A 113,410-nucleotide genomic window follows, 5' to 3' on the forward strand; every position below is an offset into this window, starting at 1 on the left:
TTCACGCGCGCGATGGCGAGCGGCACCATGGTCGCCGCAGCGGCGGCAATCGCGCCAATCTGCACCTGACCCGCGAGTCCCGCGCGCAACGCGGAGATCTCGTTGTGCGCCTGGTCCAGGTTCGAAAGCACCATGCGCGCATGGCGGATCATCACTTCGCCGTACAGCGTGGCGTGCATCCCGTGCGGCGTGCGGTCGAAGAGCCGCACCTCCAGCACGTCCTCCAGTTCCTTCAAGAGACGCGACGCCGCCGGCTGTGTCATGCCGAGGACATCGGCGGCGCGGCGAACGTTGCCTTCTTCTTCCATGGCCGCGAGGAGCATCAACTGCCGCGTCTTGAGGCGCGCGCGCACGAACCAGTTCGAGTAGTTTTGAGCCATCGCCGTGTGCCTATGCGTGAATTGAAACGACACTGAAAGCTTCTTTGCTTTCTGGATATGCCGGCGTTTTTTTCATTATCGATTTAGCTTGGTGACAAACAAGGTCGTGGTTCAGGGAAGGCGCGGATTCTCTATCGGCACCAGGCGAAACGCGCAGCGGTGGCTGTGCCTCGCAAGCCATGGACGTCAATCGTAGCCGATCGCGGCTGTCGGGAAGGCACTGCGCCAGCCGCATTATCGCCGCTTGGCGGCGCTCGCCCCGGTTTGGCGTATGAGTGAGGAATGACAGGCGCTTGCCCGAAGCCGGGCGAGCCATCCGGCATCCGCTTGCTAGGCCGTGGCGATCAGCAACACGCCGGTGCCCGCGAGCCCGATGGTCCAGAGCCTGTCGAAGTTGATCCAGCCGCGCCTGAGCACGCCCACGCCCAGCCAGTCGTACACGAGCAGCGCGATGCCGGCCGTTACGAGCAAGGTGGCCAGCGTATGCAGGCCGACAGCGGCGAGCGAGACCAGCAGCGGCCCGGAGGATGCTTGACCCGCCACGGACCCGCACAATGGGATCAGCGCGGGAATCAGCATGAGACCTGCGCCGTGTGCGGTCGCCATCAGGAACGACCAGAGGACGAGGCCGGTGAAACCTGTCGTCATGCCAACACGCACGCGGTGCCGATGGCCATATCGGACCTGGTACACCGCCCAGGCGACGAGCAGGGCGCCGCTTGCGATGCGAACGAGATGGCTATCTATGACCCTCCCGGTAGTGAGCACGAGAGCCGCGACTATACCGATGGAGAGCGCGTGGCCCAGCGCCATTGGCGGGATCGCAAGCAGGACGGCTTGCCGGCTGCGCCGATGCAGACCGAGAGCGACCGCGAACAGCCAGCCCATGGCGGGGTTGATTCCATGAAAGATCCCAAGGCCCGCAATAGCGAACCACTCCCAGGCATGGCCCGTCCCGGCCCATGCCATGTTCATGATGCGCCCGGCTTGAGCGCTCCGCGAGAGCGGCGGCTCACGGATAACAATACGAGTCTGACGAACAATCGCCGCCCTCGAGCCGCACCTGATGCGGCCGGTGCGTGGAAGGCCACTCGACCAGGAAACGCGGATCGAATTCGATACCGCCTTCGGGCGACGCATCCAGCTTCACCATCCAGCCGTTGAGACCATCGGGATAAAACTGCTCGTCGATAGCACCGTATAGCGAATTGGTGAAATACACGCGGCGGCCGTCGCGGCTGACCTCGACCATCTGCGGTCCGCCGTTCAGCGCTCGACCGCCCGCTTTCGGATGGGACTCGCGCGATACGATGCCACCGATCCTGACGGTCCCGGTGAGCTTCGGCGCGAAGGGATCGGACACGTCGTATTGCCGCAAGTCGCCGGTTCCCCAGCACGCGACATAGAGAAAGCGATCGTCCATCGATAAATCGATGTCGGTGACAAGCGGCGGCACAGCGCCGAAACCCTTCAGCATGGGCGGCAACAGATCGGGGTCGGCAGGCTCGGCCGGAATCTCGATGATCTTCTTGACAGCCCATTTGTCACCGTCGCGATACCAGGTCCAGATGGACGCGGATAAATCCTTCAGGCTGATCACGGAGTTGACGAAGCCGTATGCCTTGGTCGGGTCGTGGGCTGGACGCAGCTCGAACACGAGCTGGTTCTCCGCGCCGAAATCGACCTCTTGTTGATGCTTGCGTGTATGCAGGTCCCAGAAGTGCAGCTTGTGCCCGTATTTCCCGCCAAGCAGGACCTCCGGTACGAGGCCGTTTTCGAATGTAGCGGGCAAGCCCCATTCGCTGGTGACCAGGGTGTCATGTCCGAGGTGCCACCAGGCGTCGTAGGATAATTGCTGAGGACCGCGATCTATTTCCCATTGACCGCGAATGTCGAAAGTCTCGTGGTCCATCAGGAAAATGCCGCCCGGCGCCTCGCCTTGCGCGTTCGCCAATGCGGCTATGTAGATACCCTCGGGTCCGCAGTGAACCGTATGAGGCCTTGTATAGCCCGCTTTCTCGGCGACTTCCCCGGGTTCCAGCACACGCACGATCTTGGGATTGCGCGGGTCGGCCTTGGTATCGAGGATATGGATTCTCGATGATCGCAAGCCCGGCACGACCAGGTAACGACGCTCGGCATGCGCATGAGGTGCGTTCGGGCACAAGCAGGAACTGCAGGCGTTCCAGCCGAAATGATGCAGTTCGTCGCCCGCGTTAGGCATGGCAACATTGCTGATCAACTGCGAATAGCTGGCCGACGCGGGGTCCACGTCGATGACGGCAATGGCATCCGGAACCTGTCGCGTGGGATCGAAACTCGCCACGTAGGCGATGGTTTCGTGCGGGGCCTTCATGGCCATCCGCGGTGAAGGATAGAACGTTGGATCAGGCGTCCAATTTGCCATGTCATTTCTCCAGGGAATGTTGTTCCCTGGCGGCACGGTAGAAGCCGCTTGAGGGATTACCCGCAGAACCACCGGGCAAATATACCTTGTTTCCGGCTTTCGATTGATCGAGCCCCTAAGCGGCGAAAGCTTGATTTCTTCTAAGGGAATGACGTGCGGCGATATCGGCCAGTCTAGCCGCCGTTAGCGCCACCGCGAACGCGAACACCCGGCTGGGGTTTGCCGGGAATTCAGTGCGCGTGGGTGCCAAACCGGTCTATTTGCGCGCTTTCCGACTCGTCGCCTTGGCCGGGGGTTGAGCCGCCGTAACGCCAATCTGGCTGGCCGGAAAATTGACGATCCTCGTGCTGTTCGCGGGCGTTGCATACGAACGAAGCGCAGAACGGGAGCGGGACCTTGCGCCGCCGACAATCGCGCTCATCGCCTGCTTGTCGAGTTCCACGCTGTCGGGCAGATCCTTGATCAGAATTGCAGCCATGGTGTCATCCAGGAAAGGTGAGGGTTTCGATTCAATCCAGTATAGGCAAATCCGCCGCGGAAAGAATCTTCCCGCAGCGGACGTGAACGCGTGCAGACCTGCACTACCTGTACTTCAAAAATTCACACCGGCACCCGTGCTCGCGTACTGCGCCGGATTGACGTTCAGGTGGATCGGCCCGAGGTTGGCGCCAAGCACGCCGATGTTGTTAAGCGCATTGACCTCTACGTTTTGATACTGAACGATGTTCTCGTTCGTGTTCACTGCGACGTTGATGTTGGCGAGCGAACCGGCGTTGGCAAGTGCTGAGTTGCCGCCGCGCACGTCCGACATGGCGTGGCGGTCCAGTTCCCGGCTGTGAGACAAATCGTGAATCATGAGAGACGACATGGCGGTGCTCCGAGCTTAAAAGTAAGGGTGGCCTGAACCGGCAACCGGGAGACCGCAAGGCCTCCGGGCTGTCGCGCAGCTTCAGAAGTTGATCGTGTTCTTGTTCGTGGCGGTCTGCTTCGGGTCGACCGTCGAGTGAATGCCGCTCGCGAACGCCACGTTGTTGCCGTTGTTGTTCAGCGTGTTTTGCGACTGGCTGATCAGTTGCGAAGCATCGAACGAAGCTTCGTACGACGACACGTTGATGCCGGGCCAGTAGCCGGGCAGGTTGCCACCGCGTACGGCCGACATGGCGCGGCTGTCGAGTTCTTCGGTAACGGACAGGTCTTTGATGGTGAGTGATTTCATGGTGGTTCTCCTAAGGGTTAAGCCAGGTGGCTTTAGAGGTTGGTGAGCATCTTGTCTGCTCGCAGGACACTAATGCATGGCCTGTGCCAGGAGCGTCGGTGCGCGAGAAAATAGTCTCGAAAGGCTTGCGGAGAAAGGCTCGGCGGAATTCGGAACGTGCGCGTCATCCACGCGTTCGCACCGGCGTTCGACACGCATGACGGCTTTCAACCAACATCTGAACCCCCATCTGTTGGACTGCGAACAACATGTGCCCGATCCAACACCCGCAACGAAACCGTGTTGCGTAAGGCAGGGGTCTCACCTAGTATCGAAACACTGCGAGTGCGGGTAACTACAGACAATATGTTCACTAATGGAGCCGCATCGAGCCGTAGAGATGACCAGTCTTGCGCAAGCTATCCGAACCTTCCAAAGCAGCGGTACATCGCGTGATGAGTTTCTAATACTCGTCGACAATGCGTTGTCCGTCGACGACACCTCGACCGGGCGCTTGCTGGAAATACTCCGCGAAGAACAAGCCAAAACGCCGCTGCCGGCCGATCTCTACGCGGCCGTGCATCGGCGGATAGAGCAAGCGTCGCTGGCAAGCCATGGCGCGAATTCCGATGAGACTCGCCTGCAGACTTCGCCAGGCGCGTTGCAACAGCGATCGACTCCCCCTTCACAGCCTCCTTCCTCCTTCTCGTCCGCCCGCGACTACGTGATGTCGGATACGGATCAGGTCAAGGAGGTCGGCGATACCCTCAACGGGCGCTTCGTGCTCGAGGAATGTATCGGTGTGGGCGGCATGGGAACCGTGTACAAGGCGCTGGATCTGCGCAAGCTGGAAGCCTCCGATCGCCGTCCGTACATTGCGATCAAGGTGCTGAATCTCCAGTTTCGCGGCAATCCGAAATCGCTCATCGCGCTGCAGCGCGAAGCCAAGAAGGCGCAATCGCTCGGGCATCGAAACATCGTCACGGTGTATGACTTCGATCGCGACGGCCCGGTGGTTTACCTGACCATGGAGTATTTGTCCGGCAAGCCCCTGAGCCGGATCTTGCGGGATCCGGAGTTCAAGGGCATGCCGTATGCGCAGGCGTTGCCGATCTTCAAAGGCATGGCGAATGCGCTGGCCTATGCGCACGAGCGTGGTTTCGTCCATTGCGATTTCAAACCCGCGAACGTGTTCCTGACCGATACCGCCGAGGTGAAGGTGATCGACTTCGGTATCGCCCGCGTGTTCCAGCGGCCCGAAGAAGAGACCGACGCAACCATCTTCGACCCCGGCAGTCTCGGCGCGCTGACGCCCGCTTATGCGAGCCCGGAGATGCTCGAGCATCGCGAGCCCGATCCCCGCGATGACATCTATGCACTCGGCTGCACGACCTACGAGTTGCTGACCGGGCGGCATCCCTTCGACCGGGTTCCCGCAACCCAGGCGCGCGGCTCGAGCCTCAAGCCGCAACGTCCCGATGGCCTGGGGACGCGGCAATGGCGGGCTCTCAGGGCATCGCTTGCATTCGAGCGCGAAGCGCGCATGCCGACGGTCACGCAGTTCCTGCAAGAATTCGGCGATACGCAAACGGGCAACGGCAGGTCGGGCGCGGCGGTCAAGACCGTTGTCTCGGCAGGCGTACTGGCCGTGGTGGCCGCGGGCGGCTACTTCTATGCGTCGTCGCATCGCAGCGCGCCACCGGAGAAAGTCGCTGCCGTGCCGGAGAAGGTCGCAGAGGCGCCCGCGCCCCTGCCGGTCGTCCCCACCCCGCTTTCACTCACGACGGTCGCTCCTGTGCTCGCGAGCGTGCCGTGTTCGGCGCTGGTGGCGTCGGTGCAGGACCAGGCACTTAGTGTGAGCGGCTATGTCGGCCGAAGCTATGGCACGCAGAAATTGCGCACGACGCTGAATCAGATTCCGGGCGTCACCAATCCGGGAGTGCAGGTCCAGGAAGTCGACGACGATAAATGCGACATGCTCAAGCTGATCGCGCCGTATTTGACGACAGGCCGATCGGCGACGATTCAAACCCGGAGCCACAATACGCAGTTGACCGAAGGCCAGCCGCTGGTCGTTCAGATCACCACGCCGCCCTATGATTCATGGGTCAATATCGATTATTACCAACTCGACGGCAGCGTGGTCCACCTGTTGCCGAACGCACGTTCGAAAGACAACCAGGCGCCGCCGAACTACGCTGCGACCATTGGCAGCGGCGGCGACTGGATCGTATCGAAACCGTTCGGCTCGGAGATGATCGTGCTGCTCGCGACGCCCGCAGCCCTGTTCGATACGATCAGGCCCGAGAGCGAGCCGCGCGCGGACTATCTGCGAGCGGTGGAGAAGCGGCTTGGCGATATCGCGAATAAATTCGGACGCGACAAGATCGCGGTGGATTTCGTTCAGATAGACACGCATCCCCGCAAACAATAACGCCTGCTACAAGACCCTGTTACTTCATGTCGCGTGCCACGCGCATGCCGTTCTGCGATTGCCGCACGCTGGGGCTGTATTTGAAGCGCGTGGCCGACTGCATGTAGGCGGCGCCATCAGGCCACGAGCCGCCCCGTATGACACGCATCGGGCAGCCCGCCTCGTCCCAGACACGGCCATCTGTTGGCGCGCCCTTGTATGAGCCGTGCCAGCAGTCGCCGACCCATTCCCACACGCTGCCGTTCATGTCGAAGAGTCCGAAGGGGTTGGGGAGGAACGAGCCCACGTTTACCGGGCTATCCTTGCGCCACGGGTCGCCGCAGTCCTTGCAGTCCGCATAGCCCTTGCGCATTTCGTTGCCCCACCAGTAGGTCGTCGTGGTGCCGCCGCGCGCGGCATATTCCCACTCGGCCTCGCTCGCCAGGCGATAAGTCTTCCCCGTTGTCTTGGTCAACCACTTGACGTAGGCCTGCGCGTCGTCCCAGCTCAAATTGCGCGCGGGTGTGGTCTTCGCGGTGTTGCCTTCAATATCGAGGTGCGGGCAGGCGCTTGCATCCGCGCATGCGTTCCACTGCTCGATGGTCACCTCGTATTTGCCGATGGCGAACGGGTGGCCAATGCTGACCCGATGCACGGGACGTTCAGCAGGATCGTCAGAATTACTGCCCATCTCGAACGACCCGCCCGGTAGCGAAACCAGCGCCGGACACGCCGCGCAGTCCTTGATCTCGTTTGCGGCAGAAGCAGTTGTCTTGGTGGCTGGAGCGGGAGCGAGCGCAGGTGCCGGCGTGGAAGCGGCCGCGGCTTTCTCCACAGGTGCCGGTGCGGGTGCAACGGGTGCGGCAGGTGGGGTTGCCGAGCGCGCATGGTCGACTTGAGCAGCAGGCGGTTGCGCCTTCGGCGCAGAGGCAGCTGCGCGAAGCCGGTCGATACGAGCGTGCGCGAGCGTGGCAAAGCGTCCGTTAGGATAGGCCTTCAAATAGGCCTCGTAATCGCTCGGGTAGGTGCTGTCCTTGATCGACTCCCAGAAGGTGAGTTCGTATTGCTCGTTGCTATCCTTAGGAAGAATTCCCCGGCTTTGATACGCAACGACGGTTTCAGGCGTCGTCATGCTGCTGCTCGTTTGCCGAACGGACGGTGCGAATTGGAACCCCTCTGCCTTTATGGCCGGTCCGGTCGCCACCCACGGTACCTGCCGCCCCTCAGTGGCAAGGCTCACGGACCGCGCGACATCGTCTAGCACGTCCTCCACATTTCGCCGCGGCTGACCGAGCGCGCGCAACAACGCCGCGGTGTACGTGCCATGTCGCGCGCCGTCGGCCGCGTATGCGCCGGGTGCGGTCGCATACGCGACGATCGTCTGCGAAGGCGGCCGGACCATGCTGACATTGCCCGGGTCGTATGGATTGTTCAGACAGGTATCGAGCACGACCAGATTGAGTTGATCGCGGCGGGCTGACGGCATGCCCGCCAGGATGCTGTTCAAGTCGATGCCTCGCGTGACAGGGGCTACAGGTGCCCCCTGCGCATCGACCGGCAGTAGCAGCGTGGACTTGCCGACCTGCACTGCGTGCCCGGCGAAATAGAGCAGCCCGACTCCGCCAGCAGCGAGACGCTTGTCGAATTCCTGAACTGCTTCGTTCATGCGTGCCTGATCCAGGTTCGAGTACGTCATGACCTCGAAGCCGAGCTGGCTCAGCATCTGGCCGGTCGCCGCCGCATCGCGCGTGGCGTTGGCGAGTGGCTGATCCGCATAGCTCGCATTGCCGATGACCAGTGCAACGCGGCGCGGCTGCGCACCGTTATTCCGCTCGGCCGCGCCGCTGCCGAATGCGACCGTTCCAAGCAGCACCGCGAGCCACAGATTTCGCAAAAGTAGTCTTCGCCACATGATCACACCCCGTGCCGGTATTCGACGGTGCCCTCAAGGGAACCGCGCAAGAGCCGCATGATTCGCAGGAGCGCCGCAGCACTCATGCAGAATCCGATCGTCCGATGGGCGAGCATCACAAGCAACCATAGCACGCAACTACTTCATATCGACGTGGTCAAGACGGCGTAACGATGCAACGTGTCTTGATTAGCCCGGGGATTGGCCTTTTATGACGAATCCTCTCGCCAATAAAAGACGGAGGCCTAATTATTATGACGAAACGGAATAAACAATCAGCCGAATCCTGTCCATACAGCGGTCCGGTTGGCGCTCCTTCAAAGCATGTCTTTTTATCGGATTCCGTCCTAAGCTAACAAGGAGAAAGCCGTACATATGGCTCGGGAGAATACGAAAATGCTAAGAAGAACCGTCCTCGGTGTGCTCGCTTTCATGACGGTGCTCGTGCCTTCACGGTCGTTTCCGGCTACGCGCACGCCGTCACCGCCCGGAGCGGAGGCGTTCATCATCTGGCCGCCTGACGGCGCGGTGATCACCGGCGGAAAACTCTGGGTCCGCATGGGGCTGCGCAACATGGGCGTGTGTCCGAAGGGCGTCAACATCCCTAATGTAGGTCACCATCACTTGCTTATCGATACGGAGTTGCCTCCGTTCGACGAGGCCATTCCGTCAGACCGCCAGCATCTGCATTTCGGAGCAGGTGAAACCGATGCGCGAATCGAGTTGCCACCGGGCAAGCACACGCTGCAGTTGCTCATGGGGGACTACAACCACGTGCCGCACGATCCCCCGATCTATTCGAAGAAGATCACGATCACCGTGAAATGACGGGTGCATCACAGTGTGCATATTCAGCCGGGCTGCAGATTAAGGGGAGGGCGTGTGCCATGAAGAAATTTTGTGCTGCCGCGGCGATCGCGGTCTCGCTCGGGGTATCCCTGATATCCGGGGCCGCGCTGGCCGGCCCCACGTCCGCGCCTGCCGCTGCCTACGCGTACATCGGCTACCCGAACAATGGTCAGACGCTTCCCGCCGGCAAGCCGTTTCGCGTGTGGTTCGGGCTGCGTTACATGGGCGTCGCCCCGCGCGGCGTGCAGTATCCGAATACTGGCCATCATCATTTGCTGATCGACACGGACCTGCCCAAGTCGTTCGATGAGGAGATTCCCTCTGACCGCCAGCACCTGCATTTTGGCGCGGGTGAAACGGAAACCACACTCGAGCTGCCTCCCGGCAAGCACACGCTGCAATTGCTGATGGGCGACTACATGCACGTCCCGCACAACCCTCCTGTCTATTCGAAGAAGATCACGATCTACGTTAAATGATCGGGCCGGTTCATGCGCAGTGAGTGTCGCGCGTGAACCAACAGTTCGTCGAACAAGCGTTGGTTGCCGCCCATCATGTATGTCCTGTGCGACTTGCGTGCGGCCACCTTCCGCCGCCATGAATCAATCGCGCAAACCCTTTTCCAGTAAAGCTCAGAGCGCCTCTGGCCACTTTATGGACCATGCCTGGCACAGGCTATGCATTAGTGTCCTGCGAGCAGACAAGATGCTCACCAACCTCAAAGCCACCTGGCTTAAACCCTTAGGAGAACCACCATGAAATCACTCACCATCAAAGACCTGTCCGTTACCGAAGAACTCGACAGCCGCGCGATGTCCGCCGTGCGTGGCGGCAACCTGCCGAGCTTCTGGCCGGGCTACAACAGCTCGACGACCAGCCTCTCGTTCAATGCAGAGCAGTTGATCAGCCAGTCGCAAAACACGATCAACAACAACGGCAACAACGTTGCGTTTGCGAGCGATATCTCGTCGACGGTCAAGCCGACGCAAACCGCCAGCAACCACAACACGGTCAACTTTTGATCGTCAGGCGCAGGCAGCGAAGGTCATCCGGCCTTCGCTGCCGCACCGGCTTTACCCCTCGGCCGGAGAGTCTTCCGGCCACATTCAATCTACCCGGAGTGAGATCGTGCAAGCCATGTCACCATCGCGCGGGTTGCAGGGCCGCGCCGCCGAGATCTCAGTGCCGGGTGTTGCGCGCGCTCTGTTCGCACGCATGGTGTTGCCCGTCATCGCCTGCACGACTCTGCTCAGTGGTTGCATCGATGTGAACGTGCCGGACTACAAGCGTCCTGATACGCCCGCCAAGACCGAATGGTCAAAAACGGCGAAGGCGCTCGTCTCACCGGCCGACACCATTACCCTCGACTGGTGGAAGCAATTCCATGACCCGTATCTCGACTCCCTCGTCAGCCGGGCCATTGCAGGCAACTTCGATATCAAGATTCTCGCGGCGCGTGTATCGGTTGCCGGCGGACAGATCAATGAAGCGCGTGCCGGAGCGTTCCCCACCGCCGATCTGGGCGCAGGTGCAAGCTTCGATAAAACCACGCACCAGGATTTCTCGAAGCAATACAACGTCGCGACGCAGGTGAACTGGGACATCGACATCTGGGGCGCGGTCGAGAAGGGTGTACAGGCTCAAAAGGCCGAATATCGTGCGTCGGAAGCGGATTGGCGCGCAGGCTACCTCACGCTCGTATCCGATGTCTCGACGACCTACTTCCAGATTCTTCAGTTCGATGACCAGATCGATCAGCAGCAAAAAACGTTGAACACCAACAAGCAGATCCTGACCATTTACGAAGGCATGGCGAAGAACGGCCTCGTGCCGAACACGCAGGTCCTGACGCAGCGAGCTGAAATCAATCGCATGACGAAAGACCTGCTCGAACTGCATCGCTCCCGCGATCTGGCGAACAACGCGCTCGCCACATTGATCGGCGTGCCGGCTGGCGAGTTCACCGTGCCGACAGGGCAGCTCGAGAAGCGCGTGCAGATCCCCGTCGTGCCGGCGGGTTTGCCGGCGCAATTGATGGCGCGGCGCCCCGACGTGGTGGCGGCCGAATACCGCGTGCTGGAAGCGTATGACGTCGTGGGTCAGGCGAAGCTCGCCCAGTTGCCGACCATCAGCCTCACGGGCCGGGGTGGTTCAGCGAGTTTCGCACTGACCGATTTATTGAAGTCCTTCACGTTCAGCTTCATGCCCAGCATCAATATTCCGCTGCTGGACCCAAGCGTCAGGGCGCACGTCAAGACGACCGAGGCGCAGACTGTAGTGGTCGAGCAGCAGTATCGGCGCACGGTGATGGGAGCATTCGAAGAAGTGGAGAACGCGCTGGTCAACCTCGACGCGCATACGAAGCAACGCGTTGAACTGCAGGAACAAGTGGGGCATCTGCAAGTGGTGGCCGCGCAGATTCAAGCGCAACTCAAGGAAGGCGTGGTGTCGCAACTGGAGGTCTTCGAGACCGAACGGACGTTGCTTGCGGCAGAACTGGCGTTGCTTGAAAACCATCAGCTGCTGCTCTCCGACACAGTCACCCTCTATAAATCGCTGGGCGGCGGATGGTCCGCGGTCGACGTCCAGAAGACGGACCAGACCAGCGACCCGACCGCCGCGCACGCTGAACCTGTTGCAAGTAAGGGAGCAACGAACTAAGCGCGGGCCACGTGCCGGGGTTTTTTAGGGCAGTAGTTCACATCGGCCAAAACCAATGTTGGGAATGCAAAGTGTTAGTTCTCAGGCGACAGATGTGTTGCTGAATGATTGACTACCGCTGAGCGTGACTTACACTTCATGGCGTCACCGCTTTCACTGCGGTTTCGTCCAACACGGTTCATCGCGCCTGCTCAACGTGCGATGAGCGTCCTTCGAGATGTGGACCCATGGCTCCAGGAGACGCTTCCGTTGCCGAGGCAGGGCCAATGCTGCACAAGGCCTTCGATCTCTTGCTCGAGCCCGAGTCTCATCCCGCGGCCGGTGTCATTCGTATCGACGAAAATCTGTTTGCGGTCGGGCGGTTTGAAGCGCCTTTCGCCAGCTATGAAGCAAGCGCCGTTGCGCAGTTGTCGCGGCGTCACGCACGGATCTTCATCGAGAACGGCGCGGCGTATGCGGCCGACCTCGGCAGCAAGAACGGCACGACGGTGAACGGCGCATTGCTGCGCGAGAAGCCCATGCGGCTTCAAAGCGGCGACATCATAGGCTTTGGCGGAAAGCTCGCCTTCCGGGTGCGGATGGAGCCGCGCGCTGTAGTGCGGACATACGCTGCGCAGCCAGTGCATGTGACGCTTACTCCGGAGCGTGGCGACCTTGGATTGCACGTAGTCGAACTCACCGAGTTTCCGTTCCTCGTCAGCAAGGCGGACGAGACGTTCGCGCAATACAGCGACCGCTATCCTCATCAGGTCAACTACGTGTCACGACGGCACGCGCATATTTTCATGAAGGGCGGCGTGCCGTTCGTCGAGGATCTCGGCAGCACGAACGGCACATTCGTAGACGGAAAGCGGCTGGGTGAAACCGCTGTGCCGCTGCAAGATGGTGCAGCGCTCGCGTTCGGCGGCAACCACTTCGCGTATATCGTGGGCCTGCGGCGCGAAGCGGAGCCGGATGCAGCGACGAATACGACCACGACCACGAGCGCCGCTACGACGGTGGCCACAACCGGCCCGGCGGCTCAGGTCACGCCGGACGATCCGGACAAGACGACCTTCATCGCCACCGCGCACTCATTCCTGGATATCTTTTGCGTCGACCAGGCTCAACCGTCTGAAGATGAAATCAACCGCGAGACCTTGCCCGACGAACGTCTCCCGGTACGCCGCCGCTCACGCAGCAAGGCCGTGCGTTTCGTCTCCGACCTGGGTGCGGCTTTCGGCGGCGGCCGGCCGATGGAGCGCCGGGTGCTCTGGTTCGGCCTGGCATTCGTCGCAGCAATGATCGCGATCGGCGGCGCGCTATTTTTCAGCGGCAAGGCCGAGCGGAACCTGAAGAGCATGGTCGATCACGGTGAGTATCGCCCCGCTGTGACGGTCGCGAATGCTTACCTCGACAAGCATCCAAACGATCCCCAGGCGATCGTCCTGGGGACGGAAGCGCTTCTCAAGGGTTATCTGCCGGACTGGCTCGACCAGCTGAAGCGCCGCAATTTCCACGCTGCCAGCTCGGATGTCTCGCAGATGGAGACGCTGGCCGCGACTAACGCCGATGCGCGCGCGCTCGTCGGCGAAATTGGCTGGATAGGACGGCTTGAAACGTTCATGGCAAGCCGCGAGAAGGCAGACGCTCCCATCCGCATCTACGCCGATGAGAACCGCATGAGCGAGCTGCTGACGCAATGGGAGAGCGACCCGAGCGGTCATCAACGGCGGCTGGACCGGATCGCTTCGACGGTGCCTGCGTTCAGGGACCTGTACGCCGTTGCGCTCAGCCATCTGCGCAAGCTCGAGAGCGATGACTCGGTCTATCTGGCGGCTATCGAGCGTCTCAAGGCGAGTATCGACAAAGCGCTGGCCCCGGGCGGCGACCCTGATGCGCTAAGCGGCGAGTTAGCTGATTACGCCGACAAATACCCGCGCCTGGCAGGCCTCGATCGCGTGCAGGACGATCTGCGGAAATACCTCGCGCTCGAGCACGCGATGCAGTCGCGTCAACTCGGTCCGTTGATCGACGCGATGCAGAAAGCGCGCTTTGCTACACCATCGTTTCAGGCACAGCGGCTCCAGCTCGATGCGAACGGCCTGCCAGCGCCAGATGTCGTGCAGCGATATACGGCGGTGTCGGATGCATGGCGCAATGGACAGACGGAACCCGCCATGGCGGGGCTCAGATCAATGGCAGGCGGACCCTGGGCGGACGCCGTCAGCGCTGAGCTAACGCACAAGCAGGCGGTGGCCAGCCAGTTCGCGGACCTGCAAAAGTCGCGCGGTACGCAGGGCTATGACGATCGCGTGCTGTCGTTTTACGAATCGCTCGATCCGGTTGCGGACGCCTGGTTCGTCAACGCGATCCAGCCGGATCTCAGCGCGCTCAGGCAGAAGGCGCTGGCGCGCGCAGACGATTGGCTCAACCGCGCGCAGACGGCGTGGTCGCAATATCGAGCGAACGGGGCGATCGGCGGTGACCAGCGGCTTGAGACGGGCCTGTCCGACAGCTTCAAAAAGCAGGCGAAGCTGCTCACCGATGCGTGGTCAAGCGCGCAACGCGCCGCGCAACTTTTTCGCCAGTTGAAGGCGGATCGCAGTGCGCTCGCCGACAAACTACTTGCTGAAATAAACGCGGAAGTCGACTTGCAGCGACGCTCGCTGGTTCAGTTGAGTCCGGTGCTGGACCCTGGGCTTCTGAGCGCCAAGCTGGCGCTGATCGGTGTCGATAAAACGACGAGCAAAGGAGGTAACGGTGAAGAACGACGCGCACCCTAAATCCTTTGCCGAGTCGCTCGGCGACCATAGCGTGGAGGGTCTCTCCATTCTTGTGGCGGAGCCGGCGCGGTTGACCCAGGCACTGATCTATACGATGGTCGCGCTGGTCGTGAGCGCGCTCGTGTGGTCGTTCGTCGGCCGGGCGGACGTGGTCGTCACGGCGCAGGGCACCCTCTCTCCCGAGTCAGAAGTAAGGCGGTTCTATGCACCCATAGACGGCGAGCTGGCCGATGTCTATATCGCGGAGGGGCAGCCGGTTTCGAAAGACGATGTGGTTGCCCGGCTCAACGCACGGGGCGCGATCGAAGCCGCGACCAACGCGCTGCAAGCCCAACTAAAACTCGATGACGCCGAGCGTGACTGGAAAGAATTTCCTGAGAAAAAGCTGCTGATGGAGCGCCGCGCGGCGGCGCTGAAAGATCAGATGGAAGTGGAAGAGCATCAGCACCAGACGCGCGTGACCGAAGGGACGACCAAGCTGGCCGAGGGACAGAAAGCCCAGGTCGATGAGGCTCGCACCGAGCTGGATAGCGCCCGCCGCACGCGGGATGCGGCAAAGCAGGAGCTGGATCGCTACGCCCGGCTGCTGGCGTTGCCGGGCGGCGGTGGGGTGTCGGAGATCCAGGTGGAGAGCAAGCGCAACGCTTATATGGAAGCGGATAACGCGACCCGTATCGCGCAATCGAAACTCACGGAACTCGATTTCCGCCTCAGCCACGAATACTCCCAGGCCAAGGCGCAACTTGAAACCAGCGGCCAGGAAGCGACCAGCCTCAAGCTGCAGTACGAGTCGGCGATGCGGGAAATCGCCAGCGCGGGCGACAAGCTGCGGCTGCAATTGCAAACCGCGAGGCTCGTCGCCGAAGCGGCGGACCGTATCCGCTTCGAGAATATCGATAAGGATAACTTCCTGCTGATCCTGGCTCCTGTGTCGGGTGTCATCACGGATGTCACCTCGACGCAGCCCGGCGACAAGATCCAGGCCAACACGCCGCTAGGGGGCATTGCACCAAAGGACGCGCGGCCAGTGCTGAAGATCGAGATAGCCGAACATGACCGCGCTTTCCTGCGCGAGGGCCAGGCGGTCAAGCTCAAGTTCAATGCGTTTCCGTATCAACGCTACGGCGTGATCGACGGCACGCTCGAGTTCATTTCTCCGGCGACGAAACCGTCGCCGGAGACAAAACAGCCGGTCTATGAAGGACGCGTCACGCTCGCCCGCGACTATTACCAGGTGGCGGATACGCGCTACCCGCTGCGCTACGGCATGACGGCGACCGCGGAGATCGTGGTGCGCGAGCGGCGTCTGATCGATCTCGGTCTTGACCCGTTCCGGCAGGTGGCGGGCTGACGGTGGCGAACCCCATCGAATGCTTTTCATGTTTAAAAAGGGGCATAAGAAATGACGGCGATTGTGCGAATAGACGATGAAGTCGTCGATGCCGATGAGTTCATCCGGGTGTTGAAACTGACCGGGCAATTCGAGGGACTCGTCGAGCAGCTCGTGCGCGACAAGCTCACGGTGCGGGCGGCGAAGAAGCAACGCGTCGATGTGTCCGAGGGCGATATCCAGATGCGCGCCGATCAGTTCAGGCGCGTGCGCGGCCTGCATCGTGCCGCCGACATGAACCGTTATCTCGATGCCCTCGGCGTGAACCTCGACGAGTTCGAGGCGTTCATCACGGACACGCTGTACCAGGAAAAGATGCTTGAACAGATTGGCGGCGACGCCGACGTGGAGGCTTATTTCAAGCTGAATTCGCCGCGTTTCGACAGCGTGGAGATCAGTCATATCGTGCTCGAAACACCGAGCCAGGCGAAGGAAATGATCTCCTACCTGCAGGACGATCCCGACAGCTTCACCGAGATGGCGCGGGAACACTCGATTGCCGACACCCGCGACCAGGGAGGGGTGCTTGGCAAGGTGTTGCGCGGATCGCTTGCTGCCGAGATCGAAGCGAAGGTATTCAACGCGGCAGCCGGCGACTTGCTCGGACCATTCCCGACACCTGACGGCACCGCCTACGAAATCTTTGCGGTGATGGCGAAACGTCCGGCCATGCTGGACGCAGATGTCGCGTCCGAAATTCGCCGCTTGTTGCGCGAGCAATGGCTGCTGGCGCGGGCGCAGGAACACATTATCGAAGCGCGCTAGGGCGTAGCGGACGCAAGGAGCCGAGCACATGGACGTACCGCAGAAACTCGATTCCCTGGCCGCCTTCCTGGCGACCGTGGAGATATTGTCGCCGTTTTCCACGGAGGAAATCGAACGGCTCGCCGAGCACGCGGAGACGCGTTTTCATGCGTTCGGCGAGACGGTTTGCAACGTGGGTGACGCGGCCGATGGACTGTTCGTCATCAAGGCCGGTTCCGTGCGGATCTTCACCGAGGAAAACGGCAAGGAGATCAGCATGGGCGTGCGCCGCGAACGGGAAGTGTTCGCGGACATCGCCATGTTGCGCGAGTACCGGCATGAATCGTCGGTGCGTTCGTCGGGCAAGACGGAACTGCTGTTCATTCCGCGCCGCGTGATCGAGCCGATCGTGGCGAGTAATCCTGCGGCGCTCGCGTTCGTCACGAGCTATGTCGCGATCAGTTCGGCCGGTGGGTTCGTCGCCAAGCTCTTCGACCTGCGGGGCAAGATCGACAAGGCCGAGCTGGAGGCATCGGTGCGCAGTGTCGGCGTGAAGCGCGTCGCCGCGGGCAAGGAGATCATCCATCAGGACGCACGCGATGACCGCCGGCTATACGTGGTCCGGCAGGGCGAAGTGCGGATCGTGCGGAAGGAGGGTGCAAGCGAATACCTGCTTGCCACCTTGAGAGCGGGCGAGGTCTTCGGCGAGAAGGCTTGCTTGCTGCGACAGGAGCAGCAGGCAACGGCCATCGCGAACGTGGATACGCGGCTCCTGGTCGTGCCGGAGAAGACCGTCCACCTTGTGCTGGAGCGCAATCCAAAGCTGCGCGAAGTGCTGGACGACCGCATCCGTTTTATCGAGCGCGAGTTGCAGCGCCAGAAAAAACTGGAGGAGCGGCGCTCGTTGCCGGCCATGCTCGACCTGCACTCGAAACCGGAGTTCGGCGAGCGGGTGATCCGCCGCTTTGCGTGGGTCCAGCAGGCGGAGGAGATGGATTGCGGCGCGGCGAGTCTGGCGATGATCTGCAAGCACTACGAGATCCCCATGACGCTCGGCAAGCTCCGCGAACTTGCCAATGTCACGACCCAGGGCGCGACGCTTGATAGCCTCGCGCGAGCAGGCGAGGTGCTGGGCTTTACCACGCGTGGCGTTCAATGCACCTTCGAGTCGCTGCGCGGTTTCGATCTGCCGTTCATTGTCCATTGGGAGGGATACCACTACGTGGTGGTGTATGGCATCTCCGCGAACCAGGTATGGGTGGCGGACCCCGCAATCGGTTTCCGCAAGATGGACGTGGAGGAATTCGAGCGCGGCTGGAGCGGCACCTGCCTGTTGTTCACGGCGCCGCCTGAAATGGCGCGAGCCGCTACGGGACGCTCCCCATGGGTGAGGTTTGTCGGCTACCTGAAGCCGTACAAGAAGATCCTGGCGCACCTCTTTTTAGCGACGTTCGTGATCCAGGTGCTGGGCGTCGTTCCGCCGCTGATCATCCAGAATATTCTCGACGGGGTGATCGTTCACCAGAACGTCGGCCTGCTGCATCTGCTGATTGCCGGCCTGATCATCTCCAACCTGTTCTCGCAGTTGATGTCGACCATTCGTGCGTATCTCGCGAACTTCATGGTCCGCAACATGGACTTCGCGATGATGTCGCAGTTCTTCCGCCATACGCTGTCGCTGCCGTTCTCGTTCTTCGCCAAACGCAAGACCGGGGATATCTTCGCGCGCTTCCAGGAGAACCACACGATCCGCGCGTTCCTCACGGAGTCGACCGTGACGACGGCGCTCAACCTGCTGATGGTCTTCATCTACTTCACGATCATGTTTCTCTACAACGTGAAGATGACGCTGCTGTTGATCGGTTTCGTCATCCCGATCATGGCGCTGACCGCGATCGCCACGCCGAAGATCAAGAACTACGCACGCGAGGTTTTCTCCGCGTCGACCGAAGCGAAGTCATTCCTGATGGAAGCGCTGGGCGGCGTGGAAACCATCAAGGGCATGGGCATCGAACGGGCCGTGCGACTGAAATGGGAAAAGAAATACGCGAAATCGCTGGAGGTTCAATATCGCGCGCAGGCGTTCAATATTGCGGTGTCGCTCGGCAGCCAAATATTGAACACGGCGACCACGATCGCGATTCTCTGGGTCGGCGCAAACATGGTCTTGACGCACGAGATGACCATCGGGCAGCTGATCGCATTCAATGCGTTCATGGGGAGCGTGCTGACGCCGCTGATGGGGCTGATCGGACTGTGGAGCCTCCTCAATGACGCGGGCGTAGCCATGGAACGGCTGGGCGATGTGCTCGACATGGAGCCGGAGCAGAAGCCGGAGGATTTGCCGGCGCGCGTCATGCTGCCCGACCTGCAAGGCGAGATCAGCCTGAACAACGTGTATTTTCGCTATGGCGGCAACGATACCGAGTACGTGCTGGAGAACATCAGCTTCGAGATCAAGCCGGGCGAACTGATCGCGATTGTGGGTCGCAGCGGCTCCGGCAAGACGACGCTTGCAAAGCTGCTGGTCGGCTTCTACACCCCGACCGAAGGGAAGATGGTAGTCGATGGTTACGACCTGAACGTAATCGATAAAACCGTGTACCGCGCGCAGATAGGCTATGTCATGCAGAGCAACCTGCTGTTCTCCGGGACGATTGCGGAGAACGTTGCGAGCGGTGACGAGGCGCCGGACCGCCGGCGCATTGAAGAGGCCGCGAAGATGGCCGATGCGCACGCGTTCATCAGCAAGATGCCGTTGGGCTATGAGCAGATCGTAGGTGAGCGCGGCGTGGGTTTGTCGGGTGGACAGATTCAGCGGCTCTGCATCGCGCGTGCGCTTTATCACGACCCGCGCCTGCTCGTTTTCGACGAAGCGACCTCCGCGCTCGATACCCAATCGGAAAGCAATATCCTCGGCAATATGCAGGAGATCCTGAAGGGGCGCACGGCCGTGATCATCGCCCACAGGCTCAGCACGATCATGCGTGCAGACAAGATCCTCGTGTTGTATGAAGGCGCTATCGTCGAACAGGGACGCCACGACGAACTCGTCGCGCGCAAGGGCATGTACTACCAACTCGTGCAAAAACAACTGAGCGCAGCATGAAGATACTCGACGATATCGAAGACTTGCCCGCCAGTCCCGCGACCTCATACGCCGGCCTGCTGGAGAAAATCGAAATTCTCCGCTCCACGTTGCGCTGGTCGTCGCGCATGGAGCGCCCGGAAATCGAGAAGCTGCTGAGGCAGGCGAGCGTGCTGCGCGACGAGGTGATGCAGTTGTCGCACAGGGAGCGTTTCGTCCAGGCGGCGGTCGCCGAGCCGAAACGTTTGCCGGGATCGCCGCGCGAGCGCCGCGAAGCGTTGCTCGCGCGAAGCTTCGTATTTGAAGGTACTTTCGGCGATAACCCGAAGCTGCTGGAGGCGCTGGAGATTGCCGAAAAGGCGGCGCCAACCGATCTTCCGGTACTGGTCGACGGGGAGAGCGGAACGGGCAAGGAGCTGATGGCGAAAGTGATTCATGCGAACGGCGCGCGTGCGGACAGGCCGTATATATCGGTGAATTGCGGTGCGATTCCGGACAACCTGCTGGAGTCCGAACTATTTGGTCATAAGAAAGGCGCGTTCACCGGGGCATCGAATGACCGGAAGGGAAAGTTCGAGAGCGCGCATACCGGCACTATTTTCCTCGATGAAATCGGTGAGCTGCCGCTAGCAGGACAGGTCAAGCTTCTGCGCGTGCTTGAAGCGCATGAGATCCAGCGCGTTGGATCGGATGAACCCATTGCCGTGGATACGCGCATTGTGGCGGCAACGAATCGAAACTTGCGGCGCATGAGCGAGGAGGGTCGCTTTCGCGAGGACCTGTTCTATCGGCTGAGTGTGATCCACCTGACCTTGCCGCCGTTGCGCGAGCGGCGCGATGAGATTGCGCTGCTGCTGGCTTATTTCGGCGACGAAGCCGCGGCGACGCTCAAGCGCCAGCCGGTGAAGATGACACTCAGGCTGCGCGAGTTCCTGCGGACCTACGACTATCCGGGCAACATCCGCGAGTTGCGCAACCTGGTCTATCGTATCGTCTGCCTGGCGCCGGAAACGGCGGACATCGAGCATCTTCCCGTCGATATCCGTCCCGGTAATTCAACCTCTGCAGTGAGCGGGTTGGCCGCAAGCGCGGTTTCACTCAGCGATGCCAAGCGCACGGCCAGCGATGAAGCGGAGCGCGCTTTTCTCGAGCGCGGCCTGCACGAAGTCGGCGGGACGGTCGCGGAATTGGCGCGGCGCTTCGAGATGAATCGCTCGCATGTTCAGATGCTGCTGAAGAAACACGGGCTGCATTCTAAGGATTTTCGTAATCACGCGGCTTCCGCTGTGCAGAAAGACAAGGACCACTAGAGGGTTGGATTGATCTGCGTTTTGTCGAGGCAAAAAATATCTTCTGCCTGGGCCACGACGACCGAGATGTTGTCGCGGCCGCCGCGTTGCAGGGCGAGTTCGATCAGCCGCGCTACCGCTTGCCGGCAATCACCGGTCGTCAGCACGCCGCCCATCTCCTCGTCGCTTACCTCGTTGCTCAGACCATCGCTGCAAAGCAGAAAGATGTCGCCGTCATGCAGATCGATACGGTCCGCATCGAGCTCGAGTGTGTCCATCGCGCCGACAGCACGCGTGATCAGGTGTTTTCCCGGATGATGCAGCGCTTCTTCCGGACTGATCTGACCGCGTGCCTTCAGCTCCTCGACCTGACTGTGATCGCGCGTCAACTGTCGCAGGTAACCCTGGCGGCACAGATAGAGCCGGCTGTCGCCCGCCCACAGATATCCGCAGGACCGTTCGCTTGCCAGCAGCATGACCACCGTGCTGCCGATCCGGCGCACTTGCCGCCGGGCGGCTTCCGAGCGCAGGTCCGCGTTGACCGCGAGCAGCCGCTCCCGCGCTTCCCGCATGCGCTCGTCGAGAGGGACGGGTTTGCCGGGCGCGGATGAGCGCTCCAGCCGGTCTATCACCATCTGGCTCGCGACATTGCCAACGGCGTGGCCGCCCATGCCATCGGCGACAGCCCACAGACCGTGTTCGGGCATCTCAAGGCACGCATCTTCGTTGATCTCGCGTACGAGGCCAGTGTTGGTGCGGGCGGCCGATGTCCATCGAAACTCACCGGTGTTGCTCACAAAACCTCCGATGTCTGCAGCGGCGCGCATGTGTGCGCCGAAGGGTTGCCGCATGAGCGGCGAGACAGAACCGGTTGCTTCAGGCGTGCGTCGAGTGTGCTTCCTTGTGCTGCGTTTTGCTTCAGCCAGCGTGGTTGAGGCTGCGCTCGTTCGGGCCGACAGAGACGTTCGAATTCGAGCCGGTGTTATTCACGTTGGTGGTCTGGAACTGATTGATCATCTGGTTAGCATAGAAGTTGTTATTCGTTTCGTACAGGTTCACGACCGGGCCCATCGAGGGTTGCGAATCGGTGTAGGGCGCAATCCAGCCAAACACCCAACTCCCGGGGCCGTTGCCGCCGTGGATGTGGGTCATGGCTTCACGATCAAGCGTTAGATCGCAGGGAATGTCTTCAATGGCGAGTGCGGTCATGGTGAGGCTCCGGTGGTCTTGCATGGTGAGTAGACGCGCTTCTATATGCAAGGCGCATGCCGATGGCGGGGCTGCTGACGGACTTTTCTCGCTGTGCCTTTTGGCAGGCGGGTTTGGGTCACGTCGCGTAGCGCAGCGGCCGCGCTTGTTCGATTAGCCTGGTTGGGCTGGACCCAACAAGTCGGGCCGTTTAGTGGTCGCAATACCAACACTCGCGCATTGCCTCGTGTGAGACACGGCTTTGCTTCTTTGGGGCCGATGCGAAAAGACGCAGCGAAAAAATCGCCGTTTCACGTATGCGTCGCGCAGTGATAACGGTCTTTCTCTTCCGCCAGCGGTAGTCACAGTTCGATGGTTCGATTGCTTGGCAAGTGACGTTTCTTGCCCAACACATCGATCGAAAAAGTGTTGGGTCTCTCGTTGACTTCACGCTGCCTTCAACTCCCTCATTTTCCACTCTGCCTTGTCACACAAGGCTGTGCATGCATTGGCCCGGTTGATGCAATGACTTGATCAACAGCCGGTTCACTTGCAACACCCCGGCTTCCACTCTTCCAGGAGAAACGGTCATGTCGGGCAATCAATCATCCAGGCTCTGCGCTCGACTCGGCCACTCAATTCCCGATGTCGCCATCGATTGCGAACCTGCTCCCGGCGCTCACCTGGTGACGCAACGCTCGGGTTACGAACATCACGGCATCTATGTCGGCAACGGCCGGGTCGTGCACTACGCCGGCTTCGCCGGTTCGCTGCATCGCGGTCCGATTGAAGAGACCACGCTCGAAAGCTTCGCCAAGGGCCGCGAGATTCGTGTTCGCGTACATGCCATGCCCAAGTTCGCCGGAGAGGATGCCATCCGCCGGGTTCGTTCAAGGCTGGGCGAAGACCGGTATCGGCTGCTTAGCAACAACTGCGAACACCTGTGTACGTGGGCACTGTTCGGCGAGAACCGCAGTTCGCAAGTGGACGCCTGCCTCTCTCACCCAGGTCTCGCTTGCCGTGTGGCAATCGCCATGCTCAAAGGCCGGATTCACGCGAGAGGTCATGACGACCTGCTCGCCGCATGAACCTGTTCGATGTCGTCATTGAGGAGAAACATCATGAATACGCAACGTGATTCACTTCGCCGGATCGTCGAAAAATGGCTTGCACCCACACCCGGCGCACCGGTTCGCGAGATCCGCCTGTGCCGCATGGCGGCCAATCATACCCGCTATGTCCGCGTGGAAGCGCTTCGGCCGAGCGGCGTGCTCGCGCTGTTCTTCTTTCGTCACGACGACGGATCGTGGCAAGTGTTTCCGCCCGTAGCCGCAAGAGTAACGATGAGCCCTCGGCGGTTGGCGATGTGATGGGTGGCGCGGTTATAGCACCAGGAAAACCAGTGCGCTGCGGCAAGTGTTTTTCCTAGCAGGAAACATTTTCAGTGGTGAACATCGGTGCGCCGGACGGCGAGAAGGTGTTATCCGCTATCGATAGTCTCGACGCGCGGCCAAAGGCCGCGGCGGGCCTCCATTGGAATTACGCAACGGTCTTAGTCGGGCGGCGGGGTAATCTCGCGTGAAATGGGGCTGTTCGTCATCGTTAAAATCGCTTGTAAATCTGGGTAAGATGCTCCCAGAGCCTTCAATATCGCAGCGCCCAAGCGTCGCGCGAACTCGTCATCAAGCGCGAAATTCCCGCCAACCCGCGCGGCTTCCTCGTCAAAAAACATTGGGAAAGTAAGTGCTTGGGCGCTGATTGCTTTGACCTTTTCCAATTCGACAAAACGCATTGCGATCGCTTCGTCATCAGGCAAAAAATCAACGATGACACTACGCAACGGATGGGATATAGCCATTTAGTAACCTCTGCATTGTTGAAAATTATCGAAAGCATTTTGCTTGCATAGAGCTATCCCACGTACGCCGCCCATTCCCGAAGCGAGAAGACCGCATAAATCGAGCGCGCGCTCGTACTCTGCAAAGCATTCCGCTTCTATCCCCTCACCCACGCCGCGCGCCGCTATCGACAATACATCATCGGCCGCCGCGCTCCTGACGTACTCAAACGGCGTGGCGTCGCCTAGTGGGGTGGTCGCGCTGCCAACCTCCGTCACCTCGCCTAAATCGATTGCACCTTCCGGTTCGTCCAAGCGAAGGAAGCCCATGTTGACAAGCGTTACCAGCGCCCTAATGCCGCCCACAAGCGCGCCCGCAAGCCCGTCACTGAATGGCGGTGCGCTAACGGCGTTTTGCGCGTAAGGTGCCGCGCTCGCTGCTACGCGCTCAAGGTCACCATCGTATCCCAGCGATTGCACCGCGCCGCCCGAACGCGCAAGCGCAGCCGCGCGCAATGCCTGCTTGGGTGTCATTGCTGGCGGTCGATATGCCGGCGCGGCCGGTGGTGCGGACCCGCCTGAATACGACCCTGCGCGGCCTCCGAGCGGACTTTCCACCACGAGGATATCGCCCCGCCGTATGCCGACACTCACATCAAACACGGTTGACGAAGCGCTCCGACTACTGTTCGATATCCTTAGAAAGCGCTTTGCGTGTTCGATGAACTCTTTGTTCTCTACCAAGCGAAAGGAATTCACCCCGTCGAACATCTCTTGCGCCACTTTCGATTCGGCCAGAACTTGCGGATCGTGCCTGTAAAAACACGCCGGTCGCAGCTTGTACCGCTTGCCGCGATAGTTAAAAGTATCGTCCATCATCTCAGTTATTTTGTAGTTGTAACACCGCCAACGCTAACGCACTTTTCCGCGCGTCCATCTCAATAAACTGACGGGCGCGAGGGCGGTGAGTTTCAAAGGGTTTGCATCAGGGGCTTTGCAGCAACGCGCGTATGACAACGATGCGCCAGAAGAATGACCTGGCGGACAAGCGGACGCCGAGCGGGAAACGCGTGCTCCGAGCGCCGCGTTTCAAGGTGGATATTGAAATCGGAATCAGCATTAGCGCTTGCCCGACCATCAGCAACTTATCGGACGGCTAATCTGACAGATATGGGAGGGAGCGTCGCCACGGGGTCGCCTGGCTCCTCCGGTTGTCTATTGGAGGCAAGGTCGGCGCAAAGGCTTGGGAGGACTGTGGTGCTATCTCAAGCGCCCTCGCGGGCAAGCAACGGCACTTTGTGTCCTGCATCGGAACAACGCAATGAGCTTTCTATTGTGATGAATGCGGCGCGCGCAGCCGGCGGGTGTGAATCGGGAGTGGCCATATTCGGTGCCACCGGCAGCAACGCGCCCCCGTCATCCCCGCCGTTGCCGCCTACGTGCTGTGCGCGCCACCAGTAATGCTGATGACGGCACAGCCGCTAGTGCGCGCGACCGCCAACTACCGACCAATCCTGGCTACAAACCCGAGACCGACCGCGAACGAAAAATCTAATCCTCAAACGCCTCAACCTCATGCCGCCTACCAAGCAACATGGCATCCGCAACATGCTGAAGCGGGCTGACATCGACATCGCTTGAACCGGTCGAGATCAGCTCGAAGAATCGATCATAAAGGCTCGGATACTCCCTCTCTTTACCGATGTCCTTCACCTCCCCATCGATCTTCAAAAACTTCCCGCCTTGAGCCAGATGCAAGAGACCATCGCGAGTCGTCACTTCGATCTGCCACAACTCTTCGGGACCAAAGCGCCAATCAAATTCCGCGCGGATCGGCGTGCCAAGCGCGTCGCTGAAATCAAGGTTCGCGGCAATCGGATTCTGCCGGTTCGCCGGAACGAACAACTCCGCTGACTTCAGGAAAAACGCATGCGGCAGGATCCGCGTGATGATGGATAACGCGTTGATGCCCGGGTCGAATACACCGAGACCACCCGGTTGCCAGATCCAGTCCTGACCCGGATGCCAGCGGCGGACATCCTCTTTCCACAGCACGTTCACTGCGGTGATCTCTTTCCCGGCCAACCACGCACGCGCGGTTTCAACGCCCGGCGCATGACGTGAATGCCACGATGCAAACAGCGTGCATTGCTTCTGCTGCGCAAGTGCGGCGAGCACGGTAACTTCGGTCACGCTCGCGCCCGGCGGCTTCTCCAGCATCACATGCTTGCCCGCTTCGAGGGCCGCTCGTGCCTGCGAGAACCGCACTTGCGGCGGCGCGCACAACGACACAGCTTGCAAAAGCGGCTCCGCCGCTAGCATGTCCTCGACATTCTGATAATTGTTGATCCCGTCGATCTTCGCATTCCGGCTCGCCCCTGCAATGAGCTTGAACCCGGAATGCCCGGCGATAGCGGGTAAATGCTGATCGCGAGCGATCTTGCCGACGCCGGCAATGCCTATCGCAACTTGCTCTGTCATGGTTGGACCTTAAACTTAAAGATAGCTTCGTGGATGTGGTGCATGCGAGGTGCCATATCAATGCGAATGACGCGGCACATCGGCACCCCGACATCCTACGAGAAAATCGAAATCACAGCCCTGATCCGCTTGCAGGACGTGATCGACATACAGCTTTCTATACCCGCTTGTATCCGCAGCCGCAACTGTTTGCACTTCGGCCCAATTAGCGAGACGAGAGGCAAGTTCCGCATCGCTGATGTCAAGGTGCAGCTTGCCGCCAAGGCAGTCCAGCTCGATCCAGTCACCTTCCTTCACCACCGCCAGCGGACCGCCGGCACGCGCTTCGGGCGCCACATGCAGCACCACGGTGCCGTACGCCGTACCGCTCATGCGTGCGTCCGAGATCCGCACCATGTCCGTCACGCCCTGCGCCAGCAGCTTGGGCGGCAAGCCCATGTTGCCAACTTCCGCCATGCCGGGATAACCCTTCGGCCCGCAGTTCTTCAGCACGAGAACAGAGTCGGCCGTGACGTCCAGTTCGGGATCTCCGATGCGAGCCTTGTAGTCATCGAAGTTTTCAAACACGACCGCGCGGCCGCGATGCTTGAGCAATGACGCCGTCGCCGCCGAAGGTTTGACCACCGCGCCATTGGGCGCGAGATTGCCGCGCACGATGCACAGGCCGCCATCGGGGACGAGCGGCTTGTCGAGCGGACGGATGACTTCTTCGTCATAGATAGGCGCTTCTTTCGAGTTCTCCCATAGCGAATGGCCGTTCGCCGTCAGTGCATCGGGATGGGGCAGCAAGCCCGCTTCGCCCAGCCGCCGGATCACGCCAGGCAGACCGCCCGCGTAATAGAACTCCTCCATCAGGAAGCGCCCCGATGGCTGCAGATCGACAAGCGTAGGGGTGCCGCGGCCAATGCGCGTCCAGTCATCGAGTTCGAGGTCCACGCCAATACGTCCCGCGATGGCCTTGAGGTGAATCGCCGCATTCGTCGAACCGCCAATTGCCGCGTTCACGCGAATCGCGTTTTCGAAGGCTTCTTTAGTCAGCAGTTTCGAGAGCCGGAGATCCTCCAGCGCCATCTCCACAATGCGCATGCCGGACATATGCGCGAGCACGTAACGCCTGGAATCCACCGCCGGAATGGCGGCATTGTGCGGCAGTGTCACGCCGAGCGCTTCGGCCATGCAGGCCATGGTGGATGCCGTGCCCATCGTGTTGCACGTGCCCGCCGAGCGCGACATGCCCGCTTCCGCCGACATGAATTCGTGCAGCGTGATCTTGCCCGCCTTCACTTGCTCGCTGAGCTGCCAGACCACCGTGCCCGAGCCGATATCGCGGCCATGATGTTTGCCGTTGAGCATCGGGCCACCGCTTACCGCGATAGCCGGCACGTCGCAACTCGCTGCGCCCATCAACAACGCGGGCGTGGTTTTATCGCAGCCGACGAGCAGCACGACAGCATCGACCGGATTGCCGCGGATCGATTCCTCCACGTCCATGCTCGCGAGGTTGCGCGTGAACATGGCGGTCGGGCGAAGGTTGGACTCGCCGTTGGAGAACACGGGAAATTCAACCGGGAATCCACCCGCTTCGAACACGCCGCGCTTCACATGTTCGGCGATCTTCCGGAAATGCGCGTTGCAGGGCGTGAGTTCCGACCACGTGTTGCAGATGCCGATGATCGGCTTGCCCTGGAACTCGTGATCGGGGATACCCTGGTTTTTCATCCAGCTTCGGTACATGAAGCCGTTCTTGTCGGCCGTGCCGAACCATTGGGCTGAGCGCAGCGGGCGTTTTGCGTCTGACATCGAATTTTCCTTACCGTTTACTTTTCGTTTGCTGATTCAAGACTTCATTCGTACTTTCGTGCGTCTCAAGCCGGTATTCAACTCCGCGACCCAAGCGCAACGGGATCGGCTTTGTTCGCGGCATCGTGTTGCCGTGCCGCCTCTCGCCGTTTTAGCTTCGACCCCGCTCGTTCACCCGATGCCGTCCCATCCGATTTGCGCCGCGCCGCATGCCGTTCGATCACACGCTGCAACAGGCAGAACGCGCACAGAAGCGCGCCTATCACGATGCGGGTCCACCACGAGCTCAGCGTGCCGTCGAACGTGATGAGCGTCTGGATGGTGCCGAGAATGCCGACGCCGAAGACCGACCCGATCACATAACCAACGCCACCCGTGAGCAAGGTTCCGCCAATGACCGTGGCGGCAATCGCATCGAGTTCCATACCCTGGCCTTGCAAGCCGTATCCCGACAGCACATACAGCGTGAACACCACGCCGCCCAGCGCCGAGCAGAAGCCGCTCAACGCGTAGACACCCACCTTCGTGCGCGCCACGGGCAGGCCCATCAGCAACGCGGAGCGTTCGTTGCCGCCGACCGCGTAGACGTTGCGCCCGAAACGCGTGAAGTGCGCGACGAAGATGGCGCCCAGAAGCGTCGCGATGGCGATCAGGCCGCCGGCCGTCAATGAAGCGCCGTGAATATCGATGTGAAAGCCCGACAGTGCATGGAAACTTGGATCGTTGATCGTGATCGACTGCGTGGTGATCAGGAAACACGCGCCGCGTGCGAGGAACATGCCCGCCAGCGTGACAATGAACGGCTGAAGTTTGAAGAAGTGGATCAGCGCGCCCATCGCTGCGCCGTACAACGCGCCGAGCACGAGCACGAGCGGCACGATGATCCATATCGGCCAATGCAGGTGCTCAGCGAATACGGCGCAGAGAATGGTCGTCAACGCGACGACCGATCCCACCGACAGGTCGATCCCGCCCGATACGATCACGAACGTCATGCCGATCGCGACGATCAGCAGGAAGGCGTTATCCACGAGCAGGCCGAGCAGCACTTGCAGCGAGAAAAATCCGGTGTACATCACGGAGCCGAAGCCGAACAACACGATGAACAACACGATGGTGACGACGATCGGCAGTGTGCGCGGATCGACCAGGCGGTCGAGGAAGTTCCTCATTTTGCGGCCTCTACAAGGGGCTTTTTCATGGCGTGGGGGAAGGCGCGTTTCAGTTGCCGCATGATGACCGCGCGGGCAGTGGCCGACTGGACCACGCTCACTACCAGCACGACCGCTGCCTTCACGACGAGCGTGGCTTCAGGCGGCACGCCGATGGAATACGTGGTGTAGGTCAGCGTCTGGATGATCAGGGCGCCGAGCACGGTGCCCGCGAGGCTGAACCTTCCGCCGAGCAGCGACGTGCCGCCGAGCGTGACCGCGAGGATGGCATCGAGTTCGAGCAACAGCCCGGCGTTGTTGCCGTCGGCGCTGCGCACGTTGGAGCTGATCAGAATACCGGCTATAGCCGCCGTCAGTCCGGAGAAGGTATAGACGCCGAACACGATTGCGCTCGAGCGCAAGCCGACCAGTTTCGTGGCCACCGGATTGATACCGATCGCACGGATGAACATGCCGAGCGCGGTGCGATTCATGAGCAGCGCGGTCGCTGCAATCGCACCAATCGCGACCCATACGGAACACGGTACGCGCGCCAGATAACCGCCGCCCACCAGGAGATATCCCGGTGCGCCGATCGGGATGATCTGGCCGCCCGTGAGCAACTGCGCGACGCCGCGCCCGGCCACCATCAGGATCAGCGTGGCGATGATCGGCTGCATGCCGACAAACGCCACCAGCACGCCATTCCACATGCCGGCGAGTATGCCTACAGCGAGCGCGGCGGCGAGGGCTTCAATGACCCGCGTAGGGTCGTCGGCCAGGATGCTGGCGGCTGCCGCGCCGGCGATTGCGACGACCGCGCCAACAGAAATATCGATACCGCGTGTCGCGATCACGAGCGTCATGCCGAGCGAGACGAGCACGAGCGGCGCGGCACGATTGAGGATATCGATAGGCGCGCCGAACCAGTGGCCGTCAAGCACGGTGACTGAGAGGAAGTGCGCGTTCTGGCTCAGGTCGAGCAGGATCAGCAGCACGAGCGTGAGGACCGGCCATACGAGGGCGTGTTGCAACACGGTTTTGATGCGGTTCATCGACTGCCTCCCGCAATGAGTCGATACACCGAGTCTTCCGACGCCGCGTGTCCCTCGACTTCCGCCACTTTACGCCGGTCGCGCAGCACCGCGATCCGATGGCTCACGCGCACGACCTCGCTCACCTCGGAAGAGATGAAGACAATAGCGAGTCCTTTCGCGCAGAGCGCCAGCACGCGATCCATGATTTCAAATTTGGCCGCGACGTCGATGCCGCGAGTGGGTTCATCGAGGATCAGCATCTTAGGTTCGGTCGCAAGCCAGCGCGCGAGGAGCACCTTCTGCTGGTTACCGCCCGACAGAAGTCCGATGGGCTGTTCGGCATCGGGCGCCTTGATGTCCAGCCGCTTGATATAGTCGTCCGCTATCTGGCGCTGTTTCGCCCGGCTAATGGCGCGCCACCAGCCGCGTTGCACTTGCAGCGCGAGAATGATGTTCTCCCGAATGGAAAGATCCGCGACGATGCCTTCCTTCTTCCGGTCCTCCGGGCAATACCCTATGCCGCGACGCACTGCATCGCGAGGAGAACGAAGCTTGACCAGTTTGCCGCCAATCGACATATCACCGGCGTCCGCCCGTTCCGCACCGAACAGGAGCCGGGCGGTTTCCGTGCGGCCGGAACCGAGCAGGCCGGCCAGCCCGAGGATCTGGCCAGGCTGTACGTCGATATCGACGGGATTCATCACGCCACGCCGGCCGATGCCGCGCATTTCGAAAAACGACGGCACGGCAGCTTTGGGCGCGGGCGGTTCATCGGCCGCGCGCTTCAAGCGCTCGGTCATCCGTTCGTGGCCCACCATCTTCGACACGAGCAGTTCCACCGGCAAATCGCGGGCCAGATATTCGCCTTCGCGCTCGCCGTTGCGCATGACCGTGATGCGGTCCGAGATCGCGTAGGTCTGTTCGAGAAAGTGGGTGACGAAGAGGATCGCCATGCCCGATTGCTTGAGTGTGCGCAGCACGTCGAAGAGCCGAGCGACTTCGCCGTCGTCAAGGCTTGAGGTCGGTTCATCGAGGATCAGCACGCGCGCATCCACCGAGACCGCGCGGGCGATGGCCACCATTTGCTGCACGGCGATGGGATACGTATCGAGTGACTTGGTCACGTCCAGGAAGACGTTCAGGTCGGCAAGCGCCGCTTCGGCCCGCGCATGAATGGTCTTCCAGTCGATCGCGCCACGCTTTTTCGGTTGCCGCCCGGCGAACACATTTTCAGCGACGGACAAGTTCGGGCACAGGTTCACTTCCTGATAAAGCGTCCTGATTCCGGCCGCTTCCGCATGGAGCGGCGTGGCGAAATCGACAGCTTCGCCGCCGAGCCTTATTTCGCCGGCATCGTGTGTATGAACGCCGGTGAGTACGTTGATGAGCGTCGATTTGCCGGCGCCGTTCTGGCCCATCAGCGTATGGATTTCACCGGGATACAAATTGAAGTCCACGTTCTGCAAAGCCTTGACGCCCGGGAACGACTTGGAGATGTCGATGGTTTCAAGAATGGGCGAGCCGGTCATGAACGAAGGCCGAAAAGGGGAGGTGAAAGGGCGCCGCGAGTCCGTTATATAAGCTTATGCAACGGACTCGCGTTTGGCGCGGATTGTCTCCGCGACCGTGACTGCAGCTTGGTACGCGGTTTAGTACGCAGCTTAGTACTTCCGCTGCGGCAGGACTTGCGCGGCCACGCTCATCGGGAAAATGGTTTCCTCGGTCACGATGCGCTTGGGCAAGGATTTGCCCGCCTTCACTTCCTTGACGGCCGTCATGAGCTGGGGCCCAAGCAACGGACTGCATTCCACGTCCACATTGATCTTGCCCGCGACCATCGCTTCGAAGCCGCCTTTCGTGGCGTCGAACGAGACCACGGTCACGTCCTTGCCGGGTTTGATGCCGGCTTCTTCCATCGCCTGGATTGCCCCGAGCGCCATGTCGTCGTTATGGGCGTAGACCACGTTGATCTGCTTGCCGTAGGTCTTGATGAACGCTTCCATGACCTGCTTGCCGCCGGCGAGCGTGAAGTCGCCGCTTTGCGAAGCGATCACCTTGAACTTCGGATCGTTCTTGATCACTTCGAGCAATCCGGCGCGACGATCGTTGGCAGGCGCTGAGCCGACCGTGCCCTGCAATTCGGCAATGTTGATCGGACCGGCGTCGTTCTTATAGTGGTCTTCGAGCCATTTGCCGCCACGACGGCCTTCTTCCAGGAAGTCCGAGCCGATCATGGTGACGTACAGCGAGGTGTCTTTAACGTCGATATTGCGGTCAGTCAGGATCACCGGAATATTGGCGTTTTTCGCTTCGATGAGTACCGGCTCCCAGCCGGATTCCACAACCGGGGAGAACGCGATCACATCGACTTTTTGCGCGATATACGAGCGGATCGCCTTGATCTGGTTTTCCTGCTTTTGCTGCGCGTCGGAGAATTTCAGGTTGATGCCGGCGTCTTTGGCTGCGCTTTTGACAGAAACGGTATTAGCGGTCCGCCAGGCGCTTTCCGCGCCGACCTGTGAGAAACCCAGGGTGATCTTGCTGTCATCGGCGTGGGCGGTCAGGCTTGCGCCCAGCAATAGTGCAGAACCAAGCAGCGCACCAATGGCTGCGCGTCGAGCATGTCTCATGGTTGTCTCCGATTTAGTTGTGTTTGTGTTCGGTACCGCCGCGCTTATGCATGCTTGTGCCTGCTTTTGCTTTTTCGCGCGGTCATTGATTCAGGACGTACCGGAATGAAGCGTAGCGCCGGGGTTCATGGCGGTCCAATCAGTTATTTGGCGTTTGCAATATCAGAATTGGTATGGCGGAGGGGGTTTCTGCTGGTCCCGGATGGCAGTGTTCGCGATGTTCCGGGGAAAACGCTGCAGCTACGCGGCAAGGAACGCGTTCACGGCAACCAGGTAACTCTTGAACCCGGCGTCCCGAAGTGCCGCGCCGACGCGCTCGAGTTCGCGCCGTGTGGCGTTGTCAGCGTTGCCTTGCAGGCAGAGGGCGAGCACACGGCCGCGCGCCGCGAATAGCTCCGCCCAAGGCAGCGGCTCGACGCGCGTATATTCCTCGAGGCCCGTCACATAGCGCAGCGCCCCGGACGCGTCGCCGGCCGAAAGCATCGCTTCGATGGCGTCGCGGTAGAACCACAGGTGATTGTGACCGACCGCGCCGAGACGCAGCAGCTCGGCACCCTTGGCCAGGAAACGCGCACGTTCGGCGTCGTCCTCGACCGCACGGCACAACGCGCCCACGGCCTTGGGAGCGCTGAACTGCATGCCGACCTCGCCACAGATCGCGAGCGCTTCATGCAGCACACCTACAGCTTCTTTCCGGCGGCCGCAATCAAGCAGCACGCGCGCCTGCATCTCCAGGTTTTGTGCCTCGAAGCGGCGCGCTCCCAGTTGCCGGATCAGCTGCATCTCCTGCTCGAGATGGACCTGGGCCGCCTGCACGTCGCCCAGTTCGACGCAGGCAAAGACACCTAGCGTCTCGCCCAGCATCTGCGCGCGTGGCTGTCCAACCAGCGTGGCCGCACGCACGGCGGCAACCGAGTCCTCACGCGCTTGCTGCGCTTCGTTAAGGTACATCCGGCTGAAACCCTGCATCGGACGATTCGCGACCTCGATGCGGCCTAGGCCATGTTCGCGACTCAAGGTAACGCAACGGCTGAAGTGTTCGAAAGCCGTCCGCATCCGGCCTTGCGCGTAGGCTGCGTCGGCAAGCCCGCCGAGAGCGCGCGCCTCCGCTTCGGGAAGGCCCAGGCGCCGCGCATACGAAAGCCCTTGCTCATGCTCGGCGCGGCAATCCTCGATCTTGCCAAGGGGAAAGAGGATGTTTCCACGCAGGTGGTGCAGGCGCGCGAGCTCAGACACCATGTCATCGCGTTCCGCCACTTTCCGGGCCGCTTCCAGCAGAACGAGGGCCTCAGCAAGACCTTCATTGACCCGTAAGCCCTCCGCGAGCCCGAGCTGCGAGCGGCATGCGCCCGCTTCGTCCGGCGCGGTGGCCAATGCCGCCCGGTACGTGTCAAGCGACGCCGCTATATCACCGAGGTCCCGTTGCAGTTCGCCCTTGAGGCACATGAGCGCGTGACGATCCGTGTCCTGCTTCGCGATGTCGAGGCCTCGTTCGATCAGGCGTACTGCCGCCTCGATAAAGTAGGCCGTGCGTTGCGCGACGGCCGCGTCAAGATATGCGCGCGGCGCGCGGTCATCGTCGGCGCGATCGAGATGCTGCGCGTACAGCACGGGGTCGCTAGCCGCGAACCACTCGGCGGCTCGCCGATGCAACTCGCGCCGCCGCGTTCGCAGCAACGTCGAATAAGCGCCTTCCTGGATCAACGCGTGCGCGAACAGGAGATCGTCGCCTTCCGGCAGCACAAGCGCATTCGCGACCAGCGCATCGCAGACGTAATCGGGCTCATCGATAAGCCGCCGCAACAACGCCACGTCGAAGCGCTGTCCGATCACCGCAGCCGCCTGAAATGCCTGTCGGTCGCGCAGGGTCAGCCGGTCCATGCGTGCCAGCACCAGGCTTTGGATCGAGGCGGGAACCGCCTCACCGCTGCCTTCTTCGGCGTTGCGCAGGAGCTGTTCGAGGAAGAGCGGATTGCCGCCCGCCCGCTCGATGCAGGTGAGCGCAACACGCTGGCTGGCGTCGATGAAATCTCCCGCCAGGCTCAACGCCTCGTCTCTTCGCAACGGCCCGAGATCGATCGTGGCGAACGGCGTACCGCGACAGCGCGTTCGCCAGGCGGCGTCGAGTGGATCGCCTTCCACGCGTGATGTCATCACCAGCAGGCCCGGGCCGTTGGCCAAGCCCGAGGCGAAGGCCGCTAGGTCGTCGAGCACCTGCGGGTCGGCCCAATGGATATCTTCGACGACAATCATGACCGGCCCAGTGCGGCACGCATGTTCAGTCAGCGTCGCGATGAGCGCCTGCTTGCCGCGTTTGCGCGCGGCGTGCGCCATTGCGTCATAGAGGGTCCGCCATTCACCGGATTGCGGCAGATCGAGGAGATCATTGAGGAACACGATCTGTTCAGGCTTGACGACGCCGGCCGAGACGACGCGCTCGACGGCGATGCCTGACTCGGCGCCACTTGCAGCGGCCGGCAGGCCGAGCAAACTGCCGATGACCGCGCGCACCGGATCCTGGCCTTTGCCGACCCCGAAATCCAGCACGAGGCCACGATGGATCTCAAACCCTTGCGCCTGCGCGACGCCGCGCATCTCATTGACCAGACGCGTCTTGCCGATGCCCGCATCGCCGCGAACATAGACGACATGGCCTGCCGGCCCGGCAAGACATGCGCGGACAATCCCGTGGAATTGTTCGAGTTCAGCCTTTCGTCCGATGAAACGACCGCGGCTGGCGGTCAATGGTTCGCCCGCCATGCTACGCAGCCGCCATACTCGGACCGGTGTATCGATGCCCTTGAAGCGCATGTCGCCGGCCGGGTCGCAGACTGCGTAGTCGCCGAGCGCGCGGCGCACGCCGTCGGAAATCAGCGTCTCACCGCTCTTCGCCGCTGCCACCAGCCGCGCGGCGAGATTGACCGGATCGCCGTGCACCGTGTAGTCCTGCGCGTTTGCACGTCCGAGCGCGCCTGCGACAACCTCGCCACTGGCAATTCCCACGTGTGCCTGCAACGGCCGCGATGCCTGCGCGTCAGGCTGAGCCAGCGCGTCGTGGATATCCAGCGCGGCACGCGCCGCGCGCAGCGTATCGGAGTCGTGCGCGCGCGGAGCGCCGAACAGCGCCATGACGGCATCGCCGATGTGTTTGTCGATCGTGCCGCCGTAAGCGAGCACGATGCCGTCCACGAGCGCGGTATAGCGGCCGATGACTTCGCGCAATTCTTCCGGATCGAGCGACTGCGACAGCGCGGTAAAGCCGCACAAATCAGCAAACAGAATGGTGACCTGTCTGCGCTCATCCGCTTGCACGTCGGCCACGGACGGCGTCGCTCCAGACCCCGCCGTGGCGAGTTCTGAAATAGACAAGAGCATGCGCTTGCGATGGCCAAGCGAATGGACTCCGAGCTCCTTCAGATCGGTATCGGTCAGGCGGGGCAACATCGCGAAGTCGACGTCGTTGTCGGCAAATGCGCTCGCGTATTGCTCAAGCCCCAACAGGCTCAGCCATCGTTCGATATCCATGACCGTCACCGAAAGCCGCTTTCCGCAGCGGCGTTCCTCGTTGGGCTGCAACGCGGCCCGGTTCTCCTCGCTGCTCAAGACATATCTGCGTGCCTGAGCAGAAATCAGACGAATCGATGCTGCGCGATTTATGTGCTGTTCTGACCGTTGCCCATGCATACACAGTGTAGGCGTCACGCGGCCGGATGCAGGCAATTTGACATGGCCGAAACCCGCGGCGGATACTGAGTTGCCCTGCCAGCGATGTTCAAAGCACGACCGCCTGCATTCGTCGGGGAGTACCGTGAAGCCAGACACCACCGGTTCAGCCTCCGACGTTCGTACCCGCTCCCACTTCTCCGGTCTGCTCGGCGACCTGACTGGCGGCGCGGTATCGACGCTCGTCATGCTCTGCTATGCAATGAGCCTCGGCACGATGATCTTCAGCGCCGATCTTGCCCGTTATGCCGAACTGGGCGTACCCACTGCGCTGGTCAGTTGCGTCGTGACCGCGCTGGTCATCGCGCTCATGAGTTCGATGCGCCTGAACATCGCGGGACCCGACAGTAACGCGACCGCTTTTCTTGCGGGTGTTGCGGCAGGCGTCGCCAGCAGTGTGCGAGCGGACGGCGGATCGACGCAGACCGTCCTGTTGACCGTGCTGATGGCCATCGCGCTGTGTTCAGTCGTGACGGGTACGATCCTTTACGCGATTGGTTCGTCAAGGCGCAGCCGCTCGTTGCAGTTCCTGCCTTTCCCGGTGGTGGGCGGATTCCTGGCCGGCACGGGCTACCTGTTGTTGTCGGGCGCGTTTCGCGTACTGACCGGCGAGCCTCTGCACTGGCGCACGCTGGTGTTTCTGACGCATCTGCACTGGCTCGCCTGGATGCCCGCCGTGCTGGTTGGGGTGCTCATCACGGTCCTGATGCGCAGCTGGAAACATGCTGCGGCGCTGCCGCTCGTCCTCATCTTCGGCGTCGCGCTTTTCTACTTCCTGCTGCACGTCGACGGCCTGTCGATCGATGACGCGCGCAAGATGGGACTGTTACTTCCTCATGCCCAATTGCGTTTGAGCCAGATTCCCGAATTGCATCTGCCGGGACCGCTCTTGCACGGCAACGTCGATTGGACGGCCATCGCTGCGCATCTGCCGGAGACGCTCGTGGTCACGTCGGCGTCGGCGATCACGATCCTGATGAACTCGACTGCGATCGGCGCGGCGACAGGCGAGGATATCGACCTGAATCGCGAGATGCGGGCTGCGGGCATCGCCAATGTTGCGAGCGGGATGCTGGGCGGCATGGTCGGCTATCAATCGTTCAACCGGTCGATGCTCAACTCGCGTGCGGGCGCGACAAGCCGGATGGCCGGCGTGTTCGCGTCCCTCGCATGCCTGTTTTTGCTGGTGGTCTCGCCGGACTTCGTTGCGCTGTTCCCCGTGCCCGTGCTGGTCGGGCTCCAGCTCTTCATGGGGCTACGCCTGTTGATCCAGTGGCTGGTCGGTGCATACCGGAAGCTCAACTGGTACGAATATCTCCTTGTTCCGATCATTCTCGGCATCATCGCGTTCTATGGTGTCGTTACTGGCGTGGTGGCGGGTGTCGTCGCCGCGTGCGTGATGTTCGCATTGCTCTATGGCCGCGTCAGTTGCGTGCGCATGGAATTCGATGCCAGTACACGTACATCGACTGTCGAGCGCAGCATTGAGGATACCCAACGACTTCGCGAACTCGGCACGCAGGTATGCGGGACGTGCCTGCAAGGCTTCCTGTTCTTCGGCACGGCCAATTCGATCCTGCAGCGCGTGCGCGAACGGCTCGCCACGCGCGCTCCCGTGCCGGTCCGTTTTGTGGTGCTCGACTTTGCCGCCACCAGCGGGATGGACGCGTCTGTATCGGTCAGTTTCGTCAAGCTCAGACAGCTTTGTGCGGCGATCGACGCAGATCTGGTATTGACGGGACTGCCGCCGCGCTCGCGTGAGCTGCTTGTGAAAGCCGGTACGCTCAATCTCCGGATACACGAGTTCACGACGTTGGATGCTGCTCTGGAATGGATCGAAGACACGCTGCTTGCGCCGGGTGTCCATGCCCCGTCTCAGGAGGAGGACAATTTTCGCGCAATGCTCGCGGCGCATTTCACGCCACGCTCGCTGGAAAGGCTATCTGCATGCATGGAGGTGCGCGATCTCAACGCCCGGCAGGCGCTGTTCCTGCGCGGCGAGCCGGGGGATGCCCTGTACATTGTCGAGCGCGGGCGCGTCGCCGTATCGCTCCTGCTTGCGGACGGACGAGCGGTCCGCCTGCGCTCGTTCGGGCCGGGTACGGTCGTGGGCGAAATGGCGGTGTACACGCAGAATCGGCGCAGCGCCGATGTGCTGGCCGAAGTGGCCACGCGTGTCAGGCGCCTGTCGCTCGAGACGCTGCTTGCACTCGAACAGGACGATCCCGTCACCGCGCAGCAGTTTCATCGCTTTCTCGTCAAGACGATTGCTTCACGGCTTGCGGTCGCGGATGAAGCACTGCGCGCAGCCTATTGACCCGCTACCGAATCTTGAATCGATGGAGCCGCTCCGGCGTCGAACAACAGGGCCAACGTAGTGAGCCGCTTCAGACTCGCTGATGACTGAACCAGCAACCGCCGCCCCGCCGCTTGCGCTTCAACGCTTACTCCATTGATGCCACGCGATCTACCTACTCCTATTTTGGCAAGTTGACCGGTGAATAAGATTGAATGACCGAACAAATCACTTCGTTTGCGCCGGCTTCTGGTCGAGGCTGAATATGCGCGTGATCATTGCGTCAATCATACGGAAAAATCCATCTGCGCCATAACCAGCCAGGAACGCTATTCCGGATGCCGAAAGAGTCAACACACCGGAACCGGCGCTTATTTGCGCTGCTACAGCCGACGGTGTAAAGAACAATCCGACCGCAAGCCCGGCAATGGCGCCAAGGATGATTCGAATGATTGCCAGTGTCTCGTCACGGGGTGACAGAATGCTCCCGGTTATTCGATTGCTGATATCGCGCAAGAACGAAGCAATCGTTCCGACCAGCCCGAACAACACGGGTAATACGTAACTTGCATACGCCGACAGGACCAAGGTGATCGACTGAACGTCTTCTTGCGTCGCGATGAATTTGCCAGCCTTGTCTTTCTCCAGCGTGGGCGACGTTGGAAACGGCATCGTCAGCCAGGAGGAGGGCCACTTGTTGGCGAACGTCGCGACATCGTTTATCGACTTTTCGTAACGCGCCTGATAGTACGACCATTGATTGCACAGCAGCCGGATCGGGTTGCTCTGTTCATCGACCTTGGATTTGCAGCGCGTGGGGACGCTATCGTGACTTTGCCGTTCCACAGGGAGTGGCGCATTTTCCTTGTCGACTAGCGCGTATATCTGACTGGTGACATCGGTCGTACTTTTTTGGTCCTCTTCGAAGCGGGAAGTTAGTTGAACTCCGTACACGACCAGCCACAAAAGGATTGCGGAAAATGCGGTGATTGCGGCCCCAACGCGCGCGACGCTTCTGTGGAAGCATCGGAAGCGCTTTGCACTCTGGACCAGCCCTGGATATGCCGCCTTCGCGACGGTGGCGCGAGTCCCTGTTGCGACGACGGGAGCAGCGTTTTGCCCGATCGACTGGCCGGCCTTTGATTGAAACGTTTGCGCTCTGCCGCGCCTTGATTGAGTCGTTTCCTCCAGGAACATGTATGTGTATGCGATCGTGAGTCCGTTAGCCGGATGAGCGATTGAATTCAACTTGTCCTTCACACAAAGCAGCAATGCGGAATTGTCCGCCCTTTCCGGCAGAGATTGATTTGTTTCGGGTGGATACCGCAGTGCACAGATTCGCCGGATCACCTCAATAGGCGGCAGTGTGGGCGTGTCATTACTCCCTCGGTCCGCATTGCCTTTGCGATCCGGACTATCTGCCCGGACTGGGTACTTGATGTCACCGATATCCCATATATGGACATCCTGCCGCCCGGAAATGAAATCCATAAGCAGGAAAGCTTCATTAAGGTCTCGCTCAAGTATCAGCTTTTCTGGAGGGAACTCGACCTCACTGGATGCATGGCGCTCAGGCTTAGGTGGTGGCGGAGCGTCTGTTGATTGCCCGGACGCCGGTTGTTCCCCTGTCGCGGACGGAGCCGCAGTTGCACCGGGGCCCGGAGAAGCAGGGTCGGGGAAGGGCGTTGATTCGGGCGACGGGGCCTGCCCTAGGTCGAGAGTGGGGGAACTCATGGTATTCACCTTTGGCACTGTTTTAAGTGCCGAGCGAATCGGGGATTAAAGCCGCTCCGCGCTGGTAGGCATCTGAGAAACGATCCAGCCCGTTTGAGCCGCCATTGACCAGTTGCCTTGCCGTCGCCATGTTCCCGGCGAGCAGGGCTTTCTTGATCGCCAGCTCCTTGTCCGCGAGGAACAGTGCAAGCAGATTCGCGGCGACGGCCGGGTCGCCAGCCAGGTCCGGCTTCGCGATCAGATCGACGGGCGGCTTGAGTTTCGGTCCGTACGTCGCGTAGTTTGAGCGCCCGGTGAGCTGGATGAATCCCCTGCCTTTGAACTGCGCGCCGTCGGGCGCCCCCTGATTCCCCAGATCCTTGCGATTGTCGTAAAGATCAAATGGATGGCCCGACGGCGACGTGTTGAAGCGGGACTGTCCTTCGCTGATCGGCTCGAAGCACTCCACTTCTGCCCGCACGGTGGAAAGCGCCATCAGGACCATGGGCTTGTCAGCCACCTGATTGGCGATAAGCGCCAAAAGCAAGGGCGGCAAATTGCCTTTGATATTTCCAATTGGCGTGACCGGAAACATCTGGCTCACGACCTCGACGGATACCGCGGGAATGGCCGAGGGCAACGCATCCGAATCCGCCATGCCTAAAGCGGTCAATGTTCGCGGTCCTGCAATTCCATCGGGAAGCATTCCTTCGCTTTTTTGGAAAGCGATTATTGCTGCGACGGTTCCCTGCCCGTACATGCCGTCGAGCGCGCCTGGATTGAAGCCATGTTGCGTAAGCGCCTGTTGCAATGTCTTGACGTCGGCGCCGTTATCGCCCTGTTGAAGCGTACCGTTTTGCATGGTTGTTCCTCCTTTTCACGGTCGTTGGGTCGACCGTCAATTCGTCGGATTCGGTTAAAGGACAATAGGTGAAACGCCGAGCTTCTCCAGAATAAGCGGATTCTTTTTGTGGGTTGGCGCACGTTCTCGGAATAAGTAATCGCTTCAACAGTTGAGGCATTAATAAGCGCCCACGGTCGAGACATAACTGCGTGATTGCCGTCGAAAAGGGCAACTTGAACGGTGAAATAAGAGCGACGATGGGTCAGGGAAGCCCGATTGAATTTCGCGGCCGCGGTCGCGCCAGTGGAGCGGAGGATGGTGCATTTGGCGAAAGTCGGTCTACGCCGAATTTCATTAGTTAACCCAACTCGGCCATTCGGTTGATAGAGATTGAACGGCGGTTTAACTGGGAAAAGCTCACCGCCGGAGTTCGTCGCTCCGCACTGCGAGTGACCACCACGGGTATATAACCCATCAAATCCAAGTCACGCGAAAGCATGTGAATCGCGCCGCGCTTGGAACCGCGCTGCTATATTGAAGTGATACGCGCCGCTCGGTGCCGCAGCCCCGGAGGTCCTTCATGGTTCGGCTGGTCATGATCCTTCTCGGCGTCGACTATCTGCGCGCGCGCTGGAAGGCGCTGATGGTGGCGGGATGGTTCAGCGTCGCGCTGGGCGTCGAAGTGTTCATCGACATGATGGACGGCTCGCTCTACTTTCCGCTCAAGCCGTTCGCTTTCCTGTTGCTTCTGGAAGGCCTCTCGACGCTGGCCGTCGCGTGGACCGGCATGGGCGGCCAGCGCACGCTGCGCTATGTGAAGGGTTCGGCCTTCACGCTGGCCGCCGCATTGATCCTGATCGGCACGCTGCACGCCAACTTTATCCTCGCGATGATCTTCGGCACGCTGTTCTTCGCCGACGGCGTACTTCAGATCATTTCCGCCAGAATCGTGCGGTTCCGGCGCTGGCGTCTTGCCATCGCGGGCGGCGTGTTCGAGATGGTGGTGGCGTTCATCTTCTACTTGCCCTATCCCGTGCGGTATGCGGGGACGATTCCATACTGTGTGTCGCTCGGCCTGCTGTTCGGCGGCTGGAACATGATCCTGCTCGCCATGCGCGTGCGCCGGATGCGATACAACCCCGGGGTGACCGATTTCGTGCCGACACCTGCCGTTGCGTCCGAAACGGAACTGGCCAGTCCCGCTTCGGGCGTAACGGAATGGGACGGCCCGCCATCGGACGACGAACGCGCCCTCACCATTCACGTGTGGACGCCGGCCGCCACCACCAAGGCCGAGGCGCAGCCACGTGTGATCGTGAACCGGTATATCGCGGCCGTTGACCGGAACGGCGCGATATCCACCGGCCACGCGGCGCTGGAGTCGCCCGAAGGCATATACATCAGCCTGTATCCGGGCACGGAAATCGACCGATCGCCCGAGGAGTTCGCGCGCTTGCTGCGGGCGACGCGGGAAAATGACATTCCGGGTGTCTTCCAGCCGGACTACCGGACCGAGGCCAATGCGTGGTGCGAGTCGACCGTCAAGGTGCGTATCCGCAACTACGATCCGGAACGCCTGCAACGGTTTTGGGACGCGTATCGACAGGACACGACCTATAACCTGACGTATCGCAATTGCTCGAGCACGGTGGCGCGTGCGCTTGAGGCGGCGATTGAAGGTGCGTCGGCGCGGGTGTGGGCAAAGTCCGGCGGCTGGAAACCGCTGGTGCGGGTAATGTCGACGCCCGAATTGTGGGTGGCAGCTCAGGTGCGAAAACGCGCGGCAACGATGGCGTGGACGCCGGGGCTGACGCTTGATTACGCCCGTGCGCTCAGCATGCTCGCCGATCCGAGGCCGCTCGGCTGGGTCAAGATGGCGCGGCTCGCGCTCAGGACGATGTATCGCTCACGTCGCCGCTGGCATGCCGAGGAGGCTGAACAGGCGAGCGCATTGGCGCTTGGCGAGACGCCGGTGCAAGACGCCACGCGGACAGAAGCCTGAATGGCGGCGTAGTTCTTAGAGCCGCGGTTGCGGTGCGGCTGCTGATCGTAAAAATAAAAAGAGGAAAGAATGTGCCTTTGGTTTTGACTACTACGTATGGCCGTCAAAACCGCTGGTGCATAGCATTTACGATCGAACAGAAGCCAGACGCCAGAAAAATCTGGTATTGGTCGGGTATTGCGCCGGATTGAGCGGTGCCGTTTCCTGACAGCCAGATGGGGGGTGCGTTATGAAAAGAATCGGCGCAGCAATGTTCAGCGCTCTTCTATTGCTGTCGGCCATAGCGCTGGTCCAAGTGGCGTCGGCCGCCGTGTCCACAAGCAAATGGTCCCCGGCCGACCTTGCCGGGCGCACCATTGAACGTCGCTCCGTCGAGGCCGTGTTCTGGGGCATGCCCGCCGTCAACTTTGAGCTGATGCTTCAGGCGTTCCAGAAGCTGAACGGCACGTCTAACCAGGTTGCGTACTGGTCCCGGCCACTGAACTGGAAAAATCAGACGCTCACGCCGAACCCGGACACCATCTACCTCATGCCTTTCTATGACGTGCGCAACGGCCCAATGGTGCTGGAGATCCCGCCGGCAGAAGATGGATCGATTACCGGAAGCATTGACGATAGCTGGCAGAACGCGCTCGAAGACGTTGGCCCGGCGGGCGCGGATAAAGGGAGCGGTGGCAAGTATCTGATTGTGCCGCCTGACTTCAAGGATGCGATTCCGGAAGGGTATACGCCGGTCCGGTCGGACACGTATCGAGGTTATGCACTCCTGCGGTCCAATCTCAAGTCGGGTAGCGAGGCCGACATCGCCAAGGCGGTCGAGTACGGAAGGCGGATCAGGTTCTATCCGCTAAACGGCGGTACCGGCCAGACGACGTTCGTTGATGCCTACGGTCAGATGTTCGACGCCACCATTCCTTACGACACGCGCTACTTCGATGCCCTCAACCGCTTTGTGCAGGCAGAGCCGTGGCTGACGCGCGATAAGGTCATGATTGGCATGCTCAGTTCGATTGGAATCCAGCAGGGCAAGCCGTTTGCACCCGATGCAAAGACGCAGCGGATTTTCGACTCTGCCGCGCGAGAAGCGCAAGCGTCGCTCGGCGCGCAATACGAAAAGGTCTTCGTTCCTCCGTTCAATGAAGGCACGCATTGGGCGTTGCCTGCCTCACCTGAAGTTGCCGAAGGGATGCAAACCCTCTTCGCCAAACCGGACCGTTACCCCATCGACGACCGTGCCGTGACCTATTCGATGGCGTACTTCAGCGCGAAGCAGATCGGCACTGGCCAGTTCTACCTGATGACGATCAAGGACAAGGACGGCAAGCGGCTCGACGGACAGAAGACTTATCGGCTGAACGTGCCGGCGAATGCTCCGGTAAAGCTTTATTGGTCCGCCACCGTCTATGACGGCGTCACGCATACGCTGATCCGCAATTCGCGCTGGTCGAGCCGCTCGTCCAATACACCTGGGCTTCAGAAAAACCCGGATGGCTCGGTAGATGTCTATTTCGGGCCGGCCGCACCTGACGGCAAGCAAAGCAACTGGATTCCTACCAGCCCGCGTGGTCGCTTCGAAGTGCTGTTCCGTCTCTATGGCCCCGAAAAGCCATTTTTCGACAAGACATGGAAGCTGCCGGATATCGAGGCGCACAGACCATGACCGATGTCTCCCGGATTGCTATCGACAAGGAATGAACACCATGCTGAAACATGGCCGCATCGCCGTGGCGATAGTCCTCGCATTCACGGGCAATTCGATTGTTCTGGCGCAACAGGTTCCTACTCCTCGGCTGGCGTCGGAAGTGCCGGGCACGCCGCCGGGAACAGTGATGACAAAGGAATACGCGGCCGCTGTGGGGCGCGTCGCTTATATCTGGGGTTGGCCGCTCGTCAATAACCTCAACCGGTCGCTGGGCACGAAGGATTTGCCCGAGCCGGGAAGAATTGGCGGTGTCGTGCCGGCTTCGCCGCCTAATCAAATCTCGATGCTGACGGACTACATCGACGCAGCGGAAAACTATGTAACCTGTCCCAACCAGGACACGGTCTACGGTGGCGGATATATGCGGCTCGACGTTACGCCGGTTGTGGTTCAGGTACCGGATTTCGGCGGACGCTTCTACACCTATCAAATGACGGATGGGCGGACTGATTCATTCGCCAGTATTGGAAAACAGCATCACACCAAACCGGGTTTCTATCTGCTGGTCGGCCCGCATTGGAAAGGCGCGAAGCCCGCTGGCATCAACGCGGTCTACCGGTCGCCGACCGATCTTGTCGCCGTGTTCCCCAGGGTCTTTCAGGACGACACGCCCGAGGACAAGGCTGCGATCCAGCCGTTGCTGAAGCAGATCATGGTTTATCCGCTGAGCCAGTTCACCGGAAAGATGCAGACCAAGAACTGGAAGGACACGCCATCCTTCCCCTCGCCCAATGCGGGCGGCGCGGGCGAGGTCAAGTGGGTCGTGCCCGAAAAATTCTTCGATGAATTGCCAGGTGTGATGAAAATGATTCCGCCTCTGCCTGGCGAAGAAGCGCTTTACGGCATGATCGATTCGGTGCTGGCGGCTGCATCGAAAGACCCTCAGCTGAAGGCTGCGCTCACCCAGGCCGCCGCTGTGACAGAGACTGAGGTCATCGCGCCGCTCTTCGAATTTCACAACAACGGCCGGCCGGTGGGTCAAGGCTGGACGTCACCCCCGAACGGCGCGCGTTGGGGAACGGACTATCTTTCGCGGACAGCCACCGCAAAGTCAAACATGTACGATAACGCGCCCGAGGAAACGCGCTACATCTATACGGACTTCGACTCTGGCGGTCAGCGCTTGAGCGGCGCGAATCGCTACACCGTGACGTTCCCCAAAGGGCAACTTCCTCCGGTCAATGGCTTCTGGTCTTTAACGCTTTACAACAGCGCGCATCTTTTCGAGGCGAACCGGTTGAATCGCTTCTCACTCGGCACCAAGAGCAAAACGCTCAAATACAACCCGGACGGCTCGCTCACGCTTTATTTCCAGAACGATTCACCCGGCGCGGACAAGGAGACGAATTGGGTGCCGACGCCGAAGGACGCATTCTCGCTTTACATCCGCGCGTACTGGCCTAAACGAGCGATTCTCGATGGATCGTGGTCTCCGCCGCCGGTAACGCGCGCGCAGTAGACGATTGCTTCCCATTGCAAGGTCGAGCGGACTTGTCGAACCACTCGCTCGACAAAGCCATGAACGGCAGTTGTGCCGGGCACAACCGTCGCTCGAAGTTGGCCGACGAATCATCGCCCGTCTTGTGCGGTCGAAACCGGTGCCAAGCATCGCCCCTTGGGTGCAAGCTTCAGCAAGTGTGCGTCGAGCCTGCCGGCATTGATCGACAGCGCGCTTGCTGCATCTTCGTTAGCATGGCCTTTCTTATATTTGATACCTGAACCGCAAGGGCAAGGATCGTTGCGTTTACCGAAGTGCTTTCAGGTAACGGTTGACCTCAGACAAGAGAGCCGAGTGGTATTTCTCCGGTAACGGCCTGTCGTCACTCAGCGACATCAAATAGTCGACTCTGCTTCTGAACGACTCGTCGATATCTGACCGCATCGCGTCTGGAAGGTGCGTCAACACGGAAACCAGCAATTCACCCATGACCGCAAGGCGCGCGCCTTGTTGGACCACGCTCATACCGTTTGTCGTCGACAGGGTCACGAGCGAATCGAGCAACGTGTCGTCGCTCATGTTTTCAGATCGAGTGGCCGGGACTGGCGGCGATTGCGGCGGCGAAACCCGTCGGGCCCCGACGTCCAAGTCGCCATTCTGCATTTTGAAGATTCCGAACATGATGTGATATGTGATTAGAACGCTTCCCAGTCCGCTTTCACTATATCTATTGCTGCTATGGCGGGTTTGGCCGCAATCGTGGCTGGGGCGACCCTCGGTTTGGCAGACTCTGCGCGACGTGTGCTGGGAGTCCTGGAAGCAGGCAGGCGGGCCCTGCCTGGCGGAATCGCCATGAGTGACGTAGATTGCCCCGTATCGGCAACCCTGAACACGGAAACGGCGTCCTTCAGCCTGGTTGCCTGTTCTTCAAGTGACTGAGCTGCTGCCGCAGCCTGCTCAACGAGCGCAGCGTTCTGTTGCGTGACTTCGTCCATCTGCCCGACGGCCTGATTCACCTGCTCGATGCCGCGGCTTTGCTCGTCCGACGCTGCAGCGATCTCACCGACGATATCGGAGACCTGCTTGATTGCCTGCTTGACTTGTCCCATGGTCGCGCCGACTTCAGCCGCCTGTTTCGAGCCGTCCTGAATCATCGCAACCGACGAGCCGATCAGTTCCTTGATCTCCTTGGCGGCGGTGGCGGAACGCTGGGCCAGATTACGCACCTCGCTGGCGACCACGGCGAATCCGCGTCCTTGCTCGCCTGCGCGAGCCGCTTCGACCGCTGCGTTCAGCGCCAGAATGTTGGTCTGGAAGGCGATGCCTTCAATGACGCCAGTGATTTCTGAAATCTTGCTGGAGCTGCCACTGATTTTAGCGATGGTCCCAACCATACTCAGAACGGCTTCGTTCCCTGCATCGACTACATCGGTTGCAGCCGTTGCCAGCGTGTTTGCCTGACGCGCATTGTCAGCGTTCTGTTTAACGGTCTCGGTCAACTGGGTCATGCTGGCGGCCGTTTCTTCAAGGGACGCAGCCTGTTCTTCCGTGCGAGCGGAAAGATCCATGTTGCCTGCGGAAATCTGTTTCGCAGCAGTGCTAACCGAATCCGTGGATGCATGAACCGATCCAATGACTTCGGAAATGCGCGCGATGAGACTATTGAACGCCGATCCCGTCTGACCGATCTCGTCCGGACGCGTCACATGTGCTCTACGTGTTATGTCGAGTGTGCTGTTCGCGTAGACAAGCGTGTCGCGGATCTGCCCCAACTCGTTGGCTACGCCGCGCGCCATGAGAAGACCGATCAACACCGAGAGACCGGAAACGAAGGCAATCATTGCGCTACTGACATACAAGGTAGAAGTCGCAGCGCCTCGCTGCTGGTCAAAACTCGCCTTCGCGGTATCCGACAGAGATTTTTTCATGTCGGAGAGGATGGAATACACCTGGGTCGCATTATCCTTGACTTCGAGACGATTGACTTCTGCGCCGCCTTTTATGTCGCCTGCCTCAATACGCTCGATTTGATGCTGCATCCCCGATCGCAGCTTGTGATATGCATCCGACAAATTCTTCACCGCGGACTGTCTTTCTCCGATCGTGCTGGAGGCTAACGAATCGAGCAATTTGTCGACTGTATTGAAGCGTTCGGCATTCTCCTGTTTCCAGGTCGCGATCGATTGTGGATCGCCGATCGCAATCATGCGCAGGATGTTCACGTCCGCGCGCGTGAGCAGACCGTCGATCTCTCCTACTGTGGAGATGCTTCCTACAGTGCCCCTATACATCGCTTCCAGAGCGGAGTTTGCACTGTGTATTTGAAGGAGAAGAGCAACGCATAAGCCGGTGAATATCACGCATGTCGCAGCGATAAGAGCAATAAGTCTTTGTTTTACGGTGAAGTTCATTGTGCCTTTTTGACTGAAGCGGTTTTTAATTTCCAGATCGAATGTCCATCTGGAATCGGAATACATGCAACGCCGCAAGTCGCAGCGCGTCGGATTGTTCGGTTTTCACGTATTGTTTGACCAGGTTGCGCACATCATCTTTTCCGAAAAAGCCTTTGATGCTCTGAAACGGAGCGCTCACGGCCTGATCAGGGCCGGATCAGATTTACTTACAGATTGACGACAACGATGGAAGGTTTCTGAAGGGCGATTTATGTAGGCATTTCCTGAATTTATCGTAGGGATTTGGGGGGATTTGGAGCCTGGTCAGTGAGATGCGCAACGACGAGGTATCTCGATCGCTCGGATTGTCAGAGATGAGAGGTCGGCGGTTTCAGTTTCCTGGCGCTGATGCGGTTCAGCGCGTTGCTCTCTCCGATATGGCGACAGGTCTTTTTGGCCAGCACGCTCGTGCCACGTTTTGTGATTTTCTTCTTTGTCTTACCTCTTCGGCGGTCCCCTTCACGACTTGGAAAAGGTCACCTCCGGAGTTCGGCGCTCCACACGCCGAGTGACCACAGCGGGTATAGGCCACAAAATACCAAGTCACGCTGGCAATCCAATATTCAAATTTTCAGAGCATTTTCGCCCGAATAAGTCATATAGATGCCCTCGCGTTCTTTTACCCACTCGCGCTTCGGCCAGCAAATTATTATAATAATTGGTGTGATTATGCAAAACAAAATAGATAGACTCATCGAAAACAGGCCATTGTTTTCAAGCAAGACTCGCGCACCGGAATACGCGAATAAAAGAAATGAGAACAGGATTAGAAAAAAACATTTCATGGGCATGTTGTCCACGCGCGTGCGCAGATACAACTCAACGATCGTACGCGAAAAGAAGTGCCATGCGGCGATCGACAACAAGACGCATCCAACGACAAAAATAAACCACTGGGATATGCCCCACGCAAACTCTATGTGCCCGATATCGCCATGCCGGCTAATCGATCGAAGCGCGGCGTAGCTTATCAACTCCGATAAGTTTGAAACGTTGACCCAGAAAATAAAATAAAACAAATAAGGTCGGTTTTTTATTGAATTTAAACGCATCAGATATAAGGACAAGAAATACAGAAGCAGGGTCGCTATGAACGGGCCTGCGAACGCAATCATTCCCATTGCAAATTTGTCGCCGAACAGATATATCAGGAAATAATTGACATGCTCATCGATTCCATCAACAAACAGCACATTTTGCCAATTGAATTTACCATAAGCGATATCGAACGGACTTAGTTTATATCCGAAGATCCATGCGGCTACCGCGTGCGCATACTCATGCGGAAAAACTGAGACCCAAAGCGAAAGAATGAAAAAAATCGGCGTCAATATAATGAGGATGATGGATTTTTTTGCGTTAGCCATTTGCACCGCCCTTGTCGCAATTGAGTTGTTCCAGTTTTTTATTACGACTTATGGCCCGCGATGTTTCCAGGACCCCGCGCCATTGCTCTGCTGTTTGGAGCGCGGTCAGCTGATTTTTGTCTCTGCTGCACGGGTCCGCTCCGTATGACAGCAACAATATGATCGTATCCTGATTATCCGACCCCGCAGCGGCCATCAGCGGCGTAATGCCATCGTGGGTGGCCCGATTTACTTGAGCGCCGTGCTCGTGCAAATTTTTGACAATCGAATTATTGCCAACCGTTGCGGAAATAATTAACGGTGTTATGCCTCTGTCATCCTCTGTATTTGCACTTGCCCCATGGTTCAACAAATACGCCACCACTTCAGGGTGTTCGTTCGCTATTGCATAAGACAAGGCATCCAGTCCTCTGCCATCCTTTGCGCTAATATCGACACCCTGTTGCATCAAATGTTGAATTTCAGGTAGATCACCTTGCTCGGAGGCTAACGAGAGCGCGGTTTTCTCCGGGGTTTTCACGCATGCGGATAGCACAAATAAGTTAAGTATTACAAACAAAACGAATCGTTTTCTTATTGTCTGCCCAGATAAAAGTGTCATGTTTTTTATCCTTTTCGACAGAGAAATTTAGCCGGAGCTGCCGGAAGCGCTATTTCGCTGCGCAGATTCAAGAATAGGAATATCTGGTGAATTTTGGAAACATTATTGAATTTGAAATGCTTATTTGTTGACGAGCTTTGCGCTCCAAGCTTGTGGTGGTCCCATGCGGATCGCGGGTGGCAATCGTATGACTGCCGGCAAGCGGAGGCAGTCGCACGAAGCGCCGCCAGCGGCAGGTCGGTGAGTTGAAGTACAGGGGCTCAAAGCCGTTAAGATATGCAGCCGCGCGCTTTGTATCCCAACTTCCGGCGCTTCGTAGACCTGCTTAACGTCGAAGGCGAGATACAGGCTGGCGGCAAAATCGAAGTGCTGATCGGCCTTGATCGTAACGAAGTAATTGACCTTTTTTGCCCCAGACAACTTACTCCAGCGTTCGCCCGCAGCGATACATTCGGTCATCGGGACGCACGGGACATGGCCAACAAACGACGACCGTTTTCTGACAGTACGCGGGTGTATTCTGCCGTCGTATGCTCGCAATTTCACCGACGTCGGCGCTCATTGTCTGGAGAAGCGATGAACACTAGCACACACGAACCTAAGACCCTTACCTGCCAACTGGTGCAAGCTGGCCCAGAGTTCGAGGGGAAGCAAGGGCTGACCTACGCTGTGGGTATCTCAGCCCAGAGTGCGGGATCGCAGCATATGCATCTTCAACTTGCCACAATTCCGCCGGGTGCCCGTGCCAAAGCCCATCTTCATGCGGAACATGAGACGGCCATCTATCAGCTGAGCGGCATCTCGGGATGCTGGTATGGCGAACGATTGGAGCACCATGCGACGGTTCGGGCCGGAGATTTCTTCTACATTCCCGCGGGGGTGCCGCATGTTCCGTACAACGCGAGCGCGGATGAGCCTTGCATCGCGGTGATCGCCCGAACGGACGCCAACGAACAGGAAAGCGTCACGATGCGGCCGGATCTTGATGCCTTACCCGACTGGTCGCGCGTTACGCCTTGACCGCTTATTTGCGATGCGTGCAACGGAGCCGTCGCACGATGCCGCATCGCCAGGTCATCGCTGATCAGAGCAGACAAGCATCTGGAACTGCATGTGCCATTCGAAGGGTAGCGACCCATTTCGACCCTTATGTGCGTTCGATACCAGGGGCCACGAGGACCGCTTTCGCGGTCCAACGATCATTCCGGCCTTCTGGTCCATTTCAAATCAGCAATCGCGTTCGTCGAATGAGGACGCGCGGATGGATGGAAGGAAAACTGCAATCCCTGCCTACAAACCGCGAGCAAGCTCGCGTGCTTTTTCACTGGCCTCATTGCGGGATGCATGGTCCTGCTCGGGGCCTGCCAACGTTTTTTCGACACTGATCACACGTACGTCGGTGATTCCTACCATACGCGACCACATGGTCAGATAGGTGGTCTGAAAGTCAAACTGCTCCGGTGGAAAATCCGCTCCAAGCTGAACGCCGCGCGCCGCGATCGTGACGACTGTCCTTCCGCCAAGCAGTCCGTTCAATCCTCTTTCGTCGAATGTAAACAGCACGTCCTTCTGCGATATGACATCGATCAGATGCTTGAGGCGATACGGGATGCCGAAATTCCACATGGGTACGCTGAAGAGAATGACGTTTGCCTGCCGGAACCGTTCGGCAAGCGTTGTGACGGCGCGCCACGCGTCGGCCTGCGCAGGATCGAGCGGCCGGCCCTCGATGCCCGCGTATTTTGCTTCGAGCACCGGACCGTCGAAAACGGGCAGCTCGATTTCCCAGACATTCAGTTCGTCGACTGTCCCGTCGGGATGTCGCGCCTTCCAGGCTTCAGTGAAAGTGTTAGCGACCTGCCGAGAGGCTGAGCGCCCTGTGCGTGGCGAACCAATCACGTGAAGAAGATGCATAAATCCTCGCAAAAGCCAAGTTGGATAAGGGGCGATTTCCGCCGCGAAGTCATGTCAGCATCGGCGTCAAGTCGGGTCGCCTTTTGCAATTGCCCGCTGATATCCGGCCCGTCCGCAGATGCGCTGAAGATACTCCAGTATGTTCGGATGTGCCGCGAGATCAACAGGAAGAAGCAGGAAGAAGCAGGACGAAGCAGGCGCATCGTGGTCAGCGCGAAGACGCTCATGATGCCGGCCGGGGTGAACGTGCTTCCAGCGAGATAGTCGTTCTGTGCAAGCCGCGCTTCGATCAGCGCGGACACCTTTTGATAGCTGATATTACTTTCAAAGATCGTCAAGCTCGCGCTTTGTTTGGCGAGAACCAGTCCCTGCTTTTGGGCAGCAACAACAGCGAAGCAGCCACTACTTCGGCAAAGAGCCAATAGCTACTTTTTAATACAGGGAAAAATGGGATGTGGTAAGTAATTGATATATACGCCTGGTATATAAACGCTGCTGCCATCAACGTTGATATAATCGCCACCACAATTCGCGCCCAATTTTTTCGCGCTGATAATTTAAAAGCCAAAAATATTTGGAGAACGGCAAACGCGAAGCCTGCTGCTAAAATCCCTATTACTAGCATGTGGACAGTATCGACTGGAATTTTAGGCGCGGAAATTGAATCCCTGATCAGTTTCTCTGTAAAAATAGCATGCGTCACAAAGTAGAGAGTCAGTAAAGAGGCAACCCAGTAAATCGAGATCGCAATTTTTGCAAGAACAGGGGCATCTTTTGTTTCGATTAAGCTAGTTCCAAGATGATCTTTCATTATCCTGACACCTCTTTAACCAATGAACTACATTGGATCGCAATGTCCATAACAATGGACCGCATTGTTTATGGTTTCAAGTCCAGCGCACAGTAAAATTCATTCTGCATCTGGCAATAACAACAGAGTTCAGCATAACTGCCAGCCTTGGTCAAGACAACAAGCGTCAAATCGGTGATGACCATCTGCAACCGGCCGCTGTCGCATGCAAACTGCATGAACCGCCCGAATCTCCAGTGCGTCTGAAATTGGCGATACTTCAAGCCGAAAGCGATTAACGAATTCCAGGTGAAATACTCTTCATTCGCGCAACGTGGGTGGCGGCTTGCGAAAAAACGAATCTCTGATGATTACCAATTTCATTCGCGCTCAATTTGCTTCGACGTTGAGTCAACTGCCGACGACCCGGGAGTAGAAGTCGAACGGCTCATTCCGGCCGCACCCGGGAATAAAAGGTCAGCGCGGCCAAGCGCGGCCGCCGACCCAGGCTGAGAGCGAAATCAGAGGCCGGCTTGCAACACCTCGGCGGTTTGAACGCTCGACAATGCTCAAACGCGGCGGAAGACTCGGCGCCCGATTCAGCGTTCGTGGTAGATCGCAAGCCAGACGGTTGGCTCTTTGGCATGTGTCCAGGCGACGCGATGCCGGCAATGCGGCTCGATGAGCACGTAGTCGCCGGGACGCATGTCGTGCAGCGTCGAGTCCTCTTCGAACTCGAGCACGGCCGCGCCCGACAGCAGTGCAACCCACTCGGCGCGCGAGTCGTCGTACCAGAACCCTTCGGGACTCGTGTGTCCCATGGATACGATCCGCTCCACGTTCAGGTGCTGCCCCGTGATGAGCATATCGATGCGCTCTTCGCCGCCGTGCTTCGCTTCGAAGCTGAACAGGTTACCCGATTGAAGTTGCATGGCTCGACCTCACGTTTGCCTTCACGTCACACGCGCAAGACCGTCGAGCAGCGTCGGGCGCAGCTCACTGATCGGTGGATGGATACGCTTTGCAACTGTAGCGCATAAGAATCAGTGAAGAGGACTGGCCGATGCCCGAGGCGAATGAGCCATTGCAAAGACGGGGCTTTCAATCAATCGGACGACTGGTGATGGGCAAACTTTGTCCGCCCGTTCGGAATTGCGCACTTTCGACAGCACGATCCACACGCCATTTCACGGGCTTGCTCACGCGGAAGTCTCGACCGTGACAGCGCTTTGTGAAAAAAGCCGGACGAAATGCGATGGCCCATTTTCACTAACTGGCGCACCGCACAATATCTCGGCTACCTGAGCTAGAGGGTCATGTGCGCGCGCGCTTTGTCGCCGCGCGGCGTGAAGAAAGCCAGCGCCGCCGCGATGATGAACAACGCGGGGACATCGCCGAATAAATGGCCGACATGGCGCGCCCCGTCCATCTCGACGCCGAAGGACTGCACGGCCATAATCGCGCCGTGCACGATGCTCGACCACACCGTGAACCAAATCAGGCTCAGATGTTTCATCGGATCGCGCGATGCCATCAGCAGGAACACGCCGAGCGTCGCGTAGATGCCGACAATCATCAGCGGGTAGTCGGAATGGCCGTTGTGCCACGTCCAGCCGGACGGCCACAGGAACATCAGCGGCCAGATCACGAACACGGCGATCAGACCCACAACGATCAATACGATGCGCAAGCCGGCGAGTCGTTGGGTATCGTTCATGTGGCCTCCTTGGTGCATCAGGTCTGTTCGACAAGATACTCCCGTGCGCCGCTCTGGAGAGCAATGGTTAACGATCGTGGCACCGGCGCCGGATGTCGGAGCGTGGTTGTGCAGAGCCAACTGCTGTTCAAGGACGCGGCCGGCACGAGCCCGGCTCGAACCTTGCGCCGCGACAGCATTAATCACTCTTCGGCTCGCACCACGGACTCGTCATCAAGTGCCGGGCTGAACCAGCGGCGGAGCGCTGCCTCCAATCCATCTGTGCTGTTCTCGTCGCCGGCCCAGGCAACGCACGCATCGGGACGAATCAGCATCGAAGGTCCTGTATCGACGGCGACGCAACGTATCTTCAACGTGCTGGCGTCAACGAGTTCGGAAAGCTTCCCGCTGGTTGACGCATCGAGAAGAACGCCCATGCCATCCTGCATGAGATCGTAGAGCGAGACGGCGGCAGCGCCGTGGCTGACCGGCTTGTCGCCGATCAGCCGTCCGACGTCGTCTTGCTCCGACCCGAGATCGTATCGAGTGGAAAGCCCTCGCATCATCTCGCTGATGAGCCGGTTGACGTCATCGAGTTGCATGAGGTTCGCTACGAGCTCCCGCATCGCACCCGATTGCGGATCCGGCCGCAAGATGGCGACCTGGGCAAGGGTGTTCGCCAGGACGGCTTCGGCCACCGGTCGCCGCTCGGCCGTGTAGGTGTCGAGCAGGCTGTCGGGCATCTCACCGCGAATGACCGCCGCGAGTTTCCAGCCTAGGTTTGCAGCGTCCACGAGCCCGAGGCTCAGGCCCTGGCCACCGAACGGCGAATGGACATGTGCTGCATCACCGGCAAGCAGCACGCGGCCTTGGCGGTAGGTATCGGCTAGCCGTGTGTTGTCTGCCCATCGGCTTCCGCTTGTCAGCGCTTTTACACGAACGTCCGCGCCGCTGATGCGTCGCAGGACTGCTTCGATCTCATCGCGTGTGACCGGAGCCTCCCGATCTTCAGGAGGACCGATGAAATCCAGCATGAACAGCCGGCCAGGGACAGGCCCGTAGGAGAACACGCCAGCCGATGTGCGATGCCAACCAATGGGCAACAAGCGTTCAGGATGGTCGATCTCGGCGATCACCTGATAGAACGTCGACGTGGGCGCCGTGCCGGGGAAATCAAAGCCGGCCAACTTGCGAATGAGACTGCGCCCTCCGTCGCAACCAGCGAGCCAGGAGCAGCGGATCCGGCCTGGGCCTGCCGGAGATGCCCACTCCACGTCGATTCCATCGGCCTCGTGCACGAAACTGGTGACATTACACCCGCGGCGCATTTCGATGCCAAGCGTGCGGGCACGCTCGGCCAGCATGACTTCGAGGCCATGCTGAGCGACCGCGTACACACGCCGTTCCGGCTCATTCTGCGCGTCCTTTCGGATAAGCAGGCCAGCGAAATGGCCACTGAACTTCGATGCTCGACCACGCAGGTCCGCTCCGGTCTGCTCGGTGAACTGCGCCATCGCCGCCAAGCTGCGCGCCTCTTCGGTGGCGATGGCCGCGGTCATCCCGCGCCGCTGTAACGCCTCGCTCGCGAGAGGGCCAATCGACATCGCCTTCATCGCCATGCTCGCGGTGGCGAGCCGCTCCAGTACCAGGACGCTCGCACCTCCCAGCGTCAACTCGATGGCGCTCAGGAGTCCAACCGGTCCGGCTCCTACAACCACAACGTCAACCTGTTTTGTCATATACTAGATCCAAATGTGTACTCAGTACATGTAAACTAAGCTGTCAGGAGCACCATGTCAATGCCATCCGACCGTCGATCCCGTAAGCGCCTCGCCACGCGAGAAAGCATCTCCATAGCCGCCACCCGCCTCTTCTTCGAGCGAGGTTTCGATCAGGTGACGGTGGACGAAATTGCGGAAGCGGCCGACGTCGGACGGATGACGGTGTTCAATCACTTTGCCCGCAAGGAGGACATGTTCTTTGATCGTGACGAAGAGGGGCGCGAGATCCTGCGCGAAGCTTTGCGCGAGCGTGATCCCGGCGTCGCTCCGATCGAGACGTTACGTCTGCTCGCTCATTGGCTCGCGGCGGAACAGAGCCCCTTCGTCAGATTTACGGTTGAGAGCCAAGGCTTCATAGAGACGATCGAGGGCAGTGAAATCCTTAAGGCTCGCGCCAGGGCGATACGTGATGAACTCGCGCAAGTCGTGGGGGCCGCCCTATGCGAATGCGTAGGGCGAGAACCAACCGATCCCGACGCCCATCTGGCGGCCGGTCTGCTCTTGGCGACATGGACCGTGGCCCTTATCCAGGCTCACGGGATCTTTCGACAGAATCGGGATACGGAGGCAGCGAAAGCCGCCTTCCTGGCTATTGTTGATAAAGGAACCATCGGTGTGAAAGCTGCAATGGCAGGCACGCCTTACGCCTGACGCGACGAGTCATCGCCGGTGACAGAATGACCGAGCCAGTTCGCGATCCGGCACGCGCCCTTCAGGCCCTCTGGAGAATATCCACCGCTTTTTCGGCGTCATCCAATGAGTCGATCGCGAGATAAGCAATGAATTGTGTGCCGAGAACGGCGGCGGATACACCACGGAGGTTGATCCCCCCGTCTGCCAGCATCTGGGTCATTTGCGCGATCGCCCCCAACTGGTCCAAACCCATTACACGGACCGAGTAAAGGCTCGTTGTGATGCTGAATCCCACTTGTGTCGCGGCACGGATCTCCCTTTCCCCCTGCAGCGGCGCGACAAACACGACGCCCTTATCCGGCGCCTCCGGCGTGCGTCGGGCGACGACGAACTGCAAGTCCACGGCAGCATCGCGTAAGGCGCTTAATACTTGCGCCAGTCCGCCCGGTTTGTCTTCGATGGTCGCTGCCCAGACATCGACGCGTTCTACGCTCAGTTCCATGGCCGACCCTCCCGCCGGATGCCTCTATCAATGAAAATCTAGTTCACCAACTGCACGCAAGCAAGGCCCGCAGCGAATACCGAACGCGCAGGACCGGCGCCGTCAGGTTTCATGCAATGCAGCATGGGCACTGTGCGGCCAGGTATCTTTTCGAGTGGGCCAGCGAGTCGTCGGCCAAACCGGCGATTCGCGGGCCGTACGCTCAATCTATCTCCGTGGCAGGGGAAGGGCGCGCAAGGGCGCATCGGAGGATAGAAGCCGTGTCACGTCTTGGGCTTCATCATCTTCACCATCTGTTTCAGCATGAATTCCGGCGCGACTCGGCTCATTAACTTGAGCACGTTGCTAAGGCCGGGCCGGATTTCCAACGTATTCGATTCAATCCCGGCGATGGCGCACCTCGCTAGTTCTTTAACGTCCATCCCCTTTTGCCCTTTCATTTCCTGCTCAAACTCGCCCCTTAGCAAGGGTGTCTCGACCGCAGGCGGAGCGAGTTCGATGACGGTGACACCGGTTCCATCGAGCTGAACGCGCAAGGATTGGGTGAATGAGTGAATGGCAGCCTTGGTCGCACAATAGACAGGCGAAATGGGGAAGGGAATAAAGGCCAAGCCGGACGATACGTTGACGATGAGAGCGTTCGTACGCGTCTTGAGGTGCGGCAGAAACTGTTGGACCATTCGCACGGGACCGCTCAAATTGATCTCTATTTCGCGCGCCACGTCGCTCAGGTCTCGCTCGTGATTGAGATTCAGGTTACGCATGATTCCGGCATTATTGATGAGTACGTCGAGTGCAGGAAACTGCGCGAGTACAGTGTCATATAGCGAAGCGATGGCTGCCGGAACGCTGACGTCGCTCTCGAAGACGTGGACAGCGGGCAGCGCTCGCCTGAGCGCATCGAGCTTCACCGGATCGCGTCCCGTAACAATAACTGTGTTGCCTCGTCCGAGAAGTTGCGTTGCCAGTTCGAGGCCGATCCCGCTCGTTCCCCCGGTTATCAGGACAGTCCTTTGATTCAATTTCATCAGCGGCTCCACGACTTTCATGAGTAGTTGCCATGGATCGGATTGGACCGCAGCTGGCAAGGTTATAGCCACCTTCCATCGACCCGTCACATAGTGCTGGCGAGTATAAAATTTTCACTCTCTAATAGAAAGAAGGCACCGTAAAGTGCTATACCCACTTGAAGGAGAGTGTAAAGATGAAAATCAGCCAGCGTTTTACGGATGCACAGATTTCGCTAGCGAAAGCCTATGCGGCTGCGACGCCACCTGAACATATGGATCCTCGAATCCAGGCTCTGGTGACCGACTTGATCGAACGCGTAGCGGACAAGTGGACGATGCTGATCCTTGAGGTCTTGGCCGAGAAAGGGATGCTGCGCTTTACCGGGTTGAGCAAACTGGTCGAAGGCGTCAGTCAAAAGATGCTTACTCAAACGTTGCGACACATGGAGCGCGACGGACTTCTCATCCGCACGGTTCATCCTGTCGTGCCACCGAAGGTCGAGTATGAATTGACTCCGCTGGGCTTGAGCCTTGGCGCGGCATTTTGCGGCGTTTGGGTCTGGGCAGCGGAGAACTTGCAGGACGTAGAGAAGGCACGTTGTACGTTCGATGAGAAAGCCCGGCAAAACGATTAGGTGTGCGCCCACATACTCGGATCAAAGAGAATGGCTGCCGCCACCGATTGCACCGCCGCACTTTTTAGACCCTATTGCTGTTCTGCTGTGAACGTCTGTTGAACAGCACGGCGCCTCAGATCTTCGGTAGTTTCCCCTTCGTTATCAGGTCGCCAGCCGGGCGGATTGATTGCATAGCCGCACGCCTCGCTTATGGAACGCGCCGATAAAAGATCGCGTAACAACGCCCGCCAGTGATCGAATTCGATAGTCAGCAAGTTATAGGTCAGCATCGGCTGGACGAGACCGAAGCGACACGGCACACCGGGTTTCTCCGCGATGTAGGTACCAAATAGCCGATCGAACACGATCAGCACTCCGCCATAGTTTCCATCGAGGTAATCGAGGTTGGATGCGTGATGCACGCGGTGCGCCGAAGGCGTGTTGAGAATCCATTCAAGCGGCCCGAGGCGGGGAATCCAGGTGACGTGCAGCCAGAACTGGTAGAGCAGATTGAGCGAAAGCAGCATCAGCACGATCCGGGGCGGCATGCCCAATAGCGGCGCGAGCATGAAAAACAGCAGCGATCCGGTCAGACGGCCCGTCCAGCCGATACGGTACGCGGCGCTGAGGTTGAGTTCGTTCGGCGAATGGTGGACGGCGTGGGTGCACCAGAACCAACGTGTCCGATGGGCCGCACGGTGGTACCAGTAATAGCAGAACTCCTGACCCATGAAACATGCCAGCCATCCGCTCCAATGATTCATCGGCAAAGTCCAGAGCCTGTGCTGCCAGAACCAGTTCATCCCTTGATTCCAGAACGCGAGCGGCAGCATCCAGTGCAATGGATATTCGCGGAACAGAAAGTCGGACACGGACACACCGGTCGCCTTCCAGTCATAGCCGCGTCGGAAGGTAAGCACCACAGCCTCGATCAATGAAGCGACGAGGACCAGGACGTTTGCGTATTTGAGCAGGGTGAGCAACGCAGCCATGGCCGGACCATCCATAGGGGGATTCCAGCCAGCGTAAGTTGACGTCCATCGAGCCGCAATCGATGTGGGATGAACCGGGTCTGCCGTGGGGCAGATGGGGCGCGCGGCGCTAGGGCCGCAGGCGTTGCATCAGGGTTTCCCGATGCTGCCGGCTGCAGGGCACCTCGGCGCCGCTGCGCAGCACGACTGTCGCATCGCCTTTTCCCCGTGGCCGCACGGCAAGCACGGCGGCAAGCGATACCGCGGCGCCTCGGTGCGTGCGGACAAATGCAGGAGCGAGGTCATTGAGCAAGGCGGCCAGCGTGCGCCGTATCAGCAGGCTTCGCCCGGGAAGATGAATGTTGACGTAGTTGTCGGCAGCCTCCAGCCATTCGATATCCGCGCAGCGCACGACATGCGTCGTCCCCCGATCGGCGATCATCAGATGCGCGGGCATGCCGACGCTCGGGCGAACCGCACCGCGGACGGCGCCTCGCAAGCGCTGCACGGTGCGGGCGAGACGCTCCGGCTCGACCGGTTTCAACAGGTAATCGGCTGCCTGGGCGTCGAATGCCCGCACCGCATATTGGTCGAACGCGGTCACGAATACCAGCGCCGGCGCGTCGTCCGGCAGCGACGCCGCCACGTCGAAACCGTCGACTTCGGGCATCTGTACATCGAGGAAGATCACGTCCGGCTGTAGCTGCGCAGCCAGCGTGAGCGCTGACGCACCGTCGGCCGCTTCACCTATTACTTCGATATCGGGAAACGCCTGAAGCATGCGCAGCAGCTTGCTGCGAGCGAGCGCCTCGTCGTCGACGATCAGTGCGCGCACGGCAGGCTCACCCCAACGATCAGGCCACCGCCAGATCGCAATCGCAATTCGAGACTCGCCTGTGTGCCGTACAAAGATTGCAGACGGCGCTCGAGGTTGCCAAGACCCACGCCGCGCTTGTCAGGAAGGCTCTGCAGATCTCCGTCATCCTCGATCTCGATCTGCAGCTGGCTCGCGCTATGCGTGATGCGTATTGCGATATGCGTCAACGCGCTGCGTCGTTCAACGACATGGTGAAAGCAGTTTTCCAGCAGCGGTTGAAGTCCGAGCGTGGGGACGCGGCAATCCTGTGCAGTGGCATCGATTTCCCATGAAATCCGGACGCGATCGGCGAACCGCTGGATCATGATGTCCGCATAGGCGTGAAGCAGCGTGAGTTCATCGGCGAGTGATTGTTCGGGGCGCTGGCTCGCGTCGGTGGCGGCGCGCAACAATGTCGCCAGACGAGTGAGCAGGATGTCGGCCGCATCAGGATCGCTGTGGATCAGCGATGAAACCGTGTTCAGCGCGTTGAACAGAAAGTGCGGCTGCAGTTGCTGCGTCAGTTGTGCGAGTTGAGCCTGCTTCGCCAGGTTCGCCTGTTTTTCGGCGCTCAACCGCTCGTCGACCCACGCGCCGTAGGACCGGACGCCGAAAGAGATACCGATGAACAACGCATAGAACACGAGGAAGCTCGTCGCTTCGTAGGCCATCACTTCGACCCACGGGCCATGTGTGTACCTGGCGCCCGCCAGTGCGTAGACACCGATCCGCAACGCATACATTGCAGTGATGTAAGCGACCATTTGCAGCGGCATCGACGCCCAGGTGCGAAGGAACCATTGCAGCGGCTGATTGAGAAATCGATTGCGCCGGCTCCCGCGCTTCACCTGCACCGCTATCAGCACGGTGGCGGCAAGCGCCGAGGAGCCGGTGTTGACAAGTGGGCGCCAGAACTGCGGTTTGCCGGTCCACAGGGTTTCCTGAATCCCGACCGCCAGCATGAGCAGCCAGAACCCGGCCCACGGCCACACCAGGCGCCGCCACAGGATGGTTGGATTGGGTTCGTCGAAGAGGGTGCTCGAGGGCATATACCTGGCTCATTCACGCTGGTGCTCACCCGGCTTCGATGAGCGCCGACTATGGTAGTCGTAAAAACGTGTCGTGGTCCAGGGTGCCTACTGGTGCCCAGGCGTCGTCTCAGCTCCGCCAGGCCGTACCCTCGGGAAAGTCATGCTGATCGAGCGATGCCGCGTGCATCTCGATGCTATATCCGGGAAGTTGCGGCGGCATATAACGGCCGTTCCGGATCACGACCGGATCGACGAAATGCTGATGCAGATGATCCACGTACTCGAGCACGCGGTTGTCCAGCGACGCCGACACGCAGATATAGTCGAACAGCGAAATGTGCTGGACGTACTCGCACAAGCCGACGCCGCCCGCATGCGGGCACACGGGCACGCCGAATTTGGCCGCCATCAGCAGGACGACGATCACCTCGTTCAGACCGCCCAGGCGGCAGCTGTCGATCTGACAGAAGTCGATGGCCTGCGCCTGCAGCAATTGCTTGAACATCACCCGGTTCTGGCAGTGCTCGCCCGTCGCCACGCCAATAGGCCGAATCCGTTGGCGGATGGCGGCGTGGCCGAGAACGTCGTCGGGACTCGTGGGTTCCTCGATCCACCACGGATCGAATTGCGCCAGCCGCCTCATGTTCGAGACCGCTTCATCGACGTCCCATACCTGGTTCGCATCCATCATCAGCTTGCGGTTTTCGCCGATTTCTTCGCGCAGGATCCGCGCTCGACGCATGTCTTCGTCGAGATTGCCGCCCACCTTCTGCTTGAAATGCGTCCAGCCTTGCGCGACGCCTTCACGGGCCAGCCGGCGGATCTTGTCGTCGTCGTAGCCGAGCCAGCCGGCGGACGTCGTGTAGGCCGGATAGCCCTGCGCCAGCATCTCCTTTTCGCGCTCGCCCCGGGTCTTTGCATGGCGGTGCAGCATGGCGATAGCTTCTTGCGGCGTGATCGCATCGGTGACGTAACGGAAATCGAGGCAACGCACGAGCTCTTCGGGGCTCATGTCGACGAGCAGCTTCCACACCGGCTTGCCTTCCGCTTTCGCCCACAGGTCCCAGGCCGCATTCACGACAGCCGCCGTCGCCAGATGAATCGCTCCCTTGTCCGGACCGATCCAGCGCAACTGGCTGTCCGATGTCAGCGCGCGCCAGAAAGCGCCCATGTTCGCAGCGATATCCTCGAGCGTCTTGCCAATCACCAGCGGACTGAGCGCCTTTACCGCACTCACGCAGATCTCGTTGCCGCGTCCAATGGTGAAGGTCAGGCCATGGCCTGTGAGCCCTTTCGGCGAATCGGTTTCGAGCGTCACGTAGGTGGCGGAGTAATCCGGCGCGGCGTTCATTGCATCGGAGCCGTCGAGTGAACGCGAGGTCGGAAAGCGGATGTCCCGCACGGACAGCCTGGTGATCGTGGTCATCTGAACCTCCTCGTCTTCAAAAGCTATCGACATGCGCGCATGAATCAAGACAGGGCCGTGGCGTCGAAACACACCGCGCCCCTGTCTTTGGCAGCGAAGATCAATCGTAGAGCACGGCGGCGATCTTGGGATCGTTCATATTGCTCTTGTCGTACCAGTAAAAGCCGGTGTCGACTTTCTTCGGCAGCGTCTCGCCCTTCAACGCCTTTACCGCGGAGTCGACGACGCATTTGCCGATGCCGACCGGGTTCTGCGTAATGGCGCCGGCCATCAAACCTGAATTGATGTCCTCCTTTTGCTCCTTGCCGGAGTCGTAGCCGATCAGGACGAGCTTCTTGCCCGATTCCTTGACGCCGATCGCGGCGCCTTCCGCTGACCCCTCATTCGCCCCGAAAATGCCCTTGAGATTGGGGTTGGCCTGGATCATCGTCTTGGCGATTTCCGCCGACTTCAGATGGTCGCCGCCGCCATACTGGACCGAGACGATCTTGATGTTCGGATGCTTTGCTTTCATCTCGTTCAGGAAGCCGTCGCGGCGATCAACGCCGGTGCGGCTGGTCTGGTCGTGCACGATCAGGCCGACCTCGCCGGCATTGCCGACCGCCTCGGCCATCTTGTCGGCGGCGAGCGCGGCCGCGGCCACGTTGTCGGTTGCGCAAGTGGTGAGCGGAATGTCGCTGTCGACGCCCGAGTCGAAGGCGATGACCGGTATCTTGGAGGCTTGCGCCCGCTTCAGGAGCGGAATGGCCGCTTTGCTGTCGAGTGCGGCGATACCGAGCGCCTGTGGCTTCTTGGCGAGCGCGGCCGAGAGCATGTCGATTTGTTTATCGACCATGGCCTCGGTTTCCGGACCCTCGAAGGAGATCCGGACGTTCTGCGCCTTCGCCGACTGCTCCGCGCCGGCTTTGACGGCCTGCCAGAACTGGTGCTGGAAGCCTTTCGAAATAAGCGGGATATAAGGTTCGTCCGCGCGCACCAGACTCGTCCCGCCAATGAGCGCGCCAACGCCGACTACGACACCAATCAGTCTTCTTTTCAACATGGTGGTTCTCCTCCTAAGGTGGGCTATCAACCTTCAGCCGTTGGGGGAGCCTTGGCGCTCCCTTTTCTTGATTCTCGTCCCGTGCTTGATCTTGTCTCGTGCAGCGTCAGCTTTCGTCCGCTTCATTCAGCTTCATCCGTTAGCTTTTCTTGCGCCGCAAAATATCGGCATAGACCGCGAGAATGATGATGAGCCCGGTCACCACGATCTGCCATTCCTGGGCGACCGACATGATGCGCAAGCCGTTGGTCAGCACGCTCATGATGAACGCGCCGATGATCGTCCCGAGGATCGTGCCCGAACCGCCGCTAAGCGACGTCCCGCCAATGACTACGGCGGCGATTGCTTCGAGTTCGTAACCTTGGCCGAGCGCCGGCTGCGCCGAATTCAGGCGCGAGGCGATCAGCAGCCCCGCAATGCCGCAGATCGCCCCGCTCAGGCCGTAAATGGCGATCTTCCACCTATCCACGTTCACGCCGGAAAGACGCACGGCTTCTTCGTTGCTGCCGAGCGCAAAGGTGTAGCGGCCAAGCGCCGTGCGATTGAGCGTGATCGAACTCACGACCGCCAGGAAAAACAGGATCAGGACCGCATTCGGAACGGGCAGGCTCGGGAATACATAGCCGATCAAGGAATCCTGGGAGATCCTGTAGAAGTTTTCGGTGTCGGTGAAATAGATCGGCTTGTCGGCCGAGACAACAAGCGACAGTCCTTTCAGCAGCAGCATCATGCCGAGCGTCGCGATGAACGGCGGTATCTTCATTTTCGCCGTGAGGGTGCCTGAAATTGTCCCGCAGAGCGCACCTGTCGCAATTGCCGCAACCACGCCGACTGACATCGGCAATTGCCAATATGTGAGAAACACGCCGCAAATAACGGCCGTGAACGTCATCAACGTGCCGACGGATAAATCGATGCCTCCGGTGATGATGACGAACGTGCAAGCAATCGCCAGAACGCCGTTGACCGCCGTCGCCTGGAGAATCCCGAGCATATTGTCCATCTGCATGAACGCGGGCGAGGCGAAGCTGAAAAACGCCAGCAGCAGGACCAGGCTCCCGAAGGCGAGCAGCTTTTGCAGAGCGGTTGGCGAGAAGAGGCGGGCTCTCAGGGCGGAGGCCCGTCCCCGATTACCCAGCGCCGACGTATCCGATGGCAGTGTCATAAAACGGACCTCTCCTCTAAAGACTCATGCGGCTTTCAAGGTTTCACGCTGCGTCGCCAGTTGCATGATGCGCTCTTGCGTCGCTTCCATGGCTGAGAGTTCGCCGGTAATGCGGCCCTCGCACATCACGACAATGCGGTCGCTCATGCGCAAGACTTCCGGCAGTTCCGACGAAATCATTACGATCGCCTTGCCTTGGCCCGCTAGCGAGCGCAGGAGCTTGTAGATTTCGCTCTTGGCGCCGACGTCGATGCCGCGCGTCGGTTCGTCGAAGAAGAGCACGTCGCAGTCGCGCTCGAGCCATTTCGCGATGACAATTTTCTGCTGATTGCCGCCCGACAGCAGCCGCACCTCCTGCGTCGCGGAGGGCGTGCGAATGGCGAGCAGATTGATGAAATGGGCGGCAGTCCGGCGAATTTGCGTGCGGCGCAAGAAGACATTGAGTGACAGGAACTTGCCCAGGTTGGACATCACGATATTCGATTCAACGTCCATTCCGGTCGCCAGGCCGAAGCGCTTGCGGTCTTCCGAGAGATAGCCGATACCGTGCGCCACCGCGTCGCTCGGCGTCCTGATCGTCACCTTCACGCCTTTCACGACAATTTCGCCGGATTCGATCGGATCGGCGCCGAACACCGCTCGGGCGACCTCGGTTCGACCGGCGCCCATCAGGCCCGCAAAACCCAATATCTCGCCTTTGCGCAGCGTGAAGTTCACGTCCCTGACCAGCGGGCCGGCGTTCAGGTTTTTAACTTCCAGCGCAACTTCGCCCACGCCTGCGATGTTTTCGGAGGGCGCGGCGTCAGTCAAGGTTCGCCCGACCATCATGCCGATAATCGATTCGACGCTGGTGTCCCCGGCGGTGACAGTGGCCACATATTCCCCGTCGCGCAACACGGTGACGCGGTCGGAAATCTGCTTCAGTTCGTCCATCTTGTGGGAAATATAGATGATGCCCACGCCCCGGCTCTTGAGCTCGCGGATGATGCGGAAGAGCTCGGCGATCTCGGCGTCGTTGAGCGCCGAGGTGGGCTCGTCCATGATCAGGACGCGCGAATCGAAGGACAAGGCCTTGGCGATCTCGACCATCTGCTGGCTGGCGACGGTGAGCGTGCCGACAAGGGCGCGCGGGTCGAGATTCACATGCATGCGGGCAATAATGTCGCGTGCTTGCGCGTTGAGCCTGTCTTCGTCGAGGAACAGGCCGAGGCGTCCGCGCGGCTCGCGGCCGATGAACATGTTCTGGGCGACGCTCAAGTGGTTCATCAGCTGGAGTTCCTGATGAATGATGCAGACGCCCATGGCCTGCGCCTCGCGCGGGCTTGAGAAGTCGACGGGCTGGCCGTCATAGAGGATTTCGCCGGAGTCCCGGGTGTACACGCCGGCGAGGATTTTCATCAGCGTCGACTTGCCGGCGCCATTCTCGCCCATGACCGTGTGGACTTCGCCCGCCATGAGCTCGAGCTGGACTTCGTGAAGCGCCCTGACGCCGGGAAAGCTCTTGCTGAGCCTTTTGACGGAAATGAGCGGGGTCATGGGGCGGGGTCGCCGGCGATTGCGCTATAGGCGCGGCCCTGAACGGGACAAAGCGCCGGGCGTCGATACGCCAGACGTAGCCGGATACTGCTGCTGAAATCGCAACGAGAAGCCAGACGCATTGCTGGGCCCCCAAAACCGATGTGCCACGATTCTACGACGCTGGACGCCAGCGGCTCAATGGCAGGCATTCCCTAGTGTCGAGCGCACACCCATTTCCTGCGCTGCGCGTTTCGGGACGGACAAAAAAGTGGGCGTCGGCATCTACGGGCAGTTTTTCGAACGAACCGTCATGGTTTGAGGGCCGGGCGGGTTTCTCGATCAGGGCCGCCCCGCCCGCCGCTTTGCTTCGGACGCCCTACAGTGCGAGATCGAGCAAGACCCGGCCTTCGATATCGGCAAGACGAATGCGCTCGAACACCTTGTTGATATTGTCGAGGCTGTCGGTGGATACGGTGCCTTCCTTTTTGATAAAGGCGACCGGATCGGTGGTCTTCGCATTGACGGTGACGGTGGCTTCAAGACAATGTCTTACCGGCAGAGAGGTGGCCTGAGCGTTTTGTCGCGATCATGCCATTGTGCAAAGATAATAAAAAATCATCAGGATGGCTTATTGAAGCCGCATTGTCATCGAGCCCGGTCATGATCTGATTTTCCGTCCTTCGTATTTCGGGGACGCCTGCTTGCGGCGCGAGAAAACGCCGTATGACGTGGCACCCCTTCAAGCGGCCAGTCGAGATCCGCGTGAATTCGGCTTCGGTGGCTGCGATTTACCCTTACCGATGCTTACAGAAATACTACAAACGAAGCACGCGCCACGAAGGTACAACCGCTCTCACGAAGCTTGCGTAAAGCGTCAATGCGCACTGGAAACACGCCAGCTCGATTTTGTATAAGCGTTGCTTTTAACGCTTCTCAACCCCTCACCCCGTTCTTGTGCAAAGTCGCACCAACCGCAATGAAGATGTGCACCGCAGTCAAGCCAGTGATCTCTTCAGCCTGAATAAGACAGCGCTTCACTGCGCGCAAAGCGTTTATTGCAGGTAACTTTTGATTCCCACTATGAACATGGCACAAACGTTGCCTTGGCTTTCCCGTTGGTCGTGACTGCTTGGCTTTTTTCGCCTCAAGGACAGGGAACGAGCCGCAGATTACCGCGACGCGTCGCGCGCGAACAGTTTCACAATGGGAATCTTTATTGCTCGTCAATAAAATTCCCATTTCAATGAAGACCAGCTCGCAACGCGCTGCAATCAGGTTCAACAAGCGTGTTGCATGGCTTGGTCGCATGCGTTGCGTGTAGCTTTTTTAAACCACGATGGATGTTGTTGCAGGGAGTGGCGAGAAACCTGGGCGCATTCAACTTTGATTCACCAATCTGTAAGGAGCCCAACATGAGCACGCAGCAAAGCAGCACGCACGCGGCGCCGGCATCATCCGGCAGCCTGCGAGCCGGTACTTTAGGTTTTGCCGAGGTGATCGGCCAATCCATCGCGAACGTTTCTCCGACCTTCACGCCGTCGATCAACGTGACTGCGATCGCGGCGCTGGCCGGCACGGGGACCTGGTTGATTTATGGCTTCTCGACGATCGGCCTGCTGCTGGTGAGCATGAGCATCATCGCGCTTTCAAGCCGGATAGCGTCGGCTGGTTCGTTCTTCATCTATATCTCGCGCGCGCTTGGGCCGATGGCTGGCGGCATTGCCGGCTGGGGTTTGATCGCGGCTTACGTGGGCACGGCGATGGGGGTGGGCGCCGCAGGCGTGATGTTCGTGCAGAACGCGTTTTCGGCCTGGGGCATCAACATCCCGTCATGGGCCGTCTATACGGTCTTCGTCGGGGTGGCCTGGTTCTTCTCGGCGCGTGACGTGAAGCTGTCTTCGCGCTTGTCGCTTGCGATCGAATTCGCTTCGGTCGTGATCGTGGGCGGCGTGCTGATCTATGTGCTCGCACTGCATCCCGACCATATCATCGACCATACGCAGCTGGGACTGCAGGGCGTGAGCGGCAAGGGCATGGCGCAGGGCATGGTGCTCGGCATCTTCTCGTATGTGGGTTTCGAAAGCGCGGCCTCGCTCGGCCAGGAAACCAAGAACCCGCTGCGCGTGATTCCGCGTGCGGTGGTCTGGAGCGTGATCCTGTCGGGCCTGTTCTTCATGTTCGTGGCCTATTCGATGACGATCGCCTACCACGACGACGCAGCCAAGCTCGGCGGCGATTCGGCCGTGCTGAGCACCTTGCTCACGAGCGTCGGCGCCTCGCCGCTCGGTCCGGTGTTTTATCTCATCGCCTCGGTCAGCGCGTTCTCGTGCGTGCTTGCGTGCATCAACTCGTCCAGCCGCCTGCTGTATTCGATGGGCCGCTACCAGTTCGTGCACCGCTCGATGGGCATGGTGCACCGCACGCACCAGACGCCGTACCTGGCCGTTGCGTTTTCCTCGATCGTGACCTTCGTGGTGTGCATTGCGATGCTCGGCACGGGTCCGCTCAACACCTTCGGCTATACCAGCACGTTCGCGACCTTCGGCTTCCTGGTCACGTATTTCCTGGTCGCTATCGCGGCGCCGATCTACCTGAAGAAGCAGGGCGAGCTCAAGACGATCAACGTGGTGTGGGGCGTGCTCGGCGCACTGGCGATGGTCGGTGCGGTAATCGGCAGCGTGTATCCGGTGCCCGATTATCCGTATAACATCCTGCCGTATCTGTTCGTCGCGTATATGCTGGTTGGCGCAGCCTGGTTGATGATGCTCAAGAAGCGCTCGCCGCAGGTGCTCGAGAAGATCGAGCACGATCTGGAAATCAGCGACGTGATGACCCACGGCAAAAAGTAAATGGCTGAACCCTTCTCCCTGGATAGCTTGAGCGCACCGGACACCATCCGGATGCCAGACGATCCGGAGGGAGGGGCCGCGAGCCGTCGAGGAATGGACTGCGAGGAAATCGACCTGCAGTTGCGGCCGGAGCGCGGCGAGTGCGCCGCTCTCGAGATCGGCTGTGTCTCTTGTCCTGCCCGCGTTCGCGGGCAGGATCATATCAACGAAGACTACATCGGCGTGATGCTCGGCGATCTGGCGGCGCGCGTCGCGCGTGGCAGTGTGATCGCCCTGGCCGATGGCGTGAGCGGCAGCAAGGGCGGGCGGGTCGCGGCCGAACTCTCGGTGCGGACTTTTATCGATGCCTATTACGGGCTCCCCGACACCTTGCAGCCCGGCGTGGCCGCTGCGCGCGCGCTCGGGGCAATACACGGCTGGCTGCATCAGATCGGCCGCGTCGATCCCGCACTGAACCAGATGGCCGCATCCTTTGCGGCGCTGATCGTGCGCCGCGCTACCGCGTACCTGGTGGCGGCCGGCGATGTGCGGCTCTATCTGCTGCGCGATGGCCAACTGACCCAGCTCGGCGACGACGACGTGATGCCGGTCGCCTTCGGTTCTTATGTGGCGCATGCGGTCGGCATGCATCCGTCGCTGGTGACGCGCATCGAGACCCTTGAGTTGCGTGAGGGCGATCGCTTGCTGATGTGCTCTGACGGGCTGTATCGCCGCGTGCCGATGCGCGAGCTGCAGAGGGTGCTGGCGGCGGGCGGCGGCGCGCTCGACACTGCCCGCCGGCTCGGCGCGCTGGCGGCGACGCTCGGCTCGCAGGACGACGTGACGAGTGCAGTGCTCGATGTGGGCGACCTGCCTCTACTCGATGTCGGTTACCTGGAGCGGGTGGTCGGCGCCTTGCCGATCCCGGCGGTGCCCGACGCCGGAAATGTTGTCGATGGCTATCTGCTCAAGAGCGTGTTGAGCGATGGCTTCTATTCGCGGATTTTCGCAGGCTACGATCTGGCCGACCCGAACACACCGCTGGCGCTCAAGTTTCCCAAGCCACGTGTCTCGCAGGACGATAACGTTCGTCAGTCGATCGTGCGCGAGCGCTGGCTGGCCGGCAAGATCGGCGACGAAGGCGTGCTCGCGCCGATGCCGGTCGATGCCGACCGGCAAACCCGGCTCTACGTCGTGATGCCGCTCGGCGCAGGCGCCACACTCGAAAAACTGCTTGCGGCGCCCCAGCCCATCGCGTTGCCGCGTGCGCTCGAGATTGCGCGGCAACTGGGTCATTCGATCGGCGCGCTGAATCGCCGCGATATCTTCCATCGCGATATCAAACCCGAGAACGTGCTGGTGATGCAGGGCGACCACACGCGCCTGCTCGATCTCGGTTTCGGCTATATGCCAGGCATGCAGTTGCCGGACGCCGGCACAGCACCGGGCTCACCCGCCTATATGGCGCCTGAGTTGATGAAAGGCGAGCAGGGCGATGCGCGCTCCGAGGTGTTCGCGTATGGCGTGACCCTGTACCGGCTGTTCAGCGGCGGCAAGCTCCCCTACGGCTTCAATGGCCGCGTGCCGCTCTATCACTATCGACCCGACGCGCCGCAATGGCTCGACCTGGTGCTGGAGAAAGCGTTGCAACCCGATCCGGCGCGCAGGTATCAGGACGTGTTTGAAGTCTGCGCTGATCTCGATCGTTTTTCGACGGGTCGAGACGCGATGGCGCCGGCTCGGCGCAAGCCCTTGCTCGAGAGCGATCCGGTGCTGTTCTGGCAGTTGGTCGCGGTGCTATTGCTGGGGTTGCTGCTGTGGGCGCTGATGCGCCATTGAACGGGGCGGGTAGTGTGACCCCGGCTTCGACGGAGCCGTGTTGGACGTTTGACAATTTGGGAATTTCTGCAATACGCGCTATGCATCGTGAATACTGCGTGTCCGCTCTTGGCTCAAGATTTCAAGTTTAGTGACGATATATAAGCTGCCCATTACACAATTAATTTGAGGGATTTATGCTGCGTATCGTTATTGCCTTGCTGTTTGCCGGACTGCTTGCCGGGTGCAGCTCCACTCTGCATGTCGAAAAACCGGACTCTGCATCGGGCCTCTATGCAACCCATACCGTGCTCAAACCCGCCGATGTCCGCGTCGCCGAAAAATTTGACCCCGCTTACACGCAAATGGTTTACCTGAAGGTCGACGCCGAACACCCGAACCCGCGTTTTGTGGATTTTTTTGTGTCAGCTTTCAAGGAAATGCATACCTTCAAGAGGGTCGTGACAAAGGATGACTTGGAGGAAATCGTTATTCAACGCAACCTGGGCAGCAAAGTTTCCAGCGTGTCGGATCTTGTCGGGCTGAATAACCTTAGTAAAGAAATCGGGCCATTCCTGATCGTTGAGTCCAATGCAGTGTTCAAGGGTGCCTACACTTTCGAGGGAACGCTAAAAGCGATTGATGCCAGCACCGGAAAGACCGTTCTTCTGATCGACATGAACGCTTTCAACATGGCAGGCCTTGATGATCCGCTGTTCCATCCAATGCTGAACGGATTTATAAACTGGACACGCAATCAGCCGGTTGCGCCGCAAGCGCCGGCAACCGCGGAACAGACAAATTCTGCGAAGCTCTGACGATTTCGACAATCGGATGCGCCTCCAGGCGGAGCAGGCTATCGGAGGGCATCCGCAATTTAACCGGCTATCCAGGGCGGGCGTTGATGGCGACGCCCGTCCTTTCGAAAACGGGCCGCGGCGTGCCGGCGCGTGCCGCGGCCCCGGACCGGCTTACTGCTTCGTCAGTTGACCGAAGGCGATCACCGAGTTATCGGCTGCCTTGACCAGATAGACGATCGTCCGCTGGTACAACGTCGTGCTGCCGGAAACGGGCAGGAACGTAATGGCTGCGCTACCCGTGTAGGTCACCCCTGAACGCAACGTGCAGGAGCTCGTCGTGCCGCTCACGGTCATCGTGTAAAGGTTCTTGCTCGAGCCCGCCGTGGCCAGCGCCAGCGTGCCGGCGACACCGCAGCCGAGGAACGAGCCGGTGAAGCCGCCCGCAGTGTCGACTGTCATGGTCGTCACGCCTTGTGTCCACGTACCCGCGACGCTCGATTGGCTGACCGCGAGCGCATTCGCCGGGTCGTAGTTCAAGGAGAGGTTCACGGTGCTGTTGTTGGCCAAGAAGCTGCCAGTCAAGGTCTGGTTCGCCGTGAACGTTCCGCTGCCCGAGGTAGCCGGGTAGCGCACATTGCCCAAAGTCTGAAAGCCGTTTGTCAAGGTCCAGTTCGGCGCAGCGGTCGTTGCCGTCCCGAAGAACATGGAGGTGACGACGGAAAACAGACCGCTTGCGTAAGAGATGTTGTTCGACGGGTCCACAATGGCCGTCAGGCGGGACGTGGACGACTGTTGCGTCCAGATACCTTCAAAACCGTTGCCCGTGGCAGCAGTGGAGCCGGTCTGCGGCGCGCTCAGGCTGGGAAGTGCTTCGCCCGTCACGACGGGCGTTGACGCCGCCGCCGGCGCCGACGCGGCCACCGGTGCGCTGGCTGAAGAGGCCGGCGCCGCCGCTTGTGCGTCCGACGTGCCTCCGCCCCCGCCCCCACCGCACGCGGCGAGCGCAAACGAACCCAACATGGAAATGATCAAAGGCAATCTTGTATTCATGTGCATTATTTTTTTGAATGCGGATTCTGGATTCCGCAATGGTTGATTGGATTTGGATACTCCGTACGCGGGATCACGCCATTTTGTAAACGGCGGTAAGACAAAAATCTTTAGGTGCTTACTAAAGAAATGTCCTTAAACGCCGATCGAGTTTTGGCGGAGTGGGAAACTTCAGGCAGAAGCGACGCGATTGCAGAGGTTTATTGCTGTGCTGTCAGGAAACGCTGATCGGCGTTTGCATGGGTGGGACCAATTCATATGGGTATCGGGACTCGCTGGTGATTGGTTTGATACCCGCGAGTTCGGCACTCCAGACTTAAGGTCAATTACCAGAGCGCATTGCGGTTCATATCAGGCTGGTCACTGCATCATCTTTCTGGACGGCCACCTGCCGGTAGCCGTTATTAATCGGGCGTATGATAAAAGTGGCCGCGCAATCGTTGTCGGATGGCTTATATCGACTGATCTCGAACGATTCGTGCTTATTCGGCTTTTTCAACCTGGTGAAAGAGATCGCCAAACTCAGTCTTCCTTCACGCCGCCGCTTCAAAAATTCCCCGCACCCATTGAGCGAAGACTCGAACTCTCGCCGATAACTGCCGATTCTGCGGATACAAAACCGAAACGGGCATAGGGGGCGGGGGAAACGCATCAAGCACGACCTTCAGTATCCCCGTCGATAATTCCCTCATTACCCGATACCGCGGCACTTGCACCAGCCCTAATCCCGCTACCGCGGACCCTGTATATAAATCCGCGCCAGTGACCGACACCACTGCGGCAAGCTGGACCTCGATCACGCGGCCATCGACGGTGAATTCCATCGGCAAGACGCGCCCTGATCCGCTCGACAGATAGTTCACCGCCCGATGCGCACCCAGCGCCTCAAGCGTTTCCGGCTCCCCGAACTGTTCGAGATACGCGGGACTGGCCACCGTGACCTGCTCCATCAACGCGACGCGGCGTCCGACCATCGACGAATCCTGGAGCGTTCCTGCACGCAGCACGCAGTCGATGCCCTCGCGCACCAGATCCACCAGCCGGTCGTCCTCGCCAATCTGCAACTCGATGTCCGGATACTGCGCGATGAACTCAGGCAGCGCCGGCACCACGAAATGCCGGGCAAGCGTCCCTTGCAAATTCACACGCAGCAGCCCCTTCGGCGCGACATTGCGGAACGATCCCTCCGCCTCCTCCATATCCGCGACCAGCCGCACGCAGCGCCGGTAGAACGCCTCGCCGTCGTGCGTGAGCCGCACAGTGCGCGTGGTGCGCTCGAGCAGCCGCGTCCCGAGCCGTTCCTCCATGCGCTTGAGCAGGTTGGTAACCGTGGCGCGCGGTATCTGCAAGTCGTCGGCGGCCAGCGTAAAGCTGCTGCGCTCGGCGATACGAATAAACACCTGCATTTCCTGAAACCGGTCCATGGGCGACTCGTGCGCGGGGAGGGTGCGATTGTTAAAGTAAACGGAACGATATTAACAAATCACGGGTAATTATCAATCGATGTGAATGATCAATACTTCATTCCACGCACTCACCACCCAAAGGAGCGAATCATGAACACAGTCAAGAACAGCCAGGTAGCCATTGTCACGGGCGCATCGCGCGGTATTGGCGCAGCAGTGGCGCAGCGTCTCGCCAACGACGGTTTCGCGGTCGTCATCAACTACGCATCGAGTTCGAAAGAAGCCGACGCGCTCGTCGCGGAACTCGCCGCGCAGGGCGCGAAAGCCATCGCGATCAAGGCTGACGTGGCGAACGCCGACGAAGTCCGTGCGATGTTCGAAGCGACTGAACAGCAACTCGGCAAGATCGACGTGCTGGTGAATAACGCGGGCGTACTGAAGACCGTCCCGCTTGCCGAAACCTCCGATGCGCTCTACGACCAGACCTTCGGCATCAACGTTCGCGGCACCTTCAACACGCTGCGCGAAGCGGCCGCGCGAATGAACGAGGGTGGGCGCATCATCAATTTCTCAAGCACGACGCTTGCCCTGAACATGCCCGGCTACGCTGTCTACAACGCGACGAAAGCGGCTGTTGAAGCGTTCACGCATGTGTTCGCGAAGGAACTGCGCGGCCGCAACATCACTGTGAACGCGGTCGCTCCCGGTCCGATCGCAACCTCGCTTTTCCTCGATGGCAAGACCGAAGAACAGATCCAGACCTTCGCGAAGATGCCGCCGCTGCAACGCCTCGGCCAGCCCGACGATATTGCATCGGTGGTGTCGTTCCTCGCCGGTCCCGATGCGGGCTGGGTCAACGGCCAGATCCTGCGGGCCAATGGCGGTATCGCTTAAGAAATCGGGAATATTAGCTTAGCTAAACGTTTCGGAGAATCAACGTGAAATCAGTCATTTTGGTAACGGGCGCCGGCACGGGCATCGGCAAGTTGAGCGCGTTGGCGCTGGCCGAAGCGGGGCACATTGTGTACGCAACCATGCGCGATGTGGAAGGCCGCAATCGCGGTCGTGCAGATGAACTGCGGGCTATATCGGCGCAGAAGGGTATCGCGTTGATGCCGCTGGAACTTGATGTCCTCTCGCAGGACTCGGCCGATGCTGCCGCCGCGACCATCGTCCGCGAGCAAGGCGGGATTGACGTGGTGATGCAAAACGCGGGGCATCTGGTGGTCGGTCCGTCGGAAGCGTTCACGCCGGAAGAAATGATGAAGGTGTTCGACACCAACCTGTTCGGCGCGCAGCGCGTCAACCGTGCGGTGCTGCCTTATATGCGCCGGCAGGAATCCGGGCTGGTCCTGTGGATCAGCAGCACGACGACCAAGGGTGGCTTCCCGCCGTTCATGGGCCCTTATGGCGCGGCCAAGGCGGCGATGGATTCGCTTGCCGTGACATTGGCTTATGAACTGGCGCGCTTTGGCGTGGAGACATCCATCGTCGTGCCCGGCGCATTCACCAGCGGCACCGACCACTTCCCGAGCGCGGGCAAACCAGCGGACTCGGTAAGAGCCGCAGCCTACGCCCGATACGACGGCGTGATGGATCAGATCGGCGAGCGCCTGAGCGCGCTCACACCGGCCGACGCCGATCCCAAAGCGGTCGCGGATGAAGTCGTACGCATTGTCGGGTTAGCGAAGGGTACGAGGCCGATGCGCTCAGTGATCGATTTTGTCGGCGATGGCGCGGCGCAGGTGCTGGAGGTATCGGAGCGGGTGCGGATTGAATTCGCGAAGCGCATCGGCATGGGCGATCTGCTTGAAGCAAAGGTGTCGCGATGAGGAGCGTGACGAGGGCCGCGCGTATCATTCGCGGCGCGTGGCTTGCCGTTCTTGTGCTGAGCGCTGCGTGCGCTCAGCAGGGCTACGCGCAGCAGGAAGAGGGCAAGACCATGAAAGCATCGACGACGTATTTGTTTCTGCTCAGGAAGACGCCGTTTTTTGACAGGCTTGATACGGAGCAGTTGCGCTGGACCATCAAGCACTCGCGCGAGTGGGAAGCGCAGGCGGGCACGGTGGTCGCGAGTTGTTCAGCGACGGATAAAAGCGATGACTTCTGGATCCTGCTCGATGGCCGCTGGCAAGTGGAGCGCGACGGCCACGCCTACCCGGCGGGTCATGCCGATGCGGGCAAGTGGTTCAGCGCATCGGAGGCGCCGGGGAGTTGCCGGTTGGTCACGACTGAGCATAGCTACGTGATGAAGATCACGCGCGCCGATATGAACGACATGCTCAGCCGTGGGTTTGCATTTGAGACGCACATGCGCGAAGGGCGTGCGTATTACTCGAAGGTGTTTGCGGCGCAATCGGTGAGATAGTGATCGACGGCTTGATGGAACTCCGCGATCAGGTCGGGTACGGTCTCACCGTGGAAGCTGATGTGCTCCGAACCACCAAGCACATGTCCAACGAAAATGCTGTCGCGCGGATCGAACTCGACCCGCGCAAGATACCCCTTATAGTTCAATTCGTTTATCACGGTTCCACTTCAAGTTTGCTAAATGTCTCTCGCTCGTATTGCACCTGACATTTCCTCGCGTCCTTGTCCGGGTGCGGCCGATCCAGATACTAAACCCGAAACACCGCCACCGCGACATCCAGCTTCGCAGCTTGCTGTTCAAGCGACGCCGCAGCCGCAGCCGCTTCCTCCACCAGCGCCGCGTTCTGCTGCGTCACCTCATCCATCTGCGCGACCGCGCGGTTGATCTGTTCAATACCCCCGGTCTGCTCATTCGATGCCGCGCTGATCTCACTGATGATGTCCGACACCCGCTTCACCGCCGCGACCACTTCGCTCATGGTCTGGCCCGCTTGTGCCGCCAGTACGTTGCCGGCCTCCACCTTGCCCGCCGATGCGTTGATCAGCTCCTTGATCTCTTTCGCGGCCCCGGCGCTGCGTTGCGCGAGGTTGCGCACTTCGCCCGCGACCACCGCAAAACCTCGCCCTTCTTCACCCGCACGCGCGGCTTCCACGGCGGCGTTGAGCGCGAGGATATTCGTCTGGAACGCAATCCCCTCGATCACGCCGATGATGTCCGCAATCCGCGTGGAACTCGTCGCAATGTCATCCATCGTATGCACGACCTTGCCCACGACCGTGCCGCCGCGCACAGCGGTCGCCGATGCATCGACGGCCAGCTCGCTCGCTTGCCGCGCGTTGTCGGCGTTCTGGCGGACAGTGGCCGTCAACTGCTCCATGCTCGACGCTGTCTGCTGCAACGAAGCCGCCTGCTCTTCCGTACGTTGCGACAAATCGATGTTGCCCGCCGCAATCTCACGCGCACCGTGCGAGATCGCGCCGGTACCGCCGCGCACCTGCTGCACCGTCCCTACAAGCCCCTGCTGCATCTTGCCGAGCGCTGCAAACAAGCGGCCCATCTCGTTGTCGCGCGAGGCGTCGATGCTCGCCGTCAGATCGCCCGCCGCAATCTGTTCGAAGTGATGAATCGCCGATTCGATCGGCTTCATCACCGCGGCGCTCAACGCAGCCCGCGCGATGAACCCCAGCAACAGCGCCAACACCGCAACGACCACGGCCGCCGTCGCCATCGTGTGGAACTGGGCTTGCGCCTGCGCATAACGGTCTTGCTGATGCGCAATCTGGAACGCTTCCACCGCGGACATCGCGTGATCGTAGGTGGCATATAAACTGTCCGCCGTCTGAACCTGGAGCGTGCGGAACGTGGTGAAGTCGTTCTGCGCAAGCGCATCGAATTCAAGGTTGAGCGCCTTCGCAATCAACGCGTCGCGCGCGGCCTTGGCGGCTTGCACGAGCGGTTCTTCCTGCGGGTCACGTGGCTTGGCGAGGTACGCATCGAACTCGGCATCGCTTGCTTTCAGAGTCTTGCTCGCGTTGGGCAGCAGGTCGTCGCCCGCCTTGCCGAGCATGAACAGCGTCTCGAAGCTGCCGAGCGCAAGGCGCACTTGCAGCAGCCGCTGCGAACTCGTCTTGAGATGCGTGATGGCGACGGTGTCGGTTGCGACCATCTGCTCCAGCGCCTGGTTGCTCTGGCGCAGACACAAAGCGGCGGCAAGCAGCACCGCCACGAGCGCGAGCGTGTAGCCGGCGATGGTAATCGTGAGGCCGCGGCGAATCGTAAAGTTCTTGAGCATGGTCTTGATCGCGGGCGAACACAGCACCCGTGGTTTTCCTCGGTTGGATCTTTGGCCGGTATCGTTTAGTTTTCTTGAATAAACAGTGGACGATGCCGGTCGCGGCTCGGGCGAGCCAAGCTGATCACCGGAACGGCGACAGGGCTCGTTACGCGATTCTCATGCAGTCCGCGCGATAGCGACATCGGGAAATGTGCGCCTTCAGATTCCGCGTGTTCGTGCCGATAAGCGGGGGATGCTGCGCACAAAGTGGCAGAGAGGCACGCAGAGGGCTCGATCGCGTTTGTTCAATTCCCGCTTGCCGGCGAGACCGGCATCAACACGATCCTGCTCAGCTCGCCTGTGTCGCGAACGCGTAGCCGTTCTTGCCGCTGCGCTTCACCTGGTACATGGTTTCGTCGGCGGCGGTGACGAGTTGATGGAAGTCCCTGACGGGATTTGGAAAGCTCGCTATGCCGATGCTGGCGCTGACAAATCCAATGCCCATCTGTTCATCGGTCTGGAGCACGCAGTCGATCAGGCGCTGTGCCATCGACTCCAGTTCAGCGTTGGTTGAAAACTCGCGGACCAGTACGACGAACTCGTCGCCGCCAAAGCGGGCGACCACATCGGCCAGACGCACGGTCTTGCGAAAACGCTTTGAAACGGCGATCAGGAATTCATCGCCGATGCGATGGCCGAGCGAGTCGTTGACCTGTTTGAACCCATCCAGGTCGATGTAGATCACGGCAATTTTTTGGGGCGTCGGATTGGCCGTTGACCTCGCGGCCGTTTCCGCCAGCGTGGCGAAGAGTTTCCGTCGATTGGGCAGGCCGGTCATTGCGTCGTGCAGCGCCGCATGCTCGAACTTGTGCGACTCGCCCGCCAGTTGGCGCGTGCGCTTTGCAAACATGCCCAAAGCGGTGATCAGCGCGCCGAATACACACGCCGACAACACGATCAACATGCTCGCCACGCGCGCTATGCGCGTGCGCGCGTCGGCGCTGTCCTTGTTGCGCTGCTCCCGCCAGTACACGGATTCCACGGCGAGCAGCGCGTCGGTATCGTCGAGACTGGCGTCGGGAGACAGGGCGGATTGAGGGATGCGCGGCGCCGTCGACGGGCTGGCGTTCACCAGCGCCGCGAGCGACGCGAGGCGGGCAGCGAGGTCATTGCGTGCACGCCGATAATCGCCCGATGGTTCCGGTTGTTCCGGTAGTCCCGGTTGTCCTGAGCTCGCGATGTTGTTGTCGGATTGCCGTTGCCAGACGCGCACCAGATTGCGGGCGCTTTCCGCCCGTTCGATCCCTTCGATCACCAGCCCGCTGTATTCCTGCTTCAGCTGGTCCGAGAAGATTGTCCGGATTTGCAATGCAAGGAACAGCAGGCCTATCAGCAGGCAGAGGACGGAAACGAAGGCGATCGTAGCCGGACCTGGCCCGGAGCGCATCGGCAGGGCAGGTTTGCCGGTGCGCTGCCGCTCACGGATGGGCGTAGATATCCCGCTGGCTTTCGGTGCCATGCTGCCGGTAGCTTACGCGATGAAAAAATGAACCCACGCGGGTGAACACGTTGCCATTGCCATTGGACTTGACGCGCGACACTGGACGGCGATGCTCCACGCTTGCAGAACAATTTGCTCGCAGAGGGCGGGTGACAGCCAGCTTGGGCGTGGCAGGATCAGCGGACTCTGCGTGGCGATCGAACTGCGTGGAAGGCACGGGCGCGCCCGGATCGACGCTGGCGACGGTGACCAGACGGGGAGGAGGGGGCGAAGGGGCCAGGGGCGCCGCGACGTTACCGGACGAAACCGTCGGTTGCATGGCGGGAACGGGTGCTGGCGCCGATACGGAGCCGAGCCAGAGCGTCTGCCGCGCATGTTCCATGGCTTCGGCGTAGGCGTGTTGATCCTGGTTGAACCAGACGCCGTACGCGACCGTACCCATGATTCCGACTGTCAGTGCGCTTGCCGAGGCAATCCACAGCGCAAGCCGGCCGAATCTCACGGGCGTTTGTGAAAACGCAGGGTCGGCGTTGGCGTCAGGATTGAGGTCGGCATCGCTTCCGTCAGTCTCCGATGGCAGCTCAGGAGGTTTGGACATGACAACATTCTCCGATCATTTCGTCTGATATTTCAACGAAATCAATTCATACGATTGTGCGAAACAAGGGGGTGCGAGGCTGCTAAAAGAATGTACCCCCAACGCGTGGAGGTAACCTAATTGCGCAGCAGTTAATGTGCCCACACCGTGCAAGAACACGGCATGCACGCAGCCCTCCGGTTTTTGCATCGCGGCGAGATTTCATGCGTCCAGGAGCGCGCCGGCATCGACCTGAAGCGTGATCCGATTGCCGCGTGAGTGCACTGTTTAGTGGATGTCAGGCAGCTTGGGGCTGAAAATGGTAGGAGCCCGTATTAATGACTCGTTCTTTCTCAGGCGATCCGTTCTATCGTTCGCAACCCGTGCGCGTCGATGGCATCGACGCGGCGCATTGAGCCGGCTGTGTCTGGCCATGGGCTCCCGGTGATCCGCAACGCGGCATCCATCTCGATCTCGTTCCGGGCTTCACGCTCTACCCCGGCCCAACATGCATCACGGTTGAAACCCTGTCGTAAATACCGTGCGTGCCTGGTTTTCATTTGCCCAATGATCCTCGACCTGAGCCAGGGGCACCGGGTTCGTCGCGATCTGGAAGCCGCCGGGGACCGTGGCGTTCAACAAGTGTTCGATCGAACCAAGCAGGCGCGGCAGTGGAATGCTGCCAATCCCGCTGCCCATGAGTTCGATAGCCGATGATCGAAGCACCGCGCCGGGAAGCGTGATGGATGCCTCGCTCATGGCGCCAATCTGAACAAACCGGAGCGGCGCCGCCTCCGGCGAAGCTTTGGCGCCGGCCGCCAGCAACAGCTCTGCGCTTTGCCCCCAAAGATAGTCGAGCACCACGCCAATACCCTGCTTGAACTGCTGCTGGAACGCGCTGTCGAGTGCATCGTTGTCTTGCGTGAGACTGATCGTCTCGTCAGCACCCAGCGCTTTCAGGGACTGCAGCGTTGCCGCATTTCTCCCGGTCGCAATGATCGTGCCTGCGCCCAGATACTTGGCGATCTGCACGGCGAGCCGGCCCGACACGCCTGTTGCACCATTGATCAGTATCGTCTCTCCCTTCACCAACTTTGCGCGTTCAGTCAAAGCCGCCCATGACGACATGCCCGGAATGGCGATAGCCGCAGCGCTCACCTCATCCAGCGCCGCCGGCAAGGGAATGCAATGCGCCTTCTTGACGATGCAATGCTCCGCCATGCCGCCGAAGGGCGCTTCAGGCATCACGAAATAGACGCGCGTGCCGTCTTCAAGCACGCCGGTGCCGTCGACCCCGGGCACGAAAGGGATCTTCGCCGCGGAGCTATAGTGCTTGCCCGATGCCCGGCTCTTGGTGACATGGCTCAGCGCGGATGCTACAACCGCGATACGGACTACGCCTTCGGTGACGGCCGGCTCCGTGAAGTCGGCATATACCGGCGTCGCGCCGGCTGCTTTGACGAGTGCTGCTTTCATGGTTGCTCTCCTTTGCCAAGTATCCGAGCGTACGCTTCATCCAGGATTGGATCATCGAATATATGTGTACTATACACATATCTGGGCACTGACAAGGAATTGAATCGCGATGGGGAAAGAAATCCGCGAGTTGCGGGAAGCACTATTGGACCTGACAGGTGTGCTCAACCGGCCGCAGCCCGATGCTGCGCTTATTGAGGCGGCAGGCGTCGATCTGGATCGTGCGCTTTTTCCGCTGCTGGCAAGGGTTGCCCGGCTGGGACCGCTTGGTATTGTCGAACTCGCGGAACTTGCGGGACGTGACTACAGCACGGTCAGCAGGCAGATCGCCAAACTGGAAAGCCTCGGACTTGTCTCGCGGTGTCCAAGCCCGGACGACGGCCGAATTCGTGCGGCCGTCATTACGGAACAGGGGCGGGTCATGACGGATGCGCTGGACACGGCGCGTCAGAGAATCATCGAAGAATTGCTTGCCGGCTGGGAAGCAAAGGAAGTGGGCGAGCTTGCCCGTCTGCTTCGAAAGTTTGCGGATGATGCGCTTGGCTGGGTCAAGACGCTTTAAACGGGACTGCGCCTGACCGGGCGAAGTCCGCCTCATCATGAGTGAAGTGCTCAGGTGGATATATCCTCAAGCGCAACGTTTCGGGTCTTCGGTCCCAGTATCGCGATCGCGCAAATCACCACGATCATTGCGCCGGAGATAAACGCGAACACCCCGTTCACGCCAAACTCCCTGAGGCACCAGGCGATCACGAAAGCGGAAAACATCGCCGAGATCCGGCTCCATGAATAGACAAAGCCGACGGCCCGCGCCCGGATGCTGGTCGGGAACAATTCGGCCTGGTACGCGTGGTAACTGAACGAGATGATGTTGCCGGCAAGAACCAGGCATACGCCCAGGCTGACCAGCATGACGGTTTCGCGCGCCTGGCTGAACATCAGGCCGCACGCTACATTGACCGCCGCCATCACAATGATCACGGTCTTGCGCTCGAATCTGTCCGCGACCAGCATGCCCAGCAGCGGACCCAGGGGCGCCGCAATGGCGATGATCGATGCATACATCAGGCTGCTGGTGACCGTCACGCCCTGCTTGATCAGCAAGGTGGGAATCCAGTTGGCGAACCCGTAGTAACCCATTGTCTGGAAGACGTGAAAAATGATGAGCATTGCTACGCGTTTTCGATAAGGCGCCACTAGCAGGTCCCTGAATGACGCACGAGCTCTCACCGGTTCGGGCAGTGCGGGAGTGGGCAGCGGCTTTCCGTATTCTTTCTCGACGCGCGCTTCAATGCGTGTCATGACGGCATCGGCTTCATCCAGGCGCCCTTGTTGGGCGAGCCAGCGCGGACTCTCGGGAAGCCGCCGGCGTACCCACCATACGACCATCGCGCCAACCACCCCGGTGAAGACGACACAACGCCAGCCGTCGATACCGAACACCTGGCGAGGCACGAGCAGGTAAGACAGAAACGCGACGACGGGAACCGCGCAGAAACCGATCGCCTGCGAGCATGCCGATGCTCGACCGCGAATGTGCTTGGGAACGAGCTCCGAGATATACGTCCCAATGGTGACTATCTCCACGCCGATTCCAACGCCTGCTATAAATCGCCACAGATTCAATCCGAAGGCGGTGTCCTGACATGCCATGACGATGTTCGCCGCGGTGTACCAGAGCAGCGAGTAGGTAAAGATCGCGCGGCGGCCGAATTTATCGGCGAGAAAGCCACATGCTGCCGTTCCTATGAAAAGACCGGCGAACAGCGCCGCGATAAAACTCGCCACTCCGCTTGTCCCAAGCAATCCATGCGTGGTCGAAGTCAGGATGCCGCTCTTGACCAGGCCTGGGGCGATATAACCCGAAAACATCAGGTCGAATACTTCGAAGAACAGGCCGAGACTCAACAGCATGACGAGTTGCCAGATGGTTCTTGTTGCGGGCAACCGGTCCAGCCGCGCCGAGATCCGCGCGGCGCCCAGTGCAACTTCATTCACCGCGGATTCGGGCTGGGTGGATGCATCCGGCATTGCACCGGGATGGGCAACGGCGGCAGAAAAAACAGCATGATTCGACGATTCCATCGCCTGTCTCCATGAGTTCCGGTCTTGCGCCGGCTCGGGTAATATTCGGGACTTCTTATGTTCTCAGGCGGCTTACGAGTGCCCGGCGGAGGTGAGACCATCGATCTGTGTTTCACCGTAGCCAAGTTCACGCAACACCTCGACCGTGTGCTCGCCGACCTTCGCAATCGGTTGACGCGGCTGCAAGCGCTCACCATTCATGGAGATCGGCAGAAGCGGCATGGCCGTATCGGTTCCATCGTCGAGCGTCAGCGTTGCAAGGCCGCCGCTTTCGATCAAATGCTTGTCGTCGAACAGGTCTTCGGGCTTGGTGATCGATGCAAATGGAATATGACTGCGTTCGAACTGCGGCGTCAGCGCTGAGCCTTCGAGCCGGCTCAACGTTTCGCCCAGCGTTTGCAAAAGCCATGGGCGCACCACCACGCGATCATTGTTGGTCGCGAGCCGCGGGTCCGCGAGCAAATCGGGTCTATCGAGAATGGCGCACAGGGCACGCCATTGGGTGTCTCCCGTTGCCGCAATGAACATCTGCTCGCCTCCGGCAAGCGTGAAGACGTCGTACACCGCCCATGCGCTGATGCGTTCAGGCATGGGGGCGGCGGCGACGCCGGTCGCGGCGAACTGCTGCATATGTTGGGCCGAGAGCAGCACGCAATTCTCGAACAGCGCGCTTTGCACTTCCTTGCCGATGCCGCTCGACTTGCGTTCGAAGAGCGCTGCAAGCACACCGATCGCGCCGAACATGCCGCCCATGATGTCGTTCACGGAGCTGCCTGCGCGTAGCGGCCGGCCGACCGGTCCCGTCATGTAGGCGAGCCCCGCCATCATCTGCACGACTTCATCGAGGGCGAGCCGATGTTCGTACGGTCCCTTGAGAAAGCCCTTGTGCGACACATAAATCAGGCCGGGGTCCCGCGCTTTCAAACTCTCGTAGTCCAGACCCAGCGATGCCATGCGGCCAGGCTTGAAGTTTTCGATAAAGACATCGGCCGTATCGACCAGCTTGTGAAGCGCATCGAGACCCGCTTCGGTGTCGAGGTCCAGCGCGATGCTCTTCTTGTTGCGGTTAAAGGTGCGGAAGAAACCGGCGCCGGTGCCAAGCAGGCGCCGCGTGCCGTCGCCGCGTGGCGGCTCGACCTTGATGACTTCAGCACCAAGGTCTCCCAGGATCATGCCGCAGGTCGGTCCCATCACCATGTGCGACAGTTCGACCACGCGAATGCCTGACAGCGGCAGGGCGCTGGTTTGTGCGGAAGACGTAGAGGGGTTCATCGGGTGACCTTTGATTCGTGGAATTGCGAGGGAACACCCGCGCGGGCGAGGTATCCATGGAGCGCTTCACCGGGCAGCGCTTGTTCGAGCACGCTGCGCGAAGCAATCAGCTTTTCTATATCGACGCCTGTCTCGTAGCCCATGCTTTGCAGCATGAAGACAAGGTCTTCGGTGTTGACATTACCGGTAGCGCCCGGGGCGTGGGGACATCCTCCGAGTCCGGCCAGCGACGAATCGAACTCGCGGATGCCGTGCTGAAGGGCGATGAGCGTGTTGGCGAGGCCAAGGCCGCGCGTGTCATGGAAGTGCACGGAGCGCAGTGCGTGGCCCGCAATGCCACGGACCAGGTCGATGATTTCGCCCACCTGCCGAGGGGTGGCCTGACCGGTGGTGTCGCCCAGTGCGATGACGTCGGCGCCTGCCTCGAGTGCTTGCCGTGCGATGTTGCCGATGTCTTCATAAGGCACGTGGCCTTGCAACGTGCAGCCAAATACGGTGGACAGTCCCGCAATGGTCTCGGCATGGCCCTTGGCGAGCGAACACATCTCGGCAAACGCGCCAAGCATCTCTGCGGGGGGCTTGCGCACGTTGGCGAGGCTGTGGGCGGTACTGACCGATATCGGTGCGACTATCCTGTGGACACCGGATTCGATCGCGCGCTGCGCACCCTTCACGTTTGGAACCAGCGCGGTCACCACGAGGCCCTCAAGGGTCAGCGCGTGGGCAATCACCGCTTGGGCATCCGCCATTTGCGGCAGCAGTTTCGCCGGCACGAAGGACGCCACCTCCATGCTACGGATGCCGGCTTCCCAGGCAGCGTCGATCCAGCGCTTCTTGTCGTCGGTCGACATGATCCGCGAGATGCTTTGCAGGCCGTCGCGCATGCCGACCTCGGTGACGATCACGCGTTCGGTAGGGTGGTTCATCGCTTCTCGACTCATGATGACAAAGTTGAGTTGAAGCGTGACGGGCCGGATCCGCGCTGAAAAGACGCTTTTGGCGATGCAGTCCATCTTGCCCCGCGATGGCTGTTGACGGTTGCGTGGCGGGACGAAATGTCTGAAAAGGGAAAACCATTAAGGGCTTATGGGGAGCGGTGTGATGCGGAGGTACATAAAAAAGCGGAGCGTCAGCGCGTTGCCATGAGGTGCTCTATCAGTCGCGCTGCGGGCAGCGTCAAGGCCGCGCGATCACGCACGCAAATGACGAAGTGCCTTTCGGCCCAGGCTTCGGCCAGCGGAATCACGGCGAGTCCGTACTGTTCCCGGGCCTGAGGGCTAACGGCTTCGCGAGGCAGGATCGCCACGGCGAGTCCTGTCTGGATGAATCTATACGCTGCATCGAATGTCGAAACGTACGCCCGGTAGCTAAGCTCTCGACCCTTCTCCGCGGCAATGCGCTGCATCAGGGCGTTCACGGATGCATTCGACGATAGTCCAAGGTGGTTCAGGTCGAGCGTCTGCACGAAGCTGATGTCCGGCGCTCCCGCCAGCGGATGATCCTTCGGCACCACCAGGGCAAGATGGTCCGAGCGGTACGTCGTCACGTCGAGTTCGCGGGTGGCGATGAAATCGCGGCAGATACCAATATCGGCCGCGCCCTCTTCCAGTCCCCGGACGATGTCAACGCTCGTACGCTCTTCAACGTCGACGCGCACACTCGGGTTCGCTTTCAGGAATCTCGAGAGCGCTTCAGGAAGAAACTCAACCATCGACGACACGTTCGCCAGCACGCGCACATGTCCGCGGCCGCCGGCGGCGTATTCACTCAGCTCCGCCTGCAGGCGCTCATGATCAAGCATGATGAGACGCGCGTGCTTAAGCAGCGCCTCGCCCGCTGCGGTCGGCCGGACGCCGCGCTGGCTGCGTGACAGCAAGGCGGTTTCGACCAATGTTTCCAGGTCCGCTAAGCGCTTGCTGACAGCCGACGGCGCGATAAATTCGCGCTCGGCGGCGCGTGCGATCGTCCCTTCTTCACATACCGCGATGAAAAGTCGAAGACTGATTTGGTCGATTTGCCACATGGTTGCGCGCCGGGAGTCAAGGCGCACAGTTTGCACCAGCCTGAGCGTATTGACCGCTGGGATGTACCCGATCCGCCGGCGCCTAGAGTCCGGCACATAGCACCAGTCAATACGTTAGGAAGGCACTCTGAAGTTTGCGTGTGCACGGCTCTCCGGTGAGCGCCAGCATCATCAGGATGCGCGCTTTGTGGGGCACCTGATCGTCCGTTACCAGCCAGTCGTAGCGGTCATCGGGCTGCGCGGCGTTACGGATGACGACACCGCTTCCCGTGCGCGAACCCCGGACAACGTGAACGCCACGCAATCTCGCGTCAACCAGCGAGGCGACTACCGAGGTCGCCACGTTGCCGTTGCCGGTCGCCGCATAGATGAGCGCCTTCACACCTGAGTCGAGCATGGCGTGCACCATCGCGTCGTTCATGCCGCCGTGCGCGTAGAGGATACCGACCTCCGGCAGCGCGTCGATTTCATCGATCGACCATTCGCTTTGCACCGTATGCCGACGCGCGGGAAGTCGATAAAAGACCGGCTTGCCTTCAACGATATATCCGAGAGGACCGTAGGGCGAGGTGAACGCCTCCTGCTTGAACGTATTGGTCTTCGCAACATCACGCGCGGTGTGGATCTCATCGTTTGCAACGACCAGCGTGCCCTTGCCGTGGGCCAACGAACTCGCCGCCACGACGATCGCGTTGTAGAGGTTCAGCGGCCCGTCCGAACTGAGTGCGGAGGGCGGACGCATCGCGCCCACCACGACTACCGGCTTCGTGCTTTTGAGCGTCAGATGCAGGAAATAAGCGGTTTCATCGATTGTATCGGTGCCGTGCGTGACGACAACGCCGTCCACGTCATCACGTTTGAGCAGCGATGAAATCCGCTTGCCCAACTGCAGCAGTTGCCTGCTGCCGAAGTTCTCCGAGCCGCATTGAAATAGCTGCTCGGCGCTGATGTCGGCAACCGATGCCGCAGCGGGCAGATCCGCCAGTATCTGCTCGATGGACACCACGGAGCAGTCATACGCCGATGTGTTGACCGGCGATGCGCCACGGCCTGCGATCGTGCCGCCGGTGCCGATGAGTACGACCCGCGCTTTCGGCGGGACGTTTAGGCGGACTACGCTAGCCCCATGAACAAGGACGTTCATGTGCTCTACATCTTCACGACGGTGAGCAGCGTCTGCTTGCCGCGTTTGTAGTCATACAGCGAGATCGCGCCTTGCTTCAGATCGCCGTGCGCGTCGAACTGCGTGCGGCCCAGCACGCCGACGAAATTTGCGCTCGGCATCGCTGCAAGGATGTCCGGCGCCTTGGTCGAGTTCGCGCGCTTCATAGCGTCGACGATGATATACACCGCGTCGTAGGCGAACGGCGCGTTGAGCTGCACGTGCTGATGAAAGCGTGCTTCGTAGCGTTGCTCGAAAGCGGGGCCGTTCGGCATTTCCTGAAGCGGCATGCCGGCGATCGAGCACACGACGTTGTCCGCGGCATCGCCGGCCAGTTTCGCCAGTGAATCGGCACACAGGCCGTCACCACCCAGCACGGGCGCTGCAATGGCGAGCTGTCGCGCCTGCTTCGCGAACGGACCGCCCGTGGCGTCCATGCCTCCGTACATGATGATGTCCGGATGCTCGCCCTTGATCTTGGTGAGAATCGAGCGGAAGTCGACGGCCTTGTCGTTGGTGGCATCGTGCGAGAGCACGGTCAGCCCGTCCGCCTTCGCCTGCTTCTCAAACTCGTTGGCGAGCCCCTGGCCGTACGCAGTCGCGTCGTCGACGATCGCCACCGACTTGGCTCCCAGCGTCTTCTTCGCATAGTCGGCCAGCGCAGGACCCTGCTGAGCGTCGGTTGCGACAACCCGGTAAGCGGTCTTGAAGCCTTGTTGCGTATAAGCCGGGTTGGTCGCTGAAGGAGAGACTTCGACCACGCCTGCATCGCTGTAGATCTTCGACGCGGGGATCGTGGTCCCCGAATTCATGTGTCCGACCACGGCGACAACTTGATCGTCGACCATCTTCTGCGCCACTTGCGTGCCCTGGCGCGGGTCCGACGCGTCGTCTTGCGCATCCAGCTCAAGCGTCACCTTATGGCCGCCGATCACCAGCCCCTTCGCGTTGATTTCCTCCACCGCCAGGCGGGCGCCGTTCTCCGTGTCCTTGCCCCACTCGGCATTGGCGCCCGTCAACGGCGCGGCATGGCCAATTTTGACAACTTCGTCTGCAAACGCGCTGGCCGAGCCAAGCATGATCAGACCCACTCCGATATTGGCGCATAGCGCGCCGTGAAATCTAGCCGACATGAGACTCTCCTGGTTATGCAGCTTGCTGGACGATGGTGCACCGGCACTCGTGAGCGATCGATCGGGGACAGGTGACAGGAGCGACTTTAGAGACGACAAAATGGCCGGCATTGCATCGACTCGTAAAAAAATAGAAGAAACGCGACATGGCGGGCAAGCGCATTTTTTGGCTTATATACTTGGCTCACCAACGTCTTGCGGGAACGTCATGGCACGCGAAAACACCCTGGCCGATGCCGGGGAACCGTCCCTTGGCCGGGACCTCGTCGATCGGCTCGATCGCGCCAGCGTGAAGCGAGAGGGCATTGCGTCGCGCTCGGGGGCGGAGCTCAACATCGGATTTCTTCTCTGGCCCACCTTCCCGCTGCTTTCGCTGGCGGGCTTCTGTGATGCGTTGCGCCATGCCGCCGATCTCGGCGACCAGAGCCGTCCGCTCAGATGCGCATGGACGCTGCTCGGCATGGCCGATGAAACCGTGGAAGCGAGTTGCGGAGTGGCAGTGCCCGTGCACGCGGTGCAGGGGTCGCCGCGGCAATTCGATTACCTCGTGGTGATCGGCGGCCTTCTGCCGAAACTTGAACAGGTCGACCGGCGCTACTGGGACTATCTGCGCGAGGCCGACGCCGAAGGCGTACCGCTGATCGGCATGTGCACCGGCAGTTTCTTGCTCGCAAAAGCAGGCTTGATGCGGGACCGGGTTGCGTGCGTTCACGCGTTCCATCTGGAGGACTACAAGACGATGTTCCCGGACTTGCGGGTCATCGCCAATGCAGACTATCTGATCGACGGCAACCGGATCACGTGCGCCGGCGGCGTGTCCGTCCTCGAGTTGGCAACGCGTTTGATCAGCTTGCATTGCGGCTCGGACAGGGCGTCCAAGGTGATTCATCAAATGACAGTCAGCCGTCACGGCGGCACGTCGTTCGTGGAGCGGCGCAAGGCGCTGGGCTATCTGGCAGTCGGCGATCTGCTCGTACGGCATGCTGTCGTGCTGATGGAAGAAAACCTGGAGGCGCCGCTCAACGTCACGGTGATTGCGAAGATGACCGGGACAAGCGTCAGGCAACTCGAACGAAACTTCCTGACTGAGATGGGGATGTCCCCCAAGGAGTTTTACCGGACGATGCGGCTTCGATACGCGCGCTGGCTACTGCTCAATACAGAAAAACGCATCACGGTAATCGCCTATGAATGCGGTTTTGCCGACTCCGCGCATTTCATCCGCGGCTTCAAGGAAGTCTATGGCGTGACACCCGGCAGGCTCAGGGCATCACTGGAGGAACGCTTGTCCTGACGCGCGGAGCATGCATGGTGCAGACATACGGCGCAGACATGCGTGGAACATGTCTGCGCCATGACAGGACCTCTCACTGACCGGAAAGATCGAAATATTTTCTGAGAACCAGCAGCGAAATAAGCTTTTCCCGTCGCGTGTCAAGGAATTGCATGGCGTACTGATTGGCGTTTTTGATTATCGCCATCGCCTTATCCGTATGCTTGGTGTAATAATTTATTTTCTCTTCCAGATCGGAAAATTCGTCGTCCAGAAGCACGTAGTGGTGGTCCGGGATCAGGGAACCTTCCATGAACCAGCTTTCCACCCGCGGCTTGCGCATGAAGCAAACGGAATTTGAAAGCATGATCCATTTCAAGTTGGTTGCGACGTCATTACCTTCCAGACTGATCACGAACTTGTATTTCAGCTGATCAGCAATACTCATATAAGGTCGATGACCGTGCTGACCTATTCTGGCGTCGTCAGTGTCGCCAATATCGGCTATTGGTGAACCGTGATATTTGGCGACAAATTCTTTTCTATGCTCCTGGTAGCACGCACCTCTAAAAACGGCCATGTTGAGTTTGCTTTCGAATGGCCGAGTATCTTCAATGAAATTGAAGTGCCTTATTTTGTCCAGCTTCATTATGACCGAATTTTCATTGGCTTCGGTGAGTGGCCTGGTTTTAAGAAGCGTCGGTTCGCCCACCGCTTCTTTAATATCCGTGAAAACATAGTTGAATTTTACCGAGCGTGCGAAGTATCGGGAAATTTCTTTGAAATCATAGTAGTAGGCGCTGGGATTGCCGCGCAAAGGCAGCTTGCTGCTCCGGCTGGCCGTTTCGTTCAGGACAAATTGGCGATCCAGCTTATTATAATAATTGGCGCGCGAGCGAATATAGTTCCATTGCTGCTCGTCCAGATTCCTGAACATGCGGTCATATCTTTTTTCAAAAATCAGTGATGGAAAAAGATCGAAAATAACATTTTTTGCGTAAAATTTTAATTTTCTGGCATGCATAAATCTGACTCAATCTTGTAATGGGGTGCTAAAAATTTAACGAAAAATGGTGTGAAGCTTTTGCGGGGCAAGGCGACCGTCATTCTTCAAGAAACTCATCACCTTTGGGTCATACTGAAATACTCTGCGGCAGTTGCTTTGCAGTTTTACGTTGCAGCCGGTACTCTTAAAAGCGGATTGCAGGACAGCACTACATTGAACGGGCGGAGCAGTTGTTGCATGGAGCGAAACACACGGACAGGCGCTAGTGTACCTGCTAGCACTTTCGCGACAATATAGTCAACCGTTTTTGAGCCTCGAAGGCAGAGGCCGAATCGTTGCGACTACTGACGTATCCCGACCCGCTGCAACCGTTCTGCAGCGTGGAAGCTAACGTTTGCGAAGCTCGGTGAGTGATCAGCCATGCTAACTACTTCTCTCAAGCGATGAGACTGGTCAACGACGGCGGGGCGAACCGTCCAGGTGATCGATCGCTTGCTTGCAAATGCGAAGGGGCTACCAGGCAGCGATCTCACCTAATCACGTTCCACCCAATTTCGACGTCAGGTTGGCTGCTGTAAATGCGGAGCGCAACCACGTCTCGAACGTTGCCGCTGCTTGTGAGCTGGTTTTATAGCCTCTCGGTCGAACCAGGTAATAGGACGTCACTTCTATGCTGAACTGAGCGTCATTGAAAGGCGCAACAAGCCGTCCGTCATTCAATTCTTCCGCGGCCAGAAGCTCGCTTTCGAGCACGACGCCGAGCCCATCGACTGCAGCCTCGATCGCCATGACCGAGCGATCGAGCCAGAGTTCGTTGTCCGGCCGGACGTCCTCGCCACAGACGCGCCGCAAGTACTCCGACCACGTCAGCCCATTGGACGAGTGGATCAAGGTCGCACGCAAAAGGTCCTGTGGCGTGCGCAGCGCGAGCGTGGCCGCCAGGGCGGGGCTGCACAACGGGCGCAGCCGCTCCAGCAGCAAGGGCTCTACATCGTGTTTTGCAGTATTCGGATGCCCATAGGCAATCGCAATATCGAATCGGGTTGTCTCGAGGTCATCGTGATCTGAAAGCGTTGACAACCGGATCCTGACCTCCGGATTGGCGCGCAGGAATTCCGGGAGCCTGGGTTGCAGCCACTTGGCGGCGAAACTCGGACCCGATGCGACCACCAGGTAACCACGCTGCGACTGCGGCGCGACCAGATTGGTGGCTTCGGCGATCACACCGAATGCGCGTTCAAGTTCGCGGGCGTAGGTGCGCCCCGCAGCCGTCAGGGCAGCTCGCCCCGGATGCCGTTGAAACAACGGCACGCCGAGAAAATCCTCGAGTTGCTGGATGTGATGACTGACCGCAGACGGTGTGACCGCAAGCTCTTCTGCGCCAAGCGCAAAGCTTCCCCGTCGTGCCGCGGCCTCGAACGCAAGGAGTGCTTTGAGCGGCGGCAAGCGGGATTTGGTCGGGCTTCTAGTTGAGCTCATTTGAGGGGGTGCTGAGTTATATGCGTTGGCGCTGACATTTTCGCCTGCCTATGATCTTTTCTGACGGCCGCCAGCCGAAGCAAGCGTTATGCCAAATAGTGTACGTGGACAAGCATGGCGCGGTGGCGGTCGTTCGATGATGTCATGCAACCCAGGTTCTGCGGCCAGCGATCAGATCCGGCCGACAACCCGCCAACGAGCCAACGGAGTGAACGATGAAAGAAGGACTTCTGCAAGCATCCAGGGACTACTTGGTCAGATACGGCGGCGACGCTTTCCCGAACCTGTTCACGTCTGCCAAGGGCACTATCGTAAAGGATAGCAATGGACGCGAGTACCTGGACTTCACGTCAGGGCAGATGTGCGCCACGATCGGGCACAACCATCCTGCGATTGTCGAAGCCGTCCACCGCGCGGGCGAGAAGGCCTTCCACATGTTCAGCGGCATGATCCCCGAGGTCGTCGCCGAACTCGGGCAGACGCTTGCACGCGACTGGCTGCCCGGCGACCTCAAGAAGACGATCTTCATCAATACCGGTTCCGAGGCCACCGAGGTCGCGCTGCGCATGGCCAAGATGTATACCGACGGCTATGAAGTCCTGGCGCTCGGCGGCTCGTGGCATGGCATCACCGGCGGCGCGAGCACCGTGTCCTTCGCGAGCGACCGCAAGGGCTATGGCGTTCCCGCACCCGGCGTTTTCCTGATTCCGGAGCCGAATTCGTATCGCCCGTACATTCAGGCGGCGACGCCGGAAGAAGCGGCGCTCGCAAACCTGAACCTCGCGTTGAAGATGTTCGACATGCAGTCGAGCGGTCGCGGTGCCGCGATCATTGTCGAGCCCGTCATTAGCGCAGGCGGCGTTCTCGTGCCACCGAAGTCGTTCATGCAGGCACTCAGAAAGGCGGCGGACGATCGAGGCATGCTGCTCATTTTCGATGAAGCGCAAACCGCGTTTGGCCGGATCGGAACGCGTACCGGATCCGAATTCTTCGGGGTCGTCCCCGACATCATGACCATGTCGAAAACGCTCGGCGGCGGGTTGCCGCTTGCCGCGGTATCGACCACCGCAAAGATCGAAGAAGTCCTCCACCAGAAGCACTTCACGTTTTACACCAGTCACGTTTCGGACCCGCTCACAGCGGAAGTTGGACTGGCGGTGTTGAAGGTGATCAAGGAAGAGAACCTCATTGCGCGTGCGAATGAAATGGGGGGCTACCTGCGCCGCCGCTTCGAAGAATTGCAGCAGCGCTATGAGGTGATCGGCGACATTCGGGGCGCAGGCCTCCTGCTTGGCGTCGAGCTGGTGACCGACCGGGCATCGCGCAATCCGGCTCATGAGCTTGGCGCAATGACGACCCGGAAATGCTTTGAGAACGGTCTGAGCATGAACATTCGCCGTCGTCCGGAACGCGGCTCGGTGTGGCGCATTGCGCCTCCGCTGACGGTTTCAACGGACGAGATCGACCGCGCGGTGGACATTCTCGACAAGGCACTACGCGACAGTCTCGACGAAACAGCGGTAGCGAAAGCCGCCTGAAATTGGGTGTGAGTATCGAACGGATTTTTTCAATAACGGGGAAACCATGAAGCGCACCGCGGCGAGACATTGGCTGTTCATTGCAGCCATTACCGGCATTGGATTTACTGCTCCCGCAGCGCACGCGGAAAGTTCAACGCTTGAAAAAATCCGGTCCTCCAATACGCTGACGCTTGGCTATCGCGAGTCATCGATTCCATTTTCTTTTCTTGGCGCCGGTCAAAAGCCGGTCGGCTTCTCGCTGGACCTGTGCGCGGCAATCGCGGAAAAAGTGAAGGCGGAGTTGAAGCTGCCGAAGCTGAACGTGGCTTATCTGGCGGTCAGCGCGGCCAACCGCATCCCGCTCCTGCAAAACGGCACGATCGACATTGAATGCGGAAGCACGACCAACACCGCCGAACGTCAGCAGCAGGTCGGATTCTCGGTCGCCACGTTCGCCGGTGGCCCGACCTGGCTGACCACGGCATCGTCGGGAATTACCGATGTGAAAGAGCTTCAAGGCAAGACCGTCGTACTGACGCAGGGGTCGCTCAACCTGGGTCTTGCCATGAAGATCAATAGCGACCTCAAGCTCAACATGACGATCCTCCAATCCAAGGAACAAGCCGAATCGCTTTTGTTGCTGCGCACCGGGCGCGCGTCGGCATGGTTTGAAGACAACATCCTGGAAGCAGGTCTCGTAGCCGGATCGCCCGACCCCAAGGCCTTCCGCTATCTGCCGAATACGAGCGGCCAGGTCTATTACTACGGCCTGATGATTCCGAAGAACGACCCGGGATTCAAGTCCGTGGTAGACGGCGCCCTCAGTGCCCAAATGGCGTCCGGGGAATTTTCAAAGACTTACGCCAAGTGGTTCACGCAACCCATTCCGCCCCACGGACAGAACTTGGCCTTGCCGATGAACGAAGCGCTCAAGGCAAGAGTCGCGGCACCTAGCGACGCTCTTACTCCGTAGCGCTTCAAGCGGTCTCGCTAAAGAGTCTGTCCAGGCAGCGGCCGATTGAAACTCGGTACGTGCTGGTTGGATCGCTACGATCAAACAGGGACATCGCCGCGTCGCCGACTTGACGATGTCGTGCCCTTTCACGCGCGCCTTTTCAGTGAGCGGAAAAACAATGCAAGTTCTTTTTGAGCAGACAGCGGAAGGGGGCACCTACCTGAGTTGGTTGATGTCCGGCCTATGCTGGACGCTGCTCCTGTGGTCTGTTTCCGGCGTGTTCGCGTTCGCAATCGGCATAAGCGTGGGTGCAGCGCGAACGGTCCGCTATCTTCCATTGCGTATCGCGGCGCGGATATATGTGCAGGTGTTTCGCAATGTCCCGCTGCTCGTGCAAGTATTCCTCTGGTACTTCGTCCTGCCAGAGGTGATCCCTACCGCATGGGGGAATTCGATCAAGCAGATCGCACCGCCGTGGGCCAGCTTTTATCCCGCTGTAGCCGGGCTTAGCCTGTACACGGCGTCGCGTATTGCCGAGCAGGTTCGTGCCGGTATCAATGCGCTCTCGGATGGCCAGAAGAAAGCGGCCGACGCGCTCGGCCTGACCGCTTTCCAAACCTACCTGCTGATCTTGTTGCCGCAAGCCCTTCGCATCACCATCCCGACGCTAACCAGCGAAGCACTTGGCCTCCTTAAGAATACGTCGGTTGCGTTGACGATCGGTTTGCTCGAGATCACCGCCCGAGCGGAACAGATCAACGAATTCACGTTCAGGACATTCGACGCCTTCGCGAGTGCGACAGTTCTGTACCTGTTGATCGCACTCGTGTTGCACCAGGTCGCATTTCAGGTGGAGCGGATGCTCCGTATTCCTGGCGTGAGCCAAAACAACACGGTTAAAAAATAGGGGGCGTCATGTCTTTTGATTTCGCTGCTGTGATCAACGCCACCCCGTACCTGCTGCAGGGACTCTTGTTTTCGGTCGAGCTCACGCTGGTCGCCATGATCGGCGGAATGCTGTTGGGGACGTTCATGGCAATCGTCAGGCACATGGGGGTGCCCGTGGCGGCCGAGGCCATTCGTGCCTACGTCACCCTGATGCGCTCCATTCCCCTGATTCTCGTTCTCTTTTGGTTCTTCTTCCTGGTTCCGCTGCTGTTGGGCCACTTGACGCCAGCGGGCCGTTCGATCCCGCTCGGCCCGAAATTCACCGCTTTCATCACCTTCACCCTTTTTGAATCCGCCTACTACGCAGAGATAGTGCGTGCCGGGCTTAAGGCGATCGACAAAGGTCAATACGAAGGGGCGAAGGCGCTTGGTCTTTCCAGCTCGACCATGTATTGGAACGTTGTCGTGCCTCAGGTCTTGCGGGTCACTGCGCCGATCATCGTGTCACAGACAATCATCCTGTTTCAGGACACGGCGCTCGTCTATGTACTGTCACTGACCGACTTCTTTGGTGCGGCAGCAAAGATCGCTCAACGCGATTCGAAACTGGTGGAATTCTATTCGACGGTCGCGGTGGTCTATCTGCTCATCTGCTCGATGGGGTCCGAGTTGTCCGAGCGTTTCCGGAAGAAACAAGGGTACCGCCCGTCCCGCGGCAGGCTCGAACGCGCCAAGCGAATGTTCGGTCTTGCCCGTCCATAAATATCGTGACCTTCGAGGATTGATCATGGATGACGCGTTTCCGGCTCGGAATGAAATCCTTCGGATAGAAAGGCTCGAGCAAAGCTATGGAGCGCTTCCTGTTCTGAAGGGCATCGATCTTCGTGTTAACAAAGGAGAGCGAATCGTTATATGTGGTCCGTCGGGCTCGGGAAAATCGACGTTGATCAGGTGCATCAACGGGCTGGAAACCTTCAAGTCCGGAACGATCTGTGTCACGGATGTGCGCAGCGGCAACCATCTGACGCTGCTCAAGGATATCCGTCGGGAAGTAGGCATGGTGTTTCAGAGTTTCAACCTGTTTCCGCATATGTCGGTACTTGAAAACTGCATGCTGGCGCCCATCAAGGTGCGCGCCGTGAAGAAGGCTGAGGCGCGGGAAAGAGCCCTCTATTTTCTGCAGAAGGTCCGGGTGCTGGATCAGGCGCAAAAGTATCCCGGGCAGTTATCCGGCGGGCAACAGCAACGGGTGGCCATAGCACGGGCGCTGTGCATGCAGCCGTCCATCATGCTCTTCGATGAACCGACCTCCGCGCTGGACCCCGAAGTCGTGCAAGAGGTCCTCGCCACCATGGTCGGCCTCGCAAAAGAAGGCATGACCATGCTCTGCGTCACGCACGAAATGGGGTTCGCGCGGGAAGTCGCCGATCGCGTTATTTTGATCGACGGCGGGAGGATTGTTGAAGAGGCGGCGCCCGCCCAATTTTTCAACACGCCCCAACATGAACGCACGAGGGCGTTTCTTGGGCGTGTGCTTCGCGGACATCCCGAAGTGGCATGACAGAGCCATCACTGCAAGACGTCGCATGATCTCTACACCACTAAAGCTGCAGGATAAGGCTCGATCAATCCGGCGAAGCGATCGGCAAGCGTCTGTCTTGCCCGTGCAGGCCAGATTGCGCTGAGTTCAAAACGCGGCAATGCAGAGCCATCGACTATCTCGCACAGCTTTACTCCGCTAAATTGCAACGCCCGAACCGAATGCGGCAGCAGCGACACGCCGCATCCCGCAGCCACGCAAGCGAGTACAGTCAGCGACCGATTTGCCTCCTGCGCGATCTGCACCTCGCAACCTGCTTGCCGGAACGCGCTCAGAATGCCGGCTCGAACGCCGGGCAACTGGCCCTGCGGAAACCAGACCAGCCCGTGCGGCGCGAGTTCGCGTAACGACACCTTCGCACCCGTGGCCAGCGGAAACGTCTCGGGCAACACGGCGATCAACGGTTCGCGCGCGATCAGCTTCTCGCGCATCTTGCCGGCGACCGCCACCGGTGTATGCAGCAAGCCAATATCGATTTCACCTTTCTCCAGCGCGCTCGCCTGCTCGGCATTGCTCATCTCGCGCAGCACCAGTTCGACATCCGGCACCGACGCGCGCAGCGCCGCAATCGCTCGCGGCAGGACCTCGAACAGCGCCGCCGACGCGAATCCCACCGTCAGCCGCCCGGCGCGCTGCGCGCCGATCTCGCGGGCGCGGTGCGAGGCGGCGTCGATTCTCGCGACGCTCATCCGCACGTCCTCCACGATCGCCAGCCCGGCCGCGGTCAGGTCCGCGCCACGCCGCGTGCGGCTGAAAAGCTTGACGCCCAGTTCCTTCTCCATGCGCGTGAGCGCCTGACTCAGCGCGGGCTGCGCAATGTTCAGACGTTCGGCGGCGCGGGTGACACTGCCGACATCGGCGACGGCAAGAAAGTACTTCAGGTTGCGCGTGTCCATATTAAAACGATATGAAAAATGATCGTTTACATCATATATCTTTATCCAGGCGGTCCTTAGAATGCCTCCATGGACGAGACGCGCACATAAGTGGCCTCGGCACGAAAATATAAATTGGAGACGACAAGTGACTTGGTACCGCGACATATCGGCGACGGAAAAACGCACCCTGTGGAGCTGCTTCGCCGGCTGGGCACTCGACGGCGTGGACACGCAGTTGTTCAGCCTCGTGATCCCGACCTTGCTCGTGACCTGGGGTATCGGCAAGGGCCAGGCGGGGTTGATCGGCGGCGCGACGCTCGTCGCCGGTGCGTTGGGCGGACTGCTCGCGGGCATGTTGTCGGATCGCTATGGCCGCGTGCGCGCGCTGCAGATCACCGTGGTCTGGTTCTCGCTCTTCACCTTCCTCAGCGCGTTCGCGCAGAACTTCGAACAGTTGCTTGCGCTCAAGGCTCTGCAAGGCGTGGGGTTTGGCGGCGAATGGACCGCGGGCGCCGTGCTCTTGAGCGAGACCATTCGCGCGGAACATCGTGGCAAGGCTATGGGCATTGTGCAAAGCGCGTGGGGTTTCGGCTGGGCAGGCGCCGTGCTTCTTTACATGCTGGTGTTCTCGTTCGTATCGCCAGAGTGGGCGTGGCGGCTGCTATTCGGTATCGGGGTGATTCCAGCCGCGCTCGTGCTCTATTTGCGTCGGAACGTGGTCGAGCCGCCGCGTGTGGTCGCAAGCACAGGGTCGTCCAGGCTGGCACTGCCCGCGGCAAGCAGCATCTTCGACCGGTCGGTGATACGTACAACGATCGTGGGTGCACTGATCGGCGTGGGTGCACACGGCGGTTATCACGCGATCACAACGTGGCTGCCCACGTACCTCAAGACCGAGCGGCATCTGTCCGTGCTAGGCACGGGTGGTTATCTTGCCGTCGTCATTACGGCATTCATCTGCGGCTGTTTCGTGAGCGCCTGGCTGCAGGACCGGATCGGCCGCAGGCTCAACGTGATCCTGTTCGCCATATGCTGCGTCGCGACGGTCAATCTCTACGTCTTCCTGCCAATGGGCAACACCGCGATGCTGTTTCTCAGCTTCCCGCTGGGCCTCTTCGCAGCGGGCATCCCGGCCACGCTCGGCGCACTTTTCAACGAGCTCTATCCGCAAGGCATCCGCGGCACCGGCGTGGGCTTTTGCTACAACTTCGGGCGGATCGTCTCGGCAGGTTTTCCGGTGCTGGTCGGACACATGGGTAACTCGATGCCGCTTGGCTCGGCGCTAGGCATCGACGCCGGCATTGCCTACGGACTCGTGGTCGTGGCCGCGCTCATGCTGCCGGAAACAAAGAACCGGACGATTGCGACGGTAGCGGCCAATGCCGCGACCCGCGCCTGAGACGGTGAACCCATGATCGACGAACGGATTCAAACGATGCAGGCACAAGACACGACAGTGGCGGATCAGTGGTCTGACGCCAACGATGCTAACGACATTAACGGCACGCGCATCACGGCTATCGACGCCCATGCCCACGTCTTCGTGCGCGGCTTGCCGCTTGCGGAGCAGCGTCGCCACGCGCCGGATTACGACGCCACGCTCGATGCTTACGCAGGCCACTTGCTGGCGAACGGTATCTCGCACGCCGTGCTGGTCCAGCCGAGTTTTCTCGGCACTGACAACAGCTTTTTCCTCGATGTAGCCAGGCGTTATCCGCGGCGCTTTCGCGGAGTGGCGGTCGTGGATTGCGCGGTCACCGATGCCGAGCTCGGACTGCTCGATCGCTCGGGCGTGGTGGGTATCCGATTGAACCTGATCGGCTTGCCGGTGCCTCAACTGAGCGCGCCTGAGTGGCGACGATTGTTCGCGCGTGTCAATGCACTCGGCTGGCATGTCGAGGTCCATCGTGAGGCGGTGGATTTGCACGCGGTTGCCGGTCCGCTGCTGGAGCAGGGATGCACTGTGGTCGTCGATCATTTCGGCCGCCCGGACCCGCGCACCGGCGCAAACGATCCGGGCTTCGGATACCTGTTGTCTGTGGCCGCGACAGGACGCGTGTGGATTAAGCTATCGGCGGCTTACCGGAGTGCGCCTGGAGATGACGGAACAGTCCTTGGGATTACCCTGGCAAGCCAGCTTCTCGACGCCTACACGCCCGAGCGGTTGGTCTGGGGCAGTGACTGGCCGCACACGCAGCATCAGCAACTGGTCGATTACGATGCCACACGGCGCGCGCTCGACCAATGGGTTCCCGACGCAACGCAACGCGAGCTTATCCTGACTGGTTCGGCTCGCGCGCTGTATCGATTCGAATAGGCGATCCGAATAAGTGGTTCGAATAAGCCGCCCACGTCACTAACTTCAATACGGAGAGTTCAATCATGTCGCTTTCATCCGCTGAACGTCGCAGTGCCTTCCGCTCGCTGGTCGAAAGCCGGCGCGCGTTGCTCGTGCCCGGTGCATTCAACGCGCTGAGTGCGCGTGTTGCTGCCGATACCGGTTTCGGCGCGTTGTATATCACCGGCGCCGGCGTGACCAACATGTTTTTCGGGCTGCCGGATCTCGGGTTTATCGGCCTGAACGAAATGGCCGACCATACCGCGCGTATCCGCGATGCAGTGGACTTGCCGCTCATCGTCGATGCCGATACCGGCTACGGCAACGCGCTCAACGTGCGTCATGCGGTCCGTACGCTGGAACGCGCGGGCGCCGACGCCATCCAGCTCGAAGACCAGGTGAGTCCCAAGAAATGCGGGCATTTTGCCGGCAAGGCGGTGATATCGACGAGTGAGATGGTCGGCAAGCTGCACGCTGCGGTCGATGCTCGCGAGGACCCCAATCTGCTGATCGTTGCCCGTACCGATGCCTGTGCGACCCATGGGTTCGATGCTGCCATTGAACGTGGACATCGCTTCGCTGAAGCCGGTGCGGATGTGCTGTTCATCGAGGCGGTTGAAACGATCGATGAGATCCAGCGCTTGCCCACGTTGTTCGACGCGCCTCAGCTTATCAACATCGTGATCGGCGGCAAGACGCCGACGCTGCCGCAATCCAGGCTCGCAGAACTGGGCTTCGGGATCGCGCTCTACGCCAACGCATCGTTACAGAGCGCCGTACGCGGCATGCAGCGGGCTTTGGGCGTACTCAAGGATCAAGGGAAGCTCGACGAGGATCCGGACCTCGTGGTGCCGTTCAACGAACGCCAGCGGCTGGTCGACAAACCCTTCTATGACGGCCTCGACAAAAAATACGCCGCGCACGACGACTAAGCCGGCTGCGCGCTAAAGAAAGCGGATCGTGTGCCGCATGACAAACAACAGGAGACTGACTATGAACGCCCCTCGAACGGAACGGCCTGCGGGTCGGCCGGCGCTGTTGAGATCCATCGCAGGCGGCCTCGCCGGTAACCTGATCGAGTGGTACGACTTTCTCGCGTACAGCATCTTTTCCATTTACTTCGCCAAAGCGTTCTTTCCCAGCGACAACGCCACGGTCCAGTTGATGAACGCGGCGGCGATCGCGGCAGTCGGGTATGTGGCTCGTCCGCTCGGCAGTTGGTTGATCGGGTTGTATGCGGATCGTCGCGGACGCAAGTCGGCGTTGACCTGGTCGGTATCGGTGATGTGCATGGGTTCGCTCATCATCGCCGTTACGCCGGGCTACGCGACTATCGGGCCTTTCGCTCCCGCCATCCTGATCTTCGCGCGGTTGTTGCAAGGTTTGAGCATGGGCGGCGAATACGGCACGAGCGCGACCTATCTCAGTGAGATCGCGCCGGTGAATCGTCGGGGGTTTTATCTCGGGTTCCTGCAGGTGAGCGTGGTGGCAGGTCAGTTGCTGGCGCTGGGTCTGCTGCTGGTCATGCAGCACGTGCTGTTCACCTCCGGGCAGATCGACCGGTGGGCGTGGAGAATACCGTTTGTGATCGGCGGCGTGCTTGCATTGTTTGCGCTCTACATGCGGCGCAATGTGATGGAAAGCGAGGCATTCCAGCACAGCGGGACACGGCGCGGCCCAACCATCAGCCGCGAAATGCTGCTCCACTGGCGACAACTTTTATTGGCTGTGGGAATTACCGTGGGCGGGACGGTGGGCTTCTACACCTACACCGTCTATATGCAGAAGTTCCTTGTGAATACCGTTGGTCTCGGCAAGGAGACAGCCACGCTTGTTTCAGCCATGGCGCTGCTTTTGTACATGCCGCTGCAGCCGCTCTTTGGCCTCGCTTCCGATATCCTCGGACGCCGTCCCGTCCTGATCTTTTTCGGGCTGAGTTGTACGCTGTTTTCCGTGCCCATTTTCAATGCGCTTGCAAGCACGCACGATCCCCTGGTTGCGTTTGTCTTGTCGTTTTGCGGGCTCTTCATGCTGAGCGGTTTTACGTCGGTTCACATGCTGGCTAAAACCGAACTATTCCCCGTGCGCATCCGGGCGCTGGCGGTGGGTCTGCCGTATGCGCTGACCACGGCCATCCTCGGCGGAACCACGGAATTCGTCGCGCTGAAGTTCAAGTCGATCGGGCACGAGCACTATTTTTACTGGTATGTGTCCGCATGGTCCGCCATCTCCTTGCTCGTCTATCTGAAGATGCCGGAGACGCACGGGCGCAATGCGAGGCTTAAACTTCAACAGGCGATCGAATGATGTGGGTGGTTGTGACAACTGCCATCGAACGGTTCAACCCGGGAAGCGTTCGCCAAACATGGGCAGGCCGCTGGCAGAGCTCTTGGCGGTCGCTTCATCCTGCAGCACGTCCCAATGCTCGACGAGTATCCCGTTCTCCATCCGGACGATGTCTACCGCAATGAACGCCGCGGCCTGGCCGTTGCCCGAGAATCTCCCGTGCACCATGACGAAGTCGCCTTCGGCCATGATGATGCCGTGTTCGTACACCAGTGTGTCAGGCAGATTCCGGGTGAGTTCGAAAAGACCTTCTCGGCCCGGAGCGACGTGCGCGCTGTGCTGAATATACTCAGGAGACCAGAATTTTTCGGCTGTTGGATAGTCACGCTGATTGAAGAGGGTATCGAATGCTTCCAGCACGATGCTCTTGTTCTTCTCCTGAGTGTTCATGGCGTTTCCTTTGACTTGGATTGGTTGAGTTTCATTGAACTTCGGCGCGAGCGGCTCTCTTGGCCGGCTCACGCTGGCGGGAGATCAAGAAGTTATCGGACTGGCAGCCGCCAGCGCCGGATAGTCCGTGAAACCATGCGCATCCCCGGCGTAAGCCGTCGCCCGGTTGAACCGGTTCAGCGGGGCGCTTTCGCGAATTCGCTCAGGCAGGTCGGGGTTGGCAATGAACATTCGTCCGAACGCAACCGCATCGGCGAGCCCGGACTCGATCACGCGCACGGCCGTCTCCGGGCTGTAGCCGCCGGCGGTGATCAGCGGTCCGTCGAATACAGGGCGAAACAGTGCCGCGTTGTTGGCGCTGTCCACACTCGCGTCATCGCCGAAACCCGCCGACGACGCACGCGGCTCGATCAAGTGAAGATACGCAAGCTTGCGCTGGCCGAGTTCGCGAATCACGTGGGTGAAATGAAGCACCGTGTCGCTGTCACTCAGGCCACCAAGGTTGCCATGCGGCGACAGGCGAACCGCGGTGCGATCGGCGCCGATAACATCGGTGATTGCGTCGACCACTTCAAGCAATAGCCGGGTCCGGTTTTCAATCGACCCGCCGTACTCGTCGGTGCGATGATTGCTGCCGTCCTGCAGGAACTGGTCGAGCAGGAAACCATTTGCTCCGTGGATCTCGACACCATCGAAACCGGCGTCGAGCGCATTCCTCGCTGCGCTCCAGAACGACACCACGATCTCCGATATCTCGAGCGTGTCCAGCGCGTGCGGCGTCTCATAGGGCGCCTGCTGAAATGCGGGCGTGTACGCGAGACCCGGCGCAGCTATGGCAGAAGGCGCGACGGGCAGGCTGCCGTCCGGGTTGTAGCTCGAATGCGACCAGCGTCCATGGTGAACGATCTGAAGCATGATCCGGCCGCCCCGCGCATGAACGGCCTCGGTGACAGCGCGCCAACCGGCAACCTGCTCTGCCGAATAGATGCCGGGCATCTGTGGATAGCCGTGTGCGTTAGCGCTGATGGCCGTCGCTTCGGTAATGATCAGACCCGCCGTGGCTCGCTGCGCATAGTATTCAGCGCTGATGGGCAAGGGCACCCCGCCGGGTCCGGCGCGCATGCGGGTCAGCGCCGGCATCACGATACGGTTGGGCAACGACAGCGCGCCCAGTTGCAGCGGGTCGAAAAGTGAGTCGGTAGACATGGCGAGATTCCCGGTCGAATGCGGTATGGAGCCAAGGACGCGCGCTCGGGCAATGAGCCCGGTTGACCATTGGCTGAAACTCAGCTGAAGCTCAACTGACCGAAGTCGAGGGAAACGAGAAGCGGCTCAGGCACCTTCTGCATGTTCTCGTCATAGGCATAGATGCGCCGCTTGGTGGGCATCTTGATGCCCTGGAAATCGACGTAATCGCTGACGTAGTTGGCGCCAGTCGCGCCGCCCAGAATGTCGACCGTGTAGTCGTGGCGTCGCATCAACCCGTCCGGGCCGAAATGGGTGATCTGCGTCCGGGTGTGACTATGGATATCAGCAGGGAACGTCACCTTGAGGCGGCGCCATTCTTCACCGTTTTCATGCCACGGCTCGATTTCTTCACTCTCGAACCCGGGATACGTGTACAGGAAGGGCGACGTGAGATAGGTCCACAACGCTTCGCTTGCAAAGTAGGTGACGTGGAACTTGTCCCATGGCGTTTCCTGGACGTGACCGGCGTAGGCGGCCTCGGGGTCGTCGCGGCTCTCGAGCACCTTACCGTCCAGCGTTTCGATCGATACACGACCCGGAACAAACACGCTGCGCTGACCGGCTGCCAGGAAGGGCGTGATCGTCAAGCGCTGCTGATGCGTGTCGATCTCGAAGATCTTGTCATTGAGCAGACCCGGCTGCTGCTTGAGGTGCCAGATCGCGCCGTCGACTGATAGTTCGGCCTTGAGCCGGCTAAATGTGTTCCAGCGGTCCAGACCACCGTGAGCATCAATGGCAAAGGCGAGCAGGTCGTTCATGGTCAATCTCCGGTGAGAAAAGAAACGACGCGTAAGACGGGTGGGCTCGCGTTGTCGATGAACACAGGTTAAAGCGATCGCCTTCCAGTCGGTAGCCGGTCCTTTTAGCTATGACTTATGTGATTTACACATGGGTTCGGGCCAGCGCCGTCTGAGGATTGATAGCGCGACCTATGACTGAGGGCAGCGCCGCGCTCGCGTAAAGCCTGAGATTTAATTGTGCTCAGCTCGATGGATTCAAGCGTCCGCAAGCGAGAAGAGCCAGGTGCCCGATGATTTCGGTTATCTTTTATGCCTTAGGCACATTAATTAGCTTGCTTCCCCAAATCCGGCGCCGGCGCTGCTATCTCGTTCCACGGGAATCTTGATGAAAGACATATTCGCGCTCAAGCTCTACACACGCGTCGCCCGGCTGGGCAGCTTCTCAGCTGCCGCCCGCGAATGCGGACTCTCGCAGTCACAGGCTTCGCGCATCATCGCCGAGCTGGAAGCAGGGCTCGGCGCCCGGTTACTTTCGCGCACCACGCGCGCCGTCGTGCCGACGGAAGCGGGTTCCGAATTCCTCGCCCGCATGGAGCCGATTCTTATTGCTCTCGACGAAGCGGAACATAGCGTTCGCGAAGGAAGCGAGTTGCGCGGGTCGCTGCGAATGAGCATGCCGACCAGCGTGGCAATCCGGGAGGTCATCCCGCGCCTGTCGACGTTTGCTGCCAGGCATCCCCATCTGCAAATCCATTTTCTGCTTGAGGATCGGCGACAGGATCTGGTGCGCGACGCGGTCGATGTCGCAATCCGCCTTGGGCCCCTGGCGGATTCGGGTGCGACGGCGAAACCTATTGCAACGATTCCTCGCTTGATCCTCGCGGCGCCGAGCTATCTTGAGCGCGCGGGGGTACCGGTGAGGCCCGATGATCTCGCGGCGCACAGGATAGTGGGCGGCCCTGCCGCATCGGTTGCGTGGGCGTGGAAGTTCGAGCGCCATGGCGAGACTGTGGTGGCGGAAGTCTCACCGCATTTCACGACGAACGAGAATGAAGGCGCCGTTGCTGCCGCGGTGGCCGGTTTTGGGATTACGTCGACGACTGGATGGGCGTGCCGCCGTGAACTCGAAGACGGCTCTCTCGTTGCGCTGCTCACGGACTGGAAAACCGTTGACGTTCCCGTGCACGCGTATTTTCCGCTGGGCCGGGCGACACGCGCGGCTGGCCGTGCGGTGATCGAGCACCTCATAGCGGATCTTCGAGTCACAGAGAACACTTTGCGCTCCACGTCATGATGTGCAGCAAGAGCGGAAGCTGGACACAAGATCGCGATTGCATTGGAGGTCACGGGGTTCGCTTGTGCATTCGCTTGAACCATGTCAATCTATTTTCCGTTCGCCGTGCAGTGCCTGCAACTGAAGAATCGATTAATAGCGATTCCTTTGTCGAAGCCCGCAAACCGGCGAGCTGCCTCACGCGAACCGTTCGTTCCCAAGGTCAATACAAGAATAAAGAGGCGTACTCGGACGGGGTTGCTGTTTCACTAAGGTGCTTCATTAATAGACGGAGTCAGCCATGTCTATTGTTGCCATTGATGGTGTTCGTTGGACCAATGATCGCGTTACCCACGTACGTTGGGGCAACATCGATGAATTGTCGGCCGCCTGGACGTCGGCGCCCAAAGTTGTGGATGTGGACCACGTGGTAAAGGTCCTGGAGAAAGGAGAGCTGGTGCGCACGGTGTTCAAGCTCGGCGGCCGAAGCTATCTGGGTCCTCAGGTCAGCTCGATCCCTTACGCTAACGGGCACATTGGCATTGAAACCTCGTTTGAAGAGGGTCGGATTGAAAAAACGCTGGAAGATCTGCCAACCGTTTAATTGATTCGACTGACTCCGCTGCATTCTTTAGCGACAACGCGACACGCTTGGGGCATGGCGCGATCGCGCTTGCGCCAGACTGGCCCGATGAAGTCATTCGTCCAGGAATGAAAGCTCCAGCTCGTCGGAATAGACCTCCGCCAGCAGTGCGCGCAGCTTAGATGCCTTGGCTGCGCCATACGCGTTTTCAAAGCGCAGTTGAGCTTCGTTCCAAAGCGCCCTTGACTCGGCCAGTTTCTTTTTCCCTGCGAGGGTCAAGGCGACGCGGCGCCCACGTTTATCCGTTTCATCGGGAAGCGATTCGATAAAACCGTCGCGCTCAAGCGGCTTGAGGTTGTGTGACAGTGCGGAGCGGTCGAGCACCATGTCTCTGGCCAGATCGCTCATGTTCGGCGCGCCCGCGCGATCGATGTGCGCCAGTGTGGAGTGTTGCGACAGCTTGAGGCCGCAAGGCGCAAGCACGCTGTCGTACAGTTGCGAGAGCCTGCGCGTGGCCTTGCGCAACGCGGCGCCGTTGCATAACGAGACTGCGGCAGACGAGTGCTGCTTATGTGAAGTGTTCATGGCTCGCGTGGGAATGACATTTCGAAAGATCGTCAGGCAATCTTAGTCTATTGACACATCCAGGCGCATGACGGATTGCCGATCCTGATGAGGCGCGGTTTCTTCGGCGCTTATCAACAGCCAGGACAACGCGCTCGCCACGAACGCCACAGTGGAGGCTGCGAGCAGCACACCCTCGTATCCGAAACCAAGGCTGGCTCGTGCGATTGATCCAAGGCCCTGGTGCGATGAAATCAGCGACGCCGCGGAAGCCAGGTTCCCATTCGCAATAGAGCGTGTAATCTCCAGCTTGTCGTGGCCGCCGAGTGCCGGCAATGCGCGCTCAATGCTCGCCTGAATTCGATGAAACAACAATGCGCCCAACGCCGCGAATCCCACCACGATGCCACTGAACCGCATGGTCCCCGATACGCCCGACGCCATGCCCGCCCGCTCCACGGGGATCACCGTCATGCTGACCTTGGCGATCTGACCGTTGAGAATCCCGGCGCCCGTGGAGGCAACCAGCATGGGAAGGAAGAGCGCGCTATAGCTGAACGCCTGGATCTGCAGCGCGGTTCCGAACAAGCCGGCTGCGACCAGCAACAAGCCGCAAACGAGCAGCATGCGTCCTGACATCCGATGATCGAGATACACGGACACAATGCGCGGCACCCCGAACAAAGGCACGGCGAGCGGCAGCATCAGCAGGCCGGCATTGAGCGGAGAATAGCCGAGCGCGCTTTGGAAAAAGAAGGGCAGATAGGTGAGCATGGTCAGGAATGCGACCGCGTAGGAGACGCCGGCAAGACTCGCGCCGAGATAGGTACGCTTGCGGAAATATCCAAGCTCGACCATGGGCCGCGCCTGCCTGAGTTCGACGATCACGAACGCTATAAGGAAAATGACCGAGCCCGCCAGCCGCGCCCTGACGGACGTGCTAAACCATCCCTCGCGATTGCCTGAAATAAGCGCCCAGGTCAGCAATCCGAGAAACGCACTGAACGTCACCACGCCCCAAACGTCGATGGCGATTGCATGCGGATCTTTGGATTCATCGACTACAAAATACGTCAGGGCAATCATGATTGCGCCAACGGGCAGGTTGACATAGAAAGCCCACTGCCAGCCGAGCGATTGCGTAATCAATCCGCCGGCCACGGGCCCAAGCATGATGGCCACGCCGATCACCGACCCCCAGAACGCAAATGCCTTGGCGCGCTCCTTGCCTTGAAATCCATGAGCGAGAACGGCGAGTGCGGCGCTAAGCTGCAACGCGGCGCCAACGCCTTGCAGCGCGCGTGCGGCGTTCAACACAGCAGTCGATGTAGCGGCGCCGCAGATAAAAGATGCGGCGGTGAAGACGAACAAACCGATGATCAACAAGCGCTTTCTGCCGAAGCGGTCGGCGAGTGCGCCGGCAGGCATGACCAACGTTGCAAATGCCAGCGTGTAGGCCGAGATCACCCATTCAATAGCGACGAAATCCGCATGCAACGAACGCGCAATCGACGAGAGCGACACCGCCACAATATTGGCGTCGAGGTTGATCATGAATGACGGTACCGACACGCATAACAACAACAGAAATCTTTTCTGCATATCTTTGGCTTGATAGGGTGACCGAAGGCCGGTGCGCCTGCATTAGTAAGTTGCAGGCACATCCAATTTGGTTGCATATGCCAATATAGTATCCCGTACGAAAATTTAGGCAAGCGAATTCTGTCGCGTGCTTATGCGCGATCAGGCTCCGTCTTGGCGGAAATGAAGACGCCCGTGCGTTTATGCGTGATGGGAGTGCGGAGCTGTGTAAGCGCCTTTTGAAAGGCTGGGGCAGAGCCTACAAGGCGAGCTTGTAACCCTCGTGGCTGGCCTTGAAGCCGAGTTTTTCATAGAAGCGGTGCGCGTCCGTGCGGCTCTTGTCGGTCGTAAGCTGGACCAGATTGCATCCGCGAGACCGGCATTCGGATATCGCCCATTCGAACATCTTCTGACCCAGCCCCGAATCACGACGATGCGCAGCGATCCGGACTGCCTCGATTTGCCCCCTCCACGAACCCATGCGTGCAATGCCAGGGATGAATGAAAGTTGCAGCGTGCCGATTATCTCGTCGCCATCGGCAACCACCACGAGTCGCTGGTTCGTATCGGCTTCTATAGCCTGGAACGCACTGACATATCCCGGGTCAAGCGGTGTACCGGTGTTTTCTCTCTGGCTGCCAAGTTCGTCGTCGGCTAACAAGGCGACGATTGCAGGGACATCGGTTAAGAGAGCGGAGCGGAAAACAATGTGATCCATGTTGGAACCTCAGACTGTCGGTAGTTGAGCGCCGTTATTCTTCGTCGCTTAGAAGCGTGCGCAGCATGCGTTCGGGGTTGGCCAGGAACGAGCGCATGACCTGGAAGTGTTCTGTCTCTTCGTAGCTGACGCGCGATACGCCTTCGGTAGTGAACTCATAAATCCACGCGTCCGGATACGCCATCAGGATAGGCGAGTGAGTGGCAATGATGAACTGGGAGTCATCGCGCACCAGATCATGAAGTCTGGCAAGGGCGGTGAGTTGACGTTGTGGAGACAACGCGGCTTCGGGTTCGTCGAGGAGGTAAAGGCCCTTGCCGCCGAAGCGGTTCATCAGCAGCGCCAGGAAAGACTCGCCGTGTGAGCGCTCGTGCAGGGAATTTCCGCCATAGGAATTGATGACGGGAGGACCGAACGAGGGTTCCGAATCGAGCTTCTCGATTTCG

The 113,410-nt window shown here is 59.8% G+C and carries 103 protein-coding genes and 3 pseudogenes (2 of these 106 cut by a window edge); 39 read left to right on the forward strand and 67 right to left on the reverse strand.

Annotated features, from left to right (window positions below):
- From ACSOSP_RS25085 to ACSOSP_RS25110, 6 genes are all read right to left on the reverse strand, one after another.
- Positions 1-380, reverse strand: the beginning of a protein-coding gene (locus tag ACSOSP_RS25085; protein ID WP_455313597.1) for a LysR family transcriptional regulator. It extends 592 nt beyond the left edge of the window; the window shows 380 of its 972 coding nt (coding positions 1-380); it begins with the start codon at positions 378-380; the stop codon falls past the left edge of the window.
- Between the two features lie 330 nt (positions 381-710).
- On the reverse strand, positions 711-1,355 hold the full coding sequence (locus tag ACSOSP_RS25090; protein WP_455313598.1) for a hypothetical protein: 645 nt from the start codon (positions 1,353-1,355) through the stop codon (positions 711-713).
- A gap of 37 nt (positions 1,356-1,392) precedes the next feature.
- Positions 1,393-2,787 (reverse strand): selenium-binding family protein, encoded by a 1,395-nt coding sequence (locus tag ACSOSP_RS25095; RefSeq protein WP_455313599.1) that lies wholly within the window; start codon positions 2,785-2,787, stop codon positions 1,393-1,395.
- Positions 2,788-3,043: 256 nt separating this feature from the next.
- Positions 3,044-3,265: a hypothetical protein gene (locus ACSOSP_RS25100; protein ID WP_455313600.1), complete on the reverse strand. Its 222-nt coding sequence runs from the start codon at positions 3,263-3,265 to the stop codon at positions 3,044-3,046.
- Between the two features lie 114 nt (positions 3,266-3,379).
- The gene (locus ACSOSP_RS25105; protein WP_455313601.1) at positions 3,380-3,655 is read right to left on the reverse strand and encodes a hypothetical protein; all 276 of its coding nucleotides are present in this window, start codon (positions 3,653-3,655) and stop codon (positions 3,380-3,382) included.
- Between the two features lie 81 nt (positions 3,656-3,736).
- Positions 3,737-4,003 carry a hypothetical protein gene (locus ACSOSP_RS25110; RefSeq protein ID WP_031358457.1) on the reverse strand — a complete coding sequence of 89 codons (267 nt, stop codon included), beginning with the start codon at positions 4,001-4,003 and terminating at the stop codon, positions 3,737-3,739.
- Positions 4,004-4,382: 379 nt separating this feature from the next.
- On the opposite strand from ACSOSP_RS25110, the gene ACSOSP_RS25115 reads away from it, so the two are divergent.
- Positions 4,383-6,416, forward strand: a complete 2,034-nt coding sequence (locus ACSOSP_RS25115; protein WP_455313602.1) for a protein kinase domain-containing protein — start codon at positions 4,383-4,385, stop codon at positions 6,414-6,416.
- 19 nt (positions 6,417-6,435) lie between these two features.
- Here the strand turns inward: ACSOSP_RS25115 and ACSOSP_RS25120 are convergent, their stop codons facing one another.
- Complete coding sequence (locus ACSOSP_RS25120; protein ID WP_455313603.1) at positions 6,436-8,307, reverse strand: SUMF1/EgtB/PvdO family nonheme iron enzyme; 1,872 nt, start codon at positions 8,305-8,307, stop codon at positions 6,436-6,438.
- 432 nt (positions 8,308-8,739) lie between these two features.
- Between ACSOSP_RS25120 and ACSOSP_RS25125 the strand changes: the two genes are divergently transcribed.
- The 9 genes from ACSOSP_RS25125 (at position 8,740) to ACSOSP_RS25165 (ending at position 21,114) form a co-directional block, all read left to right on the forward strand.
- On the forward strand, positions 8,740-9,135 hold the full coding sequence (locus ACSOSP_RS25125; RefSeq protein WP_455313669.1) for a DUF4399 domain-containing protein: 396 nt from the start codon (positions 8,740-8,742) through the stop codon (positions 9,133-9,135).
- A gap of 59 nt (positions 9,136-9,194) precedes the next feature.
- Positions 9,195-9,635, forward strand: coding sequence for a DUF4399 domain-containing protein (locus tag ACSOSP_RS25130; protein WP_455313604.1), 441 nt, complete (start codon positions 9,195-9,197; stop codon positions 9,633-9,635).
- Positions 9,636-9,911: 276 nt separating this feature from the next.
- Positions 9,912-10,178 carry a hypothetical protein gene (locus tag ACSOSP_RS25135; protein ID WP_455313605.1) on the forward strand — a complete coding sequence of 89 codons (267 nt, stop codon included), beginning with the start codon at positions 9,912-9,914 and terminating at the stop codon, positions 10,176-10,178.
- A gap of 193 nt (positions 10,179-10,371) precedes the next feature.
- The gene (locus ACSOSP_RS25140) at positions 10,372-11,817 is read left to right on the forward strand and encodes an efflux transporter outer membrane subunit (protein ID WP_455313670.1); all 1,446 of its coding nucleotides are present in this window, start codon (positions 10,372-10,374) and stop codon (positions 11,815-11,817) included.
- Positions 11,818-12,044: 227 nt separating this feature from the next.
- A complete protein-coding gene (locus tag ACSOSP_RS25145; protein WP_455313606.1) occupies positions 12,045-14,582 on the forward strand; it encodes an FHA domain-containing protein in 2,538 nt (845 codons plus the stop codon).
- On the forward strand, positions 14,560-15,933 hold the full coding sequence (locus ACSOSP_RS25150) for an HlyD family efflux transporter periplasmic adaptor subunit (protein ID WP_455313607.1): 1,374 nt from the start codon (positions 14,560-14,562) through the stop codon (positions 15,931-15,933). Before ACSOSP_RS25145 ends, ACSOSP_RS25150 begins: the two co-directional genes overlap by 23 nt.
- Positions 15,934-15,984: 51 nt before the next feature.
- Positions 15,985-16,737, forward strand: a complete 753-nt coding sequence (locus ACSOSP_RS25155) for a peptidylprolyl isomerase (RefSeq protein WP_455313608.1) — start codon at positions 15,985-15,987, stop codon at positions 16,735-16,737.
- A 28-nt stretch (positions 16,738-16,765) separates the two neighbouring features.
- Positions 16,766-19,825: an ABC transporter transmembrane domain-containing protein gene (locus ACSOSP_RS25160; RefSeq protein ID WP_455313609.1), complete on the forward strand. Its 3,060-nt coding sequence runs from the start codon at positions 16,766-16,768 to the stop codon at positions 19,823-19,825.
- Entirely contained in the window at positions 19,822-21,114 is a 1,293-nt protein-coding gene (locus ACSOSP_RS25165) for a sigma-54 interaction domain-containing protein (protein WP_455313610.1), read from the forward strand. The genes ACSOSP_RS25160 and ACSOSP_RS25165 overlap by 4 nt, the downstream gene beginning before the upstream one ends.
- Here the strand turns inward: ACSOSP_RS25165 and ACSOSP_RS25170 are convergent.
- Both ACSOSP_RS25170 and ACSOSP_RS25175 read right to left on the reverse strand, forming a co-directional pair.
- The gene (locus ACSOSP_RS25170; protein WP_455313611.1) at positions 21,111-21,890 is read right to left on the reverse strand and encodes a PP2C family protein-serine/threonine phosphatase; all 780 of its coding nucleotides are present in this window, start codon (positions 21,888-21,890) and stop codon (positions 21,111-21,113) included. The genes ACSOSP_RS25165 and ACSOSP_RS25170 overlap by 4 nt on opposite strands.
- Before the next feature lie 121 nt (positions 21,891-22,011).
- Positions 22,012-22,302: a hypothetical protein gene (locus tag ACSOSP_RS25175; RefSeq protein WP_455313612.1), complete on the reverse strand. Its 291-nt coding sequence runs from the start codon at positions 22,300-22,302 to the stop codon at positions 22,012-22,014.
- Positions 22,303-22,871: 569 nt separating this feature from the next.
- Here ACSOSP_RS25175 and ACSOSP_RS25180 point away from each other — a divergent pair.
- Positions 22,872-23,369: a lecithin retinol acyltransferase family protein gene (locus ACSOSP_RS25180; RefSeq protein WP_455313613.1), complete on the forward strand. Its 498-nt coding sequence runs from the start codon at positions 22,872-22,874 to the stop codon at positions 23,367-23,369.
- Between the two features lie 33 nt (positions 23,370-23,402).
- Positions 23,403-23,651: a hypothetical protein gene (locus ACSOSP_RS25185; protein WP_455313614.1), complete on the forward strand. Its 249-nt coding sequence runs from the start codon at positions 23,403-23,405 to the stop codon at positions 23,649-23,651.
- 182 nt (positions 23,652-23,833) lie between these two features.
- On the opposite strand, the gene ACSOSP_RS25190 is transcribed toward ACSOSP_RS25185, so the two are convergent.
- The 9 genes from ACSOSP_RS25190 to ACSOSP_RS25230 form a co-directional block, all read right to left on the reverse strand.
- Positions 23,834-24,139, reverse strand: a complete 306-nt coding sequence (locus ACSOSP_RS25190; RefSeq protein WP_455313615.1) for a hypothetical protein — start codon at positions 24,137-24,139, stop codon at positions 23,834-23,836.
- Positions 24,140-24,997 (reverse strand): hypothetical protein, encoded by an 858-nt coding sequence (locus tag ACSOSP_RS25195; RefSeq protein ID WP_455313616.1) that lies wholly within the window; start codon positions 24,995-24,997, stop codon positions 24,140-24,142.
- Between the two features lie 672 nt (positions 24,998-25,669).
- Positions 25,670-26,599, reverse strand: coding sequence for a Gfo/Idh/MocA family protein (locus ACSOSP_RS25200; RefSeq protein ID WP_455313617.1), 930 nt, complete (start codon positions 26,597-26,599; stop codon positions 25,670-25,672).
- A gap of 57 nt (positions 26,600-26,656) precedes the next feature.
- Entirely contained in the window at positions 26,657-28,399 is a 1,743-nt protein-coding gene (locus ACSOSP_RS25205) for an IlvD/Edd family dehydratase (RefSeq protein WP_455313618.1), read from the reverse strand.
- 77 nt (positions 28,400-28,476) lie between these two features.
- Entirely contained in the window at positions 28,477-29,571 is a 1,095-nt protein-coding gene (gene yjfF / locus ACSOSP_RS25210) for a galactofuranose ABC transporter, permease protein YjfF (protein ID WP_455313619.1), read from the reverse strand.
- Complete coding sequence (locus ACSOSP_RS25215) at positions 29,568-30,605, reverse strand: ABC transporter permease (RefSeq protein WP_455313620.1); 1,038 nt, start codon at positions 30,603-30,605, stop codon at positions 29,568-29,570. The genes yjfF and ACSOSP_RS25215 overlap by 4 nt, the downstream gene beginning before the upstream one ends.
- Positions 30,602-32,116 (reverse strand): sugar ABC transporter ATP-binding protein, encoded by a 1,515-nt coding sequence (locus ACSOSP_RS25220; RefSeq protein ID WP_455313621.1) that lies wholly within the window; start codon positions 32,114-32,116, stop codon positions 30,602-30,604. Before ACSOSP_RS25220 ends, ACSOSP_RS25215 begins: the two co-directional genes overlap by 4 nt.
- Before the next feature lie 132 nt (positions 32,117-32,248).
- Positions 32,249-33,217, reverse strand: a complete 969-nt coding sequence (locus ACSOSP_RS25225; protein WP_455313622.1) for an ABC transporter substrate-binding protein — start codon at positions 33,215-33,217, stop codon at positions 32,249-32,251.
- A 240-nt stretch (positions 33,218-33,457) separates the two neighbouring features.
- Complete coding sequence (locus ACSOSP_RS25230; RefSeq protein WP_455313671.1) at positions 33,458-36,742, reverse strand: adenylate/guanylate cyclase domain-containing protein; 3,285 nt, start codon at positions 36,740-36,742, stop codon at positions 33,458-33,460.
- Between the two features lie 283 nt (positions 36,743-37,025).
- Between ACSOSP_RS25230 and ACSOSP_RS25235 the strand changes: the two genes are divergently transcribed.
- Positions 37,026-39,257, forward strand: a complete 2,232-nt coding sequence (locus ACSOSP_RS25235) for a SulP family inorganic anion transporter (RefSeq protein WP_455313623.1) — start codon at positions 37,026-37,028, stop codon at positions 39,255-39,257.
- A gap of 207 nt (positions 39,258-39,464) precedes the next feature.
- Here the strand turns inward: ACSOSP_RS25235 and ACSOSP_RS25240 are convergent, their stop codons facing one another.
- On the reverse strand, positions 39,465-40,970 hold the full coding sequence (locus ACSOSP_RS25240) for a hypothetical protein (RefSeq protein ID WP_455313624.1): 1,506 nt from the start codon (positions 40,968-40,970) through the stop codon (positions 39,465-39,467).
- A gap of 22 nt (positions 40,971-40,992) precedes the next feature.
- Positions 40,993-41,811, reverse strand: a complete 819-nt coding sequence (locus ACSOSP_RS25245; protein WP_455313625.1) for a peptidoglycan-binding protein — start codon at positions 41,809-41,811, stop codon at positions 40,993-40,995.
- 562 nt (positions 41,812-42,373) lie between these two features.
- Between ACSOSP_RS25245 and ACSOSP_RS25250 the strand changes: the two genes are divergently transcribed.
- The 3 genes from ACSOSP_RS25250 to ACSOSP_RS25260 all read left to right on the forward strand — a co-directional run bounded on the left by ACSOSP_RS25250 (position 42,374) and on the right by ACSOSP_RS25260 (position 46,956).
- On the forward strand, positions 42,374-43,795 hold the full coding sequence (locus tag ACSOSP_RS25250) for an HdeD family acid-resistance protein (RefSeq protein ID WP_455313626.1): 1,422 nt from the start codon (positions 42,374-42,376) through the stop codon (positions 43,793-43,795).
- Between the two features lie 250 nt (positions 43,796-44,045).
- Entirely contained in the window at positions 44,046-45,455 is a 1,410-nt protein-coding gene (locus ACSOSP_RS25255; protein WP_455313627.1) for a DUF1254 domain-containing protein, read from the forward strand.
- 31 nt (positions 45,456-45,486) lie between these two features.
- Positions 45,487-46,956 carry a DUF1254 domain-containing protein gene (locus ACSOSP_RS25260; protein ID WP_455311060.1) on the forward strand — a complete coding sequence of 490 codons (1,470 nt, stop codon included), beginning with the start codon at positions 45,487-45,489 and terminating at the stop codon, positions 46,954-46,956.
- 110 nt (positions 46,957-47,066) lie between these two features.
- Here ACSOSP_RS25260 and ACSOSP_RS25265 read toward each other — a convergent pair.
- The 4 genes and pseudogenes from ACSOSP_RS25265 to ACSOSP_RS25280 all read right to left on the reverse strand — a co-directional run.
- Positions 47,067-47,222, reverse strand: a pseudogene (locus ACSOSP_RS25265) (hypothetical protein); the annotation flags it as partial.
- Between the two features lie 19 nt (positions 47,223-47,241).
- Entirely contained in the window at positions 47,242-47,514 is a 273-nt protein-coding gene (locus tag ACSOSP_RS25270) for a hypothetical protein (RefSeq protein ID WP_455311062.1), read from the reverse strand.
- A 116-nt stretch (positions 47,515-47,630) separates the two neighbouring features.
- Positions 47,631-48,629: pseudogene (locus ACSOSP_RS25275) on the reverse strand (methyl-accepting chemotaxis protein); the annotation flags it as partial.
- A gap of 273 nt (positions 48,630-48,902) precedes the next feature.
- Positions 48,903-49,412 (reverse strand): annotated as a pseudogene (locus ACSOSP_RS25280) (MCP four helix bundle domain-containing protein); the annotation flags it as partial.
- Here ACSOSP_RS25280 and ACSOSP_RS25285 point away from each other — a divergent pair.
- The gene (locus tag ACSOSP_RS25285; protein WP_455311063.1) at positions 49,411-49,566 is read left to right on the forward strand and encodes a hypothetical protein; all 156 of its coding nucleotides are present in this window, start codon (positions 49,411-49,413) and stop codon (positions 49,564-49,566) included. The pseudogene ACSOSP_RS25280 and the gene ACSOSP_RS25285 sit on opposite strands and share 2 nt — an antisense overlap.
- A 385-nt stretch (positions 49,567-49,951) precedes the next feature.
- Here the strand turns inward: ACSOSP_RS25285 and ACSOSP_RS25290 are convergent, their stop codons facing one another.
- The 3 genes from ACSOSP_RS25290 to ACSOSP_RS25300 form a co-directional block, all read right to left on the reverse strand.
- Positions 49,952-50,755, reverse strand: a complete 804-nt coding sequence (locus ACSOSP_RS25290) for a hypothetical protein (protein ID WP_455311064.1) — start codon at positions 50,753-50,755, stop codon at positions 49,952-49,954.
- Positions 50,748-51,356, reverse strand: coding sequence for an ankyrin repeat domain-containing protein (locus tag ACSOSP_RS25295; RefSeq protein ID WP_455311066.1), 609 nt, complete (start codon positions 51,354-51,356; stop codon positions 50,748-50,750). Before ACSOSP_RS25295 ends, ACSOSP_RS25290 begins: the two co-directional genes overlap by 8 nt.
- 120 nt (positions 51,357-51,476) lie before the next feature.
- Positions 51,477-51,815, reverse strand: coding sequence for a hypothetical protein (locus ACSOSP_RS25300; RefSeq protein WP_455311068.1), 339 nt, complete (start codon positions 51,813-51,815; stop codon positions 51,477-51,479).
- Positions 51,816-51,932: 117 nt separating this feature from the next.
- On the opposite strand from ACSOSP_RS25300, the gene ACSOSP_RS25305 reads away from it, so the two are divergent.
- Positions 51,933-52,376 carry a cupin domain-containing protein gene (locus ACSOSP_RS25305; RefSeq protein ID WP_455311070.1) on the forward strand — a complete coding sequence of 148 codons (444 nt, stop codon included), beginning with the start codon at positions 51,933-51,935 and terminating at the stop codon, positions 52,374-52,376.
- 270 nt (positions 52,377-52,646) lie between these two features.
- Here ACSOSP_RS25305 and ACSOSP_RS25310 read toward each other — a convergent pair whose 3' ends face one another.
- From ACSOSP_RS25310 to ACSOSP_RS25335, 6 genes are all read right to left on the reverse strand, one after another.
- Positions 52,647-53,270 carry an FMN-dependent NADH-azoreductase gene (locus tag ACSOSP_RS25310; RefSeq protein ID WP_455311072.1) on the reverse strand — a complete coding sequence of 208 codons (624 nt, stop codon included), beginning with the start codon at positions 53,268-53,270 and terminating at the stop codon, positions 52,647-52,649.
- Positions 53,252-53,572: a hypothetical protein gene (locus ACSOSP_RS25315; RefSeq protein WP_455311074.1), complete on the reverse strand. Its 321-nt coding sequence runs from the start codon at positions 53,570-53,572 to the stop codon at positions 53,252-53,254. The genes ACSOSP_RS25310 and ACSOSP_RS25315 overlap by 19 nt, the downstream gene beginning before the upstream one ends.
- A 32-nt stretch (positions 53,573-53,604) precedes the next feature.
- On the reverse strand, positions 53,605-54,081 hold the full coding sequence (locus tag ACSOSP_RS25320; RefSeq protein ID WP_455311076.1) for a hypothetical protein: 477 nt from the start codon (positions 54,079-54,081) through the stop codon (positions 53,605-53,607).
- A 578-nt stretch (positions 54,082-54,659) separates the two neighbouring features.
- Entirely contained in the window at positions 54,660-54,992 is a 333-nt protein-coding gene (locus ACSOSP_RS25325) for a cupin domain-containing protein (RefSeq protein WP_455311077.1), read from the reverse strand.
- A gap of 374 nt (positions 54,993-55,366) precedes the next feature.
- Positions 55,367-55,777, reverse strand: coding sequence for a DUF6632 domain-containing protein (locus ACSOSP_RS25330; RefSeq protein ID WP_455311079.1), 411 nt, complete (start codon positions 55,775-55,777; stop codon positions 55,367-55,369).
- Positions 55,778-55,959: 182 nt separating this feature from the next.
- A complete protein-coding gene (locus ACSOSP_RS25335) occupies positions 55,960-57,495 on the reverse strand; it encodes an FAD-dependent monooxygenase (RefSeq protein WP_455311080.1) in 1,536 nt (511 codons plus the stop codon).
- Positions 57,496-57,555: 60 nt separating this feature from the next.
- Between ACSOSP_RS25335 and ACSOSP_RS25340 the strand changes: the two genes are divergently transcribed.
- On the forward strand, positions 57,556-58,188 hold the full coding sequence (locus tag ACSOSP_RS25340) for a TetR/AcrR family transcriptional regulator (RefSeq protein WP_455311081.1): 633 nt from the start codon (positions 57,556-57,558) through the stop codon (positions 58,186-58,188).
- 61 nt (positions 58,189-58,249) lie between these two features.
- On the opposite strand, the gene ACSOSP_RS25345 is transcribed toward ACSOSP_RS25340, so the two are convergent.
- Positions 58,250-58,672 carry an amino acid-binding protein gene (locus ACSOSP_RS25345; RefSeq protein ID WP_455311082.1) on the reverse strand — a complete coding sequence of 141 codons (423 nt, stop codon included), beginning with the start codon at positions 58,670-58,672 and terminating at the stop codon, positions 58,250-58,252.
- 263 nt (positions 58,673-58,935) lie between these two features.
- Positions 58,936-59,721 carry an SDR family oxidoreductase gene (locus ACSOSP_RS25350; RefSeq protein ID WP_455311083.1) on the reverse strand — a complete coding sequence of 262 codons (786 nt, stop codon included), beginning with the start codon at positions 59,719-59,721 and terminating at the stop codon, positions 58,936-58,938.
- Between the two features lie 155 nt (positions 59,722-59,876).
- Here ACSOSP_RS25350 and ACSOSP_RS25355 point away from each other — a divergent pair, with 155 nt between their 5' ends.
- Positions 59,877-60,317: a winged helix-turn-helix transcriptional regulator gene (locus ACSOSP_RS25355; RefSeq protein ID WP_455311085.1), complete on the forward strand. Its 441-nt coding sequence runs from the start codon at positions 59,877-59,879 to the stop codon at positions 60,315-60,317.
- 71 nt (positions 60,318-60,388) lie between these two features.
- On the opposite strand, the gene ACSOSP_RS25360 is transcribed toward ACSOSP_RS25355, so the two are convergent.
- The 9 genes from ACSOSP_RS25360 to ACSOSP_RS25400 form a co-directional block, all read right to left on the reverse strand.
- Positions 60,389-61,291, reverse strand: coding sequence for a sterol desaturase family protein (locus ACSOSP_RS25360; protein ID WP_455313672.1), 903 nt, complete (start codon positions 61,289-61,291; stop codon positions 60,389-60,391).
- A 109-nt stretch (positions 61,292-61,400) separates the two neighbouring features.
- Positions 61,401-62,105: a LytR/AlgR family response regulator transcription factor gene (locus tag ACSOSP_RS25365; RefSeq protein ID WP_455311086.1), complete on the reverse strand. Its 705-nt coding sequence runs from the start codon at positions 62,103-62,105 to the stop codon at positions 61,401-61,403.
- Entirely contained in the window at positions 62,093-63,175 is a 1,083-nt protein-coding gene (locus ACSOSP_RS25370) for a sensor histidine kinase (RefSeq protein WP_455311087.1), read from the reverse strand. Before ACSOSP_RS25370 ends, ACSOSP_RS25365 begins: the two co-directional genes overlap by 13 nt.
- Positions 63,176-63,284: 109 nt before the next feature.
- Positions 63,285-64,583 (reverse strand): L-fuconate dehydratase, encoded by a 1,299-nt coding sequence (locus tag ACSOSP_RS25375; protein ID WP_455311088.1) that lies wholly within the window; start codon positions 64,581-64,583, stop codon positions 63,285-63,287.
- 100 nt (positions 64,584-64,683) lie between these two features.
- The gene (locus ACSOSP_RS25380) at positions 64,684-65,625 is read right to left on the reverse strand and encodes a substrate-binding domain-containing protein (RefSeq protein ID WP_455311089.1); all 942 of its coding nucleotides are present in this window, start codon (positions 65,623-65,625) and stop codon (positions 64,684-64,686) included.
- Between the two features lie 139 nt (positions 65,626-65,764).
- Positions 65,765-66,790 (reverse strand): ABC transporter permease, encoded by a 1,026-nt coding sequence (locus ACSOSP_RS25385; RefSeq protein WP_455311091.1) that lies wholly within the window; start codon positions 66,788-66,790, stop codon positions 65,765-65,767.
- Between the two features lie 24 nt (positions 66,791-66,814).
- Positions 66,815-68,326: a sugar ABC transporter ATP-binding protein gene (locus ACSOSP_RS25390; protein WP_455311092.1), complete on the reverse strand. Its 1,512-nt coding sequence runs from the start codon at positions 68,324-68,326 to the stop codon at positions 66,815-66,817.
- Positions 68,327-68,844: 518 nt separating this feature from the next.
- Positions 68,845-68,970 (reverse strand): hypothetical protein, encoded by a 126-nt coding sequence (locus ACSOSP_RS25395; RefSeq protein ID WP_455311093.1) that lies wholly within the window; start codon positions 68,968-68,970, stop codon positions 68,845-68,847.
- Positions 68,971-69,241: 271 nt separating this feature from the next.
- Entirely contained in the window at positions 69,242-69,592 is a 351-nt protein-coding gene (locus ACSOSP_RS25400; protein WP_455311094.1) for a hypothetical protein, read from the reverse strand.
- Positions 69,593-69,720: 128 nt separating this feature from the next.
- On the opposite strand from ACSOSP_RS25400, the gene ACSOSP_RS25405 reads away from it, so the two are divergent.
- From ACSOSP_RS25405 to ACSOSP_RS25415, 3 genes are all read left to right on the forward strand, one after another.
- A complete protein-coding gene (locus ACSOSP_RS25405) occupies positions 69,721-71,157 on the forward strand; it encodes an APC family permease (RefSeq protein ID WP_455311095.1) in 1,437 nt (478 codons plus the stop codon).
- The gene (locus ACSOSP_RS25410) at positions 71,158-72,975 is read left to right on the forward strand and encodes a bifunctional protein-serine/threonine kinase/phosphatase (protein ID WP_455311096.1); all 1,818 of its coding nucleotides are present in this window, start codon (positions 71,158-71,160) and stop codon (positions 72,973-72,975) included.
- Between the two features lie 176 nt (positions 72,976-73,151).
- Positions 73,152-73,772, forward strand: a complete 621-nt coding sequence (locus ACSOSP_RS25415; protein WP_455311097.1) for a hypothetical protein — start codon at positions 73,152-73,154, stop codon at positions 73,770-73,772.
- Positions 73,773-73,925: 153 nt separating this feature from the next.
- Here ACSOSP_RS25415 and ACSOSP_RS25420 read toward each other — a convergent pair whose 3' ends face one another.
- Entirely contained in the window at positions 73,926-74,810 is an 885-nt protein-coding gene (locus tag ACSOSP_RS25420; RefSeq protein WP_455311099.1) for a hypothetical protein, read from the reverse strand.
- Between the two features lie 527 nt (positions 74,811-75,337).
- Positions 75,338-76,228 carry a LysR family transcriptional regulator gene (locus ACSOSP_RS25425; protein ID WP_455311101.1) on the reverse strand — a complete coding sequence of 297 codons (891 nt, stop codon included), beginning with the start codon at positions 76,226-76,228 and terminating at the stop codon, positions 75,338-75,340.
- A 132-nt stretch (positions 76,229-76,360) separates the two neighbouring features.
- Here ACSOSP_RS25425 and ACSOSP_RS25430 point away from each other — a divergent pair, with 132 nt between their 5' ends.
- From ACSOSP_RS25430 to ACSOSP_RS25440, 3 genes are read left to right on the forward strand one after another with little or no spacing between them, the layout of a single operon-like run.
- Positions 76,361-77,104, forward strand: coding sequence for an SDR family oxidoreductase (locus ACSOSP_RS25430; protein ID WP_455311102.1), 744 nt, complete (start codon positions 76,361-76,363; stop codon positions 77,102-77,104).
- Positions 77,105-77,148: 44 nt separating this feature from the next.
- Positions 77,149-78,042, forward strand: a complete 894-nt coding sequence (locus tag ACSOSP_RS25435) for an SDR family oxidoreductase (RefSeq protein ID WP_455311104.1) — start codon at positions 77,149-77,151, stop codon at positions 78,040-78,042.
- Entirely contained in the window at positions 78,039-78,578 is a 540-nt protein-coding gene (locus ACSOSP_RS25440) for a hypothetical protein (RefSeq protein ID WP_455311105.1), read from the forward strand. Before ACSOSP_RS25435 ends, ACSOSP_RS25440 begins: the two co-directional genes overlap by 4 nt.
- Here ACSOSP_RS25440 and ACSOSP_RS25445 read toward each other — a convergent pair.
- The 5 genes from ACSOSP_RS25445 to ACSOSP_RS25465 form a co-directional block, all read right to left on the reverse strand.
- The gene (locus ACSOSP_RS25445) at positions 78,542-78,739 is read right to left on the reverse strand and encodes a hypothetical protein (RefSeq protein ID WP_455311106.1); all 198 of its coding nucleotides are present in this window, start codon (positions 78,737-78,739) and stop codon (positions 78,542-78,544) included. The genes ACSOSP_RS25440 and ACSOSP_RS25445 overlap by 37 nt on opposite strands.
- 89 nt (positions 78,740-78,828) lie before the next feature.
- Positions 78,829-80,373: a methyl-accepting chemotaxis protein gene (locus ACSOSP_RS25450; protein WP_455313673.1), complete on the reverse strand. Its 1,545-nt coding sequence runs from the start codon at positions 80,371-80,373 to the stop codon at positions 78,829-78,831.
- Between the two features lie 331 nt (positions 80,374-80,704).
- Complete coding sequence (locus tag ACSOSP_RS25455; RefSeq protein ID WP_455311107.1) at positions 80,705-81,874, reverse strand: diguanylate cyclase; 1,170 nt, start codon at positions 81,872-81,874, stop codon at positions 80,705-80,707.
- Complete coding sequence (locus tag ACSOSP_RS25460; protein WP_455311108.1) at positions 81,834-82,454, reverse strand: hypothetical protein; 621 nt, start codon at positions 82,452-82,454, stop codon at positions 81,834-81,836. Before ACSOSP_RS25460 ends, ACSOSP_RS25455 begins: the two co-directional genes overlap by 41 nt.
- Positions 82,455-82,946: 492 nt before the next feature.
- The gene (locus ACSOSP_RS25465) at positions 82,947-83,909 is read right to left on the reverse strand and encodes a quinone oxidoreductase family protein (protein WP_455311109.1); all 963 of its coding nucleotides are present in this window, start codon (positions 83,907-83,909) and stop codon (positions 82,947-82,949) included.
- A 109-nt stretch (positions 83,910-84,018) separates the two neighbouring features.
- Between ACSOSP_RS25465 and ACSOSP_RS25470 the strand changes: the two genes are divergently transcribed.
- Positions 84,019-84,471 carry a MarR family winged helix-turn-helix transcriptional regulator gene (locus ACSOSP_RS25470; protein WP_455311110.1) on the forward strand — a complete coding sequence of 151 codons (453 nt, stop codon included), beginning with the start codon at positions 84,019-84,021 and terminating at the stop codon, positions 84,469-84,471.
- Positions 84,472-84,521: 50 nt separating this feature from the next.
- Here ACSOSP_RS25470 and ACSOSP_RS25475 read toward each other — a convergent pair whose 3' ends face one another.
- The 6 genes from ACSOSP_RS25475 to ACSOSP_RS25500 form a co-directional block, all read right to left on the reverse strand.
- Positions 84,522-85,940: an MFS transporter gene (locus ACSOSP_RS25475; protein ID WP_455313674.1), complete on the reverse strand. Its 1,419-nt coding sequence runs from the start codon at positions 85,938-85,940 to the stop codon at positions 84,522-84,524.
- 126 nt (positions 85,941-86,066) lie between these two features.
- On the reverse strand, positions 86,067-87,266 hold the full coding sequence (locus ACSOSP_RS25480) for a CaiB/BaiF CoA transferase family protein (protein WP_455311112.1): 1,200 nt from the start codon (positions 87,264-87,266) through the stop codon (positions 86,067-86,069).
- On the reverse strand, positions 87,263-88,192 hold the full coding sequence (locus tag ACSOSP_RS25485; RefSeq protein WP_455311113.1) for a hydroxymethylglutaryl-CoA lyase: 930 nt from the start codon (positions 88,190-88,192) through the stop codon (positions 87,263-87,265). Before ACSOSP_RS25485 ends, ACSOSP_RS25480 begins: the two co-directional genes overlap by 4 nt.
- A gap of 203 nt (positions 88,193-88,395) precedes the next feature.
- Positions 88,396-89,289 carry a LysR substrate-binding domain-containing protein gene (locus tag ACSOSP_RS25490; protein ID WP_455311114.1) on the reverse strand — a complete coding sequence of 298 codons (894 nt, stop codon included), beginning with the start codon at positions 89,287-89,289 and terminating at the stop codon, positions 88,396-88,398.
- Positions 89,290-89,395: 106 nt separating this feature from the next.
- Positions 89,396-90,433 carry an asparaginase gene (locus ACSOSP_RS25495; protein ID WP_455311115.1) on the reverse strand — a complete coding sequence of 346 codons (1,038 nt, stop codon included), beginning with the start codon at positions 90,431-90,433 and terminating at the stop codon, positions 89,396-89,398.
- A gap of 5 nt (positions 90,434-90,438) precedes the next feature.
- On the reverse strand, positions 90,439-91,530 hold the full coding sequence (locus ACSOSP_RS25500) for a branched-chain amino acid ABC transporter substrate-binding protein (RefSeq protein WP_455313675.1): 1,092 nt from the start codon (positions 91,528-91,530) through the stop codon (positions 90,439-90,441).
- Between the two features lie 262 nt (positions 91,531-91,792).
- Here ACSOSP_RS25500 and ACSOSP_RS25505 point away from each other — a divergent pair, with 262 nt between their 5' ends.
- Positions 91,793-92,878 carry a GlxA family transcriptional regulator gene (locus ACSOSP_RS25505; protein ID WP_455311116.1) on the forward strand — a complete coding sequence of 362 codons (1,086 nt, stop codon included), beginning with the start codon at positions 91,793-91,795 and terminating at the stop codon, positions 92,876-92,878.
- A gap of 73 nt (positions 92,879-92,951) precedes the next feature.
- On the opposite strand, the gene ACSOSP_RS25510 is transcribed toward ACSOSP_RS25505, so the two are convergent.
- Both ACSOSP_RS25510 and ACSOSP_RS25515 read right to left on the reverse strand, forming a co-directional pair.
- Positions 92,952-93,881, reverse strand: coding sequence for a glycosyl transferase family 90 (locus ACSOSP_RS25510; RefSeq protein ID WP_455311118.1), 930 nt, complete (start codon positions 93,879-93,881; stop codon positions 92,952-92,954).
- 519 nt (positions 93,882-94,400) lie between these two features.
- On the reverse strand, positions 94,401-95,342 hold the full coding sequence (locus ACSOSP_RS25515; RefSeq protein ID WP_455311120.1) for a LysR substrate-binding domain-containing protein: 942 nt from the start codon (positions 95,340-95,342) through the stop codon (positions 94,401-94,403).
- Between the two features lie 215 nt (positions 95,343-95,557).
- Between ACSOSP_RS25515 and ACSOSP_RS25520 the strand changes: the two genes are divergently transcribed.
- The 5 genes from ACSOSP_RS25520 to ACSOSP_RS25540 all read left to right on the forward strand — a co-directional run bounded on the left by ACSOSP_RS25520 (position 95,558) and on the right by ACSOSP_RS25540 (position 100,266).
- Positions 95,558-96,880 (forward strand): aspartate aminotransferase family protein, encoded by a 1,323-nt coding sequence (locus tag ACSOSP_RS25520; RefSeq protein WP_455311121.1) that lies wholly within the window; start codon positions 95,558-95,560, stop codon positions 96,878-96,880.
- Positions 96,881-96,926: 46 nt separating this feature from the next.
- Positions 96,927-97,835 (forward strand): amino acid ABC transporter substrate-binding protein, encoded by a 909-nt coding sequence (locus ACSOSP_RS25525; protein ID WP_455311122.1) that lies wholly within the window; start codon positions 96,927-96,929, stop codon positions 97,833-97,835.
- Positions 97,836-97,995: 160 nt separating this feature from the next.
- Positions 97,996-98,724, forward strand: a complete 729-nt coding sequence (locus tag ACSOSP_RS25530) for an amino acid ABC transporter permease (protein WP_455311124.1) — start codon at positions 97,996-97,998, stop codon at positions 98,722-98,724.
- A gap of 8 nt (positions 98,725-98,732) precedes the next feature.
- Positions 98,733-99,467, forward strand: a complete 735-nt coding sequence (locus tag ACSOSP_RS25535) for an amino acid ABC transporter permease (protein WP_455311125.1) — start codon at positions 98,733-98,735, stop codon at positions 99,465-99,467.
- A gap of 25 nt (positions 99,468-99,492) precedes the next feature.
- Positions 99,493-100,266, forward strand: coding sequence for an amino acid ABC transporter ATP-binding protein (locus ACSOSP_RS25540; RefSeq protein ID WP_455311126.1), 774 nt, complete (start codon positions 99,493-99,495; stop codon positions 100,264-100,266).
- 32 nt (positions 100,267-100,298) lie between these two features.
- On the opposite strand, the gene ACSOSP_RS25545 is transcribed toward ACSOSP_RS25540, so the two are convergent.
- On the reverse strand, positions 100,299-101,201 hold the full coding sequence (locus ACSOSP_RS25545; RefSeq protein WP_455311127.1) for a LysR family transcriptional regulator: 903 nt from the start codon (positions 101,199-101,201) through the stop codon (positions 100,299-100,301).
- 127 nt (positions 101,202-101,328) lie between these two features.
- Between ACSOSP_RS25545 and ACSOSP_RS25550 the strand changes: the two genes are divergently transcribed.
- The 4 genes from ACSOSP_RS25550 to ACSOSP_RS25565 all read left to right on the forward strand — a co-directional run bounded on the left by ACSOSP_RS25550 (position 101,329) and on the right by ACSOSP_RS25565 (position 105,828).
- On the forward strand, positions 101,329-102,582 hold the full coding sequence (locus ACSOSP_RS25550) for an MFS transporter (RefSeq protein ID WP_455311128.1): 1,254 nt from the start codon (positions 101,329-101,331) through the stop codon (positions 102,580-102,582).
- Between the two features lie 12 nt (positions 102,583-102,594).
- Complete coding sequence (locus ACSOSP_RS25555; RefSeq protein ID WP_455311129.1) at positions 102,595-103,500, forward strand: amidohydrolase family protein; 906 nt, start codon at positions 102,595-102,597, stop codon at positions 103,498-103,500.
- A gap of 65 nt (positions 103,501-103,565) precedes the next feature.
- Complete coding sequence (locus ACSOSP_RS25560; protein ID WP_455311130.1) at positions 103,566-104,453, forward strand: isocitrate lyase/PEP mutase family protein; 888 nt, start codon at positions 103,566-103,568, stop codon at positions 104,451-104,453.
- A gap of 61 nt (positions 104,454-104,514) precedes the next feature.
- Entirely contained in the window at positions 104,515-105,828 is a 1,314-nt protein-coding gene (locus ACSOSP_RS25565; protein ID WP_455311131.1) for an MFS transporter, read from the forward strand.
- Positions 105,829-105,861: 33 nt separating this feature from the next.
- Here ACSOSP_RS25565 and ACSOSP_RS25570 read toward each other — a convergent pair whose 3' ends face one another.
- From ACSOSP_RS25570 to ACSOSP_RS25580, 3 genes are all read right to left on the reverse strand, one after another.
- Complete coding sequence (locus tag ACSOSP_RS25570) at positions 105,862-106,257, reverse strand: nuclear transport factor 2 family protein (RefSeq protein WP_455311133.1); 396 nt, start codon at positions 106,255-106,257, stop codon at positions 105,862-105,864.
- 84 nt (positions 106,258-106,341) lie between these two features.
- Entirely contained in the window at positions 106,342-107,463 is a 1,122-nt protein-coding gene (locus ACSOSP_RS25575) for an alkene reductase (protein WP_455311135.1), read from the reverse strand.
- A gap of 80 nt (positions 107,464-107,543) precedes the next feature.
- A complete protein-coding gene (locus ACSOSP_RS25580) occupies positions 107,544-108,263 on the reverse strand; it encodes a hypothetical protein (protein ID WP_455311136.1) in 720 nt (239 codons plus the stop codon).
- A 367-nt stretch (positions 108,264-108,630) separates the two neighbouring features.
- On the opposite strand from ACSOSP_RS25580, the gene ACSOSP_RS25585 reads away from it, so the two are divergent.
- Together ACSOSP_RS25585 and ACSOSP_RS25590 are read left to right on the forward strand one after the other, a co-directional pair.
- Positions 108,631-109,539 (forward strand): LysR substrate-binding domain-containing protein, encoded by a 909-nt coding sequence (locus tag ACSOSP_RS25585; RefSeq protein WP_455311137.1) that lies wholly within the window; start codon positions 108,631-108,633, stop codon positions 109,537-109,539.
- Positions 109,540-109,819: 280 nt separating this feature from the next.
- Positions 109,820-110,122 (forward strand): hypothetical protein, encoded by a 303-nt coding sequence (locus ACSOSP_RS25590; protein ID WP_455311138.1) that lies wholly within the window; start codon positions 109,820-109,822, stop codon positions 110,120-110,122.
- 93 nt (positions 110,123-110,215) lie between these two features.
- Here the strand turns inward: ACSOSP_RS25590 and ACSOSP_RS25595 are convergent, their stop codons facing one another.
- The 4 genes from ACSOSP_RS25595 to ACSOSP_RS25610 all read right to left on the reverse strand — a co-directional run.
- Positions 110,216-110,686, reverse strand: a complete 471-nt coding sequence (locus tag ACSOSP_RS25595) for a MarR family winged helix-turn-helix transcriptional regulator (protein WP_455311139.1) — start codon at positions 110,684-110,686, stop codon at positions 110,216-110,218.
- A 42-nt stretch (positions 110,687-110,728) separates the two neighbouring features.
- The gene (locus ACSOSP_RS25600) at positions 110,729-112,267 is read right to left on the reverse strand and encodes an MFS transporter (protein ID WP_455311140.1); all 1,539 of its coding nucleotides are present in this window, start codon (positions 112,265-112,267) and stop codon (positions 110,729-110,731) included.
- Positions 112,268-112,505: 238 nt separating this feature from the next.
- Positions 112,506-112,964, reverse strand: a complete 459-nt coding sequence (locus tag ACSOSP_RS25605; protein ID WP_455311142.1) for a GNAT family N-acetyltransferase — start codon at positions 112,962-112,964, stop codon at positions 112,506-112,508.
- Positions 112,965-112,998: 34 nt separating this feature from the next.
- On the reverse strand, positions 112,999-113,410 hold the 3' portion of the coding sequence (locus ACSOSP_RS25610) for an AAA family ATPase (protein WP_455311143.1). 344 nt of this gene lie beyond the right edge of the window; 412 of the gene's 756 nt are visible here — the last part of the coding sequence; its start codon lies off the right edge, out of view — the gene reads right to left on this strand; the stop codon is at positions 112,999-113,001.

Source organism: Caballeronia sp. KNU42 (assembly GCF_053760385.1).

What these genes read in the sequence shown, in the direction of transcription:
- ACSOSP_RS25140 (WP_455313670.1), top strand. Translation starts at nt 10,372, where the DNA reads ATGGTGTTGCCCGTCATCGCCTGCACGACTCTGCTCAGTGGTTGCATC.
- ACSOSP_RS25320 (WP_455311076.1), bottom strand. Translation starts at nt 54,081, where the DNA reads ATGAAAGATCATCTTGGAACTAGCTTAATCGAAACAAAAGATGCCCCT.
- ACSOSP_RS25495 (WP_455311115.1), bottom strand. Translation starts at nt 90,433, where the DNA reads ATGAACGTCCTTGTTCATGGGGCTAGCGTAGTCCGCCTAAACGTCCCG.
- ACSOSP_RS25595 (WP_455311139.1), bottom strand. Translation starts at nt 110,686, where the DNA reads ATGAACACTTCACATAAGCAGCACTCGTCTGCCGCAGTCTCGTTATGC.
- ACSOSP_RS25425 (WP_455311101.1), bottom strand. Translation starts at nt 76,228, where the DNA reads ATGGACCGGTTTCAGGAAATGCAGGTGTTTATTCGTATCGCCGAGCGC.
- ACSOSP_RS25355 (WP_455311085.1), top strand. Translation starts at nt 59,877, where the DNA reads ATGAAAATCAGCCAGCGTTTTACGGATGCACAGATTTCGCTAGCGAAA.
- ACSOSP_RS25225 (WP_455313622.1), bottom strand. Translation starts at nt 33,217, where the DNA reads ATGAGACATGCTCGACGCGCAGCCATTGGTGCGCTGCTTGGTTCTGCA.
- ACSOSP_RS25465 (WP_455311109.1), bottom strand. Translation starts at nt 83,909, where the DNA reads ATGAAAGCAGCACTCGTCAAAGCAGCCGGCGCGACGCCGGTATATGCC.
- ACSOSP_RS25385 (WP_455311091.1), bottom strand. Translation starts at nt 66,790, where the DNA reads ATGACACTGCCATCGGATACGTCGGCGCTGGGTAATCGGGGACGGGCC.
- ACSOSP_RS25545 (WP_455311127.1), bottom strand. Translation starts at nt 101,201, where the DNA reads ATGGACACGCGCAACCTGAAGTACTTTCTTGCCGTCGCCGATGTCGGC.
- ACSOSP_RS25600 (WP_455311140.1), bottom strand. Translation starts at nt 112,267, where the DNA reads ATGCAGAAAAGATTTCTGTTGTTGTTATGCGTGTCGGTACCGTCATTC.
- yjfF (WP_455313619.1), bottom strand. Translation starts at nt 29,571, where the DNA reads ATGAGGAACTTCCTCGACCGCCTGGTCGATCCGCGCACACTGCCGATC.
- ACSOSP_RS25455 (WP_455311107.1), bottom strand. Translation starts at nt 81,874, where the DNA reads ATGGCACCGAAAGCCAGCGGGATATCTACGCCCATCCGTGAGCGGCAG.
- ACSOSP_RS25125 (WP_455313669.1), top strand. Translation starts at nt 8,740, where the DNA reads ATGACGGTGCTCGTGCCTTCACGGTCGTTTCCGGCTACGCGCACGCCG.
- ACSOSP_RS25485 (WP_455311113.1), bottom strand. Translation starts at nt 88,192, where the DNA reads ATGAACCACCCTACCGAACGCGTGATCGTCACCGAGGTCGGCATGCGC.
- ACSOSP_RS25375 (WP_455311088.1), bottom strand. Translation starts at nt 64,583, where the DNA reads ATGACCACGATCACCAGGCTGTCCGTGCGGGACATCCGCTTTCCGACC.
- ACSOSP_RS25395 (WP_455311093.1), bottom strand. Translation starts at nt 68,970, where the DNA reads ATGACCGGGCTCGATGACAATGCGGCTTCAATAAGCCATCCTGATGAT.
- ACSOSP_RS25470 (WP_455311110.1), top strand. Translation starts at nt 84,019, where the DNA reads ATGGGGAAAGAAATCCGCGAGTTGCGGGAAGCACTATTGGACCTGACA.
- ACSOSP_RS25555 (WP_455311129.1), top strand. Translation starts at nt 102,595, where the DNA reads ATGATCGACGAACGGATTCAAACGATGCAGGCACAAGACACGACAGTG.
- ACSOSP_RS25245 (WP_455313625.1), bottom strand. Translation starts at nt 41,811, where the DNA reads ATGCAAAACGGTACGCTTCAACAGGGCGATAACGGCGCCGACGTCAAG.
- ACSOSP_RS25310 (WP_455311072.1), bottom strand. Translation starts at nt 53,270, where the DNA reads ATGCATCTTCTTCACGTGATTGGTTCGCCACGCACAGGGCGCTCAGCC.
- ACSOSP_RS25575 (WP_455311135.1), bottom strand. Translation starts at nt 107,463, where the DNA reads ATGTCTACCGACTCACTTTTCGACCCGCTGCAACTGGGCGCGCTGTCG.
- ACSOSP_RS25430 (WP_455311102.1), top strand. Translation starts at nt 76,361, where the DNA reads ATGAACACAGTCAAGAACAGCCAGGTAGCCATTGTCACGGGCGCATCG.
- ACSOSP_RS25195 (WP_455313616.1), bottom strand. Translation starts at nt 24,997, where the DNA reads ATGATGGACGATACTTTTAACTATCGCGGCAAGCGGTACAAGCTGCGA.
- ACSOSP_RS25200 (WP_455313617.1), bottom strand. Translation starts at nt 26,599, where the DNA reads ATGACAGAGCAAGTTGCGATAGGCATTGCCGGCGTCGGCAAGATCGCT.
- ACSOSP_RS25380 (WP_455311089.1), bottom strand. Translation starts at nt 65,625, where the DNA reads ATGTTGAAAAGAAGACTGATTGGTGTCGTAGTCGGCGTTGGCGCGCTC.
- ACSOSP_RS25480 (WP_455311112.1), bottom strand. Translation starts at nt 87,266, where the DNA reads ATGAACCCCTCTACGTCTTCCGCACAAACCAGCGCCCTGCCGCTGTCA.
- ACSOSP_RS25270 (WP_455311062.1), bottom strand. Translation starts at nt 47,514, where the DNA reads ATGAGCGACGACACGTTGCTCGATTCGCTCGTGACCCTGTCGACGACA.
- ACSOSP_RS25360 (WP_455313672.1), bottom strand. Translation starts at nt 61,291, where the DNA reads ATGGCTGCGTTGCTCACCCTGCTCAAATACGCAAACGTCCTGGTCCTC.
- ACSOSP_RS25230 (WP_455313671.1), bottom strand. Translation starts at nt 36,742, where the DNA reads ATGGATATCGAACGATGGCTGAGCCTGTTGGGGCTTGAGCAATACGCG.
- ACSOSP_RS25500 (WP_455313675.1), bottom strand. Translation starts at nt 91,530, where the DNA reads ATGCTTGGCTCGGCCAGCGCGTTTGCAGACGAAGTTGTCAAAATTGGC.
- ACSOSP_RS25340 (WP_455311081.1), top strand. Translation starts at nt 57,556, where the DNA reads ATGCCATCCGACCGTCGATCCCGTAAGCGCCTCGCCACGCGAGAAAGC.
- ACSOSP_RS25290 (WP_455311064.1), bottom strand. Translation starts at nt 50,755, where the DNA reads ATGGCTAACGCAAAAAAATCCATCATCCTCATTATATTGACGCCGATT.
- ACSOSP_RS25185 (WP_455313614.1), top strand. Translation starts at nt 23,403, where the DNA reads ATGAATACGCAACGTGATTCACTTCGCCGGATCGTCGAAAAATGGCTT.
- ACSOSP_RS25105 (WP_455313601.1), bottom strand. Translation starts at nt 3,655, where the DNA reads ATGTCGTCTCTCATGATTCACGATTTGTCTCACAGCCGGGAACTGGAC.
- ACSOSP_RS25450 (WP_455313673.1), bottom strand. Translation starts at nt 80,373, where the DNA reads ATGCTCAAGAACTTTACGATTCGCCGCGGCCTCACGATTACCATCGCC.
- ACSOSP_RS25090 (WP_455313598.1), bottom strand. Translation starts at nt 1,355, where the DNA reads ATGAACATGGCATGGGCCGGGACGGGCCATGCCTGGGAGTGGTTCGCT.
- ACSOSP_RS25095 (WP_455313599.1), bottom strand. Translation starts at nt 2,787, where the DNA reads ATGGCAAATTGGACGCCTGATCCAACGTTCTATCCTTCACCGCGGATG.
- ACSOSP_RS25165 (WP_455313610.1), top strand. Translation starts at nt 19,822, where the DNA reads ATGAAGATACTCGACGATATCGAAGACTTGCCCGCCAGTCCCGCGACC.
- ACSOSP_RS25460 (WP_455311108.1), bottom strand. Translation starts at nt 82,454, where the DNA reads ATGTCCAAACCTCCTGAGCTGCCATCGGAGACTGACGGAAGCGATGCC.
- ACSOSP_RS25390 (WP_455311092.1), bottom strand. Translation starts at nt 68,326, where the DNA reads ATGACCCCGCTCATTTCCGTCAAAAGGCTCAGCAAGAGCTTTCCCGGC.
- ACSOSP_RS25420 (WP_455311099.1), bottom strand. Translation starts at nt 74,810, where the DNA reads ATGCACATGAATACAAGATTGCCTTTGATCATTTCCATGTTGGGTTCG.
- ACSOSP_RS25160 (WP_455313609.1), top strand. Translation starts at nt 16,766, where the DNA reads ATGGACGTACCGCAGAAACTCGATTCCCTGGCCGCCTTCCTGGCGACC.
- ACSOSP_RS25295 (WP_455311066.1), bottom strand. Translation starts at nt 51,356, where the DNA reads ATGACACTTTTATCTGGGCAGACAATAAGAAAACGATTCGTTTTGTTT.
- ACSOSP_RS25440 (WP_455311105.1), top strand. Translation starts at nt 78,039, where the DNA reads ATGAGGAGCGTGACGAGGGCCGCGCGTATCATTCGCGGCGCGTGGCTT.
- ACSOSP_RS25585 (WP_455311137.1), top strand. Translation starts at nt 108,631, where the DNA reads ATGAAAGACATATTCGCGCTCAAGCTCTACACACGCGTCGCCCGGCTG.
- ACSOSP_RS25345 (WP_455311082.1), bottom strand. Translation starts at nt 58,672, where the DNA reads ATGGAACTGAGCGTAGAACGCGTCGATGTCTGGGCAGCGACCATCGAA.
- ACSOSP_RS25565 (WP_455311131.1), top strand. Translation starts at nt 104,515, where the DNA reads ATGAACGCCCCTCGAACGGAACGGCCTGCGGGTCGGCCGGCGCTGTTG.
- ACSOSP_RS25240 (WP_455313624.1), bottom strand. Translation starts at nt 40,970, where the DNA reads ATGAGTTCCCCCACTCTCGACCTAGGGCAGGCCCCGTCGCCCGAATCA.
- ACSOSP_RS25335 (WP_455311080.1), bottom strand. Translation starts at nt 57,495, where the DNA reads ATGACAAAACAGGTTGACGTTGTGGTTGTAGGAGCCGGACCGGTTGGA.
- ACSOSP_RS25325 (WP_455311077.1), bottom strand. Translation starts at nt 54,992, where the DNA reads ATGCAACTTCAATCGGGTAACCTGTTCAGCTTCGAAGCGAAGCACGGC.
- ACSOSP_RS25560 (WP_455311130.1), top strand. Translation starts at nt 103,566, where the DNA reads ATGTCGCTTTCATCCGCTGAACGTCGCAGTGCCTTCCGCTCGCTGGTC.
- ACSOSP_RS25135 (WP_455313605.1), top strand. Translation starts at nt 9,912, where the DNA reads ATGAAATCACTCACCATCAAAGACCTGTCCGTTACCGAAGAACTCGAC.
- ACSOSP_RS25255 (WP_455313627.1), top strand. Translation starts at nt 44,046, where the DNA reads ATGTTCAGCGCTCTTCTATTGCTGTCGGCCATAGCGCTGGTCCAAGTG.
- ACSOSP_RS25605 (WP_455311142.1), bottom strand. Translation starts at nt 112,964, where the DNA reads ATGGATCACATTGTTTTCCGCTCCGCTCTCTTAACCGATGTCCCTGCA.
- ACSOSP_RS25405 (WP_455311095.1), top strand. Translation starts at nt 69,721, where the DNA reads ATGAGCACGCAGCAAAGCAGCACGCACGCGGCGCCGGCATCATCCGGC.
- ACSOSP_RS25415 (WP_455311097.1), top strand. Translation starts at nt 73,152, where the DNA reads ATGCTGCGTATCGTTATTGCCTTGCTGTTTGCCGGACTGCTTGCCGGG.
- ACSOSP_RS25300 (WP_455311068.1), bottom strand. Translation starts at nt 51,815, where the DNA reads ATGACCGAATGTATCGCTGCGGGCGAACGCTGGAGTAAGTTGTCTGGG.
- ACSOSP_RS25100 (WP_455313600.1), bottom strand. Translation starts at nt 3,265, where the DNA reads ATGGCTGCAATTCTGATCAAGGATCTGCCCGACAGCGTGGAACTCGAC.
- ACSOSP_RS25540 (WP_455311126.1), top strand. Translation starts at nt 99,493, where the DNA reads ATGGATGACGCGTTTCCGGCTCGGAATGAAATCCTTCGGATAGAAAGG.
- ACSOSP_RS25475 (WP_455313674.1), bottom strand. Translation starts at nt 85,940, where the DNA reads ATGCCGGATGCATCCACCCAGCCCGAATCCGCGGTGAATGAAGTTGCA.
- ACSOSP_RS25220 (WP_455313621.1), bottom strand. Translation starts at nt 32,116, where the DNA reads ATGACCGGCTCGCCCATTCTTGAAACCATCGACATCTCCAAGTCGTTC.
- ACSOSP_RS25590 (WP_455311138.1), top strand. Translation starts at nt 109,820, where the DNA reads ATGTCTATTGTTGCCATTGATGGTGTTCGTTGGACCAATGATCGCGTT.
- ACSOSP_RS25490 (WP_455311114.1), bottom strand. Translation starts at nt 89,289, where the DNA reads ATGTGGCAAATCGACCAAATCAGTCTTCGACTTTTCATCGCGGTATGT.
- ACSOSP_RS25155 (WP_455313608.1), top strand. Translation starts at nt 15,985, where the DNA reads ATGACGGCGATTGTGCGAATAGACGATGAAGTCGTCGATGCCGATGAG.
- ACSOSP_RS25370 (WP_455311087.1), bottom strand. Translation starts at nt 63,175, where the DNA reads ATGCCCTCGAGCACCCTCTTCGACGAACCCAATCCAACCATCCTGTGG.
- ACSOSP_RS25110 (WP_031358457.1), bottom strand. Translation starts at nt 4,003, where the DNA reads ATGAAATCACTCACCATCAAAGACCTGTCCGTTACCGAAGAACTCGAC.
- ACSOSP_RS25305 (WP_455311070.1), top strand. Translation starts at nt 51,933, where the DNA reads ATGAACACTAGCACACACGAACCTAAGACCCTTACCTGCCAACTGGTG.
- ACSOSP_RS25510 (WP_455311118.1), bottom strand. Translation starts at nt 93,881, where the DNA reads ATGCATGCCAGAAAATTAAAATTTTACGCAAAAAATGTTATTTTCGAT.
- ACSOSP_RS25190 (WP_455313615.1), bottom strand. Translation starts at nt 24,139, where the DNA reads ATGGCTATATCCCATCCGTTGCGTAGTGTCATCGTTGATTTTTTGCCT.
- ACSOSP_RS25515 (WP_455311120.1), bottom strand. Translation starts at nt 95,342, where the DNA reads ATGAGCTCAACTAGAAGCCCGACCAAATCCCGCTTGCCGCCGCTCAAA.
- ACSOSP_RS25180 (WP_455313613.1), top strand. Translation starts at nt 22,872, where the DNA reads ATGTCGGGCAATCAATCATCCAGGCTCTGCGCTCGACTCGGCCACTCA.
- ACSOSP_RS25330 (WP_455311079.1), bottom strand. Translation starts at nt 55,777, where the DNA reads ATGAACGATACCCAACGACTCGCCGGCTTGCGCATCGTATTGATCGTT.
- ACSOSP_RS25145 (WP_455313606.1), top strand. Translation starts at nt 12,045, where the DNA reads ATGGCTCCAGGAGACGCTTCCGTTGCCGAGGCAGGGCCAATGCTGCAC.
- ACSOSP_RS25580 (WP_455311136.1), bottom strand. Translation starts at nt 108,263, where the DNA reads ATGAACGACCTGCTCGCCTTTGCCATTGATGCTCACGGTGGTCTGGAC.
- ACSOSP_RS25215 (WP_455313620.1), bottom strand. Translation starts at nt 30,605, where the DNA reads ATGAACCGCATCAAAACCGTGTTGCAACACGCCCTCGTATGGCCGGTC.
- ACSOSP_RS25260 (WP_455311060.1), top strand. Translation starts at nt 45,487, where the DNA reads ATGAACACCATGCTGAAACATGGCCGCATCGCCGTGGCGATAGTCCTC.
- ACSOSP_RS25130 (WP_455313604.1), top strand. Translation starts at nt 9,195, where the DNA reads ATGAAGAAATTTTGTGCTGCCGCGGCGATCGCGGTCTCGCTCGGGGTA.
- ACSOSP_RS25250 (WP_455313626.1), top strand. Translation starts at nt 42,374, where the DNA reads ATGGTTCGGCTGGTCATGATCCTTCTCGGCGTCGACTATCTGCGCGCG.
- ACSOSP_RS25205 (WP_455313618.1), bottom strand. Translation starts at nt 28,399, where the DNA reads ATGTCAGACGCAAAACGCCCGCTGCGCTCAGCCCAATGGTTCGGCACG.
- ACSOSP_RS25535 (WP_455311125.1), top strand. Translation starts at nt 98,733, where the DNA reads ATGTCTTTTGATTTCGCTGCTGTGATCAACGCCACCCCGTACCTGCTG.
- ACSOSP_RS25410 (WP_455311096.1), top strand. Translation starts at nt 71,158, where the DNA reads ATGGCTGAACCCTTCTCCCTGGATAGCTTGAGCGCACCGGACACCATC.
- ACSOSP_RS25285 (WP_455311063.1), top strand. Translation starts at nt 49,411, where the DNA reads ATGCAACGCCGCAAGTCGCAGCGCGTCGGATTGTTCGGTTTTCACGTA.
- ACSOSP_RS25175 (WP_455313612.1), bottom strand. Translation starts at nt 22,302, where the DNA reads ATGACCGCACTCGCCATTGAAGACATTCCCTGCGATCTAACGCTTGAT.
- ACSOSP_RS25520 (WP_455311121.1), top strand. Translation starts at nt 95,558, where the DNA reads ATGAAAGAAGGACTTCTGCAAGCATCCAGGGACTACTTGGTCAGATAC.
- ACSOSP_RS25505 (WP_455311116.1), top strand. Translation starts at nt 91,793, where the DNA reads ATGGCACGCGAAAACACCCTGGCCGATGCCGGGGAACCGTCCCTTGGC.
- ACSOSP_RS25525 (WP_455311122.1), top strand. Translation starts at nt 96,927, where the DNA reads ATGAAGCGCACCGCGGCGAGACATTGGCTGTTCATTGCAGCCATTACC.
- ACSOSP_RS25120 (WP_455313603.1), bottom strand. Translation starts at nt 8,307, where the DNA reads ATGTGGCGAAGACTACTTTTGCGAAATCTGTGGCTCGCGGTGCTGCTT.
- ACSOSP_RS25530 (WP_455311124.1), top strand. Translation starts at nt 97,996, where the DNA reads ATGCAAGTTCTTTTTGAGCAGACAGCGGAAGGGGGCACCTACCTGAGT.
- ACSOSP_RS25350 (WP_455311083.1), bottom strand. Translation starts at nt 59,721, where the DNA reads ATGAAAGTCGTGGAGCCGCTGATGAAATTGAATCAAAGGACTGTCCTG.
- ACSOSP_RS25570 (WP_455311133.1), bottom strand. Translation starts at nt 106,257, where the DNA reads ATGAACACTCAGGAGAAGAACAAGAGCATCGTGCTGGAAGCATTCGAT.
- ACSOSP_RS25115 (WP_455313602.1), top strand. Translation starts at nt 4,383, where the DNA reads ATGACCAGTCTTGCGCAAGCTATCCGAACCTTCCAAAGCAGCGGTACA.